A 115,343-nucleotide genomic window follows, 5' to 3' on the forward strand; every position below is an offset into this window, starting at 1 on the left:
GTGAAAGCTGCACGTAGCCCCGCCACTGGTATACAGGTTATTATCGTGCGTAACCACTGCTTCTTTACACAGGGTTACTTCCGGAAAAAATGTAGAAAATGCATCGGCATACATTACATGCGTGGTGGCCTTTTTGCCGTTGAGCAAACCGGTGGCCGCCAGCAGAAAAGCGCCGGAACAAAAACTGCCAATGGCAGCTCCGCGCTGGTACTGCTGCTGCAGCCAGGGGATAAAGCCTTTATTGGCATCCAGCGATTGGGCTATATGGTGCGAGGTAAACGCGGGTATCAAAATTAAATGAGGCCGGAGCTGTTGGCTGAGTTGTGATTCGTTTATCAGCTGAATATGAAACAGGGGCGGCTGGTTTCGCTGTTGTTGCAGCCAGTTAACCGATTCAAATACATCCAGTATGGCAGCGGTGCTTAAAGGTCTGTTTTCGTGTGTTTGTGCAATGATCAGTTCTATCATAACGTGTCCTCCGGTGGTCAGCAACTAATTTAAAGCTTTTTTGTCCGGAATGCCTTCTTTTCCGGCTTATTTACCCTGGAAAAGATATTTACAGGAAATTATATTCGTTGTTATGAAACAACTGTTTATCCTTATTTCCGCCGGCTGCCTGGTAGCAGCCTTTGCCTGCAACAACACCCAACAGCAGCCAGCACCTGCTACAGACAGTACCCACACCACAGCGGGCGAGCAGGTAGCGCGCCAGCTGTTTGATGCTTTTAACCGGCACGACTGGGCGCAGATGGCCGCCTGTTATGCCGACACTGCTTTATTTCTGGACCCCTCTTTTGGTAAGGAGTATGTAACCAAAACCCGGCAGCAGACCATTGCCAAATACACCGAAATGGCAGCGATGTTTCCGGATATAAAAGATGACGTGAAAGCGGTGTATGCAGCGGGCGATCATGTTACGGTAGAGTTTGTATCCAGCGGTTCTTCTGCACAAACCGGTGCATGGCAATTGCCTATATGTACCGTGTTTACCCTACAGCAGGGAAAGATTATAAAAGATGCTACTTACTATGATCAGGAATAGCTTAATGATTTCTTAATAGAAGATAGGGGAGGGTTGTGCGCTAAAAGAAATTCCTTCGCCAAAATTTCCCCTATATCTTATGTTCAAACCCACATGGCTGCTGTTAGGCAGTATTCTCGCGTTTTTGAGTGGTGTGCACGGGCAGCGTAAAGCCAGTGTGTTATCTAACCTGGTGCGTGGACCTTACTTACAGGTAGCTACAGACAGTACCATAGTAATACGCTGGCGCACCGATGTATCGTGCAGAAGCCGCGTACGTTATGGTGCCGAAGCAGGCAGGCTGGCACAGTTTACAGATGACAGTACCCTTACCACAGAACACCTGGTAAAGCTGCGCGGCTTACAGCCACATACCCGTTACTTTTACAGCATAGGCAGCTTCAACGATACCTTACAAACAGGCAACGATAACCATTTTTATACACTGCCGGAAAGTGGTAAGGAAAGCTTTTACCGCGTAGGGGTGTTTGGCGACTGTGGTAACAACTCGGTTAACCAGCGCAACGTTAAAAAAGCGTTTATTGATTACCTGGGTAATGATTATATGGATGCCTGGATACTGCTGGGTGATAATGCTTATCATAACGGTACGGATGCAGAGTACCAGGCCAAATTCTTTAATATTTATAAGGATGATCTGCTGAAGAAATATCCCATGTACCCTTCACCCGGTAACCATGATTATCATGATGTGGATTTTCCGGCAGCTACCGAAATGGCGCAGAAAACCCATGCCATTGATTATTACAAAAACTTTTCCATGCCGGTAAACGGCGAAGCAGGTGGTGTGCCTTCCGGTACCCAGGCTTTTTATGCTTTTGATATTGGTAATATTCACTTTTTATCGCTCGATAGCTACGGTAAAGAAGTGAATGAATACCGCCTGTACGATACCCTGGGGCCGCAGGTACAGTGGGTAAAGAAAGACCTGGAAGCCAATACCAACAAGGGCTGGGTTGTAGCCTACTGGCACCATCCGCCTTATACCATGGGCTCGCATAACTCGGATGACGAAACCGAACTGGTTAAAATAAGAGAGAACTTTATTGGTATACTGGAGCGTTATGGGGTGGATTTGATTTTATGTGGCCACAGCCATGTATACGAAAGATCGCGCCTGATGCAGGGCCATTTTGGAATGGAGCCTACGTTTGATTCAGCAAAGAACAACCTGAGCGGTTCCTCTGCTTTGTTTGATGGAACCACCAACAGCTGCCCGTATATTAAAGAAAACCTGACCGGACGCGGTACCGTGTATGTGGTAACCGGTTCCGCCGGTCAGCTCGGTGGTAAAGAAAAAGCCTGGCCACATAACGCCATGTATTATTCCAATGCGGATAATGGAGGCGCTTCTATACTGGAAGTGCAGGGTAACCGTTTAGACCTGAAATGGATTTGTGCAGATGGGGTACAGCGCGATCATTTTACCATGATGAAGCAGGTAAACCAGCACCGTACCTACAACATAAAGCGTGGTGAAAGCATTACCCTTACTGCTTCTTACGTAGGTAATTACCGCTGGAATAAAAGTGATGCAACGGAGAGAAGCATTACCGTAACCCCTAAAAAGGGAACTACGGTGTATACGGTGGCTGATACCAACGGTTGCCTGAAAGATACTTTTACTGTAACGGTTCGCTAATACCCTATGCGTATTGGCCTTACTATATTGGTGATAATAGGGTTGGCGCTGGCCCACCTGTCGTTAACGGCCCCTGATGCTACCACACCGGCAGCAGCAAGGGCCGTTACGTATTTTACCACCGTGGCAGACAGCTTTGTAACAGCTACCCGCCATTTGGAAAAATGCGTGCAACAGATAACAACTGACAGCAATTCTGTAGCGCAGGCCCGTAGCGCATTGATAACCTGCAGGCGTTATTATAAACGCATGGAGTTTTTTCTGGGATACTTTTATTTTAGTGAAAGCACCGTGTACAACGGGCCACCTAAATACGAGATAGAAGAGCCGTATATGGAATACCAGCACCCGGCCGGTATGCAGGTGATAGAAGTGCTGCTATATGAGGCGGAGGTGCCTGTCCATAAAAAAGAACTGGAGGAACAGGCAGAGCTGGTACGTTCTTCTGCCGAAGGGTTACGCGGCTTGTTATACGGTTTTACGGCTTCAGATGCGCAGGTGCTGGAAAGCATGCGGCTGGAACTGGTGCGTATTATTGCCCTGCATATATCCGGCTATGATGCGCCGCTGTTAAAGAGCGGTATTATGGAGGCGGAACAGGCCTTACTTTCTTTTCAGCATCAGCTACCTGCTTTTGTTGCTGCCCCTTATGCAGATAGTACTGCTTTTTATGTACAGCGTGCGTTGCATTACCTGCAAGGCAGACAGCAGGATTTTGATGGGTTTGACCGGCTTACTTTTCTTACACAATACATACTGCCCTTGCAAAGGGTGTTTGGTAAATATATTGCCGGCAGCGGCCAACTGTTACAAACAGCGCCGGTGCTGAATTACAATGCCAGCCACCTGTATAGCAGAGATGCTTTACTAATAACGGGATTTGGTGCGGCGGCAGACACAGCCAATGATAAGCTGGTTGCACTGGGTCAGCAACTGTTTCATGAAAAAGCGCTGTCTGGCAACAACAGCCGCAGTTGCGCCAGTTGCCATATCCCTGATCAGTACTTTGCAGATCAGCTTACCCGCAGTGCATCGTTTAACGGGCAAACCCTGCTAAAACGCAATACGCCTTCTTTGTTATATGCCGGTTTTCAGCACGCACAGTTTTGGGATGGACGTGCTGCCAGTCTGGAGCAGCAGGTGAAAATGGTAATGCAGAGTGTGGATGAAATGAATGCAGATACCACGCTGAGTATGCAGCAGCTACAGCAGCAACCCGTGTACCGGCAGCTGTACAGCAAGGCATTTACCGGAAGCAAAGCGCCGGTGAATATGGATAACACGGCCACAGCTATTGCAGCGTATGTACGCACCTTATGTGGCATGAATACGCCTTTTGACCGGTTTATAGCCGGTGATACCCATGCCATGACCAAAGAACAGCAAAACGGCTTTAACCTGTTTATGGGCAAGGCCCAATGCGCTACCTGCCATTTTGCACCGGTTTTTAACGGGCTTACTCCGCCGTTATATCAGCTAACTGAATTTGAAGTACTGGGTACCACTGCATCGGGCGTTGTTTTACCTGCACGTGCGGATGCCGATAATGGCCGGTACGATTTCTTTCCCATTTCCTTTTACCGTCAGGCATTTAAAACACCTACCGTACGCAATGCAGCAGTAACGGCGCCTTATATGCACAACGGCCGTTTTGCTACGCTGGAAGAGGTGGTGGAGTTTTATGATAAAGGTGGTGGCGCAGGGCTGGGGTTGCCCCTGGACAATCAAACGCTTTCCACCACACCTTTACAGTTGACTGCTGCGGAAAAGCAGGCGCTGGTGCGTTTTATGGAAGCGCTTACGGACGATAAAAATTCATTACGCCAATACCAGACTGCCCGATAGCAGCGTGACTATAAATGCGCGTGCAAGTGTAGGATGATCGCAAATGGTTTTATAGGCTTCGTGCATATGTTTTTCCACCGTACTTACACTTATTTCTAACAGGCTGGCTACTTCTTTATAACTCAGCCCTTCCAGCTTAACCAGCGTAAATACCTGCCGGCGGCGTTCCGGCAGCAGGTTCAGCAGTTGCTGCATCCTTTGTTTGTTTTCCTTTGCCGCTATATAGGTATCGGTACTGTCGTTTGCAGGCAGGCCTTCGGTATACTGCTGCAGATCTTCTGTGTACACCATGCGCGTATTCCGGCGCAGATGGTCTATTACCAGGTTGCGGGATATGGTGTATAAAAAGGGCAGTACTCCGGTAGTGGTATCCAGGGTATCCAGCTGTTCCCACAGCTTCATATAACTGGTTTGCATGTAATCGTGCACCTGGCTTTTATCATGCACCATGCCCCGGATAAAGGCATACACCTTATCCTTTGTATGGTAAAAAATCTCCTCAAACAGTGCTGTTTTATTCTGTGCCACCTGAAGCCGTAGTTGTAGTGCAAAGATATACGGGGGCGGGCAGGGGCTTTGCGGGGGGAGGTATTACCAAATTGTTATTTCAAAATGGGGACTAGAAGTTTTTTTTGCGCCGCCCGTGATTTATGTAACCGGCTATAAAAGGGCTATTGAAAATGAGCAGCGAATTATTTGACAGATATATAAACGGCAGATGCACACAGCAGGAAAAACAGCTGGTGGAAAACTGGCTGAAGCAGGAAGAACATGCGGAGGAGCTGGATGCACTGATGGCCGTTCGCTGGCAGAACAGCCACGATAAAATGCCGGAAGAAGATACGCGTTTACTGTGGCAGGCATTACAACGCAAAGCATTGGGCACGCGCAGGATAGTGAAGATGCATTGGTACCGTGCCATAGCAGCGGCGGCAGTAATAGTGGTAATGGTGAGTGCGGCCATACGCTGGCAGCAATACCACCGCCACAACCAGCGCCTGGCGCAGCATACAGATACGCTGCGTTTGCCGGGCCAGCAATGGTTGCGTGTAAGTAATGCGCATAATAACCCCAGGAAAATAACACTGGATGATGGCTCGGTGGTGGAGTTAGCCAGCCATTCTGCTATTGAGTATGCCAAAGGTTTTGAAACAGGCAGGCGTACCATTCTGTTAACAGGAACGGCCACATTTACCGTGGCAACGGATAAGCTGCGTCCTTTCTCTGTATACAGCGCAGACCTGGTAACTACCGCATTAGGCACCCGTTTTACAGTAGCGGACAACCAACAGGGTAGTGCGGTAAAATTGTATGAAGGTAAGGTAGCGGTACGGCTGAAAAAGCCGGCAGCAGGCCAGCCGCAGGTAATACTGGTTCCGGGGCAGGAATGCAGTACCGGCAACAGGCAGAATAAGTTATGGGTAACGGCTTTTGCAGTGGATACACCTGCAGGTGTTAAAGGTGCCGGAACAACCGTGGCAGCAGATGTACAGGATACCCTGGTGTTTAATAATACGCCGCTGGTGCAGGTTTTAAAACAACTGCAACAGTACTATCATACAACGGTACATTACCAGCCTCAGCAGCTGGTGGCAATTACTTTCAGCGGTACCATCAGCCGGGCTGATTCGCTGCCGATGGTATTGCAGGTGATAGCCAACATGAACGGGCTGCATGTAAGCAGTTTGGCAGGTGGCTATAACATAACAAAATAACAATCACATTTTTTATAAGCCTTTTGCAAAGGACATACGCCAGCCATCCGCGGTGCAGGCAGGCTATGCTTTTGCCCAAACAACAGCACATTCATCATGAAAAAGAAGTTTCAGAACATCCTTTCCTGCTTACTGCCGGTAATAGGATTACTTACAGCTACTGCCTCTTTTTCGCAGTCTGCCACAGCCGTAGTAACCGGTACTGTGGTAACCGAAAAAGGAGAAATGCTGGCCGGAGTACATATTAGTGCCAGCCGCCAGGGTAGCAACGACAATGTATCAGCCGTATCGGATGCAAAAGGGATATTTATTTTTAAGCAGCTTACTGCTACCGCTAAATATGATTTCACTTTTTCGTATGTAGGATATGCTAAGCAGGTAATGAACAATGTTACCGTAGAAGCAGGCAAAAACAATTCGCTGTTTGTAAAACTGAAAGAACAGGGTAACGATTTAAACCAGGTTACGGTAGTAACGGCCCTGGGCATTAAAAGAAAAGAACGCTCACTGGGCTACTCTGTGGGTAAGCTGGATGAGGATGATGTAAGCACCGTAAAGCAGGTGAACGTACTCAACTCCATATCCGGCAGAATTGCCGGTGTAAATGTAGTAAGCACCGGTACAGACCCGGGCTCTACCGTAAAGGTGGTGATAAGGGGCGAGTCTTCTTTAATGAAGAACAACCAGCCGCTGTATGTGGTGGATGGTGTGCCGGTGGCTAAATCGCCCGAAGGCGCCAGTGCGCCGGTAGGACGTACCGTAGTGGATTTTGGCAGCCCTATTGCCGATATTAACCCTTCGGATATAGAATCTATTACCGTATTAAAAGGAGCCAGTGCAGCAGCACTGTATGGTGGTAAAGCCGGTAATGGTGTAATACTTATAACCACCAAAGCAGGAAAAAAAGGGCAGAAAGGCCTGGGCGTAAGCGTAAACTCCGATATTGTATGGGACAAGGCCTGGCAGTTTCCGCATTTTCAGAATGAATATGGTTACGGCAGCTTTCCCGGTACTACAGATGTAGCGCTGGCCAGCGGATCAGCCTGGGGGCCAAAACTGAACACGGGCGAAAAGCGTATTCAATGGAACAGCCCGGTGGATGCCGGCGGCCAGAAGGTAGCTACAGATTGGGTGGCTTATCCTGACCGTGCCCGTGACTTTTTCAATACCGGTTTAACGGCTACCAACAACGTGGCTTTTGCCGGCAGCAGTGATAAAGGCACCTTCCGCCTTTCTTATACCAATATGTACAACAGAGGTATTGTACCCAACACCGGTTTAAAACGCAATACGGTAGTGGTGGCAGCAGGCTATCAGCTGGCCAAAGGGGTAACGGTGAATACCAATATCAGTTATGCCAATAACTATGCACCCAACCGCCCCGGCGCTTACCGCGAAAGTGTTACGGAAGTATTGTACAAAATGGCTCCCAATACCGGGCTGGCGCAGTTGAAAAACTACTGGAAACCAGGCAGAGTGGGTTTTGAGCAGTTTACACACGACCCCGGTAACCTGGATAACCCTTACTTTATTGCCTATGAGCAGATTAACGGGTACAACCGCGATCACCTGACCGGTAACATTCAAATGAATATTGCCATTACTGCCGATCTGAACCTGATGGTACGTACCGGTATAGACCTGTATAATCAGAAAGCAGAAGTAAAACGCCCTTTCAGTGCTAAAAGAACCGCTTTGGGTGCGTACAGCCTTTCAGGTGTGTTTTACAAACAGCAGAACTCCGACTTTCTCCTTTCTTATAAAAAGAAACTGCATAGCAACTGGGTAGTATCTGCATCAGCAGGAGGCAACCTTATGGATGAGCAAAGCAATTCCACTTCGCAGATTGCAGGTAGCCTTACTATTCCTAACATCTACAACATCGGTAATGCCCGTGCCGGTTCATTATCGGTAAGTCAGGGCTTTTCACAAAAACGCATTAACAGTTTGTACGGTACGGCGCAGATTGCTTACCACGACTATCTGTTTGTAGATGCGAGCGGCAGAAACGATTGGAGCAGTGCTTTGCCAGCAGGCAATAACAGTTATTTCTATCCTTCTGTATCGGTAAGTGGTATTGTTACAGATATGCTTAAGATGCCGGAAGATGTATTGTCTTACGCTAAAATACGCGCCAACTGGGCACGGGTAGGTAAAGATACTGACCCCTACAGCCTGTATAACACCATTGCTTTTAACAGCGACTGGGGTAGTGTAAAGCGTGCTACTATTGAAAGCGCGCTGAAGAACAACTTTTTAAAACCGGAAATTGCTACTTCTTACGAACTGGGTACTGAATTACGTTTTTTACATAACCGTATAGGTTTGGATGTAACCTGGTATAAAACCAACAACCGTAACCAGATTATCAATATTTCCACTACACGTGCTTCCGGCTTTTCCGGTCGCCTTATTAATGCCGGTAATATTCAGAACCAGGGCTGGGAACTGGGCCTGAGTGCTACCCCCGTAAAAGGAAAGTTGCAGTGGGATATACATGCCAACTTTACCCGCAACGTAAACAAAGTGGTGGAACTGGCACCGGGTGTACCTGAATTCAGCATGGGTAGCGCAGATGGTGAAAATATTTTATATACCGTTAAAGAAGGTACACAGATAGGAGATATGTATACACCTACCTGGGTAACCATTAAAGACGGGCCACTGGCCGGGCAGCCTTTGCTGGATAAGAATGGCCGTTACCAGCGTACTACTGATGTAGTAAAAGCCGGCAACTACAATCCCGATTTCAGAATGGGCTTTGAAAATACTTTCTCGTATAAAAACTTTACCCTGAATGCGCTGTTCGATTGGCGTAAGGGCGGCAGCTTTTACAGCTATGTAGTAAAAACATTGATCAATGAAGGTTTAACTACCAACACCCTGGAAGGGAGAGATGCAGCGCATGGCGGCCTGGCATGGGTAGACGGACAGGGCAACAAACGTAACGATGGTATGATTATACCCGGTTATATTGCCAACGCTGATGGTTCCTATGCAAAAAATACCAACGTACTGGCTGCATCCGATTTTTATACCACTACTTATAACAAGTACTATCAGCGCCTTACCTACAGCGCCTCTTTTCTGAAACTGCGTGAGGTATCGCTGGTATATGTGTTTCCCCGTAAGGTGTTAGGCAACCTGCCTGTAAACAACCTGTCGCTGGCAGTAATTGGCCGTAACCTGTATACATGGACTGCCAACAAACTGGGCTACGATCCGGAAACATCGCTGAGTGTGGATACCGATGGATTTAAGCAGGGCGTAGGGCATTGGACTTTACCAGGCACCCGCTCTTACGGTGTAAAGCTGAGCTGTAATTTTTAATACGATCCCCCCCTCATCAACTGAAGTTTAAAAAATTAGTATATGTTACGCAAGAAGAGGACATTGGTATATGCAGTTATGCTGCTGGCGCTGGGTTCCTGTACCAAAAATTTTGATAAGATTAATACCAACCCTAACAGCCCGGAAAACATTAACGCTGACTATCTGATGTCGGAAGTGGTATTGTCTTCCGCCTATGCTTACCAGACGGACGCTTTTAAAGAGCGTCCGGTGGCAGCAGGGCGTTATATAACGCTGGTACAAACCACCATTAACGATTTGTTTACCTGGGGCGCTGTAGGCTGGGATGATATTTACAGCCGTTTGAGTGTAAACCAGCAGATGTATAACCAGGCAGAAGCCAATGGCGAAAAGCAGTACCTGGCGATTGCCAAAATTATGAAGGCTTTTAACTTTGGTTACCTGACCGATCTGTATGGGGATGTGCCTTTTTCTCAGGCGCTGCAATCTAAAACCGGCAACGTTACACAGCCGGTATACGATCAGCAGGAGAAAATATACCCTGCCATACTGCAATTACTGGAAGATGCCAATGAGTTATTACGCAATAACCCCGGTACTATTAATGCCGACCAGGATGTGTTGTTTGCAGGTAAACCCCTGCAGTGGCGCAAGTTTGCCAATGCACTGCGTTTGCGGATGTTGTTGCGTGCTTCTAAAAAATACACCAATGCTTTTGCTGACATGCAAACCATGCTGAATGATGCAGACAGGTATCCTTTACCTGCTTCCAATGCAGATGATGCTTCGGTAAAATACATTGAGGGAACAGCCGCCAACAGCTGGCCGGGCAGCACGCTTACCATGATTGAGTTTGACTTTACCAAAACCAAAGCCAGTAAAGAACTGGTAGATAATCTGACGGCATTAAACGATCCCCGCCTGGCGGTATGGGTAGCGCCTGTAGCTTCGCAGGAGGGTTCTACCGTAAACAGGAACAAGTATGTGGGTGTACCTAATGCCATTGACGACCCGCGTTCTTACAACGGTGGCGAAACGCATCAGTCTACCCTGGGCAGCATGTTTCGTAAAGGTTCCGGCGATATGCTGAAGGCTTCTATGATTACCTACACCGAAGTTTGCTTTATTCTGGCAGAAGCCTTACAGGCGGGTAAAATAACCATTGCTGGTAAAACGGCTGCTGATTATTACAATGCAGGTGTACAGGCTTCTATGACCTTTTATGGTGTACAAAACACTGCGGTAAGCAATGGCTATTACGACCAGGCAGCTGTTAAATACAACGGCACGCTGGAGCAGCTGATTACGCAGAAATGGCTGGCTATGATATTTAAGGGCGCGGAAGGCTGGTTTGACCACCGCCGTACCGGCTACCCGCATTTTACCATAGGCCCATTGGCTGTGAAAAACATAGTGCCTCGCCGTTACCGTTACCCTACCACAGAACTGGCTAATAACAGAACCAATTACCAGAACGCGGTAAAAACGTTTGGAGAAGATGATGAGTATACGCTGATGTGGTACCTGAAATAACAGAATAGCATGAAGAAAATAAATGTATTACTGGGATGTATAACACTGGCGGCTACTGCAAAACTAGCCGCACAGGTTACGCCGGATAGAATTGTATTGAATGTAACTGCCAACCCTGCAACTTCGCTGGCCGTTACCTGGCGTACCGGCAATGAAGTAAAGGAAGCAGTAGGCGAAATAGTGGTGGCTGCGGACGGGCCAGACCTTGCAAAAGAGCTGCAACAGGTAAAAGCTGTTACCACGCCGTTTGGTGGTGATAGTTTACACGCCGCCTATCATTCCGTAGTGTTCCGTGGCCTGCAGCCTAAAACAAAATATATGTACCGCGTGGGCGGTAGTGGACAATGGAGTGAATGGTTTCAGGTGCAAACAGCGGGTGTTGTTGGTGATACCGTAAAACTGATTTACATGGGCGATGCGCAGAACAACATAAAATCGTTGTGGTCGCGCACCATTCGCCAGGCATTTATGCAAATGCCCGATGCCAACCTGATGATACATGCAGGCGACCTGGTAAACCGGGGCCAGCGGGATGAGGAGTGGGGCGAGTTTTTTTATGCAGGCAGCTTTATTCATAGCGTGATACCCGGCATGATGGTAGTGGGCAACCACGAGCATTCCAGAGACTCTGCAGGAGAATTTAGCTTGTTAACCCCACACTGGCAGGCGCAGTTTACCCTGCCGGAGAATGGCGCACCGGGCGTGGAAGAAACCTGCTATTTTACCGATATACAGGGCGTACGTTTTATTGCCCTGAATTCGCAGGCCATTAACTTAACCAAAGCAGGGGCCGACCGTCAGTATTACTGGCTGGATTCGCTGCTGAGCCATAACCCGAATAAATGGACCTGTATCTCATTCCATCACCCGGTGTTCAGCGCCAAAGCCTCCCGCGATAACGAAACCTTACGCAAGCGCTTTAAGCCCTTGTTTGACAAGCACCGCGTAGACCTGATATTGCAGGGGCACGACCATGCCTACGCGCGCGGTATACAGCCGGTAGAAGGCCTGGTAAAGGATACTACTTCCGGTACTATGTATGTAATATCTGTAAGTGGCCCTAAAATGTATGAGCTGAACAAGGAGCCGTGGATGAAGCGTACAGCGATGAATACCCAGTTGTTTCAGCTGGTACGCATAGCAGGGGATACGCTGTTGTTTGAAACATATACTACCACAGGAAAGCTGTTTGATGCCTTTAAGCTGGTAAAGCAAAAGGGCAAACTAAATAAGTGTATTGAAATGAAGTAATGGCCTGTTACTGTTTCAATGGCCGGCCTGTGTATGCAGTGCCGGCTTTTTAATATCAGGATGCCGTAACAGTGCCGGCTTCTGTGGCGGCCTGGTGATGCGCCATACCTTCTTTATACAGACTATCCAGGTGGGTAAGGTATTGCTGCAGTTCTATATGATCTGTTTTACGGAAGGCGTTACCGGTGTTGCGGAGCCGCAGTATGCGGGAAGCCCGGAAATCGCGGTATTCATTCCGCATCCAGCACCAGGCAATCACGTGCCAGTTAAGGGCATAGAATACCAGGCCTACTACTTCCAGTTCCCGCTTACTTACATCACCGGCAAAGTTCTGATATTCTATTTCCAGCACGGTTTTACCGGCAATGGCATTTTGTATTTCAGTAAGGTAGGCGAAGTCGTTCTCCTGACCGCAGGGGGAGTAGCTGGTGATGGTTTCACTCAGCTGTTCCACTGAATCTTTCTGGGTGCCTCTCAGCACCGCTTTAACCTTGTTAAGAGCAGTGGCATAGTGCTTCTGAACCGATTTATCGGCAAAGCGGTTGGTGATGGCTTCCATCAGCAGCAGGGCATTGGCTTCTTCATTGGTAAACGAAACCGGCGGCAGAAAATAACCCTGCACCAGAAAATAGCCCTTGCCCTGCTCAAAGCTGATGGGAATACCTGTTTCACCAAGCGCTTTAATATCCCGATACACTGTACGCACGCTCATACCGAATTTATCTGCAATAAAATCGGCGGTTACATACTTTTTCGATTGTATGGTGGTGAGTATGGCAAAAAGTCGGTCTATCCGGTTCATATTCCAAATGTACTGCATTGCCCTATAACGGCATAGCAAACGGGTGGAATGGTAACCGTATATAGAATGCAGAACCTACTCTTTCCTCGCTTTTAAACCAGATATCGCCCCGGTGCATTTTTACAATTTCCCGGGTAATATACATACCCAGGCCGGTAGAGCCTTCGCCTGCCGTGCCCCTGCGCTGTGCTTTGGAAAACTTATCAAACACGTGCGGCTGCAGGTTTTCCGGAATGCCCACCCCTTCATCGGTAATATGAATGGTAAAGTTGTCGCTGGCTGCAAAACAGGATAACCGGATGGTACTCTGGTAATTGCTGAACTTGATAGCATTGGAAAGCAGATTGTGCATTACCCGGTGCAGCTTTACCTTATCGCCCATAAAATAACAGGGTGCGGTGAGCATCTGCGTTTCCAGCGTAATCATTTTGCCAGACAGCAGCCCCTGTACAGGGGGAATGCAGGACCGGATAAATTCGTTCAGTTCCAGCCGGGTGAATATAATATCATCTGTTTCCAGCTTTTCACTGAGCAGCAGATCGTTGATGATTTCGCGGGCCAGATCAACCGACTGACTTACATAGTTCAGCAATTCCTGGTTTTCCGGGGTAGTGCCTTCCAGTTTCAGCATTTCGTTAATGCTACTGATATTGGCCAGCGGACTTTTAAGGTCGTGTGCCATGGTTTGTACTACGGCCTGTTGCTTTTCGTTCTGCTGGTACAGGTACTGCACAATGTCTTCAATGTAAATAGCGCCGGTAAGGTTGCCGTTTTCGTCCTGTACAGGCAGCACGGTAAAGCCGGATAGTTTCATAATCTGCATTACCTCGGCCACGGTATAACCGGCCTGTACAAAGGGCTTGGGTACCAGCGCATCGGCCAGTACGGGCTGATGGTTTTTTGCCAGGTCGGTAGTGGTAAGCAGGCCAATGGGTTTTTGTTGTGTTACTACCAGCAGCGCTTTGCTGTTGATAAGGTAGTCTTTAATGGTGTCAGTTTCAGTGTACGCGTCTATTAACGGAAGTTCTTTCCGGACGAGCTGGTGAATTGTAGTTTTCATAGTCTGCCTCCTGCGCTGCCATACAGCGCATTTAGTTAAATAATAGGTACGGATAAATAAGCGGCAGGGTGGTGGTGTGGGGGAAACTGAACGGATTAAACGCCTTGCCGTGGAGGCAGGAGGTGTTGTGGTAACATCATAGTCATACGGATACGGATTTTATTGGTGTAATATCAATACCCGCAAATTACCCAAAATAATGCCAGCTGTGTACAACTAACACTTGTTTTTGAAAGTGTTGTAAAAGAAAAACCAACGCTGCATTTTGTTCGTATATATCTGCTTGCCCTGTTTGCAGTACAGAACTATGCGCGGCAGACACTATTTTTGTTGTATGCAAAAGCCCGTATTGGTTATTAAGTTAGGTACAGCAGTTATTACCGGAGCCGATGGAACCATCAGCCGACCGGTGGTACAAAAGGTAGCTGCCGGTATTGCTGCGCTGAGTGAGCAGTATCGTGTGGTGCTGGTTTCGAGCGGCGCCGTAGGCAGCGGAAAAGCATACATTCAACATTACAAAGGCAGTATTACAGAACGTAAAGCAGCAGCCGCTGTAGGTAACCCGATACTGATTCTGTTATACCAGAAGTTTTTTGCCAGATATAATATTCCGGTGGCGCAGGCTCTGTGTGAGCGGCACCACTTCAGCAACCGCCAGCAGTTTTTGCAGTTAAAAGATACGTTTGCCGCTTTCTGGCAAAATGGTATTCTGCCTATTGTAAACGAAAACGACCTGGTAAGCACGGTGGAGCTGAAGTTTTCTGACAACGACGAACTGGCTACCCTGATAGCCATTGGCTTTGACGCGGAAACACTGGTGATTGGTACCTCTGCCGGTGGTTTTATGGATGGTGAAAAGAACATTCTTCCTTACGTAGAAAAAATAGACAATACCATACTGGGTTATGTAAGTACAGACAAAAGTAGTCTGGGGCTGGGAGGCATGACTTCCAAGCTTACGTTTACGCGCCTGGCCAGCTCGCTGGGTATAAAAGTGGTGATATGCGGTTTAACCGGTAAAGCGCCTTTACAGGCCGCGATGGAAGGTAGGGCAGGTACCACCTTCAAAGCGCAGTCTTCTAACCTGAAAGCCCGCCAGAAATGGCTGGCCAGTGGCTCTATTACCCTGGGCAGCATATTTGTAGACAAAGGGGCGGCTAAAGCCCTGCATCAGCGACGCAGCCTGCTTACTGTAGGCATTACCTCGTTACAGGGTAAGTTTGTAGCCGGAGAAGTGGTGCAGCTGATGGATGAAGAAAGCATTATTATAGGAGTGGCAAAGGTTAAGCTGGCTACCAGTGATATTACCGCCAACCTGGCAAAGAAGAATGTGGTGGCTGCACATGCAGATGACATTGTTATATTTTAACTCTTAAGCATGCCAATATGAAACAGGTAGAAACACAGATTATTAAAACATACAAGGCGGCTGTGCATTTGCGCAGGGCCACCGAACAACAGATAAAAGGGGCTTTACGCAGCCTGGCAGATGCGTTACAGCAAAACACAGCGGTGTTGATAAAAGCCAATGGTAAAGACCTGGCTTTGCAGGCACCCGATAACCCGCGTAACGACCGGCTGATGCTGAACGAACAGCGCATTAAAGCCATCGCCAATGCCGTGCGTAAAATAAGCCGCCTGCCAGACCCTTCCGGAAAAGTGCTGGAGAAAAAGGTGCTGCCCAACAAGTTGCTGCTGGAAAAAGTAGCGGTGCCCTTAGGCGTGGTGGGTGCTATTTACGAATCAAGGCCCAATGTAACGTTTGATATTGCAGCACTGTGCATACGCAGCCGCAATGGTTGCTTACTCAAAGGCAGCAGTGAGGCAGATAATACCAATAAAGCTGCGATTAAGCTGATTAAAAAAGCGCTGGAGGATAATGGTATCAACGCAGATTGCGTAACACTGCTGCCCTCTGAACGGGAAGTAGTACAGCATTTGTTTACCGCCACCCGTTATATTGATGTGCTGATACCGCGCGGTTCAGCCTCTTTAATTGAATATGTGCGCAAGAACAGTCAGGTACCTGTAATAGAAACCGGAGCCGGTGTATGCCATGTGTACATTGAACAGGAGGCTGACCTGAACAAAGCAGTAAACATTGCTGTGAATGCAAAAGTTTCCCGCCCATCCGTATGTAATGCAGCCGATACCTTACTGGTAGATGAAGCCGTTGCCCCGGCCTTTCTGGAAGCAGTGCAGCCGCAACTGGCTAAATATGGGGTTGAGGTATTTGCAGACAATACCGCCTTTAAACTGCTGAAAGGATACCCGCATTTACAAAAAGCAAAGCCCGAACATTTTGATACTGAGTTTCAGAGCCTGCGTTGTGCGGTAAAAGTGGTAAAGGGTATTGAAGAAGCGCTGGTGCATATACAGGAACACAGCACCCGCCATTCAGAAGCCATTGTATCGGAAAACAAAAAGCATTGCAAGCGATTTATGCAGGAAGTAGATGCAGCCGCGGTGTATGCCAATGCCAGTACCCGTTTTACAGATGGGGAGGAGTTTGGTTTAGGGGCGGAGATTGGTATCTCCACCCAAAAACTGCATGCCCGTGGGCCCTTTGCGCTGGAGAAACTGGTTACCGAAAAATGGATGGTAACCGGTAACGGCCAGGTACGCTAAGGGTGGGGGGATTTAAAAGCGCGGACATGCTATAGCATTCAGCGTACTGTTGTTTCTTTTGGTAAAACCGGTGTAGGTAAGTGATAGCTCAAACGCGTTGGGGCGGCCTGCACCGGAGTTCAGCGTAGAGGTATTGGCATCGTAGCTTACAGTGATGGAATAAGGTTTGTGATCCAGCTTTACCATCGGTATAATTGCATCTTTTAAACGCATCATAGCGCCAAACTGTACGGTATAATCCGGCTGTTCCACATCTTCTCCCAAACGAAAGCCATATAAAGCGCCCGCCAGGGTTTCGGTATAACTACCTTGTTTGCTGTAGTTACCATAAATGGTAAAGAACGATTTTTCATCCAGGCTAAACTTCACACCACTGGTAAATTCCCACCGGGCATTTAGTTCAATCAGCGGATTTTTATAGAAAGAGTTTTTAGGACGGTTAAAGTGCTGGTAAGCCAGGCCGATGTAATAGTTATCAGCCGGATTGCCATTGATGGAGGAATTGAAAGATACGCCCAGGCCACCATCCCAATGGTGATAGCTGTTGGCTGCCAGTGCTTCACCATCGGCAATAGCAGGGTTCCAGGCACCGCCATCGTACTGGTTGTTGGTGGTCATTTTACTGCGGTCAATGCTCTGTTGAATAAAGCCACCCATAACACCCAGCGACAGGTATTTGGTGTGATCATCACTCAGTGATTTGTGATAGTTAACAGCCGGCAACACATGCGTAGTGGTAAAATTCACTGTACCTGCTTTATCGTACAGTAGTTGCAGGCCCATGGTAATAAAGTCGTTGTTATTGCCAATGGGTTGCTTGTATTCAGCACTCAATGCGCCTGTTTTATAAGGCACGGTAATATTGCCCCATTGTGTTCTGTAAACGGCCTGTACACGTACATCACCATCAAACAAACCTGCCAGGGCGGGGTTACGTAAAATAGGGGCTTCAAAAAACTGGCTGAAATGCACATCCTGCGCACGAACTACAGCTAGGGAAAGGCTTAACAGCACTATAAGGGAAAACACATACTTCTTCATGATCTTACTCACGTTGTTTTATAGATATAGAAAGGTTTATCGCATCAGCATTACATTGCCTTTGTAGGTCATAACAGTGCCGTTGTTGCACTCTATTTCCATTACATACACATACACGCCGGACTGGCCTGGCTGACCGCCAAAGCTGCCATCCCAACCGTAGGATTCGTTGTTGGCCAGGAAGTTCACTTTTTCATATACGGCTTGTCCCCAGCGGTTAAAAATGCGCAGCGCGCGTATGTTATACAATCCCTTGCCACGTGGATAGAAGCGGTCGTTCATACCATCGTTGTTGGGGGAGAAGGTATTGGGCATAAATACGTTTACACCGTTACATAGCACATGCACCGTTACCTGATCCTGTGCCGTGCAGCCGCCTTCATTAAACACCTTAGCGGTATAGGTAATATCCTGCTTGCTCAGTATTACCGGGTTGGGGCAGGTGGCACAGCTGAGGCTGGTGGCCGGTGCCCAGCGCCAGGTAGTAATATCCGGCGAGCTGTAAGTGCGCAGCGTGTCCGGGTAGCCCACGTTTACATTTTTTACACTATCCAGAATGTCAAATACCGGTATAGGGTACACACGAACGGTTACGCGTTGTGTATCGGAGAAACAACCTTTTAAATCGCCACCTATTACGGTATAGGTAGTAGTGGCAGCAGGTGTGGCAACCGGATTGGCAATACGCGGATTGTCCAGGCCGGTGGCAGGTATCCATTCGTAACGTTCTGCGCCGGTGGCCTGTAGTTTGGCAGATTCACCGGTGCACAGTGTATCCGCTGACATACGGCTGATGCGTGTAGGTTGTTTAACATCTACAAACAAAGAGTCATGGGATACACAACCGAAATAGCTGCTGCCTTTCAGGTAATAACGTGTGCCGGTAGATGGGCTTACTTCTCCCATACCATAATCAGCATTGGAGCGATTCATGTTGCCTGACCAGTTGTAGATATCCGCACCGGTTGGCTGCATACGCAGGGTTTGTCCCAGGCAGATAGAAGTATCCGGACCCGCATCTAAAACAGGTAAAGACAACACCGTTACAGATCGGGTGGCATTACCTGTACAGCCGTGGCCATTTACGGCTGTCAGCTGTACCTGGTATTTGCCGGTATAGGGCCATGTATATTGTTGGTTTTGTCCGTTCGCTTGTTGGCCATTGCCATACTTCCATTGCCAGCTGGTGATAGCGGTATCAGAATGCTGATCGCTACCCTGCATGGATAAGCTGCTGTTGAAGCAGATGGAATCTTCAGCAATAATGCGGGGGCGAGGGCTTTGATACACCGGCACGTTCAGTACGCGGGTAACAGAGTCTTTACAGCCCATGGCAGAGGTAACTACCAGTTTGGTGGTATAGTTGCCGCTTTTATAGTAATAATGGGTGGGATTGGCCTGCGTAGAAGTGGTTTTATCACCGAATGACCACTGGTAGCTGGCAATTTTATCGTACCATACCTGTGTGGAATCGGTAAAAGCCATAAGAGCAGAATCGCAGCCGGTTTGCAGCGTGTTTTGCATATGCGGCTTAATATCCCGTACAAAAAGTGTATCCCTGTTGGCAATACCTACTTTACAGTTGAACGAATCAATCAGTACCAGTTTGGGTACATAAGCACCATGGTTGGTATAGGTATGAGAAATCACTTCATCGGCCCCAGCTACTACCGTACCATCTCCAAAATCCCATGCAAGGGTAACCGTATTTTTTACCTTGCCTTTAAAGGCAACAGGTGACGGTGCGCAGGCAACATTGGGAGTAAAAGTATAGGAGCCGCTGGGCCCTTTTACAGTAACCACATGCACCGCGGTATCATAACAGGCACCATGCCCCTTTGCTACCAGTGTAAGGCGATATACACCGCCCTGTACATAGGCATGCTCGGGTTTATCTAATCCGGAAACAATACCATCATCAAAATTCCAGCTATAAGCGGTGGTATTTTGTGAATAGTTTACCGGGCTGGCTATAAGCGGAGGACAGCTGGCGAAACTGTCAGTAAGGTTAAAGGAAGCTACCGGGTTGGCAATGGTTACCAGCTTCTCTTTATAAACACTGTCTTTACAACCATACTTATCCGTTACCGCCAGTGCAATATTATAAGAACCTTCTTTTGCAAAACTGTGAGCAGGAGCAGCCTGTGTAGAGGTTGTACCATCTCCGAAACTCCAGCGGTAACTAAGCGCGGTACCTTTAGAGGCGTTGGCAAAGTTTACGGGCAGCCCGGAACAGAATATACTGTCCTGTAAGTTGATGACCGCTTTAGGGTCAGCAATTACTACCGCATTGGTTTTGGTGATGGTATCGCGGCAACCGTAGCTGTCTTTAATAGTCAACTGCACAGAAAAGTTGCCTGCTTTGGTATAGGTATGTGTATAGCCAGCAGTAGTGGTAACAGCGGTATTGCCATCTCCAAAGCTCCATTTCCATTCTGTAACAGGGTGTTTGCCGTCGGTAACAGATTTATCGGTAAAAGATACCTTTCCATCTTCCAGGCAAATACCGGTTGTGTTATCGAACTGGGCTTTACTGCCAAATACGGCTATGTTGAGAATTGGTTTTTCTGCACTTACTGCGCAACCGTTGATATCAGTAATGGTGAGCTTAACTGCATAGCTGCCGGTATTGGCATATACATGTGATAAGGTAGCAGCCTTGCCTTTTTTCTCCGTCTGATCGCCAAAGTTCCAGGTAAAGTCTTTTACATATTGCGGAGCGTAGTTGGTGGCAGTAACAGTAATAGTTTCTTTCTTACAAATTTCCTCGCCGGGTGTGTAATCAAAAGAAGGATGTTCATCCACCACATAAATGGTTTTGCGCATCGTATCGGCGCACGCATCGTTACGGGTAATCAGCTGAACGATATAGGTGCCGGTATCTGCGTAGGTGTGGGCTGGGTGCCGGGTATTGGCTTTCTGGCCATCGCCAAAGTTCCATTCCCATGATTTAGCACCGATAGATATATCTGTGAATGTACGCTCGTAGGGCTTATTGCAGTTCATTTCAGCGTTAAAGCGTGCAATAGGCATGTCAATTCTTACATACCTGGTTTTTACCAGTGTATCAAAGCAGTTTTTATTACCTACCACTAATGTTATAGTGAAGTTACCAGTGTCTTGATAGGGGTGTTTAGGATTTTTGTTAGAGTCGTATTGACCATCACCAAAGTTCCACGACCAGAAATCTCTATCACCGGTAGATTCATCAGTAAAGGAAATTGGTTTGGAGCCACATACCTGCAACGGTGTAGCGCTAAAGGCTGCTTCGGGCGCCTGTGCCAGTACAACTGCATGTTGCAGGGTATAAGTATCTGTACAGCCGCTGCTGGTTCTGATGGTAACAGAAACAGTGTAATCACCCGCCTGCGTGTAGTTGTGAGAAGGAGTTGCTTCTTCAGAAGTGCTGCCATCACCAAAATTCCAGCGCCAGGAGGTTACTGTCTGGGCTTCATCCAGCAGGGCAGACATTTTTACAACGGAAGGCACACAACCGGTGTAAGGCAGATCTTTCAGCGCGGTAATACGTGGAGGACCTACATGTATCAGTTTTTGACGGGTTAATGTATCGCTGCATCCACCAGCGTTAAAGCTGATGAGTGTTATGGTGTAGTAACCACTCTGGCGGTAGGTATGAGAGGGATTGGTTTCCTGTGAAGTACTACCATCTCCGAATATCCATAAATAGCTTACGGCACCTTTGGTGGTATTGGTAAAAGTAACTGTTGCGGGCACTGCGCAGGCATCGGTTACACCCGGCGTGGTAAAAGAAGTAACGGGTTTGTCGCTTACAGTAACCAATTGCTTTACACTATCGGTACAGTTTCCAAAATTGGTATACAGGGTAACGTTATAGGTGCCTGATTTTGTATAGGTATGGGAGGTGTTGATGCCGGTGGCTGTTGCTTCATCTCCAAACGCCCAGGTACTGCTTACCGGTGCAGGGGTGGAGGTGTTGGTAAAGCTGAGTGCTGTTCCGGTACAGGCATTATTGGCCACGCTGAATGCTGCCTTTACAGCACCGATGGTGATTTGTTGAACCATGGTATCTGTACAACCGGCAGGGGAGATGGATATAAGCCGTGCACTATAGTTACCGGCTGCACTGTAAACATGCTCAGGGCTGGCTTCGGTACTGCTGTTGCCATCACCAAAACTCCACTGATATTGGAGTGGTTTATCGGATGCGGAGGTATTGTTAAACTGCACCCGTGTAGGAGGCTGGCAGGCGTTTACGTAAGAGTAGTTGTAAGCGCCTGTTACTTTGCCTGCTACCTGTACCGCTGCCTTTTTCTGAAGCGCCTGTTTACAGCCATAGCTGTTTTGTACCGTGAGGGAAACTTCGTAATTACCTGGTACGGTGTACGTATGAGCAGGATTGGCAAGAGCGGAAATCTGCCCATCACCAAAATCCCAGATATAAGAAGTGATTGTTCCGGAGCCTGCCTTGCTGCTGTCGCTGAACCGTGTGTTTAACGGCAAACATCCGGTTGCGGGGGTAGCTCCAAAAGCTACTTCGGGTTTACCATACACTTCTATATAGGCTGTTTTTACCATAGTATCGCTACCAGTGGCGTTGCCTGCAATAAAAGTAATGGTGTAAGTGCCTGGTTCTGTGTAAATAACACCGGGGTTTTGTTGGGAGGAACTGGCCCCGTTTCCAAACTCCCAACGCCACCAGGTAGCGGAACCGCCGGTTGAAATGTCTTTGAATTGTGCAATTAAGGGTGCACAACCGCTGTTGGTGTTATTGCTGCTGAAATCTGCTTTGGGTGTTTGCCCCAGGCCGGTATTCCACACAGTGATGCATAACATAGTTAATATGATTCCTCTTGCCCACATTTGCTGACTGCCTCCGGAATTTGATTGACTGATTGGTTGGTAACTATAACGGGGCAAAGGTACACCGGGGCTTTGCGGCAGGTATTTAATGCGCATTAAGATACAGGGGCGTTTGGTTAAAAACAGGATAAATGGATTATATACAGCTTAAACTACGATGCGGACACAATAAGGGTTCAGTGAGGCATTAAATTATAATTATCATTCGCCCATCCCTTATTCTGGTGGGCAGTAAATGGCTATTATTGCTGCCTCAACCAGGTTACAATATGTATGCACTAGAGAGCCGCAATGGCGTTACAGAAGCTTATATGGAGAAAAACAGAATTGTAGCGGCTGATTCGTTACAACTTATGGGGATTTTACTGGGAAACTGCGTTTTTGACTGTGCCGGTAAAATGGCTGGTAAATTCCTGGACAATACGTTTTATAACGTAAAAGGAGAAATAGTAGTAAAGGGAAAAGTAGTACCCCCGGTGCACGAGGTAGAAGAGTTATTAAACCAACACCAGCAGGAGGGAGCGGTTGTACTTACATCCATTACAAACCATACAGATATCTGGATAGAAATCAGTGGGTTATGGAGTAAGCATACTTTGGCAGATACGTTGAGGGTAATGTCGCTGGCGTAAACGCTGAACGATAGCTAGTAAAGAAAAAGGTCAAAAGTTGAACATTGTTCCGCTTTTGACCTTTTTTACTTATTTGGATATCGCCTGAAAGCTTTCTGTGATTTTTTCGCAAAGCTGCGTTTCAATCATTTTTTCTCCCAGATGAACCATGTTTTTGAATGCTTTGGCGGTGCTGATACCATGCCCGATAATTACCGGCTTGTTTACGCCCAATACAGGGGTTCCACCATAATTTTCGTAGTGAAGGCGGCTGAAGTATCCGTCATTTTCCAGTTTTCTGGAAACTGCGATGTCATAAACCGATTCCACCATTTTAAGCACAATATTGCCGGTAAAACCATCACAAACCACCACATCTGCCTTATCTGCAAATACATCGCGCCCTTCAATGTTTCCAATGAACTGAACGAAAGTATTTTCTTTCAGCAGCGGGTAGGTAGCCTGCGCCAGTAAATTACCCTTGCCTTCTTCTTCACCCACGTTCAGTAAACCTACGCGCGGCTGTTGAATGCCCAGAATGTTGTTGGCATATAAGCTACCCAACACGGCAAACTGGTTAAGATGCTCCGGCTTACAGTCGGCATTTAAACCTACGTCCAGTAACACACCGGTACTACCATCTGCTTTTGGCAGAAGTGTGGCAATGGTGGGTCTTTGAATACCCTCAATAGCTTTAATACTATACATTGCGCCTACCAGCATGGCACCCGTATTTCCGGCGCTCATAAATGCATCAATTTTTCCGGTTGCCAGCAGGTAAAACCCGATAGCAATGGAAGATTGCTGCTTTTCTTTCAGCGCCTTGGTGGGATGCTCATTGTACCCGATCACTTCAGGCGCAGGAATCACCTTGATATTGGGGTGATTGTGCAATTCATGCTCCTGTAAAAGGGGCACTACCTTGTCTTCCTGGCCTATACAAAATAAAGTGGCCGGGCCATTAACATTGGTATCGTCTAAATACAGGCGTAACCCTTTTACCGCCTCCAGCGGAGCAAAGTCGCCTCCCATCATGTCTATTCCAATATTCATGTCCGGCGCGAAAGATTAAATTAACTAAAAAGGTTACGCTTTCAGAGGAGCTTTCTCAGCAACCACTTTTCCTTTGTAGTATAATTTACCTTCACTTACGTGTGCACGGTGACGAACGTGGATTTCTCCTGTAGTACTATCCGTGCTTAACGTTACTTCCTCAGCTTTATAATGTGTCCTTCTCTTCGCACTGCGTTGCTGGGAATGTCTGCGCTTTGGGTTTGGCATAACTCAAATGTTTATTAATGCAAAAAAATTTATTCCAGGTTTCCTTTAAACTTATCTAATCCTTTCCAGACAGGGTTTTCTGCTTTTTTTACTTCTTCCTCCATTTTCCTGAGCTTTTCCAGCACTTCGGGGTTACATTGACTGTTTCCCTCTTCATCTTCACCGCACATTTTCTGTACAGGGATACTCAGGTTTACGAATTCGAATATCCAGTCCTCCAGATGCAGATGGCTTTCCCCTTTACTGATGTAATACACGTCAGGATCTTCTTCCTGTTCGTTCATCTGTTCAGGTTCATCCACCAGTTTCACAATAATCTTAAACTCATCCCACAATTGCAGGTGAAGTGGATTACCGCAGCGGTCGCAGTTTACATCTGCTGTACCACCTACGTCAAACTTCAGCATCATAAAACCATTGCTTTTGTCCAGCAATACTTTTACATCTGCATGGCAGTTGGTGAAATCCTGAGGCCCGTAATTAGCAAAGAACTTATCCTCAATCTGGTATTGGAAAGTATGCTCACCCGGTTTTAAACCTACAAATGCTATTTCATACTCTCTCCGGTAGTTCATACAGCCAGATTTTTAAGGTTGGCAAAGGTATCACTAAAAATGATAGCAACCAAAGAAAATTGGATTTATGCCGATTGTTGCCGTAATTGTGAACCATTTATGATGCGCCGTTCACTCTCTTTTTACGCTATCAGAACCGCCCTGGCCGTAGTTGCGGCAGGTATTATTACCCTGCTTTCGCACAGCGGTTATTTTGTAGAGCAAATTTACGTAAAAACGCTCTATCCCTACATTTCAGGGTTTTTACGCATGGTTACGGGGTGGACGAAATTTAGCCTGGGTGACTGTTTGTATGTAATTGTTTTTATATCGGTTCTGGTGACTTTAATACGAACTGTTATTTTTTTGGTAAAAGAAGGCATCACCTGGCAAAAATCAGCAGCAGGAGGATTGTATGTGGTGCGAAAGCTGGCAAACCTGTACATCGTTTTTATGGTGCTGTGGGGATTGAATTACAGCCGGGAAGGAATTGCCAGCGAAATGAAACTGGCGTCAAAAGAATACACTACCGATGAGTTGAAGGCATTGGTGAATGAATTGGTGGAAAGAGTGAATGCTACCCGCCGCGTGCTGGGTGATTCAGTACGTTACCCCTCATCTGACACGCTATATGCCCAGGCTGTACGTGCTTACGGGGCAGTAGCGTTACAATATTCGTTTCTGGATTACAGACATGCCAGCATTAAAACTTCTACTTTCAGTACGCCGTTGACCTACCTTGGATATACCGGCTATTATAACCCATTTTCGGGGGAGGCGCAGGTAAATACCACCGTACCTCCGTATTATATTCCTTTTATTGCTTGCCACGAAATGGCGCACCAGCTGGGGTATGGAGATGAAAGCGAAGCGAACTTTATTGGTTTTCTCAGTGCCCGTGCTTCTGATCAGCCGGTGTTTCACTACTCTGCTTACTACGATCTGTTCAATTATGCCAACGGAGAACTGTTTTCCCGCGATTCGGTGGCGGCGCGTAGCAACTACCGGTTATTAGATACACTGGTGAAAACAGACATACGTAATGCCCGTCGCTTTTTTAGCCGTTACAAAAGCCGTATGGAGCCTGTGGTGAAATTTTTGTATGGGGAATACCTGAAAGCCAATAACATGCCTCAGGGAATTGATACCTATGAGGCTGTAACTGCCTGGCTGATTGCCTATAGGAAAAAGTACGGGCCGCTTTAAAATTTGTTCTTCCACATCATACTTTCTACCGGCTTGTCGGGCTGGCCGCTGTATTTGGCATTCTGTTTCTGATTGTATTTTACTTCAATTTCGCCATCTACAGGAAAGTAAATCAGCTGGCCGATAGGCATGCCTGTGTATACACGCACCGGATGTTTTACAGATATTTCCAGCGTCCAGTTGCCGCAGAAGCCTACATCGCCCTTGCCGGCAGTGGCGTGAATATCAATGCCCAGGCGGCCGGTAGAGGACTTCCCTTCCAGAAAAGGTACATGGGCGTGGGTTTCGGTATATTCCTGTGTTACACCCAGATATAGCACAGTGGGAAGCAGCAGATACCCTTCTTCCGGTATTTCAAAATGACGGATCTGGTTATGTTTGCGGGCATCTAATTCTTCATCCACGTAGGTTGCGAGATGTTTGCCTAAATGCACATCGTAACTGTTACTGCCAAGGCATTCTCTGTTCCAGGGACTGATAATAATCGTTTTCTTCTCAATTTCCTCTAAAATGCGTGTATCAGATAGGATCATACCAGGTGTGATTTACAATAATTTGCAAATAAATCGTAATTCTGCAATCTAAAAAACCGGATTTATATATATGCCTTTGTTTTTTCAACAAAATATCAACGAAAACACCCGTTTGGGCATATGGCATATTACTGAGGAAGAGCACTTTTTTCTGGAGAAAGTGCCATTGCAGCAGGATATTACCCACCCGCACAAACGCCTTCAGCATCTGGCTGGCCGTTTTCTGCTGCAATACCTGTTTCCCGGTTTTCCTTACCATGAAATGCTGATTGCTGATAGCCGCAAACCTTATCTGCCTTACGATCGATACCATTTTTCCATATCGCACTGCGGCGATTATGCAGCTGCTATTGTTAGTGAAACACAACGTGTAGGTATTGATATTGAGGTGCCTACAGCCCGCGTACAGAAGATTGTACCCAAATTTTTGCATGAAGAGGAAAGGAGGCAGCTCCACAGGCAGGTAACGGAGGCCGGACTTGCCACTGATAACTATCAGCTCCCCACTCTGTTATGGAGCGCCAAGGAAGCAGCCTTTAAATGGTGGAGCTTCGGAAGCGTGGATTTTAGCGAGGATATTCGCTTACAGTATTTTCCTTTTCAGGAGAAAGGGAGTATATCGGGGTATTTCAACAGGGTAGAAGAGCGGTTTCCGCTGGTGTTTCACTACCAGCTTTTTCCTGGCCTGTGCCTGGTGTATACCTTATAACACCAATACAATTATTAGTGAACCAATTTAGGATTGGTAACAACCTCATTCGCTTTTTTATTCAGAATAGGCTAATCAGCAAACCTGCTTTTGGTTTTGGGGATGAGCAGCAGGCTTTTTCGTAAGGTTTGTTTCAGGTGGGTTTTTACCATCTGGCCCATGGTGTTGCACCGCATGTAGGCAGGCTGTTTAAAGTGGGCGGCTAGTTCCTCCCGAAGTTCATGGATTTTTGCAGGCTTGGAAATGGTATCATCGTGCATAATATCCAGCAATTCTTTTACGCGATAGCGGGCAGATACCAGGCGGAAAGCCATCATGGTGCGTTCTTCTGTCTGGTACTGGGCAATTGAGTTTTTATCCAGATATTGCTGAGCCAGTTGTACAAAGGAGTAGTTTTCTTTAAAGAATTGGGGCAGGTACAGGTTTTTCCGGCCTTCATAGCTTTGCTGGTCAAAATCAATAGCACGGATGCGATACTGGATATCTTCTATATCGGGCGTTACGTTTACAATGAAGTTGTAGGAGCGCATATCGCCCAGCAGACGTACAAAACTTCTCTCGTTAAATTTTACAAACTCCTTGGCCAGACGGATGGGGTTAAATTCCGGGTTTTGGAGGTGTTGCTGTAAAAAGATGTCGCCTGGTATACCGGCAATATGTTCTTCTACCAGTGTTTCGTGGTGAATGAGGTAGGTGATGCGGTCGGGAGAGAGCAGGTGTTCCAGTTCCAGACCGTATACGCGACTGGCATCGGCGGGTTTTATATAATAGTGGTCGTAGTTGTCGTTTAGCTTATTAACAATGCGTATGCGGAAGGGCTGGCTGTTGCCAAAGCTGCAAAAGTCTACCCGTGCCACATCCAGGTGATCTACAAAGCTAAGATCGCCTTCTGTTTTTAAGATGGCATATAGTTTCACCAGGCTTTCGCGCAGGTACTCCCATTCATGGCTATCGTAGCTAACCGTTTCCCACAGGGTGTCCCGCCCGTTTTTATCTTTCAGGGGCCTGGAGTATACAAAGCGAAGCAGGTCTTTATAACTGGCGGGCAACTTGCCTTCCCGGCCATGTTTTACCAGATATTCGTGCAAACGGTCGTTCAGCGGAAAGAAAGGCTTCTTGCGGCTGGGGCGGAGGTGCTGCAGATTATCACTGGTAATTTCAAACATATGGTTTGTATTTAATCGAGCAGGGCGGTGTCCGTTTCGTCCAGCAGGTTCAGATTCACGGCATCACTGCCAGCAATACCTTCAATAGAGCCGCGGATATGTGCTGCGTTCAGCATTACCTTTTCCAACTGCTTTTCACGTGCCTTCCACAGCTTTTCCATGGCATCGCGTTCGCGCTGAATGCTTAAACGCATGCTCATAAATCCTTCGCGTATGGCTTTCCACTGCTCGCTGAATTCGTTACCGGTGAGGTAATCGTACAGCAGCACCATTTTATCGCCTTTATTCTCCTGGCTTTTACGGGCATCTGCTATTTTGAGTATAGCGTTACGCAATACCAGTGCCATACTCTTTGCTTCGGCAAAGGTGCAGATGTATACACCGTCTTTCTCGCCAAACCGGTCCATATCCTTCGGTAGTGCCTGAGTTACAATTACGGCCACATCGGCACCAAGGCTGCGCATATCTGCTTTCAGCTTCTCAATCCAGTCTGCAGCAAAGTCTTTGGTGCGTTTGCTTTCATAAATAATTTTACCCGCTTCCATTCCAAACTGGTTACGTACAAGCTGAATACAGTCGGCACCGCGAACCCCTTTACCCACTTCTTTTACTTCGTCAAAAGGGAAGGTGTTGCGTAGTATTTCTTCCAGCATCAGCTCCTGTACCTCGCCCTGCAGCTGCATACTGCCTTGTTCTGCCTTGCGCTTCATTTCCTCGGCCAGTTTCTTCTGGTCTTCCAGTTGCTTTTCCAGTTCGCGCATGCGCAGCTGTGTTTCTGTTTCTTTGAGGGCGCTGCGTTCATTTTCCTCTTTACGTATCTGCTCAGTCAGCTGGCTGCGCTCTTCCAGCAGGCGCTTTTGCAGTTGTATTTCCAGTTCTGCCTCGCGGTTCTTCAACTCCTGTTCTTTTTGCAGGAAAGACAGTTCTTTATTACGGGCTTCTTTCAGTTTTTCTTCATTGTCCTGTACTGATTGCTGGAGCATTTTCAATTGGTTATCATAATCAGCGGCCATGCTGCGGCGGATGCTCTCCTGTAGTTCCTGCTGCAGACGTTGTTTTTCGGTTTGCAGTACTTTATCTGACTCCTGCTGTTGTTGTTGAAGGGCGCGCTGATACTCAGCCTCTTTTTTCCGGAACTCATCGTCTTTCTTCTTCTGCCAGTCTACCATCTGGTGGCGCAGATCCTTCTGAACCTGGTCGCGGATAGAATCACCCGGATCAAAACTATTGCCGCAGCTGGGGCAGGTTACCACGTATGCCATATCACTATTTTAAAAAAAGTCTGGTTATTGTTGAAGATACAAACATCGCGAATTAGTACCGCAACTGTTATATCCCTGTAAAAATCAGTAATATAGTGACGCAAAAGCGGACAAAAAATGTTCGTTTGCGAACAGTGTAACATTTTGGGCAGTGGTCCGTTTCATGAATGTCAATGACTTAACAGCACAGAATTTTATGGCATTGCTTTGGGCTGATAGGTATTGAAACAACAAGAAACAAAACCGACTATAAAAAAACAATTATGAAAAAGTTACTGATCGCCGCCGTATTAACCATTGTAGTTGCTGCTACAGCTTCTGCCGGTTCTTTTGTAGAAAATGCAAAACTGGAGGCCTTGTTTAAAGCGGCTTATCCCGGAGCAACGCATGTACATTACAAAACCGTGGGCGACCTGATAAGCGTAAGTTTTATGCTGGACCATCACGCTATGCAGGCTTTTTATGATATAGAAGGAGAGAAGGTGGCAGTTAGCAAGGCTATTTTATTCAGTACCCTGCCTATGCGCGGACAGGAGGCGATCAAGACCAGATACGCAGGATATACAGCTACAGAAGCCATTGAAATGGACAGCCAGATGGAAGGCGTATGCTATTATATTTCTTTAAAGAATGATACCCGGAAAATAGTGGTTCGCTTATCACCCAACGGTGATCTGGAGCTGTTCAAGCGCATTAAACCCTGATACTAACAACCAAATACACATAAAGCCGATACCGGCGTAATGCAAATGAGCTGGTCATTTTATATGACCGGCTCATTTTTTTTATGGCAGGGAAGAGCGGGGAATTAAAAAATAATTTTGATTGTGTCAAAATAACGCGAACTTTGTGTGGAAGATGAACAAATGACAAAGGATATATTATATATAAAGGGAGATGCTACGAAGCCGGAGGTGGCAGGAAACAAGATTCTCGTACATGTTTGTAACGACATTGGTGGCTGGGGAAAAGGTTTTGTTACCGCACTATCGCGCAGATGGAAGGCGCCTGAAAAAGCATACCGGCAATGGTATACGGTAAAGGAAGGTTTCAGGTTAGGAGCTATTCAACTGGTTCAGGTGGAGCCGGATATATGGGTGGCGAATCTTTTAGGGCAACGAAAAATAATTAAGGATGAAAACGGTAATCCGCCAGTAAGGTATGATGCTATAGCAGAAGGCTTACATAAGCTAGCCATTTTAGCAGAGGAAATACAGGCATCTGTGCACATGCCGCGTATAGGCTGTGGGTTGGCAGGAGGTACATGGGATAAAATAGAGCCACTGATAGATGCAGCCCTGTGCGTGAAAGGAATACAGGTGACTGTATATGATTATGGCAGTTAATTGAAATGTTATGAAACTGAAGACGGAGCTGTATCTGACAGCGGAAGAAAAGCTTCCTAAGAGTGGGAAGCAGATTATTGGACAGGTGAATGGAGATGAAATAGTAGTGTATCAGGCGTATAATCGCTGGATTGCAAAATATGCTGTAGAACATCAGGTGTTGGGTGGAAGCAACTTCAGCTACAGCCGCATGTCCTGGATTAAGCCTAACTTTTTATGGATGATGTTCCGGTGTGGCTGGGCTTCCAAAGAGAATCAGGAGCGGGTATTGGCTTTGTGGTTGCGAAAGGCTGATTTTGAGGTGATATTATCGCAGGCTGTACGCTCTTCTTTTAAGGCAGAAGATTATAGTGACCGGGACGCCTGGAAACTGGATATGGAGAGAAAAGAGGTTCGCTTACAGTGGGACCCTGACCACGACCCTTATGGCAATAAGATGGGCAGAAGAGCTATTCAACTTGGGCTAAAGGGGAACATGCTGGAAGCATTTGGCCGGGAAATGGTAACGGGCATTGAAGACATTACTGATTTTGTGAAGGAGCAAAAAGTATGGGTAGATGATAAACAGCTGGATAAGCTGGAGGTGCCTGCAGAGCAGGTATACGATGTACAGAATACTGTATTGGAAAGAATTGTTGGTATTGTAAAGCCATATTAAGAGTCATGAAAACGGTAACATTATATCGCCCGGTACGGGGTGCAGGAAGTAGGAGGTGATTTGCATCAGGAGTTATGGGTACCTGCTGAGGAACTGGAGGTATTCAATGATCATATACGCGGGGTGATAGAGATTGCGAAAGTGTTTAAAGGAGATAAGTTTAGAGAACCTGAAAGCAGGGTAGTTGCAGAAGCCCTGCAAAAACATCAATAGTTATGAAATACCATAATCAATGGCTGGTGGAGCGCTATGACGCCGGTAAATTATTAAAATATATTTTCTTCTGGGGACACCGGCCATCGATGGATGGTAGTGTTACCAAAACCTGTTTTAGTCAATGGTGGGTAGCGCCGTTTGAGGTAGAAGGGGTAGTGTATAAGACCGCGGAACATTGGATGATGGCGGAGAAAGCGCGGTTATTTAATGACGAAGCGGCGTGGGAAAAGGTTATTGCGGCTGCTACACCAGATGAGGCTAAGAAAGGAGGCCGGATGGTAAGGGGTTTTGATGCGGAGGTATGGGATAAACATAAGTTTGCCATTGTTACAGAAGGCAACAGGCATAAGTTTTCCCAACATCAGGCTCTACAACGATTTCTGGTAGATACAGGTGACAGGGTGCTGGTAGAAGCCAGTCCCGTTGACGCTATCTGGGGTATCGGCCTTGCAGCGGATAAGCCCGGAATTGAGAACCCACATACCTGGAAGGGAGAAAACCTGCTGGGGTATGCTCTTATGGAAGTAAGAGATTTATTAAAAGAAACATCATGAACGAACCCATAAAAGGTACCAGTAAATTTCTGAGTCTGGTACTGAGACATAAACCTGAAACCATTGGTCTGCAACTGGATGAAAATGGTTGGGCCAATGTGGATGAACTGATTACTAAATGTGCTGCTACTGGTCGTATTTATACACCGGAGGATCTGGATGAGATAGTGGCAACCAATGATAAAAAGCGCTTTGCCTATAGCGAAGATAAAAGGCGCATCCGTGCCAACCAGGGACATTCCATTATGGTGGAACTAAACCTGCCTGTGACGGAGCCACCGGAGTGGCTGTACCATGGTACGCCAGAGAAGTTTGTAGCTGCCATACGTGCAGAAGGGCTGCGTAAAATGGAACGGCAGCATGTACATCTGAGTGGTGACAGAGAAACGGCGCATAAAGTAGGCAGCAGACGTGGCAGGCCTGTGATACTGCCGGTACACAGTGGACAAATGCATCGCGATGGATATGTATTCTATCTGTCAGATAACGGTGTATGGCTTACAGACCATGTGCCCACAGATTATATTGATTAGCAACGGGTAACCGTGGGCGGGCGTAAGTTGATACGTGCGCCCCGTTACTTTTGAAAAGAGAACACTATGAAAGCAGGAAATACGGGACGGGATATTTTACTGGGAGTAGCTATAGGGGATGCGCTGGGAGTACCGGTGGAGTTTAAGGATAGGGGTGAGTTGCAGCAGAACCCGGTTACGGGTATGCGTGCTTATGGTAGCTGGCGGCAGCCTGCAGGCACCTGGTCTGATGACAGCTCTCTTACTTTTTGCCTGGCGGAAACGCTGTGTGCCGGATATGATTTGTCAGACCTGGCCAACCGGTTTATTAACTGGAAGCAGCATGCTTACTGGACGGCACATAACAACGTATTTGATATAGGTAATGCTACCAATGCCGCCATTAGTGCGCTGGAAAGGAAAACATCTCCGCTGCTGTCAGGTGGGGCGGATGAAGGAAGCAATGGCAATGGCTCACTGATGCGTATACTGCCTTTACTGCTATACATTAAAAACAAACCGGTAGCAGAGCGGTTTGCGATAGTGAAAGAAGTGTCTGCGGTTACGCACCGGCATATACGTTCGGTGCTGGCCTGTTTTATTTATCTGGAGTTTGCAAGGCATTTGTTATCAGGGCAAAAACGGGAAGAAGCATGGACAATGACGCAGCAGGAGGTAACAGGCTTTTGGGCAGATAACGGAATATGCCCTGAGGCGGAAAAAAGCTGGATTGCTGAAACATGGGGTTGTACGCTGTGGCCACGTGATCTGGTGGTATCTAACGGATATGTAATACGTACCTTACAAGCGGCCGTGTGGTGTTTATTTCATACGGAAAGCTATAGTGAGGCAGTGCTGGCAGCGGTAAACCTGGGAGCAGATACAGACACTACTGCAGCGGTAGCCGGGGGATTAGCCGGATTGTATTATGGCTGGCAAACCATTCCCGCAGACTGGCAGTATGTACTGGCCCGCAGAAATGATATTACCGCGCTTGCAGATAAGCTGTCTGGCATATCCTGATGACTTACTGCTAAATACTGTGCAGGTGCCAGTAAGGGAATTGCCTAAAGTTTCCGGTTATTATACAATAGCTTATCTGCTTACTGTAGCTGACTGGCCACGTATTATTATCCGCTGAGGGGCGTTGGGATCGGGCTTGCCGGTTTTGATATATAGAATACTGAGATTGGGAACCATGTTTTTGAGATTATCGATTTCTGTTGCCCTGATAACCCAGGCATGTTGAATGAATGAGGTATCTATTCTTATCCGTTCAGGTGATTTAATAGGGTCGTTATCAATAATATATAATATGGGCGTGCCTGGTTTCAGTTGTTTGGATGTGGCTATACTGTCTAAGGGAATGAAGTGAACCTTGCCCGGTTTTTTGAGAAAGAGCCGGATTTTGCCATCGAGTTTAGTGGTAGAATCGTATCCTCTTGTAACTGATATGCTATCAATGTCGTTAGGATGCATATAGTAAGCGTAAGCTACTTTTGCGGTGTCCAGATAAAAGAATGTGTTTTGAGGGTTGAGACCTATTTGCTGTGCCTGAGTGTTATAATAGAATATGCATAGCACGAAGAGATATATGGCTTGTTTCATAAGAAATTGGTTTGGTTGGCGAATGGTATTCAATATAGTTATTTTTATTGATATAATAAAAGTAAGGGGGCTGTATCAATAACGATACGCCCCCTTTGTTTATGAACGGATACTGACTGCTTACTCTTTTTTAGCGGCTTTAGCGTTTTTGCGTAGCTGGCCCCAATAGTACAAAGGTGGTACTATTACAGGGGTAAACAGCAGCGTAGAGGTTAAACCACCGATAATAACGGTGGCTAGCGGACGCTGTACATCTGAACCTATGCCAGAGCTGATAGCGGCGGGAACAAGGCCTATAATGGCTACTATCAGCATCATAAGGATGGCGCGGAACTGATCGGCTGCTACATGGTGTACGGCAGCGCGGGTATCGGCGGGTTTCTGGTAGAATTCCCGGTTGAGGCCGGAAACGAGCATTACGCCTGCCATTACCGAAATACCGAAGATGGATACGAAGCCCACACCGGCAGATACGTTGAAGTGGTAGCCACGGATGAACAGGGCTATGATGCCACCTGCCAGTGCAAACAGAATACAGCTCATGGTTACGAACGTGTGGTTCATGCTTTTGAACAGCATGAAGAGAAATACGAACACGATAACAATGGTGAGCGGTATAGTGAACAACAGTTGCTTACCGGCACGCTCCAGGTTTTCGTACTGGCCGCCGTAGATGATGGAATAGCCTTTGGGCACTTTTACGCGCTGGTCTATCTTCTGCATCAGTTCGGCAACGAAGGAGCCCTGGTCGCGGCCGCGCACGTTGGTGCGCACGGTTATCATACGCTTGCCATCGATGCGGTAAATATTCGTTTGTCCGTCTACGAACGATACATCAGCCAGTTGTTCCATGGGTATCATAGCGCCGGTGGCGGAGGGTACCTGCATGGCTTTGATGGCTTCTATAGTGCTGCGGTTTTCGGGCAGGTAGCGGACTACTATGTCGTAACGTTTGGTGCCATCGTACATTGTACCTACGGCTTTACCGCCGATGGCCGTTTCTATCATGGTTTGTATATCACTTACGTTGATGCCAAAGCGGGCTGCGTTTTCGCGGTTGATGTTAATGGCCAGCTGGGCCTGCCGGCCTTCCTGCTCAATGTTTACGGAGGAGGCGCCCTGTGTGGCTTTTACTATGGCGGCAATACTGTCTGCTTTAGTACGCATCATTTCCAGATCTTCCCCTACTACAGAGATGGCGAGGTCTGCGGCACTGCCGGTTACAATCTCCATTACCTGGTCAATGATAGGCTGACCGGAGTTAAAGGAAGCGCCGGGTATGTTACGTTCCAGATCGGCCTGTATGCGGCGTACCAGTTCTTTCTTGGTAATGGTATCGCTCCAGAGCTTGTATTCTTTCAGGCCTACCAGTATTTCTGTTCTGTTGGCAGGGAAGGGGTCGGTACCATCATCGTTACGGCCGCTCTGGGTAATTACGTAGCGGATAGGAGGATACCGGCTGATGATCTCGCGTATTTTGGGGGCAATCTTTGCGTTCTCCTGTATGGTTACACCAGAGGGCAGGAAGGCACGCATGAAGATAGAACCCTCATCCAGTTCGGGCAGGAATTCGGTGCCTAGTTTGCCGCCGAAGCCAATGAGTATAATTACAATGATGCCGCCTATAATAGCTGTTTGTTTATAGTATTTGAGGAAGAAATGCAAAGAGCGCTGATAAGGCTTCTCCATCCATTCCAGTACCTTGTTGCGCTGCTCCTTCATGGGCTTATCAGCTGATAAGGCTTTCTTATAGGCGAACGAAATGAGTACGGGTATGAGTGTAAGGGCGCAGATCATAGCACCTATTACGGCAAAGCCGAGGGTGAGGGCCATGGGCGAGAACAGTTTGCCTTCTACACGGGTCATCATTAATATGGGTGTGTAGGCCAGAATAATGATGGTTACGGAGAAGAAGATTTCGCGGCCTACTTCCTGTGCGGCGAGTAAAGTAATGCCGCCAATACCGCTTTTCTTTTCTTCGGGGGTGGCGTTGCGGTAGCGGCGTATGAGGTGTTCTGCCATAATACAGGCACCATCTACAATAATACCGAAGTCTATAGCGCCCAATGATAACAGATTGGCGGGTATGCCGGATAAGCGCATTAATATGAACGTGAACAACAGTGCGAAGGGGATGGTGGCGGTTACTACCAATGCAGAGCGGATGCTGCCAAGGAAGAATATCAATACAATTACCACGATGCTTACACCGGTGAAAAGCGTGTGGGCAACGGTTTCCAGTGAGTGATCTATCAGGAAGCTTCTGTCGTACAATACACGCAGCTTTACGCCTTCGGGTAGTTCTGTGGCGGAGAGGTCTGCTATTTTTGCTTTGAGTGCTTTAAGTGCATCGCTGGGGTTTTCGCCACGGCGCAGCAGAATGATGCCTTCCGGGGAGCCTACTTTGTCAATGCCTTCTGCGGGCACGGAGTAGCCCAATACACCGGATGGGGGCGGGGGCATAATTTCTACTGTGGCTACATCTTTTACGTATACGGGTACACCGTTAACGGCGGTGAGTACAATGTTCTGTATGTCTTTTTCTGATTTAACAGCGCCCAGGCCACGAACAGCAAAGCCTTGTCCTCCGCGTTCTATAACGTTACCCCCGGTGTTGAGGTTGTTCTTCTGAACAGCATCTACCACGTTCTGCAGGGTAAGGTTGTATTTGCGTAGTTTGGCGGGAGCAGTAAGGATATGGTACTGCTTCATGGGGCCGCCAAAGTTGGTAACGTCAGCAATGCCGGGTACCTGCAGTATAGCCGGGCGTATTACCCAGTCCTGCAGGTCCCTTAGTTGCATGGGGGTAAAGGTGGCAGGGGCTTCTACCACGTATCTGTATATTTCACCCACGGCAGTGGTTAAGGGAGCCAGTTCCGGTGTAACCCCATCGGGCAGTTGCAGAGAGGAAAGGCGTTCTATTACCTGTTGCCGTGCAAAGTAATCGTCGGTGCCATCTTTAAACGTAAGCTGTACCACGCTTAAGCCAAATATGGTGCGGCTGCGGCGATCCTGCACGCCGGGTACATTGTTAAGGGCGCGTTCAACAGGTATGGTAACCTGTTGTTCTACCTCTTCAGCGGCGCGGCCATCGTAGGGCGCTACTACTATAACGTTGGTATCTGCAATGTCGGGGTAGGCTTCTATTTTCAGCTGGGTAAAACACCAGTAGCCTATGACCGACAGCACCACTGCGGCGATGATAACCGCCCAGCGGTTGCGCAGGGAGAATATGAGTATGTTGCGGATCATGCTTAAAAGAGATCTACGGGATGAGTAATAATTAAACCACCGGTATATTCCTGACGCAGCAGGGTTAATACTGCTTTTACTTTGGCAGCTTCGTCTATAAACGTAATGAGCATAGGCGGCTCGTCGAATGAGAACAACTCATTAGGGCGTTTCATCTGCTGGTGTTTGCCAAAGCCCATTACACCGGTAAGGGCAGTAGCGCCGTTTACCTTATGTACCAGCAGAAACTGCATGATGAAGTCGTATACGGGACGTGCCTGGTGGAAGTCGCTTTTATCTATGAATATCTGTGCCTGTACCTGTTGCATAACGGATTGTATTAATAACCGAATGAAATACCTTTTAACTGCATAGTGCCCTGTGTTACCACAGCCTCGCCGGGTTGTACGCCGCTGTAGATAATAACACGGTCGTTGATTTGTGCACCTGCCAGTACCTCGCGGCGCTGGAAGGAGGTATCGGAATTTTTTACAAATACATAGTTTTTACCCTGTACGGTAATAAGTGCGTTTTTAGGAACGGACAGGTTATTGCCTTCGCTAACACCAAACTGTACGGCGGCAAACATACCGGCGCGCAACTGGTTATCGGTATTAGGCAGGCCTATGCGCAGCTTTACCATGCGGGTTATGTTATCTACCACTTCACCTACGCTTTCAATGCTGCCGGTAAAGGTTTTATCCGGGAAGGAGGTAAAGCGCAGGGTACAGTTGCTGTTGAGTTTAATGCTGTTTACCTGGCTTTCGGGTATATCGCAGATAACCCATACTTTATTGGCGTTGGCGTGTACCAGTGTTTCAGGATTAAAGCCGGCCAGCTTTAAATGCGCTTCGTGTTCAATAATGGCGGTTCTTTCGTTGGCCAGATCGTTCTGCGCAACAGCTATATCAGTTTGTGCGCTTATAAGATCTGTTTTGGCATCGGAAACATCTTTTCCGGTACCAGCACCGTGCGCAGCCAGATCGGAGAAGCGTTCTACTTCTATCTGCTTCTGGTTTACGATGCTTTTCTTCTGCTGAATAATACTGCCCTTTTCGCGGATGCTGATAATGTGTTGCAGCAGGGAAGTATAGTTGGCAGTAAGTTCCGGGTTATCGAATAGTACCAGATTTTGCGATGGGTTTTCGCCGGAGCGTACTACCGTGGCTGCTACGCGCGCAGGGGCGGTAAGGGTAGCACTCATATTACTGGTGCCAATGGTTTCAGTGCCAAAGAAGCCGAGGGTAACGGTATCGCGGCCAAACTGAATACCGCGGCCACTATCGGTTACCTGTGCTTTGTAGGCTGGTGGCGGGGTTTTAGCAGGTTCATGTGAGCCGCAGGAGAACAGTGGCAGGGCTGTACCGGCTATGAGTATATAGGTAATAGTTTTTTGCATGAGTATGTTATAGTTGAGTAATCAATCCGGTTACGTGTAACAGTTGCAGGTAGTTTTTACGGTATTCGTATACTGCATCGTAGTACATTTTCTGGGTATCGAACCAGGTGCGTTGCGCATCTAAAAAGTCGATGATAGTAGTGCCGCCGCGGGTGTACGCATATTTAACGGAATTCAGTACCTGTGTGGCTTTACCCAGAATGTTGGCGTAGTGTGTTACGTTTTCTTTGCTGAGCTGCCAGCTTTGATAAGTGGTTTGTACTTCGGTGCTTACCTGCTGCTGTAAGGCGGTGAGTTGCTGCTGCGATTGCTGTAGCGCTATCTGCGACTTTTTAATACCACCCTGGTTGCGGCTGTAGAAAGGCAGGTCTATAGTGCCGAAGAAGCCGAAGTATTTTACGGTGTTCTGCGGGTTATAGATAAGGCCCAGTTCCGGAACAGGTTTGGACAGTGCGTGCTGCAATCTGATATTGCTTTGTGCAGCTTCAATGCCAGCCTGTGCGCCCTGCATATCTGGACGTTGGTGAAAGGAGAGGCGTATAAGGCTATCTACCTGCTGGTTTACGGCAATGTATACTACGGGGTCGGTAGTGTCTATACTGCCGGTGACGGTGGTGCCGGTAACCAGTTGCAGGTTCTGTAATTCGTTACGGTAGTTTTGTTGTGAAGTTTTTAGTTGCAGCTGGTACTGCTCGCTCAGCAGTTGGGTACGTACCAGTTCGTTGCTGCTGATGACCTGGTTTTTCAGACGCAGTTCCTGCGTTTTAACCAGACTGTCTATATTGGCTTTCGCTTCTTGCAGCAGCGTCAGGTTCATACTGTGGTACCATACATCCAGCCATTTGTTTCCTGCATCCAGCAGTACATCCCGCTCGGCATCGGCATATTGCTTCTCTGCCACGGTAACGTTTTTAGTGGCTACTTCCTGACTGTATTTACGCTGGCCCGACACCTGAAAGGGTTTGGTTACCTGCCACCATACCTGCCTGTTTTGCGGCTCGTAATACTTAGTGTTGGGGGCAAAGTTTTTAGCGTTCATCAGCTGCAACGTCTGGTTGTTGAGGCTGGGGTTGGGGCGTAACCCGGCGGTGATAACATCGGATTGTGCCAGCGATACTTGCAGCGATGCAGGTTTAAGAAAGGGATTGTTGCTTCTGGCTGCCTGCACAGCCTGTTGCAGTGTTAGCCCCCTTTGTGCATGCAAGGCGGGGAGTATGCTTATACTGCATACAAGGGTTACCATTAGTTTTTTCTGCATACCTGTGTTTCAATTGAGGTCCGGATAGGAAAATGATTAACTGCAAAACCTGTAACCGGTTTGCTGTCAGGGTTTAAAATCACATTAAATCTACCCGGGGTATAATAGAACTATGAACGCGGCAAAACTAAGCGTGTGTTATGGCGCAGGCAGTTAGAGGACTTTTAGAATATTATTAGAAAACTATTAGAATGGGCGTTGGGCTATTGATGTGGCAGTTTTAACCGGAAAACAGTGCCGTTGGGCGGTGTGGATTGCACTTCAATATCCCCCTTATGCAGGGATATAATGCGTTGGGTAAGTGACAGGCCGATGCCGTTGCCATCTGCATACTTTTTATTAGCCCCGCGGAAGAAGGGGGTGAAGATATGCGGCAGGTCTTCCGCCGGAATACCTGCTCCTTTATCTGCTATCTGTACCTGACAGCTTTGCTGGTTAAGGAGGATGGTAACGGTGCAGTGATGATCGGCTGAGAACTTACAGCCGTTTTCCATCAGGTTGGCAAAGGCCACCTTCAACAGGTATTCATTCCCGTGCAGGGTAAGCAGGCGGTCGTCTTCAATCTCGCCTTCAAACACCATACTTACCTGATAGGCGGTGTTGGATTTGAGTACCTGGGTACGGGCATCCCAGAGCACTTCATCCAGGCGCAGGGGTTTAAAGCCTATCTCTGCTTCGTCGTAGGTGGCTTTGGCAAAATCCAGCAGGTCGTTGCTCAGGCGGGCCAGCTTGCGGGCATCGGACAACGCCAGGGCAATTACTTCGCGGTATTCTGCCTGGGTACGGGGGCGGTTGGCAGATAGCTCCAGCTCTGCAATAATGGTAGCCAGCGGGGTGCGCAGCTCGTGAGAGATGTTGGAAACAAACTGTTTCTGGGCCTCAAAGGAGCTTTCCAGCCGGTTTAGCATGCGGTTGAAGGTGATGGCCAGCTCGGCAATTTCATCCCTGCCATTGCCCTCCGGAACGCGCAGGTGCAGGTTGGTAGCGGTAATATCTTCTACTTTGTCTACTATGGCTGATACGGGACGCAGGGCTTTTTTACTGAAGAGGCTGCCGGCGGCCAGGGTAAGGATGATAGAGAGGAAGAAGCCGGCGATCAGGGTGGCTTGCAGGTTGTGCAGTTTGCGGATGCCCATTACATCTTCCGCAGCGGCGGTGATAACGTAGGTTCTGCCTTTGTGATGGTACAGGAAACCTACGGCCTGGTTGCCGTTGATATGAAAGCGGATTTCTTTCTTTTGCAGGATGCGTTGCATCATCTGCGGGGTTTCTTTAACCTTGTCTATATCCGGGCCATCGTGGTACAGGAGGTTGAAAGAAGTGTCGTAAATAGCTACTTCCTCTTCGTTTACGGCGTTGTGGTAAATGAGTTGTAATACATTGGCGGGTACACCTGCATCCAGCAACAGATTGGCTTGCGTAATAGCACCTTGTTGCAGACGTTTAAAGAATTTGTCTTCCCTGTTTTCGGAATAGGAAAAGTACACTACCAGCGCAAAGGCCAGCAGTATGGCTGCAAACAGCAGGGTAAACAACAGGGTAAGCTTCAGCCGTATCTTCATGGGTTACCCTTCTTTTAATATAAAACCAACGCCTGCTTTGGTATGTATAAGGCGGGTGTCGTAGTCTTTATCAATCTTTTTACGCAGGTAGTTGATGTATACATCAATAAAGTTGGTGCCGGTATCGAAAATGGTATCCCATACTTTTTCGGCTATCTCGGTACGGCTGAGTATGCGACCGCTGTTGCGCATCATGTAAGCCAGCAGTTTGAATTCCTTGGGTGTGAGGGTAATTTCATTTCCGGCGCGGTTGGCCGTCATGGTCTGGGTGTTGAGTACCAGATCGCCCACGGTGAGCAGGGTGGGTAGGGGCGTTACGGGTGTCTGGTGACGTTTGGTAACGGTTCTGATACGGGCCATGAGTTCGCGGAAGTCGAAGGGTTTAACCAGATAGTCATCGGCTCCTGCATCCAGTCCTTCTATTTTGTCATCCGTAGTGCCCAGGGCGGTAAGGAGTATAATAGGCAGGTGAGGTTTGATGGAGCGGACGGTTTTACAGAGGTCTATGCCGTTCATCTGCGGAAGTATCACATCCATGATAACGGCATCGTAATCGTATTGCAGGGCCATTTTACGACCCAGCACACCATCATATGCCAGTTCCACTTCAAACTGATGCTCTTCCAGTCCGCGTTTTATCAGTTCGGCAACGCGTTGTTCATCTTCCACTACCAGAATTTTCAATGCGGGGTGTATTTGAGTACAAAGTAAGGGAATACCGGCGGTGTTAGGTAGCGGATGCGGGATTATGTTGGTACGGGGTTGGGGAGTCTTTGGGTAGCGGGAAACTGGCAGGCGCCTATACGGATGGTATACGGAACGTAGAAAGAGAGATGGAGGTGGTATGCGGTTGATATGGGGTTGCCTTGGGGTTGACATGGGCTTTTCCACAGAGTATTCACATTCCGGCGGGGGCGGAGCGGTATTTCCTTTGAATGATGCTTTATAAATGATACATTTAGAGTGACCAGAAAAACAGCAATGGCAAAAGTTGAAAGCTTATTTAACCTGAACGGGAAACTGGGTAATCACATCTTTAGCACTGTTAAAGGAAAGAAGGTGGTGCGGAGTGTTTCTTCCCGCCCGCACGTACAGCCGGAAGCCAGCCGGAAAAGTGGTAAAGACTTTGGCGCCGCCAGCTCTGCCGCTGCCCTGATACGACAGGGGTTTAAACCACTTACGCAGGTGTATGCTGATAATGAATATGACGACCGGTTGAAGCGGCTGGCGAACCAGGTGGTGCTGTCCGGGCCTGAAAGGTTGAAAGGGGCAAGACAGTTTACAGATGGAAATATGGCTTTATTAAAAGGTTTGGAGCTGAATAAACACACTGCGGTAAGTAAACTGCTACCGGCAGCGCCTGTTGTTACAACAGTTGCCGGCAATAGCATTACTATTGCCTTACCAAAGCTGTATACAGAGAAAATGTTTTTTGGCCCTGAGAAAGCCGCCGCGGCTGTAATACAGTTCCGCTGCTGCCTGCTGTATTTTACTGAGAAACGGGGCTTATATGTAACTGCGGAAGATCTGATTATTTCGTTGGCAAAAGAAACTTTTCCCGGCGGCTCTTTTAGTCTGCCGCTGGAAGGTGCAGATAATTGCGTAATCCTGCTGGCGTGGGGCATTCATTTTACAGCAAAGAATGACCAGCGGATGATTAATAACCGGAAGTACTATGCTGCAAACCTTTTAGAGGTAGTGCATCTGGAAAATGGAGCTATTAAGGTATTTGAGCCGGAGGTGTCTGCTACAACGGCTGTAGCGGCCGTTAATACAGTGCCTCAGGTGCAGTGGACGCTGGATGAGGAGTAAGGATTGAATGCCTTTTTTCCGCTTTTAAAAGCTTATAGATGTTAAAGTTGAAGAAAGTTTCTGAACAGCGTGTTGCAACAGCGGATTGGTTGAAAGGCTGTTGGCGGAGCAATACAAAGAATGGTTATGTGTTTACCCATCATTAAATATAATATACGTATAGTGTTTTTGTTGTAATTATTGAAAAAAGGAATATGTATAGCATGTTCCTTCTTTGAATGTGTTGTTCATTTTCTGATCATTTTGTTCAGGGTGGTTTGAAAATTAATAATCTCTTTATATTGCCTTTGAAAAATGATTACCTTAATATGAAAACTGTACCATTAAAACACTGTACCCTGAGAAAACACCTGATTGTAAAAGAGAAAACCTGACCGCTTAATTTCCCCGATTATTCTATTGTGAAAATTTAATTGTATAAGCACGCGGCTTAATACCTGATGAACTATTGCGTTCATTAAGGACAGTCTATGGAAGAAATTGTATATGCTAACATATTTCAGGAAGAACAAAATAGCGAATACGCTGGCCGAGTTGGCCAGAGTGATTGATGTAAAAGTAACCCGAACATCGCTGGATGATACCTTGATTAAACATCCGGATTTTCCTTCGCTTTTAAGTGTGGGCGACACACTTAACCGCTTTGGTATAGCCAATATGGCTGCTCAAAGAAGGCGGTTTACACTTCAGGAAATGCCACTGCCTTTTATTACCCAATACAGGCATGAAGATCGTTTTATTCTTGTTACAGCAGTAACCCCGCAATGGGTAACGTTTTATAATGGAAACCGTTACCGGCGGGTTGCCACTGATGTTTTTCAGGATAAATGGACTTTTCTTGCTTTGCTGGTGGAGGCGGGAGAAGGTGCGGGGGAGAAAGAGTATCGTAAAAACCGGATAAGCGAATTGAGAAAAGATATTCAGCCGCTTACATTTGCTGCGTTGTTTATAGTTTTTGCCGTGTTGACCTGTATTATTGAGGCTGTAAAAAGTGGTGTATCTGCAGTGTGGTTTACGTTGGCCATATTCTTAAAAATTATGGGTATAGCCATTACTTCTGTTTTACTCTGGTATGATATTGACAAAAACAATACTGCTATTAAGAAGCTGTGTGGTGCCACCGGAGGTAATAAAAAGCAGACCAATTGCTCAGCCGTATTAGATTCCAGATATGCTTCGCTTATGGGCATCAGCTGGAGTGAAATAGGGTTTGGTTACTTTTCATTTGGGTTTCTTACCTTAATACTGTTTGCCCATCAAAGTGCGCAGTTGCTTTCATTGCTAACGGTGCTGAGTTTTATGGCACTGCCTTTTATCATGCTTTCCTTATGGTTTCAATGGAGGTACATAAAACAATGGTGTATGTTGTGTATTGCCGTACAGGCTACACTGCTGCTGGAGATTATCTTATATTTTGTTCGTTTGGATATAAAAACGTTTCAGCTGCCTGCCGCTGCTTCTTTACCGGGCATTTTACTGGCGGCCGCTTTGCCTTTTACAGGATGGAGACTGCTGAAAAAATCACTGAAGAAGGGGATGGCAAAACACGCAGAGAATAGAAAGCTGAAGAAGATTAAATTCAACATAGATACGTTTTTAGCTGTTCTGAAGCAACAGCGAAGGCAGACCTGTTGGCCCGCATCCCTTGGTGTTAACCTGGGCAACAGTGAAGCGCGTAATACGCTGGTAAAAGTATGTAATCCTTACTGCCAGCCCTGCTGCGATAGCCATGAAACCCTGGTGTATTTGCTGGGGGAGCATGCTAACCTGAATGTAAAAATTATGTATAACGTTGCCAGGTTTACCGCCGACCCCAGCACCAATCTGGTAAGGCATTTTCTGGCGATTAATAAGGAGAGTGACTCCCACGAAACTATCAGGGTGTTGAATCAGTGGTATTTGAGTAAGGATAAAGACTATGATAAGTTTAGATCACTTGCTCCTTCCGTAAATGATCAAACAGCGGAGTATGATACTAATATTAAAGAAATGACAGCCTGGTGTGAAGCTAATAGCATTACAGATACCCCCACTTTCTATTTTAACGGACACCGACTACCAGAGGAATATGATCTGAGAGATCTTTCTTATTTCCTCTATGAATAAACACATTTTCTAACCTGGGCTCCTGCTCCCGATAAATCTAAGCAGGCTATAAATCAAAAAATATGAAGAAAATCAACACAACATTCGCGAACTTTAGTAGGATGGCATTATCTCGTGGTGAAATGAAGCTTATTATGGGCGGTGTGGGTGAAGAGCCGGGAACGGAGTTTGGTTCCTGTACCGGTACCTGCTCTGTGAACAGCACTGTTTATAAATGTGTGTCAGTTAAACTGGGGACAAAAACAGGATGCACTTGCCAGAAACCTGGAGGAATCGGTTGTCAGTAAATTTAAGGTGCTATCTTTTTGATAGCACCTTGTTAAATATAAATTAGAAATATATTATGCGTGTCAGAGGTCTTAATACATTAATTGGCATATTTATTTTCCCATTTATAGGCAGTGCACAACAGAATTATGAAATTAAAATTGTTTTTCCGGAGTCTGTTGATTTAAAGAAGATGTCTGTGTCTGTTGATAATGGAATTGATAACAGCGATTTGTTTCCTATTTATAAGAATAACTCTGCAATATTGTCTGGTAGATATTATTCGCGATACCCTGTACTTCGTTTTATTTATCCATTGACTAAACATAAGCTGAGTATAAAAACGTTCTTTATAGACGGAGGCAAGGGAGAAGTTAAGTTTGTTGATTCACATTCACCTGACGTTTTGGAAAAGTTTACTTCTGTTAATGCTATTGAAGAATATAAGTATAGTGGAGCAAAGGAGTTAAAAGATTTTGTGCACCAGGAAGAAAAAGTGTCTGATGAGTTTGTAAACAAATATCGGGATGAGGTTTTTGACAATGATTCCCTTTTAGATATTCTAAACGAACTAGACAGGAAGGTGCTTGATAAGCAATTGGATTTTATTAAGAAGAATGGCGATTGGTATTATTCGTTCTGGTTTTTTAAAGATCGTTTGATTGGGAATCCCAACACATTCGATGCTGATACGTTACTGTCTGTGTTTAATAGTTCTTTCCCTAATGAACTCCAAAATAGCGTGGAAGGCCGGGAAGTAAGAAAGCTGCTGGAAGGCCGTACTATAAAAAGATATGCGCTTGCTCCTGATTTTACTTCAAAAACTTACGATGGGAAGCTGGTGAAGCTTTCTGATATGAAAGGCAGGTTTGTGATGCTGGATTTTTGGGCTTCGTGGTGTGGTCCCTGTATTGAATTGATGCCGGAGATAAGGAAGGTTCGTGAAAGGTTTCCGGCGGAACAGGTTGAAATTATATCTGTTTCAAGGGATAAAGACACCTCCGCTTTCCTGAAGAACATTGAAAAGCACGGAATGACCTGGCTAAATATTCTGACAGATCCGAATGTGTATAAGAGTTATGGAGGCAGGTTCTTGCCGGATGTATATATAATTGACCGTGAAGGTAAAATTATATACCGTGGGCAGACCGATGATCGTGTGGACTATGTTACTTTTCTGGAGGCTGAAATGAAGAAGCCGATTGGCTCTGCTAAATTATAATACGATTGCTTGAAGAAGTTTACGTTTTACCATCAGCATAACAAGATGGACTGCGGTCCCGCGTGTTTGCGGATGGTTGCAAAATTTTATGGGAAGGAGATTCCTGCTGAAGCCCTGAAGCAGATTACCAGCTATAGCAAAACCGGGGTTTCGCTTTTAGGCATGGCGGACGCGGCTGAATTTGTGGGCTTTAAGGCATTTGGTGTGAAGCTGACGGCAGGAGAACTTATGGGAAGCAACAATTTTCCCTGTATTCTGCATTGGCGACAGAATCATTTTGTAGTGCTTGTTGGATTTAAAAAACGTTTTTGGAGGGTGGGTTATAGCGTTGTGATAGCAGATCCTGCTCAGGGGATGGTTACACTTACTATGCACGAATTTGAGCAGTTATGGGGTATGCCAATGGGAATTGGTTTGTTCTTGCAGCCTGGTGCAACATTTCAGGAGAAGAAGGATGAATACCTATATGTGAATCGCGATAAAGTTGTAGGCTGGCGACATATACTCACTTATCTGTCACAGTATAGAAAACAGGTTGTTCAGGTAGTGGTTAGTCTGATGATAGGCAGCGTTTTTCCATTGTTTCTGCCATTTCTTACCCAGAGTATAGTTGATACAGGTATTAATACACATAACCTCAGTTATATTCAGGTTATTCTGGTTGCATATTTTGTGCTTTTGTTGTCCCGGAGAATCGTGGATTTTCTGCGGAGTAAAATACTGTTATATGTGAGCGCTCATATCAACCTTTCTCTGCTTTCTGATTTCTGGATGAAGCTGATGCGGTTGCCTTTGAGTTATTTTGAAACCAGGCATGTGGGAGATATTCTGCAGCGGCTGAACGATCAGAGAAGGATTGAAACTTTTGTAACAGGTACTGCATTACAGACCTTTTTCTCTTTTCTGAGTCTGTTATTCTTTTCTGTAGCGCTGATTATTTATTATCCTGCTATCTTTTTTCTGTTTGCTGTTAGTTCTGTATTGTATGTGCTCTGGATTATGGTAGTGTTGCGGTGGCGGAGAGCGCTTGATTACCGGCGTTTTTCAATAGCTGCCAAAGAAAACTCCATTACCATGCAGCTGATCAATGGCATGCAGGAGATAAAGCTGAACAATGCGGAGAAAAGCAAAAGATGGGAATGGGAGGGGGCGCAGGCGGAATTGTTCAGGTTACATTATAAAGACCTTTCTGTAAATCAGTATCAGCAACTGGGAGCTTTTCTTTTTACAGAAGGGAAAGATATTCTGATTACCTATCTGGTAGCCAGATCGGTAATGGAGGGATCGTTAACGCTGGGTGCAATGCTGGCGATACAGTATATAACAGGGCAGTTATCTGCTCCGGTGGAGGATTTGCTGGATTTTTCAAGGCAGTTACAGGAAGCAAAGATTAGTCTGGAAAGGTTAAATGATATTCATTCGATTAAGGAGGAACCGGGTGGGGACGTGTTGCGGACATTTGATCTTGCGGCTTCGGAGGTGCCGGCTATTACCTTCAATAACGTTTCTTTTACTTATCCGGGTGCAGGCAATGAGCCGGTGCTGAAGAATGTTCACCTCCGGTTTCCAGTGGGTAAGGTAACGGCGATAGTAGGAACAAGTGGCAGTGGTAAAACGACTGTGTTGAAGTTGCTGCAACAGTTTTATACGGATTTCAGTGGTGAGATTCTTATTGGTTCTTATAACCTGATGGATATACCGCCTGCGGCATGGCGGAGGAATGTGGGAAGTGTGATGCAGGAGGGATATATTTTCAGCGATACCATTGCCAGAAATATTGCCATCAGTGATGAGGTGATAGATGAACAGAAACTACATCACGCAGCTACTGTTGCCAATATCAGTGACTTTATTCAGGGATTGCCATTGCGTTATGAATCGAAAATAGGTGCAGAAGGAAGTGGTGTCAGTGCCGGGCAGCGCCAGCGCATTTTGATTGCGCGCGCAGTATATAAGAATCCGGGTATTATACTTTTTGATGAAGCAACCAACTCGTTGGATGCAAATAATGAAATGCAGATTATGGACAATCTGCACGCTGTATTCAGGGATAAAACCGTGATTATAGTTGCCCATCGCCTGAGTACGGTTAAGAATGCCGATCATATTATTGTGCTGGAAAATGGAAGGGTTATGGAGGAAGGTAACCATTATTCACTGCTCAGTTTACAGGGCAGGTATAGGGAGCTGGTTCATAATCAGTTACAAATGCAGGAAGAAAACACCCTTGTAAACTAATTAAATGCCGCAGGATATTGTATCTGATATGGACAGCATTATTTCGGCCCGCAGTGCAAATGAAATGGTTTCGTACCAGCCGGGGTTCTGGGTGAATGCAAGCTTGTATGTTTTTGGCGGGATGATTTTGCTGATGCTGGCGTCGGCCTTTCTGATTCCGGTTACGGATGCTATTGAGGTGGAGGTGAAGCTTACTTCTGTTAATGCTCCCAAACCTGTTGTTGCACAGGAAGGGCGCCGTTTGGTAAAGTTGTTATTGCATGAGGGAGACTTTGTGCAGGCGGGGAGTGTTATCGGGTTTCTGGAGACGACTGCAAATGCTGAAGTTGTGATACGGCTGGATTCGCAGATACGCCGGATGGCGGACCTGTTTTATCAGATGGATGGAGAGGGGAAGCTACCGGGCATTGCAGCACACGAAACAAATGGCCTGGGCGAGCTGCAGCATGCATACCAAACGCTTATAAACCAGTACCTGGTTTATAAAAGCTACTCCGGGGATGGTTTTTTTGTAAAAAAGCTTGCATTATTGCAAAAGGATATTGTTAACAGGGAGCTGCTACGCGAAAAGCTGAAAGAAAGGCAGCAGTTGATTAATGAAGATCTTGTGCTTGAAGAGAAAACGTTTGCGGCCAGTACGTGGTTAAAGAACGATAAAGTAGTTTCTGAAGCAGAGTACCGGGCTGAGCAAAGCAGGCTTATAGGAAAAAAGGTAGTGATTCCGGAATTAGAATCTTTACTGATTGCTAACAGCATGGAAGCGGATGAAAAAAGAAAGGAGATACTGGAACTGGCTTATACGATACAGAGCCAGAAAACTATTTTTTATGAAGCGTTAAACAGCTTTGTGAGTCAGCTGGGTGAATGGAAGAAGCTGCATCTGCTGATAGCACCCTCGGAAGGGGTACTGGCTTTTCCTGATTTTTTACAGGAGCATCAGATGCTTATGCCACAGCAGGTGGTATGCTTTGTTAAAACTGCCGGCAGTTCCTGTTTTGCAGAAGTGCTGATACCGCAAAAGAACTTTGGTAAAGTTGCGGTAGGGCAAAGTGTTCAGCTGTATTTTCAGGCTTATCCTTATCAGGACTATGGATTTATTAATACCCATATTGCCTTTATATCCGGTATTTCTTCTGACAGTGGTTTTATGGCAAAGCTGAAGTTTACGGATGGGTTAACTACTTCCTTACACAAAACCATTCCTTATATTGACGATTTAAAAGCATCCGGAAAGATTATTGTCCGTAGGACGAAACTGATACATAGGCTGTTACATCCGCTTCGTAATGCTATTGCGGCGTTATAAATAGTGGCTGGTTTTGTTAAGTGTGCTTTTCTGGATGTACGTTTTATTGACCGTGCTGTTTTCTGGTGCTAAGATGCGTGGCAATATAAAAATGCTTTTTTAAAGGGGATTCTTTATAAATTGAGAATCCAATAATCCTAAGCCGGATATGCAGAATGATCTGATAAAACGTATAGAAAATGATGTGCAGGACAGAACATCAGATGCCTGGATTGCTCTTTGTAATTATGTAGATGAGGTGGCGGTCAGTGGTTCTGAAATATTTTGCCCGGCTAAAGCCATCGGCAATGAATTATATGCTCAGATATATACGTTGCCGGAGTCAATCAGACAACTAAAACAGGTAAAGGAGGTGCAGTTATACGGTAGCAGGCTTAAACGTATTCCACCAGAAATAGGTGAAATGGAGTCTCTGGAAAACTTAGACCTCTATACTTCTTATAGTCTTCACTGGCTTCCTTATGAAATAATACACTGCAAAAATCTAAAGACAAGTAGAGTTAGTACCAGGGCGCTTTATGGTAATTATAAAACCAGAAAGGGATTTCCCTGTTTGCTAAAGAATCCAGTCCGATATATGGGGGATACGGTTAACTGTAGTGTATGCGGGAGGTGTATGTCTTATGCTGAAACCGATCAGCTCTGGATTTCTCTTGAGGTGGGTACGGATGTGCTGCCATTGTTAGCTAACTTGTGTTCTGCAGCCTGTGTAAGTAAGCTACGCCCACCAGTAGATGAATATGTGTTTTATCCCCATAAAGGAGGCCCCACATTGCTACAGCCGCCGGATGATTGGACGCGGTTTGTTAAAGAGATGGAGAAGGATGAGTGGGAGCAGAAAGAACGTGGTGAGCGGGTGGTATTGCCTAAGGAAGAATTGTCAGAAGCCAAGGGGCCTGAAATAGCGCCATCGTTAAATAAAGGGTGGTTTTACAAATGGCTGAAAAAGCTTTTCCATAGTTGAAGAGGTTTGTATTTTCTTTATGGAATCCTTTTATCTTTAGCATCCTACATTCAACCCAACTCTGAATATGAAACCATACATAGCCAATCCGTGTCACGAAGACTGGAATCAGATGCTGCCGGAAGAGCAGGGCCGTTTTTGCAGAATGTGTAGCAAGACGGTGGTTGATTTTATCGACTGGGAGCCGGAGGTCATCAGTGAATATCTGATACAGCATAAAGACGAGAAGATTTGCGGGCGTTTTAGTGTTCATCAACTGTATGCTCCTGCTCAGACTGAGGAACCGAACTGGCCAGCGTTGATTGGGGTGTCGGCATTATCTTATATCAGAAAGGTGGCTGCGGTGATTATTGTGGTGTTTGGCTTGGGGGCTTCTTCCTGTAATACAGATGTGCAGGGGAAGGCGGTAGCTTCTCCTGCGATAGAGGATACTTCTTTACTTGTACCATCAGATATTGTTGAGAGCGAGTCTGTTTCAATGGGAAGCGTTATAGTACCGGCACCGGCGGAATGTGATAAAGGGCTTCATGTAGCAAAGCCTTTGGTGAATAGCAGGGCAGAGGAAGTAGTGGGAGATACAGTGGGAATTATTATCGGTTCTTTGCCCGAAGAACAAGAGCGTTATCAAAAAGGCCGTATCGATAGCGACACGACCTCTCTGTAATTGGATGCATCTGACTTTGTATTTCAAAACCTGCTGCTGTATAAGGGGAAGCTTATTTTGTATATTTACTACGTAATATTGCTACTTCTTTCGGGCCTACACCCAGTTCTTTCTCCATAAAATTTTCTACAGTACCATATTGAGCGGCAAGGGCGCTGAAGAAGCTTTGCAGCAATTCGGGGCGCAATTCCATTTCTTTTTTAATCTGCTCTGGTTGCATACCGGTGGCTTTAGACATCATGGTGAACATTTGCGCGTGCATGGGGGCCAGGTATACATTGGAGGCCGTAAAGTCTGCCTCAATGGTTGTTTGGGGTACGCCCAGTGCATACAGGAACAGGGCGGTGGCCATGCCGGTTCTGTCGCGGCCACCGGTGCAATGGTACATGATAGCGGCGGTATCTGGCAGTGTTAATAGCTGCTGAAACAGCGGGCGGTAGCGCTCGCCATAGTATTTAACGCTGGGTGAACCGTACATGGTTTGCAGAAAGCCGGTTTGTTTTATCATGGCTGCCATTTGCTGCATGTTGGGCAGGCTGTCGCTACCGGCGGGGCTGAGCAGGTACTTTGTTCCTTCGGGTAAGCGGTCAGGGGCTGCGGCAGACTCTTTAGTGCCACGGAAATCAATTACTGATATGATGTGTCTGTTGCGGAAAGTTTGCAAGTCGGCATCGGTTAAGTGACTAACATCGGCGCTGCGGTATACTTTTCCCCAGGTTACTTGTTTGCCGTCTTTGGTGGCATAGCCACCGGCATCGCGGAAATTGATTGCGCCCTGCATGCGTACCAGCCGTTGTGTGCTGTCTGCCAGTTGTGCGGCGGCGAGTACAGGCATGGAAATAGCGCCCAAAAGGATATACTTTTTCATACTTATTGTTTAAAGCGGTGTTGTATTAATGAATGATGTCGAAACGGATACCGGCCTGTCCGCGTATGCCATACCATTCTGCCATGGTAAGCCTGCGCTGATCGCCCATATAGGTTTTCAGGGGCTGGTTGGTTAAGTTGTTGAGTTCTGCAAATACTTTCAGTTTTCTGCTTACGCTTACGGTGGCGGAAGCATCTACGGTAAAGTTTTTATCGGTCCAGGTGTAGAAGTCTGCACCCAGTGCCTGGTTAATGGTTTCTACTGACTTACCGCGGTAGTTACCGGCTAACCGCACCATTACGCCATTACGTTCGTAAAACAGGATGGTGTTGAAGAGCAGTTTAGACTGGTTGGGCAGGCTTGCTTTATCGGATATGTTACCAGCGGTTCTGGGAATGTTTACTTCTGAATGGATGAGGGTGAAGTTACATTCGATGCCAAAGCCGCTCCAGAAATCTTTCAGGAAGTCGAAGCGTTTGTTAATACCGGCTTCTACACCTGCCAGGCTGGCATTGTTGAAGTTGCGCGCCTGTGTTACGGTGTAGTTGTTACCGTTTTCGGTATAGTTGCTTCTGTTGGTGAAGATAACATCCTGTATATGCTTGTAGAAAACACCACCGGAAAGCAGGCCTATGTTGTTGAAATAATATTCGCCCATGAGGTCGAAGTTATTGGAGAAGGTAGGTTTGATGCCGGGGTTACCACGGGTAATGGTGATAGGGTTTTTGGTGTTGTCTACCGACTCTGCAGGCGTCATATCACTGAAGTTAGGACGGATGAAAGTGCGTGTAAATGCGGCGCGGATGCTGGCTTTGTCGTTAATGCTGTATTTCAGGTGCAGCATAGGTAGCAGTGCGTTGTAGTGGTTTGTAACCGTAGTGTCTTTTATTACGGTGCCTGTGCCGCTGATGGTTGATTTAGAGCCGTTGAGTTCCATATGGGTATACTCGTTACGCACGCCGCCTATAAATTTGAGTTTATCGGTAATGTCGTACTCGGCCATTACATAACCAGCGGTAACATCTTCAAAACCTTCGTACAGGTTGGTGTTGTTGGTGGCGCTGGTATAGTTGCCAAAGCCGTTTTTCTTCAGGGTATCGGCCTGATACAGATTGAACAGCTGGTTTTTGGTAAGCGGGTTCATGATGAACTGGTTGTAGTGGCCGCCCATGTTTTTGAAGAATTGCTGCCCTTTGGGAAAGCTTTCTGTTTGCAGTTGCGACAGGCTTAACAGAGCAGGGGAGCCGGGTATGCCCAATGCTGCGCCTGGCAGATATACAAAGTTAGAGCCATAGGTGCTGCTGCGTGTTTTATGGCGGTATTTGATACCGGCTTTCAGGCTCAGTTTGCTGCTAGCTGTTACTTTAATGTTTGCCTGTGCAGTACGATCGCGCTCTTTAGTATCTAACTGTGCAATTACCAATTGTTGCAGCGTGAGTCTGGTGGGGTCCATTACTTCTTTGGCATTGGTTATACCCGGCTGGAAATCCAGCGGATCGCCACCTACACCATTGGGAGAATCGAAGCCCCAGTATCTTTTACCATCAGCCGACAGGTTGCTGAAGCCACCGGTGATTTTTTGACGGAAAGTGGCAATGGGCAAGCCTTTGCCGCTACTGGTAGGAGGGGTTTCCAGAAAATACTTAGACAGGTAATCGCTTGCAGACCAGTCCAGCTTTACACGCGTTGCCAACTGGTGTTCACCCCCTACTTCTGCACCATTGATTTTGGTTTGGTAGTGGGAGTAGCGATAGTTGTACTGGTAGCGGCTGTTGGTATAGTCTACATACGACTCATATACGGGGCGGATGTCGTTGAATTTGGTCATCATGCCACGGAAAGTGATTTTATGGGCGGCGTTGAATTTATATTCCAGGCCCAGGTTGCCACCATAGGTTTGTCGCTTACCCATGTAGCGTTTCAGCATTACAGTGTTGATAGACTTTTGCTGGGCGGCATCGGCCAGGCCCGTGTTGTAAGACGTTTCGTAGCTGTCGGTACCCCATTGCCTGTCCCAGATGGCACCTGCCAGCATAATACCCAGACGGTTATTAAAGAAGCGGTCGCCATACACTGCCGAAGCGTTATAGGTACCGTTTTGAGAGAAAGTATTGTAACCACCTGCCAGACTTGCATTGAGTGTTCTTTTAGCGGGTGCAGTGCGGGTGATGAAGTTGATAGAGCCGCCGATAGCATCACCTTCCCAATCGGGCGTAAGTGCTTTGGCTACCTGCACATACTGAATCATTTCGGAAGGTACGGCATCCAATACTGAAGAACGGTTGCCCAATACGTTAGAACTGGGCAGTCTGCTACCGTTGAACATAGTGCTGGTCCAGGCGAACGGGGTACCACGCACGGTAGCCTGGTCGGCTTCGCCATGGTAGCGGGCTACGGCCACGCCCTGCATGCGCTGTACGGCTTCGGCTGCATTACGATCGGGCAGTTTACCAATGGCATCGGCTGCAATTACATCCATAATGGCTACGGAGTTCTTTTTAATAGCATACGCCTTTATCTGGGAGGGCGCCATGGTACCTCTTACCAATACTGAGCCCGGACCGTCTGTAGCAAGGCTCAGTAGCAGGTTGCCGGCATCGTTAACGCCTTCATGCACTACCAGTTCCAGTTGCTTTTTCTCATATCCTACGTAAGAAACGGTAAGGGTTTGTTTACCGGTAGCATTCAGAAGAATGGTGAATGCACCATTAAGATCGGTAGTGGCGGTTTTTTTATTTCCGGCTGCGCTGATAGTTGCGCCGGGTAACAGGCCATCTCTGCCCGCGATGGTACCTTTTACCACCTGTGCGCCAGACTGCAGCCAGCCCACAATACCCAGAAGTACAATGCCGTTTTTCCAACCCGGCATAGAGAGCGTTTTGGTACGCATGATTGTTAATTTTCGGCAAAGTTGCCAGGGTAGTTTCACAGCAGCGTCCGTAACGGCCGGGTGGTACGCCTTACCGGTTGTGTTGGTTTATTCGCACTTGCGTTTCTTGATTATCAGTGTGTTGCGTGTGTTACGAAAACATTACCAATCAAGGGACGGGAATTGTTTTCTGTAACAGGTTTCTGTTTTTTAATGTATCCGGACGGGGTGAAGCCTGTTGTTTTTTTGAAATACTGATTAAAGGTGGATTTGGAGTTGAAGCCTGCTTCAAATGCCAGGGAAAGAATGGCGGGCTGTACGTGCTTTTGCCGGCATTTATCCAGCAGGGCCAGTACGGCGTTAATGCGGTAATCGTTCAGAAACTGATAAAAGGTTTTGCCAAGGTGTTGGTTGAGAGCCTCGGAAATATGGTGGCGGGGCAGTTTACTGAGAACAGACAGCTTTTCGAGCGTAAGATCGGAATCGGCATAGGCTTTCTGTTTTTCCATTACCTCGGTAAGGCGGGTAATGATGGCCTGCTGCTGGTGCAGTGCCAGTGTAAAGCGTTTGGCGTGTGCCGGTGCGGCGAAAGTTACAGCAGAAGACGTGGCGGCATCGGCAGCTACCGGCACGGCTGGTGTGCTTTGAAGGTTGTTAGCAGTTTCAGCAACTATGGCTATAACTGTTGTGCTGCCGTTTGTAGCTGCGGCAATTGGGGCAGCGGCCTGGCTGGTTAGTAGCAGCCCTGTTTCTGCACAGCTTTGCAGTGCGGGTACATTTTGCTCTTCTGTTACATCTGCTGCTTCGGTTTCGGCCAGCGGTGTAAGGCGGTAGCGGATAACGGCCAGGCTTATAGCTGTGGTGATGCTGTAGGCCAGTATGCGTATGGCGATATTAAACGAGTGATAGTTTTTGATGAGGTGTAAAGGGTTTACGATGCATATGAGGGAAAATGTAAGCAGCCCCATGAACAGGTATAACAGGCTGATACGTTTAATAAGAATGGACTCAGCCTTCCAGAAAGCGGGCAGGTGTCTGGCTTTGTGCAAGGCCATGAGCGGAAATGCAATCATGGTAATCATGATTACGTACTGGGTACTCTGGTTGTAGAGATACAGCAACTGATTGTACTGGTTAGAGCCGGTTACTATATGCAGCACTATGGCAAAGAATACCACAGAAGCCAGAAAAGCGGGGAGGAGCAGGTACCAGTGTTTGAGCGGATTGTAGCGACGGTTGGCTACTTTATTGGTATAAATCCACAACAGCGGACCGTAAGCCACATCGGTAAAAGAGTTGAAGGCTACTTTAATACCATCTGTTTCTGATACCGCGTAAATAACGAATTTGATACACAGGTGTATGCAGATACATACGAGTAAGAGATTGAGTATAGCTTCAGCCGGGCGTTTGCGGCGGTGTGCCGCATACATGGTAAGTGCCACCAGTGACTGAAAGGCGCCGATGATGATTATGTAGTTCATGTACGGCAAAGCTAGCAGGCGAATGTTACCTTATAATTAACACGCGCCTGCCTGGCTGTGTACCGGGGTTATTGTTTGGTAACTACTACTTTTTCCGTACCGGAGGTCGCGGTTGTTACCCTGAAAGAACGTTCTATCTGCTGTTTTCCGGAGCGTACAATAAATACGGGGCTGATTTCTTCTTCCTCTTTTATCAGGTGTATTGCCTTTTCAAAATGTGTATCTGTATAAGAGCCATTGTAAAGTACATCGCCTGCATCGTTTTTAATTACCAGGCGAAACTGTATACCTGCCGGGTTATCTATATTTACGCGGAAGATAACGGTACTGTTGGCATAGCTGACATATTCTACCGATACCTGCTTATCAGCCAGGGTAGCGGTTTCTTTTTTGTCGTTATAGGTTGCCGCATGGGCAACAGAAGGGAGTGTTGCGGAAGGAACAGATAGGGTAAGGGCTGCACCAATAATAAATTTCATCATATATTTCAAGAGTTTGAGTGGGTGGTTCAGTACTGCAAAACTATATGACAGATAGGAAGTTATAAATTACGCTTGCGTTAACTTTATGTATGTTACTGTTCACATACGGGCAATAAAAAAGGCCCGGCGCAGATGCCAGACCTCTTTCATATTTTGATTTGTGTGTGTGCTTATTGCTTTACTACCACTACTTCTTCAGTAGAGCTGCTGGTAGAGTTTACTTTAAAAGTGCGCTCAATTCTCTGAGAACCTACGCGGATGATGAAAGTAGGGTTCATTTCGCTGTCTTCTTTCAGCAGGTGAACTGCTTTAGAAAAGCTGGTATCGGAATAAGAGCCCTGATATAATACATCACCTGCTTCGTTTTTGATAATCAGGCTGAATTTCTGAGCGGTTGGGTTTTCAAATGCTACGCGGAAAACAACGCTGTTGTCGTTATAGCCTGTATAGGTAACAGATACCTGCTTTTCAGCAATGGCTACTGTTTCTTTGTCTTTGTTGTTGTTTGCTTTGCTGGTGTTAACCGATACCAGAGATACTAAAACCGCGATGACTGCACAATAAACTGTTTTCATAATGTTTCTTTTAGGGAGAAGCTTTGGGCGTGTTGCGCTTTTCGCTTCTTTCATGATACAAAAGTATATTGGCAATACAGGTATTGCAAACCATGTTTTGTGTGTTTTTATTATAGTCAAACCAGGTTGGTGTGGGTGTAAGTGGCTGGTATTTAGTTTGTTGCGATTCGTTTGGATATGATGCCCAGCGCTAAAAAAAGGTTGAAAAAAACCAGAAAGCAGGCTGTTTTTTATAAAAAAACGCTGTTTTGTTGAAATAATGTATCACCCGGGGTGAATAGTGAGGCTAATCTGTACAATGTGGCGAAGTGTGCTTATAACGGTTATGTCTTTCTAATAATCGAATCTTGCCCAGCTGCCTGTCCACGGAAAAGCCTCAGGAGCAAATGCGCCTTTGTAGGCAGCACTGTCTGAGGTTGGCCTGGCGGCAGGTGAGCTGGATGCGGGGCGGAAATCGGCCCAGTCCCATGGAGATATGAGCTGAATGGAATCGTTGTTTTCTGTATAGTTATGCAACCGTGATGGTGCTGTGAAACTGATGTTTGCGCCTGCGGTGATGAATTGAGTATTATCCAGATAGCCGAGGAAAAGAGAGTGTGTTATTGTAACATGATCTTTGGTTGTTATGGTATTACTGTGCCACTTTGCCTGGTAAAATGGTGGTGGGGCAGAGGCGAGGCCTATTACGGTAAGATGATCGAACGCTACGCCTGTGTTGCTGCTGCTTTTACCGTAAGCAGTTTTGGGCGGGTGTACTGCTGTAAAAGCGCTGTCTGCTGCACGGGGATGGGTAAGCGACAGAGAATAAGATAGCCGCCCGCTATAGCCCATTTTAGTGGAAAAAGCTTCCTGTACAGGACACAGGGATATGAGATGGCTGGCAGGGGTGTTGCCGCCCCGGAATTCAAAAGCATGGCTGCGCGGCCAGGCTGCTTCTACATAATCTATGGTTGTGCCGCTGCCCGTTCCGCAGAGGGTGAGTGCGCTTAACTGGTGGGGAATGCCGGCATACTCAATACGCGTATAGGTAATGGAGCCGGAATTGTCTGACAAAGTATTACCATATCTCCAGGCAGAATCTGATTGCAGTATTAGGCTGTCGGCTTTGTGGTTAAACATGGCAAGTGTGCGCAGAAGGGAGCTGCCTGCGTATTGGCCTCCTGCCTGGCCCAGCAACAAAATACCACCCCAATCACCCGGCGCGGGTTTGGAAGCATGTGAGGTGAATACTACCGGTTCTGCGGCCGTTCCGTTACATTCTATACGGGCGGCAGGCAATATAATAAGTGCGGCTGGTAATTGTGTGTTGTTTTCCGGTTTTATACATTCAATACGTACACCGGGTGCTATGGTAAGGGTACTGCCGTTAGCCACCCATACAATGCCTTCCAGGCGATAAAGGGTGTCTTTATGCAATGTGCGTGAACTATTTAGTATGCCGGATAAAGTGGCGGTACCTGCAAACGGTCTTCCTGAGCTTTGCAGCTTGTCTGCTTCCACTTCCTTTTCGCAGGAAAGAAAGCCTGTGCAGAGTAACAGAAGGAATAAGCAGCAGGTATTGGTTTTCATAGTGGTATTTTTTAATCGGTCATGAGTTGAATGGCAAGTGGTATCTGGTAAATAAATAATACGGCAACTACATCCATATCTGCCAGGTTATTTTTCAGGTAGTTGATTGCTTCAGACAGGTGTTTGCGAACGGCACGTGGCGTAATATGTAACTGATCGGCAATTTCACTTACAGAAAGGCCTTCTTCCTTACGCATCAGGAAAATTTTTCTTCTGCGAACGGGCATCTGTACAATTACCTGGTTAATCTGTTCCAGGTGTTGTGCCGTAACAATAGAAGGTTCTGCATGAGAAACAGTTTCCTGTGTTTGTTTTAAATGGAGAAAGTGCTTTTTTTCTGTAGCGGTTTTTCTGATGTTGTCTATCATCAGGTTTTTGGCGTAGCTGAATAAAAGTGGCAGTACTTCTTCCTCCGTGTTAATGTGATCCAGGTTAATCCAGAGTTTGATATAGCATTGCTGCATAATATCTTTAATATTACTATCTTCTGGTATAAATTTCTTTACATATGCGAAAAGCCTGTCACGGGTGCCGGTGTAAATGAAGTCGAATAGTTTTTCCCCTGTTGCCATATGCAAGGTAGCTTGAGTGCTTAAAATTCCTAAACATCCCGTTAAAAATAGAGCGTGAATACAAACATAACAATTACTTCATAGTTATTAAGTTTAATATGAAGTTTTTAATAAAGAATTTTATTTACAAACCTGACTTATGCGCCATTGTTTTCGACTGCTTTTGGTAATTAATATTGTTGTAGTATTATTTTCAACCGGTTGTAAATCTAAAAATGATGTAGTAGCTCCTGTACGGGATTCGCTGGGTAAAATTAACCAATGGATTTACGACAGTATGGGTTATTACTATTACTGGAGTAGTACCATGCCTGCACAGCCTGATTACAGTCTTGCTCCTCAGTTGTTTTTTACTTCATTACAGCATAAAGATGATCGTTTTTCTTCTATTACTAACCGTGCAGATATTGGCGGAAAGAAGAGTACCTTTTCTTATTATGGTTTTCATTATTCTATAGTGCGCCATAGTGTATCAGGTGCTTATATAGGTGTAGTTACCTATGCTGCCGCAGAAACCCCGGCTTACCGCGCAGGGCTGAGAAGGGGAGTTTATTTTACAGCGGTGGACGACAGTACTTTATCGGCAGAAAGTATCACCTGGGCCAACGAGCGGTTGTCGTCGGGCAAAACCGTTGGTATTACCCCGGCTACCTGGCAGAACAACGCCTGGGTAAAAGAGGAACCTGTAAGTTTTGCCAGTTCTTATATTGATGAAAATCCGGTGGTATTAACCAAATACTTTTCACATAACGGGGTTAAAACGGGGTATTTGTTTTACAACCATTTTGTGGAAGGGTATGATGTATTGTTGCTGGATGCTTTTGCGAAGCTGAAGCAGGAAAATGTGCAGGAGTGTATTATAGATTTGCGTTATAACCCGGGTGGCAGTGTAGCCAGCTGCGCCAAAATGCTGGGTATGCTGACTACTGTTACGGAAAACAGCGTATTTGGAATATTTGTGGGTAATGCAGGCTGGGGCAGGCAGGTATATAATATGAGCCGTATATTAAAAACCTCTACTTCTGCATCCGGAGCTACTGTTCCGGAATTAGCAGCGCACCGTTTGAATCTGAAACGGGTATTTATTCTTACTTCACGGGCTACTGCTTCTGCGGCAGAGCTGCTGGTTAATAATCTGAAACCTTATTTGCCGGTGGTGCAGCTGGGGGATACTACTATGGGGAAAGATGAGGCGGGTTTTCAGGTAGCTGACCCCCGTAATCCGCGACAGGTGGAGTGGGTGCTGCAGGTGATTGTATATAAATTACTGAATTCGGCGGGTAATGGCAGTTACCATACGGGCATAGTTCCGGCCAGGCTGGTAAGCGAACTTTCTGCCTTTCCGCTGGCTGCTATTGGGGCAGCAGATGATCCGTTGATTGCAGAGGCGCTTATGCAGATTTATGGTTCGCATACTATTGAGGAAGGGCTTTTACGCAGGAAGAAAACGCCCGTTTACCCTGTGTATGTATCTTCTGGTGCAGATGCGGCAGGTGCGCCGGTGGTACAGATAGACAGGCCACATTAACTTAATGTTAAGCCGTGTTTCGCAGGTTCCGCTTTTTTCCCTCTTTACGTGATAGTATTGCAATGGATAAACAGCTTCTTCAAAAGTATTTTGCCGGCACCTGTAACCCGGAAGAGCAGATAAGGGTGATTGACTACCTGAGTGACAGGCAATCTGATATGTTGCTGCTGCGCGGGTTAATGGATGATGCGGAAAGGGATACAGAAGCGGAGATGATGCCCTTTGCTGTAGAGAATGAATTGAGCAAACAGTTACGCAGGTATGTGTTTTTAAACGGGGCTTTTGTACGTAGACTGTGGCAAACTACTGCCGCTGCCGCTGTTTTGCTACCATTGTTTTTTGCCTGGCAGTATTTTGCGCGCAGAACAGAATTTAAAAATGCAGCGGTGGCTAAAGCCCCTGCTGTGGTAGATAGTTCCTGGAAAGTAGTATTTAATAACGGCCGCTCCACACGCCGTGCCGTGTTGCCCGATGGTACACAGGTATGGTTAACGGCACATAGCCGTATACAGTATCAGCCGTTGCAATATGGCGTAAACAACCGCCGCCTGAAACTGGAAGGGGAAGCATTTTTTGATGTGGTTGAGGATGCGCAGAAGCCTTTTGTGGTATACCACGGAACTATTGCTACAGAGGTATTGGGCACTGCGTTTAATGTGGAAGCCTATACTGATGAAGCTGCAATAAGAGTATCGCTGGTAAGTGGTAAAGTACGTGTTGTACCCGTGCAAAACAAATACGGTACAGCGGCGCTGAAAGTGCTGAAGCCCGGACAGGTGCTGAGTTTTCATAAAAAAGATGGCAGTTTTAAAATAAAACAGCTGGTAGTAAAAGATGCAGCAATCTGGAAAAAAGGCATGCTGGTAATGAATGATGTGTCTTTAAAAGATGCGCTGCAAAGGGTTGAGCGCAAATACGGGCTTGTTGTAAAATATCCTGAAAAAATTGATATAGATAAAATGCGTGTAACGGCTGTGTTTAAAGCCGGAGATGCATCACAGATTATTCAGAATCTACTGTTCGTGCATAACCTTCATTTCACCATTCACAATGATGTGGTAACTGTTTATTAATTATTAAATAAAAGAAACTAAAGCTTTATGGCCGTTTTTGAAAAGGGTTTTCTCTCTGTGAAGGGGTGGAAAGGGCTACTTGTCTTGGTATGTATATGGGTATGTGGTAACAGCGCCTGGGCGCAAAGTGGATGGGCTTCCTTAAAAGAAAAGGTTTCGGGTAATTTTTATCATACAAATGTGGCCACTGTGCTGCAGTCGTTACAGGAACAGACTTCCTATACGTTTACGTTTGATAACGGCTTAATGCAGGGGGTGGTAGTGGATTCTCTGGTGGTTAAAAACGGTACGCTGGGTGGAATACTACAACAGCTACACGATAGATCGGGGTTGCTGTTTTCACTGATGCCGAATAAAAATATTGGTGTGCAGAAAGGAAAAGAAGCGATGAAACAAAAACATGTAACCGGTCAGGTACTGGATCAGAAATCGGGGTTGCCGGTAGGCGGAGCTACGGTATCGGCCGGTGAGGTAAAGCAGGCTACGGATCTGGAGGGAAAGTTTTCTTTGCCGCTGAAGCCTGGGAAGTATATTGTTGAGATTTCTTTTATAGGTTATCAAGGTAAAAGAATTACGGATGTGGTGGTTGAAGCCGATGATGCTATTATTAATCTGGATGTGCTGCTGACACCGCAGGCCGGTACTTTATCGGGTGTAATGGTGTCTGCCGGTATGCGTAAAGAGAGTGTTGCGGCTTTATATGTGAAGCAGAAGAATAATGTGGCTATCAGTGATGGCATCAGTGCCGAACAGATACGTGCTACGGCTGATAACAACGCAGCTCAGGTGCTGAAAAGAGTAAGTGGGGTGGTGGTACAGAACGATAAGTTTATTACTATCCGTGGCATGAGTGATCGTTATAACAACGTATTGATTAACGGTGCTATGCTACCCAGTACAGAACCTAACCGCCGCAACTTTAGTTTTGATATTGTGCCGAGTGCATCTATTGATAATATTGTGATTAACAAAACGGCTTCTCCGGATATGCCGAGTGAGTTTTCGGGTGGCTTTGTACAAATCAATACCCGGGATGTGCCTGTGCGTAACTTTCTGGATGTAACTATTGGTTCGGGATTTAACGCTGCTTCCAGCGGACAGATGATGATGGATCATAAGCGTTTGGGAAGTGATTATCTGGGTGCAAAAGGAAAAGATCGTACCTGGTATGGTACTATATTACAGGGGGCACCTTATATAAAAGCGCTTTATAGCGATGATCTGGATTATACCGCCAAAGTAGGCAGCCAGATTCCTAACCGGTGGAAGTATTACCAATATGGGTATGCGCCGGTTCAGAACTATCAGCTGGCAGGCGGAATGATATTCAGGTTAAAGCATAATTCCTCGCTGGGGTTTACGAGTGGCGCTACTTATCGTAACGAACAGTTTGTGGAAAAAGGGGAAAAACGTAATATCTCTAATGCAGATTATAGAACTGAACGCTACCGTTTTACAACTACTATTGGAGGTATTGCTAACCTTGCTTTTAAAACGGCTAATCACAAGCTGGCGTTTAAAAACCTGTATAACCGCAGATTCAGCAGCCAGTTTGATTATGATAATGGCAGAGATTTTAATACCAGTGACTTTGTAAGAAACACCACTTCTAATGTACTTGTAAACGAAATTATACTGAACAGACTGGAGGGGGAACATATAATTGGCAGAAATCTGTTTCGTGTAGACTGGTTTGCCGATGTAAACAGGCTTACCCGCGATCAGCCCGATACCAGATACATCAGAGGTGTTAACAGGGATGAGGAGGCTAACTATTCTTATAATTTTAAAGAGCGGCCCATTATATGGGGGGCCTTGTTTGCCTCTGCATTAAAAGAGACACGCAAAAATGCGGGGGTAAATGTAAGTGTGCCTTTTTCTATACTGAAGAATGCGCAGCAGATTAAAGCAGGTTATTCCTTTTCAGATAGAAAAGCAGATTATAATGGCACTGGTTTTCGTGTACTGGACGTGGCAACGGATGGTATATGGGCCACTAAACAGGTGGGATTGCCCTATGATGTTATTGTATCTCAACAGAATTTACTGGCAAAGCATCTTACTTATTATCCTACCTATAATACGAATGATAATTCAACAGGAGATGGATATAGTGGTGAACAGAAGCTGGATGGCGTTTATGTAATGGGCGACTTCAGGATAATGCAGCAACTGCGTATTACCGGCGGATTGCGTTATGAAAATAACCGGATAAAAATGAATACGGCCTATATGCTGAAGTCTGGTGCTGATTCTGTTACTACAGGAAACCTGCCGGCTGAGAAAAGCTGGTTGCCCTCTGTAAACCTGATTTATAATATAAGCCCAAAGATGAATTTCCGGGCTTCTTACGGAGAAACATTGGCCAGACCTGATTTTGTAGAGCGCTCTCCATTTATTTATTATGATTTTCCTGAGCAGTTGTTTGTATATGGCAACTACGGTATTAAAACTACCACCGTTAAAAATTATGATGCGCGGATTGAATACTATCCTTCGGGAAGTGAGGTTGCTTCTGTGTCGTTCTTTTACAAGGATTTTACTAATCCGGTAGAGCGGTTTTTTATACAAGGTAATCCTTCTAACAGTGTTGAGTATGCTAATCTGGATAAAGCGTATGTGAGGGGTGTAGAGGTGGATATCAGAAAATCGCTTTCTTTTATAGGGGAAGGCAGCTTTTTGCGGAACCTGTATGTGAGCGGTAATTTCAGCTATCTGAAAGGAAGAATTGAAACCTATGCTGAAAGATTGGATACTCCTACCAATCAGATGAAAAGAGTAAAGGTGGAAAGCGACAGGCCGGTGCAGGGTTTATCTCCTTATGTATTGAATCTGGGTTTGAATTATCAATCGAAGATTGCTGGTTTCAATATCGGATACAACAGATTTGGTCGTCGTATTATATATGGAGGAACTCAGGAAGGGCTGGTGCAATATGAAAATCCGAGAGATGTGCTGGATCTGCAGCTGAACTTCTGGTTGGTTAAACAGAAGATGGAACTGCGCCTGAATGCTGCTGATATTCTTAACCAGCCGTTTATTATTTACAGCAATGCAACCAATGATGCTAATGGTGGTTCCAGTGCACCTAATACAGACCCCCAGGGAATACAATTTAATCCGGATGTTGATTTTGTTAATTATAAAGTAAAAAGAGGGGCCAACTACAGTTTTGTGCTCACCTATAAGTTTTAAAAAGGATGATAGGGCATATATAAGTTTCAAAAATTAAAAACACACTTATGAACAAATTCACTATGGGCCTGGCAGCGATTGTTGCCTTAAGCTCCGTTGCCTGTAAGAAAAACATGGACCAGGCTGTTAATGATCGTTCTTTAACTGCTGAGCCAACCTACCTGGGCGTTGACACGCTGAGAGGTGTTATTGCCACTGACCGTACTTTATCTAAAGACACACTTTACCGTCTTGATGGTAAAGTGTTTGTGGCTAAAGGTAAAACCCTGACTATTCCTGCCGGTACCTGGATTAAGGGTATTAAAAAGACTACCGCGGTTGATGCTTCTGCCCTGATTGTATTAAGAGGTGCTAAAGTAAGAGCTAACGGTGCTGCTACTAACCCTGTTGTATTTACTTCTAACGAAGCAGTTCCTGCTCCTGGTGACTGGGGTGGTGTTGTACTGTTAGGCAGAGCACTGGTTAACAAAAGCAATCCTTTAATTGAAGGTATTGATGCTTCTCTGACACTGCCTGTAGGTAGCGGTCTTACGCTGGACTCTCTGCGTTATGGTGGTACTACTACTGCTGACAACTCTGGTGTTATTAACTACGCCAGAATTGAGTATGCAGGTGCTTCTATTTCTGCAAACAATGAACTGAATGGTCTTACCTGCGGTGGTGTAGGTAGCGCTACTGTTCTTACTAACATTCAGGTTTCTTATGGCAGAGATGATGCCTTCGAATTCTTTGGTGGTTCTGTAAATGGTTTCCACCTGGTTGCTCTGGGTGCTGATGACGATTCTTACGATACTGACTTTGGTTATAGCGGTACTATCTCTTATTCACTGTCAGTTCTGAATCCTAACAAGAGTGCTTATTCATCTGATCCTAACGGTATCGAAGCTGATAACGACGGTTCAGGTTCATTTGATACTCCACAGTCATTCCCTAAATTCAACCACGTAACTATTCTGGGTATCAGAGATACTGCTACTGCAACTGCTAAAGGCTTCCTGAACGGTGCCCGCTTCCGCAGAAGAACTAACCTGACCGTAACTAACTCTATTTTCCAGGGCTTCCCTAACGGTGCAAGATTCGAGAGCAACTTTACAAGAGATACTGCTTCTCTGAACTTTACTCACAACCTGGTTCAGGGTTACAGAACTTCTTTCCTGGACGTAACCTCACTGCCTGCTACCAATACCACTTTCCTGAATGGTGGCTATGATAGCGTTAAGCTGGTTAGCCCATGGGATTATACTGATTTCAGACCTGTTTCCGGTACTCCTGCTGCTACCAGCGGCAATGATGCTACTGGTTACCGTGGTGCGTTCCATCCTACTCAGGCTCAGTGGACTGCAAACTGGACAAGGTTTGATTACGTTGTTAACTTCTAGTTTTTTGATGTACTTATCATCCTTTGAAAAAGTAAAAGGCACACGAAAGTGTGCCTTTTATTAAAACTGTTGCCGGGGCGAGGTTTATGTATGTTTTCCATTTCAGTTTTTTGAGACAGAGGTTTATCGAAATTATAATTATATGTTGTTGAAATTAAGAAGTGCTTTTGTTTTAGCTTTTGTATTGTTTTTTTGTGCGGGATGCAGTAAAGGAATTGAGGTGGAAGAAACTGCACGCATTAATTTTCGCGTGGCTGCTGTTACGGCTGAGCCTATGAGTTTTCAGTTTAGTTTAAATGGCAACATCGATAGATTACTGACTCCTTCAATCAGTAATCTGATTGTGCCTGTTACGGTTCCCTATAGGGATAGTATAACCATTCCTGTGAAAATAGAACAGCTGCCTTTACAAAGAGCAGTGGCGAATATAAATTTTAAGCCTGAGGCTGGTAAAAAGGTTACACACCTACTTACTGTTTTTCAGGCAAAAGCCGGTAATGTACCTTTTCTTGTGTTACCTGATAGTGTATCCTTACCAGGTTTAGGATATACAAAGCTTCAGTTTACTTATAGCGACGAGGCCTGGCCGGAGCGTATAAAAGTAAGGCTCTATACTTCTGCTTCTTCTGCAGTTTCAGATAGCTGTATGATACATAAATACCAGTTTTCTAACTGGGCTACCGTTGTTTATAAAAGGTTAGTGGATGTGTATTATGATGTAACGGATGTGTCTACAGATGAAATACTTGTTTCGCGCCGCTTTGCTCCCTTAACATTTAATAGTATGTCTGAAGATTACAATATTTATCAGCTGGCTAAATCCGGAGAGACTGTTTCTTTTACTGCGTTGTATTGATTTTTGTATAAACCCGCTTTTACTTAATAAAATTACTGATGAAAAAGAGTTTTTTAACTGCCTTTTACCTGTTCCTGATAGTATGTTCAGGAAGCGTTGTTAACGGTCAGGTAACTACACATTTTACGGAAATACTTGTACCGAAGTACATGTATGGAAATGGATTTATCGGAGGGAGTGTAATACCCTATGTGTTCCGTGCAAAGCTGGGTGGGTTACAGGCTGGTGGTGCTTATTCTTATGATGTTTCGCTGATTCCCGATTATCAGGATGTGTCTGATCCAAACGCAGGGTCGGCTAATTATCTGATAAAAGAGAACGGGTTATATGTATTGCCATATGAAACGATGAAAGGAAAGTTTACGGCAGATGCAAACGGGGAATATACAGACTGGTTTGTTGTTATTTCCAGCTCATACATGTCTATGGAAGATACAGATATAAGATTGCAGATAAACGTGAGCGGCGCCGGAAATACGAATCTGGAAACGGTATTTTATAGCAGCAGTCTGGTAAGATGTAAAAATTTTGGTTCGGCCGATAATGGCGGTACAGCTATCAGAAGTACTGCTGCTGCCGGAGCAAAGGCTGGTAATTTTGTAATGCTGTATGATTCTGATGACGTAACAGCAAGACCCGTTTCAGGTGCTATTATAGAAAATGACGGATTTGATACGAGAAATCCTGAATATGAATCTTTTCTGCTTTTTGCTGGTTTTTATAAAGCCAGTGTAGAAGGAGTAGATAAGGCATGGGCAGCTCTTGTGCCTAACACAAACGCCAATGGTATCCGTAATATTGTTCAGTACAATGTGGATGGATCTGTTGCTGGTAACAGCAGTTCTGCTGACGGCAAATGGGCCGGACTGAACGGAACTGTAGTGAATACCGTAGACCCGAGAGGTGGTGAAGGCGATGAGCTTATTGTATTAGATGGATCTGTTGTTACTATTGCGCCTCCCCGGCAGCAGCCGGCGCTGGCTTTTGCCGCACCGGTGCCTGCTGAGGTATTTACGGGTGATAAAGATTTTTCTGTATCAGTAACCAGTAAGTCGGACGGTGCTATTACCTGGTTATCCGGCAATACAGCGGTGGTTACGGTGGATAATTCGGGTATGGTACATGTAGCCGGACCGGGAGTAGCTGAAATTTCAGCTATTCAGGCAGAGAATGCATTTTATTTTGCAGACACTGTTAAAGCAACTATTACAGTAAAGGTGCCCAGGTCTGAGCCTGTGCTGAGTTTTCCGGCTTCTTTTCCTACAACGGTAATTATAGGTTCGGCAGATTTTGATGCAGGTGTAACCAGTACCTCTTCTGCTGCTATTGAATACAGCAGTTCCAATGCGGCAGTAATAACTGTTGATGGTAATGGTGTTATACATATTGCAGGTGTGGGTTCAGCTGTTATTACAGCTTCGCAGCAAGAGAATGCTGATTTTAAAGCTGGTTCTGTTTCTAAAACGCTTACAGTAGTTGACAAGCAGGTGCCGGTAGTAAGCTTCCAGCCTTTTTCTGTTAAGATATATGGCGATGCTGACCTGGTACCACTAGCCAGCGCTACTTCGGCTGTAACTCCGATTTACTCTACCAGTAATCCTGCTGTTGCGCAGGTAGTGGATGGTAAGATTAAAATTACCGGCGCCGGTACTGCTGATATTAAAGCGTTGTTTACTGGAACCGCCAGCTATTCAGAAATTACTGCTACGCAAATGCTGACTGTACAGAAAAAAGCGTTAACCATTATTGCTGAAGATAAAACCAGAAAGCAGGAGGTTGCTAATCCTCAACTGACAGTAAAATATCAGGGGTTTGTAAACGGTGATACTAATACCAACGCCCTACAGGAGCAACCGGTAGTAACTACTACTGCCGTTACCGGTTCTGCACCGGGTGTTTACCCTATTAACGTAGCCGGAGCTGTTTCCGCTAACTACAGTATTTCCTATGTACCCGGCAATCTTACTGTTGAGTTGGTAATGAAGGACAATGTGATCTCTTTCCCCAATATCTCTGTTAAAGATTACGGACAGGCAGAATTTGAATCACTTGCTACTGCCACTTCCGGTTTACCTGTAACACTTGCCAGCAGTAATACGGATGTGGCTGTTATTGTGGGCTCTAAAATCAGAATTACGGGTGCAGGCACTGCTACTATAACAGCGATCCAGCCTGGTAATATCAGCTATGTAGCGGCAGAACCGGTTGTGCAAACGCTTACTGTAAGAAAGGCATTTCTGGTTATTGCGCCTGTAGATACTTTTAAAGTACAGGGTACAACTAACCCGGTGTTTCGTGCCAGGTATACCGGCTTTGTTAACGGAGATAATGCTTCTGTTCTTTCTACGCAACCAGCTATCAGTACTTCCGCTTTAACGGTATCACCTGCTGGTATTTATGAACTTGTTGCGGGTGGTGCTGCAGCTGCTAACTACGATATAGTTTATAACAAAGGAGTATTTACTATTAATTCTGCCAACGGTGGCGGGCAGGACGAGTTACTGTCTTATTGTGATGCACCTGGTCAGTTAAAAATAACTGTAAATGTACAGGCTGCTGCCAAAGTATCTATTCAGTTGTTTGATGCAGCAGGTAAAAAAGTGTTGGATATGCCGGTTAACCTGTCTAAGGGCTTTAATACTTATCACATCAACGTAAGCAGACTTATGCCAGGTGTGTATCCATTGCGTGTGGCAGGTGGCAGTCTTATCTTAAAATCCAAAGCGGTAGTACGTTAATACATCAAGTGATTAAATGAGAACGAATATGAAACAATTATATACAGGTGTTGCGGGATTGGTTTTATTGATGGCCGGGACAGCACAGGCACAGAATTCCACTTTAAGCATAACCAATGCAGCAGCACCTTCTTTACAAATTTCTCCGGATGCTAAAGCGGGAGGGATGGCCGATGTGGCTATTGCTACTGAAGCTGATGCAAGTGCTGTATATTATAACCTGGCAAAAACTGTTTTTGCCAGGAAAAAGTCAGGTGCGAGCGCTAATTATACTCCCTGGATGAAGGATGTAGCAGATGATATGTCGCTTGCTGCTTTATCGGGCTATCATCAGCTTTCTGATGAACAGGCTATAGGCGCTTCACTGCGTTATTTTGATATGGGTAATGTGGATGTGATTGATTACAACGGCAACAAGTTGCAGACGAGTCATCCCAATGAGTTTACTTTTGATCTGGGGTATGCACGTAAGCTGAATAGTATTTTAAGTGTTGGAGCAACGCTGCGTTACATCAGTTCCGGACTGGTATCTGGTCAGGTAAACGGTCAAAACTATAAAAGGGGGAATACAGTAGCTGCGGATTTGTCTTTCTATTACAATGGTATTAAAGAAAACAATAAAGGTTGGACAGCCGGTGTAACACTGGCTAATCTGGGCGGTAAAATCTCGTACAGCGATAATGCTGCTGCTAAAGGGTATTTACCTGCCAGCCTGAATCTGGGCTTTGCTTACCGGGAAGCATGGGATGATAGGAATCATTTTTTGATTGGTGGCGACGTGAACAAATTACTGGTGCCTGAGATGCCTGCTGACAGCAAGGATTTACCCGGGTATTATAATAAGGGGGTAGTTAACAGCTGGTTTGACGGTTTTGGTAATAAAGCCTGGCAGTTTGGTTTGGGTGCTGAATATAATTATCTGGAAAAGCTGTATCTGCGTTTAGGTTACCGCAGCCATTCGTTTACCGAAGGACACTGGCAGTATATTACTACGGGTGTGGGCTTACAGTTTGATATTGCTTCCATTAACCTGTCGTACGTAGTGCCTACGGGAGATAAGGCGAACAGGAATCCATATGTAAATACGGTGCGCCTGGGTGTGATTTTTGGCTGGGGTAATAGATGAGAAATAAAAAAGGAGGCCGTTGGAAAACGGCCTCCGTATATAAGTTTCAAAAATTAACAGGTTAAAGGTAATATGCAGGAGTTAATAAAAAAATAATACAACTGTAAAAAAAGCTTAAAATACTGCTAACCTTAACTGCTACTACACCTGCACTTAGCGTAAACCGCTGCATAACAAATCATTGTTCATAATTTGTTAACCTGCCTGGGTGTTACTACAAGCAGGTTTTTTATATCTATATAGTATAAAAACTGAGGTATAAAATAGGAAAGACCTATGACATCAATCAGCAGATCGGCTCATGAAAAAATGCAGGACCTTCTAAGGCGCCTGGACACTGAGGCCGCAGAGAAAATGAGACAAGACCTGGAGGCTTCGCATGACCGCTTTATGCATCAGCTGGCCGCAGCCAGGGAATCGGTAATGTTGTATGAAAAGCAGTACAAGGTAGCGCGTTTTATGCTGGCCAGAGCTGCCAAAGAACAAAAAAAGTCGGAAGCAGATGGAGTAGGGAAATAGTTTTACCTTGCAGGTAATGTCGTTATTTATTGCCTCATTGAACTCGGGAAGTAATGGAAACTGCTATTATATAGGCAGTGAACGGGAGGCTGTATTGATTGATGCGGGTATTTCGTGCCGGGAAACTGAGAAACGAATGAGCCGCCTGGGCCTGCGGCTGGAAAATGTCAAGGCTATCTTTATTTCTCACGAACACTCCGATCATATCAGGGGGCTTCCGGTACTTTCCAGAAAATATCGTTTGCCAGTATACATAACTGACGGAACATTGGTGCACGGCAGGTTATCTGACCAGCTACTTTCTGTACAATCTTTCCGTGCATTTGAAACGGTAACTATTGGTGAACTGGATGTGCTTGCTTTTCCTAAAGCGCATGATGCAGCTGACCCGCATAGCTTTATGATTACGCGTAACGGCATTCGTATTGGGGTGTTTACAGATATTGGTGTTACCTGCGATGAACTGGTAAACCATTTCAGGCAGTGTCATGCCGCTTTTCTGGAAGCTAATTATGACGAGGAGATGCTGGCAAATAGCCGGTATCCGTACTTTCTGAAAAGACGCATCAGCGGGGGCAAGGGGCACTTATCTAATAAACAGGCGCTGGAGCTGTTTACTACTCACCGTGCAGACTACATGAGTCATTTATTACTATCACATCTTTCGCAGGAAAACAATTGCCCACAGCTGGTACAGGACCTGTTTGCCGGGTGTGCAGGGCGCACTACTGTAACGGTTGCTTCCCGGTATCAGGAAAGCGCTGTTTACCATATCACTGGTTTATAAGGCCAATAAAAAAACGTTACAGGCGTTAACCTGTAACGTTTTTGTTTACTGTACATGTTATTTCACTACATCTTCCAGCTCTACATCAGAGTCGTCTGCTTCTTCTTCTGCCTGTAAAATAGCATCCTGCACTTTTATGGCGTCTGCCTGGCGGCTGTCGGTATGTTTATCTTTTGCTTTGTTCAGCTGCATTTTCAGCACATCTACACACTCACTCACGGCTGGTTCAAAGTAGGGACCGGTTTTCTTTACAAAATGGTCGTAGCCGGGAACTTCCAGTCTTATTTCGCAATAGTTGTTTTCCGGTTCTGATTCGGGGCCTTTGAACAGTGTTACATCAGCGCGGATAATACGATCACTTTTCAGTGCATTTAACTTTTCGCGGATAAATCCGTCGAGTGTTTCGCCTGTAGTAAAGCCTAACGATTGAATTATGATGTCCATAAGTAACTGTTTTTGTAGAAATGCACAGTAATTGTGCCAGGTGGATGCCTGTTAAGTTTGCCGGTATGCAGATGTTTACAGACGGATATTTGTGGCGCAACCACCCCGGTTGTACCTTACGTACCACAGGCAGGTGCTAACGATGCGGACCAGGTTATGGCGTAATCTTTGAGCGCAACCTGCTGTAAACCAGCGGGTGGCCGCCCTGCTGCACAAAACAAAAGCCTTACCAGATTATGCGCATATTATGGATGTATCTGAAGCCTCACCGATGGCTGGTGCTATTATCGTTATTGCTGGCAGGAGCCAGCCAGGTGTTTACCATGATTGACCCTATGATTTTTGGGAAGATTATTGACGATTATGCACATAATACCACCCATAAAACGCAGGAGCAACTGGTTAACGGTGTACTGAAGTGGATGGGGCTGGCTGTTGGAGTGGCTTTACTGGCCAGGGTGGCAAAGTCGTTTCAGGAGTATACGATGCGGCTGGTGGTGCAGAAGTTTGGGCTACAGGTTTTTAATGACGGCCTGAAGCAAACGCTGCGCCTGTCGTTTCAGGAGTATGAAGACCAGCGGAGTGGTGAAACCCTGGCTGTGTTACAGAAAGTGCGAACCGATACCGAGCGGTTTATTAACGCACTCATCAACATTCTGTTTACCTCTATAGTAGGCATGGCTTTTTTGATCTGGTATGCAATAACAAAACACTGGGCATTGATTCCGGTATTTTTTATAGGTATTGTGGTGCTGGGTGGCCTTACAGGATTACTGAGCAAGCGTATGAAAACAGTACAACGCAATATTAACCGGGAAACACTGCAATTGTCGGGCGCTATTACCGAATCGCTCCGGAATATAGAGCTGGTGAAGAGCCTGGGGCTTACTTATCCGGAAATTAAACGACTGCGTTTGTTTACACAGAAGATATTTAACCTGGAAATGCAGAAGACGCGGCAGGTACGTACCTTATCCTTTTTGCAGGGTACTACGCTGAATGTGCTGCGCCAGTCTATATTATTTACCTTGTTGTGGCTGATTTTTCGCAATGTACTTTCTACGGGTGAGCTGATTGCTATGCAGTTTATTTCCACCTCTATTTTTGTGCCTTTGCAGGATCTTGGCAATATTATTCTGCAGTATCGTGAAGCGGAGGCTTCTATACAGTTGTTTGATAAACTGATGCACCAGCCGGTAGAGCAGAAGCCGGAGGAGCCTGTGGAGATTGGGCCGCTGGAAGAGCTGCGTTTTGATGCTGTGGTGTTCCGGCATAAAACAGCCACACAAAATTCTATTGATGAAATTTCGTTTACTGTTAAAACGGGTGAAACTATTGCTTTTGTAGGGCCTTCGGGCTCGGGCAAATCTACCATGGTAAAGCTGCTGGTAGGCCTTTATAAGCCGGTGGAGGGCCATATTTATTTTAACGGAGTATCGTCTGCAGATATCCGTTTTAACCCCCTGCGCAGGCAGATTGGCTTTGTAACGCAGGATACACAGCTGTTTGCTGGTACTATAAAGGAAAATTTGCTGTTTGTAAAGCCAGATGCTACTGATGAAGAGGTACTGGAGGCATTGCATAAAGCCTCCTGCGATGCTTTGCTGGCGCGTTCTGCCCAGGGCATTTATACACGGTTGGGAGAGGGAGGGTTAAAGCTGTCTGGCGGAGAGCGGCAGCGGATATCCATTGCCCGTGCTTTAATCAGGCATCCGCGGTTGCTGATATTTGATGAAGCTACTTCGGCACTGGACTCTCTTACAGAAGAAGTGATTTCTGATACTATCCGCACTATATCTGCCATGCGCGAACAGATTACCATATTGATAGCACACCGCCTTTCTACCATTATGCATGCAGACCGGATTATAGTACTGGAGAAGGGGCATATTGCAGAAACAGGCACCCATGCTGAGCTGGTGGAGAAGAAAGGATTGTATTATGCTATGTGGCGGCAACAAATAGGGGAGCGGAGAACCGTTATTGCAGAGTAGCAAGCAGGCTTCTGGCTATATCTATCAGTTGCAATGTTTTACAAAATTGTTGCAGGTTGTAACGGAGGTATTTACGTTTTGGGGGAATAAGTAGCTACGATTACGCCGTTGGGTAAGGGCGTACAGTTTTGTAACTGTAGCAGGTATGCTGTTTCTTTTTGCTTAAACAGGGCAATACCATTGCTTAATATTACCGGATGAATAAAAAGGCAGAATTCATCTATCAGTTGCAGGCGCGTAAGATGGCGCACAATGCTGCCACTGCCCAGTATCATCATGTCTTTACCGGGCTGCTGTTTAAGGCTTGTAAGCGTTTGAAATATGTTTTTCTGTATTAATGTGCTGTTGTACCAGTTTAACCGAGACAAAGTGCGGGAGAACACCAGTTTCTGATAAGTATTCATTCTGTCTGCAAATACAATATCTGCTTCAGAGGGAGATGACCGGTTAACAGCCTGCGGCCAATAGCCTGCCAGGGACTGATAGGTGTGGCGCCCCAGCAGCAGGGTATCTACATTATCCATTTGCCGGTAGCTATAACCCGTCATGGTTTCATCCCAGAATGGAAAGTGCCAGTCCAGGCTGCCATCGGTACCAGACATATAGCCGTTAAGGGTAAGATTTACGGAGGCAATAATTCTACGCATAGCAATTGTAAAACTAAAGCGGGAAAAGCTGCGGTTTGGGGGCAGAACCAGACCTGTGCCGGGGGCGGATGCGACTTTTTTGTTATTTTACAGCCAGTAAAGTACGGAGCCCTATAATGAAACATGTATCTATTCTGGTGCCCGAAGAGGCCGTGCTGGTGTCGATTGCTGATCCCCGCTATCTTTTTGCCACGGTAAATGATTTTCTGGAGGCGGCAGGTAAGCCTGCGCTGTTTCAGGTACAGCTGATAGGGCTGCGCAAGGATGTGCCTTTGAATAACGGATTATTTTCGGTACATGCGGATGCCACCATTTACGATCTGAAGAAAACAGATCTTATTATTATTCCTGCGTTGGGCAGTGTTGATTTAAAGCGGAGTCTGGAACTGAACAGCGCCTATATTCCGTGGCTGGTGCAACAGCACCGCAATGGAGCAGAAGTGGCTAGTTTATGTGTGGGGGCTTTTTTGCTGGCTTCTACGGGGTTGCTGAATGGAAAGGAATGTTCCAGCCACTGGAAAACGGCACCTGAGTTCAGGGAAATGTTTCCGGAGGTAACACTGGTAGACGGCCGTATTATTACCGAAGAAAAGGGTCTGTATTCCAGCGGGGGCGCTACTTCGTACTGGAATTTGTTGTTGTATCTGGTAGAAAAGTATACCAGCCGCGAAATTGCCATTCTTACCGCCAAGCTGTTTGCATTGGAAATAGATAGGAAAAGCCAGTCGCCTTTTATCATGTTCAACGGACAAAAAAAGCATGAAGATGAACCTATAAGACTGGCGCAGGAGTTTATTGAGGATAATTTATCGGAAAAAATATCTGTAGATGAGCTGGCTGTGAAGTTTGCCATAGGAAGACGGCATTTCGACCGCCGGTTTAAAAAGGCTACCAATAATACACCGGCAGAGTATATACAACGTGTGAAGGTGGAAGCTGCCAAAAAGTTGCTGGAGATAGGAAAAAAGAATGTGAATGAAGTGATGTATGAAGTAGGTTATAGTGATACCAAATCGTTCAGAATGGTATTCAGAAAAATTACCGGCCTGTCTCCGCAGGATTACCGTAACAAATACAATAACGAGGTGCTGGAGGCCTGATGGATAATAAACGATATATTTAGATAAAAAGCTGATATATGGATAAAGGATTGCATGCCAGAGAACAGTTTAGAAAGATAGCTACCAACCGGTTTCAGTTTTCTTTGTTTCTGCTGCGTTATCTGCCGGCGGCTTTCTTTTCAGGTGTGCGGGTAAAAGCATTGAATGGAGAAGCCTGCACGGTAACAGTTCCTTATAAATGGTTTACACGTAATCCTTTTCAAAGCACTTATTTTGCCTGCCTGGCTATGGCGGCAGAGTTAAGTACGGGGGCGCTGGCCATGTTACACGTACGTGGTGCCGGTGCAAAAGTTGCTATGCTGGTGCTGGATATGAGGGCCGATTTTCGTAAAAAGGCTACCGGGCATACAATGTTTACCTGTACGGAAGGGTTGTTGCTGGAAGCTGCTGTAACCGCAGCTGTAGCACAGCAGGAGCCGCAAACTTATACGGTTACCAGTACCGGTGTAAACGATAAAGGAGAAGTGGTAGCGGAATTCCGGATTACCTGGACTTTTAAGGCTAGATAATACCACGCAAAGGCGCAAAGTGTTATAAAAAAAATTGCCAGATGTTGTTGAATAACATCAATTTCCCCCTACTTTTGTCCCCCTGTAATAACAGAACTGCGGCGATGGCGAAATTGGTAGACGCACTACTTTGAGGTGGTAGCGCCTTTTACCGGGCGTGTCAGTTCGAATCTGATTCGCCGCACAACAAAAACCCACGTATTACGTGGGTTTTTTCGTTTCTGCTATTGCCGGATTGTCCAGTATAATACGAAAAGTAGTGCCTTTACCGGGTTCACTCCATTTCACAAACACCAACCCTTTATGGTATTGCTCAATAATGCGTCGGGTAAGGGTAAGGCCCAGGCCCCAGCCTCTTTTGCGGGTGGTAAAGCCGGGCTGGAATATCTTATTCAGGTTTTGCTGGGGTATGCCTTTGCCGGTATCCGTTACATCAATCCATATTTTTTGCCCCTGTTCCTGAAGCTTTAGTTCTATAAAACCTTTGCCTTCCATGGCGTCCAGCGCGTTCTTTAACAGGTTTTCTATTACCCAGTCAAACAGTGGAGCAGATACGGTAGCAAACACCGGATGGGAGGGGTGGCTGTAAGAAAATACCACATGGTTGCCCGCCCGTTTTTTCATGTAATCCAGCATGTTGCCAATCTGCTCTGTAATATCTTTCTGTTCCAGCTGCGGGGTGCTGCCTATTTTACCAAACCGATCGGTAACCAGTTGCAGGCGATTTACATCTTTTTCTATTTCCAGCGCAAAGGGCAAACTGTTTTCATCTTCTTTTAGAACTGCTACCCAGCCTTGCAGGCTGCTAACAGGGGTGCCCAACTGATGGGCTGTTTCTTTGGCCATGCCTGCCCAAAGCTGGTTTTGTGTGCTTTGGTAACTGGTTTTCATAAACAGAAAGGCCAGCGTGGTAAACAGCGCAATGATTAATAAAAAAACAATGGGGTAGTAGCGCAGTTGTTGTTGCAGAAAGCTGCGGCCATAGTAATATTTATTGGCTTGAAGGGGCTGTTCTTTCAATACAACTACAATAGGCGGGTGCAGTTTCCGGAACCGTGCAACCATGTTGGGAAGGTAATTTGCAGATTGGGCTGCCCGTGTACTATCCAGATTAAGATAATTACCGGTAATGCTATCTCTTTCGTTGGTTTCAATAATGGGTATATCTGTGTTTTCCAGCGATATTTTAGCAGCCAGCGCCAGCGTGGTACCGTCGTTACTGGTAAGGATGGCTTTCTGCGCTTCTACCCATGCATCTACTTTTTTTCTTTCGTCTGCTTCCAGCTTATGAGAGAGGTATTGCGAATAGAAGATTACTGCAATTACTATTGCGGTAGCCATTATTACCAGTCCGTTGCGCCAGTTCAACCATGCCTGAATCATGCTTCTAATATAAAAAAGAAATCCCGCAACAGTGTGCGGGATTTCCTGTGGTTATATATCGAAAAAGGGGAATACTGATTAACTGAATAAACCACCTTTCTTCAGGGTTTTTACGCCCTCACCAATTTTGTAACCGTTCTGATAAATTTCAATTTTGTAGTTGCCGGTTTCGTACTTGCCATCCTGCTTCCAGTCGAAGCTTACAGGAGTACGTTTGCCTTGCTGATACTGTACGTTTACTTTGTTGGTGTATACTCTGTCGCCATCTTCGCGGGTAGTAAATGTACCGCTGCCATAAGCTGGAATAGATACTGGTTTACCTTCGGGAGACGTCATACAAACATACAGTTCTTTGCTGCCGCTGGTAGCTATTCTGTTCTCGTCCAGATCGAAAGAGATACGTAACAGATCGGCTCTTTTTGCAGTAGTGGTGGCTTTTTCCTTACCGCTTCCTTTAACATCAATAGCAGTGATGTTGATATTGGAAGCATGCAGGGTAGAACCCACATCTGCCAGATGGTCTTTTTCTGATTGGGTAGTGGTCAGAGATTGCTGAATCTGCTGCTTTTGAGAATTTAACGTGTCTCTTTCAGTAGTTAACTGCTGGTTAGAAGCAGTTAAAACTTCGTTTTCACCTCTCAGTCTTTCCACTTCTGTCATCAGATCGTTGATTTTGCCATTCAACTCAGCAATTTTACTTTTTGCCTTTGACAGATCGCCGTTTTTGTCTTTCAGAATGCTCCTGATTTCACCTTTCAGTTTGTCAATCTCTGTTTTACGTTCAGCCAGAGAGCCTTGTAACTGAGCATTGTCACCAGTAAGCGAGTCCATACGTGCCAGGGCATCATTATACTCCAGTTGAATGGAGTTACGTGCCGAGTCTACTGTAGTAAACTGCGTTTGTAACTGGTTTAAGTCGTTTTGAGATTTGCTTTTGTCATAAATAATGTATCCCCATGTGCCTAATAACAACACAACCAGTGCGCCATAGATCAGTTTCCTGTTATCGTTTTTAGAATCAGGACGCTTTCCTGGTGTTGGGGTAGGTTCGTTTGCGTAACTCATATACGATGCAATTTTGGGTCAATAATAAATTAATTTAAGTAAGTTCTGAGCCCAAAAATTCCAAAACCATGCCAAAAAGGGGAAGGGTAAAGCGGGCATACTTTATCTTTGTTTTCTATGTCTGCAGAAAAGATTATTTCGGAGTGGAAAAAAGGACAGTTTAAACCCGTTTACTGGCTGGAAGGCGATGAGCCTTATTTTATTGATCAGGTGGTGAATTACGCAGAGCACCACATTATGAGCGAAAGCGAAAAGGGGTTCAATTTAACTATATTTTACGGAAGGGATGCGGACTGGACGGCAATTGTAAATGCCTGCCGCCGTTACCCCATGTTTGCCGAGCGGCAGGTGGTATTGCTGAAAGAAGCACAGCAGATGCGCGATGTGGAGAAGCTGGAGGCGTATATTGATAATCCGCAGCAGTCAACCATATTTGTAGTAAGCTATAAAGAAAAGAAGGTAGATGCACGCACCAAATTTGCCAAACTGCTGAAGCAAAAAGGCGAGACGCTGACTACCAAAAAAATGTATGATAACCAGTTACCAGACTGGGTGGGGCAGATGGTGCAGAAGCATCAGCTGGCTATTACCCAAAGGGCGTTACTGCTGCTGGTAGATCATATAGGAAACGACTTAAGCCGTTTGCAGAATGAGGTGGAGAAGATTGCAGTTAACCTGAACGGCCGTAAGGAGATTACAGAAGAGGATATTGAAACCTTTGTAGGCATTAGCAAAGAGTTTAACGTATTTGAGTTACAGGATGCGGTGGTGAAAAAGGATTTGCCTAAAGCCATACGGATTGTGAAGTATTTTGAGGCCAACCCCAAGGCGGCGCCTATTCAAATGATATTACCGGCTTTATATAATTTCTTCAGTAAGGTGTTTATGGTGTTTGCGCTGCCTTCTAAAGATGAGCGTAGTATAGCCTCGGCATTGGGTATTAACCCTTTCTTTGCCAAAGACTATGCCCTGGCAGCCCGTAATTACGATTTCAGAAGCACTGAGCGGGTATTGCTGCTATTGCATAAATACAACCTGCGCAGTATTGGTATTGACGATGCAGGTACGGAAGATGCGGACCTGTTAAAGGAGTTACTGGTAAAAATGATGCTGAACAACTAAAGCGGCTGCAGCAGTTCTATTGCCTGGCTACGGTCGTGGGCCAGCTGCTCTTTCAGGGCATCCAGGCCATTAAACTTCTGCTCGCCACGGAGGTAGTGGTGTACGTTTATGCGTAGTACCTGGCCGTAAATATCCTTATCAAAATCAAAGATGTTTACTTCTATAGTACGGTTAACGCCGTTTACGGTAGGGCGCACACCAATGTTCATCATACCCTTCAATATTTCTCCTGCTATATTTATGGTAACAGCATATACGCCATTGCCCGGCACCAGTTTTTCTTCCTGTTGAATACGCAGGTTGGCAGTAGGGTAGCCAATGGTGCGGCCCAGGCGGTTGCCTTCTACCACCAGCCCTTCAAAAAAATAGGGGTATCCCAGGCAGTAATTGGCGGTAATAACATCATTGTGTGCAATGGCTTCTCTTATGCGGGTAGAACTTATGGCCACTTCGTTTAATACCTGTTCGGGTATTTCTTTTACTACAAAGCCTAGTTCCACACCTTTTTGTTCCATCAGGTGATAATCGCCCTGGCGGTTTTTGCCAAAACGGTGGTCATAACCAATAATAACTGTATGGGGGCGGAAGCGGGTATATAAAAAATCGTGAATATAATCGTGTGCGGAAAGATTGGAAAAAGCTTCGTTAAAAGGAACCACTACCAGGTGATCGATGCCTTTCTGGCGCAGGAGCCAGATTTTTTCGTCCAGCGTATTGAGTAAATGTACTGCTGAAGGGTTGTGTTTTACAACGGTACGGGGGTGGGGGTGGAAGGTAATAATAACAGTTTCGCCGTTTACACGGTCTGCTTCCGCCTTTAGCTGCGCAATAATCTGCTGGTGTCCTGTATGTACGCCGTCGAATGTGCCTGTCGTAACTACCGCATTTTTAAAAGCCGGTAATTGAGTAATGTCCTTATGTACCTGCATATAATATCTACAAAACTAAATGATTCGTTTGAAACCGGGCTTCGCAGATTCTGAGTTTCTGACTACCTTTGCGGCAATTTCAAGATTTTAACCAGCTACAAAGTAATGTCATTATACGCGCAACGTGGAGTTTCCGCCCAGAAAGAAGAGGTACATGCAGCTATTCAGAAACTGGATAAGGGGCTATATGCCAATGCCTTTTGCAAAATATATCCTGATTACCTGTGCGGCGATAACAGTTGGGTAAACGTAATGCATGCAGATGGGGCGGGTACCAAGAGCATTCTGGCCTATCTGTACTGGAAAGAAACCGGTGATGCCTCTGTTTGGAAAGGGATTGCACAGGATGCAGTGGCGATGAATCTGGACGACCTGCTGTGCGTGGGTATTGCCGATAATCTCCTGTTTTCCTCCACCATCGACCGTAATAAAACCCTGATACCGGGTGAAGTGCTGGAGGGGGTTATTAACGGTACTCAGGAGTTTTTTGACGAACTGAAGAAATACGGCGTAAACATCCATTACCTGGGTGGGGAAACTGCTGATGTGGGCGATGTGGTGCGTACGATTGCAGTAAACGGCACCATGACTTCCCGCTGGCCTGCCAACCGTTTAATTACAAATGATAAGATTAAACCCGGTAACGTAATTGTAGGTTTTGCCAGCTACGGCAAGGCTGCCTACGAACAGGAATACAACAGCGGCCTGGGCAGTAACGGGCTTACCAGCGCCCGGCATGATGTGCTGAACAAGGTATACGCGCAGCAATATCCCGAAACGTTTGAACCTGCTTTGAAAGATGAGGTGGTATATATAGGTAAAAGTCGCATGACAGATACCCTGGAAATAAATGGGGAGCAGTTATCGGTGGGTAAACTGCTGCTGAGTCCTACGCGTACCTATGCGCCTTTAATGAAGGTACTGCTGGATCAGTATTTTGATGCTATTGATGGCGCTATTCACTGTAGTGGAGGTGGCCAGACCAAGTGTATGAAATACCTGCCTCAGCCATTAAAAATTATTAAAGACAATCTGTTCACGCCTCCTCCTATATTTCAGCTGATACAGGAAAATTCCGGCGCTGATGACCGTGAAATGTATCAGGTATTTAACATGGGCCATCGCCTGGAGATATTTACCGATGCGGCTTCTGCGGAGAAAATGATTGCCGAAGGCAACAAGCTGGGTATTGAAGGAAAGATAATTGGCAGAGTAGAAGCTGCTGAAAAGAAATCATTAGAACTGTTTGTAAACGGCCAGTGGATCAGTTATTAATAACTGATCCACCTGCTTTTCGAACGCGTATTTTACAGAATTCTGCTACTTTTTGGTGTAGATCAGAATTACGCCATTCGCAGCCGCTGCTCCGTAACGCGAGGTGGCTTCTGAATCTTTCAGTACGTTAATGGATTCGATGCTGTTGGGGGTTAAAGCTTCCATATCAGCTTTTGTAACCAATACATCATCAATGTAATACAGCGGTTCAGGTCCTGTTTTTGCTTTTTTGGCAGAAGTGCCTGTTGCTTTTACCATTACCACTTCTCCGGTTAAAACTACTTTGTTTTGTGCGGCTGACTCAATGGTTACAGTATCGGCATTGAGAATAGTGGTTGCCTCTTTCTCTCCTGCAGAGCGTACTTTTATTGTTACGGACTTGCGTTGCTGAGGTTCAGCTGTAAAAGTGGCTTTGCCGGCTTTTGAGGTACCCGCTTTCTTTGTGGTATCCTGCTGTTCGGCATGCGTGCTCGTTTGAGCAGCTTTATTCAGCTGTTGCAAATGCTCTGCTTTTACCCTAACGGCAAACAGTAACACAATAATGCCGGTTACAGGCAATGCCATCATGCGTCTTGCATAGCTGTAGCGGGGTTGCTTTGAAGTTGTAAACATGGTTAATCTTCGTTTTATAGGTGAGTAAAAAAATGGCTGAGCAATAGGGTAGGGAAATTTACCCAGGCTGGAGTTCAGCAGCATGGCTGCAAAGGCCCCGGCGTCTTTATTGGCAATGGCCCTGTTATCTGCAATAAACTCATGTACCATATACAGCTCACGCTGCAGCAGCCAGAAAAAAGGGTTCATCCAGTAAAAGCACAGGGTTATGCGCATAAACAGTTTATCCCAGGTGTGTTTTTGCTGAATATGGGTGATTTCGTGCAGCAGTATCTGTTTCCCGGTTTCAGTACCGGTATCCAGGTCGTTGCGCCAGAACAGCCAGTCGAAGAAGGTAAAGGGCGCCTGCGGCAGATCGGTTTCTATAAACAAAAACTCCTGACTGTATCTGTTGTGAGGATAGCGTTGTTTCAGCCGTTTTAATTTCAGCATACCCACCGTTTGTTTCAGCAGCATCAGCAAACTAACTGTTGTAATGGCTATTACCAGCATATACCACCAGTTTACTGCAACGGGCATGTAGGTGTGCGTGCCGGTTGTGTATATTACCTGCATCAGTTTTACAGCGGTTGCGTTGTGGCTTTGCACAAACCATTCTATTTGTATCAGTGGCAATAGCATGCTGCCGGCAGCGGCAAATAGCAGATAAAATCGATTGTACTGATGAAACTGCTTATCCCGCAGGGCAAACCAGTAATACGCCATTAAAACGCCGGAGCAGGCAATTACTTTTATCAGGTATAGAACTATGGCTGGCATAGGAATGTTTTAAGTGCGATTATGGTTTGTTTTTTAACTGAGCCAGCAGCAGCTCCAGATCTTCTACCGTAAGCTTGTTGTCTTCTACCAGGGCAGATACTGCCTGGCGGTAACTGCCGCCAAAGTACCCTTTTACCAGGCCGGTGAGGCTGGTTTGTGAATAGGCTTCTCTGGTTACTGCCGGCGTATACAGGTGCATACGTCCTACGGTTTCTGTGTTTACAAATTGTTTCTCCACCAATATCTTTAACAGGGTAGCTACAGTGTTGGGGTGAGGTTTGGGTTCCGGCATGGCCTCTACTATGTCTTTCAGAAATCCTTTTTCCTGCTTCCACAGCACCTGCATTACCTGCTCTTCTGCTTTTGTAAGCGTTTTCATTGTATAACTAAATGTTTAGTCGAAGATATGACTATGTTTTTAGTTGAACAACTATTTTTTTAGTTATAAAGAACAGGCAACGTTTTTGATGACAGATTATGTATGTGAAATGGGCCGGAGCCGTTAACTTTGAAGCCTGTTTACTATACCCATTAATTCTGATACCAATATTTTATGGCCGAAACTGTCGTATCTGTACGCGATGTAAATATTTACCAGGGCAGTAACCTGGTATTGCAGGATGTGAATTTTAACATTGCAAGGGGAGAGTTTGTGTACCTGGTAGGAAAAACCGGTACCGGAAAAAGCAGCTTACTGAAAACACTGTATGGCGAATTGCCTTTAAAAGAAGGCGTGGCTAATGTGGCCGGGTTTGATTTAAAGGGAATGGACTGGAAAAAAGTGCCTTTTCTACGCCGTAACCTGGGCGTGGTGTTTCAGGATTTTCAGTTGCTGACCGATCGTAATGTACACCAGAACCTGCGTTTTGTGCTGAAGGCCACCGGCTGGACAGACGAGAAGCTGATTGAAGAGAAGATTAATGATGTGCTGGATAAGGTTGGTTTAAAAAGCAAAGGCTTTAAAATGCCTTTTGAAATGAGTGGTGGAGAGCAGCAGCGTGTAGATATAGCACGCGCATTGTTAAACTCTCCCAAACTGATACTGGCCGATGAACCTACGGGCAACCTGGACCCTGAAACCAGTGATGAAATTATGCAGCTGCTGTTTCAGATTTGTAAAGATTATGGTACCGCTATTGTAATGGCCACCCACGATTTTATTGTAATTAACCGTTATCCATCCCGTATGCTGAAAACAGAAAGGAGCCGGGTATTAGACAGTGCGGTGCCTGTATAAATAATGTATTTTTATAATCCGGATGGATGCTTTCCTATCCGGATTTTTTATATTATATTTTGCCGTTGCATTTTTTTTCCTACCTTCGCGTTCCAAATAGAAGAAGTCAACTTGGATGTTTTTTAAAAAAAAGTGAGATGCCTTATTTAACTAAAGAAAAGAAAGCGACAATTTTTGCAACTTACGGTGGTAAAGCTGAAAACACTGGTTCTATCGAAGGCCAGGTAGCTCTTTTAACCGAGCGTATTTCCAGCATTTCCAAACACTTACAGGCAAATAAAAAAGACCATTCCACTCAACGCGGTTTAATGAAAATGGTAGGTCAGCGTAAAAGACTGCTGGCTTACATGCAGAAGCACAACCTGCAAGGTTACCGCGCTCTGATTGAGAAACTGGGTCTCAGAAAATAAACTATTACAGCTATGTAAAAAGCAATTCCCAACTGACAATTACGACGGTTGGGAATAGTTTTTTGTATAGCTATCCTGTTTGTTGTAAATAAGATTGCAAAACAGGGTGTGGGCGCCTTTTGTTGTACTTACTGCTACACCGTACACACGCTACACATCCCCAATTACCTGATTATGTTATCACAACCATTTAGTGTGTCTTTTGACCTGGGTGGTGGTCGCGAAGTGACCATCGGCACGGGTAAGCTTGCCCGTCAGGCTGATGGCGCCGTTACCGTTCAACAGGGTAACAATATTCTTTTAGCTACGGTTGTTGCTAATAAAGAGCCGAGAGAGGGACAGGATTTCTTTCCCCTTTCAGTAGATTACCAGGAGAAGTTTGCGTCAGCAGGCCGTATCCCTGGTTCATTTTTCAAAAGAGAAGGCCGTTTAAGCGATTCTGAGATACTGGTAAGCCGTCTGGTTGACCGTGCACTTCGTCCGCTGTTTCCGGAAGATTATTTCTGTGATGTACAGGTGTTAATCACCCTTATTTCCAGCGATAGTGAGATATTACCCGACGCTTTAGCTTGTCTGGCTGCTTCTGCGGCACTGGCTGTATCGGATGTGCCTATTAAAGAAATCATTTCTGAAGTACGTATCGGACGCATTGACGGTCAGTTTGTGGTAAACCCAACACGTGCCGAATTAGCGAAAGCTGATATGGACTTTATAATCGCGGCTACCGAGAAGAACCTGATGATGGTGGAAGGCGAAAGCCAGGAGTGCAGCGAGGAAGATCTGGTGAAAGCTTTACAGGTAGCGCACGATGCTATCCGTATTCAGATTCAGGCGCAACAGGAGTTACGTAATAAAGTAGGTATTTCTACTAAACGTGATTATCCAAAGCCCGAACAAAACGAAGCGTTGAAAGCGGTAGTAGCTGCATTCACGGCTGAAAAAATAAAAACTATTGCGCGTGGTGGTACTGCCAAGCACGACCGCAGTGCTGCTTTTAAAACCCTGAAAGATGAGCTGGTTGCCAGCCTGGGCGAAGAAGCAGATGACAAAACAAAGAAGCAGGCTAAAAAATATTACGAAGATCTGCAGTGGGAACTGGTTCGTGATATGATTATTGACGACCGCACACGTTTGGATGGCCGTAAATTAGACCAGGTTCGTCCTTTGACTATGGAGGTTGATCCGCTGCCTACGCCGCACGGTTCTGCTTTATTTACCAGGGGGGAAACCCAGTCGTTAACTACTGTAACCTTAGGTACGCCTCTGGACGAATTACTGGTAGAAAGCGCTGCCAAATCAGATTATACCAAATTTATCCTGCATTATAACTTCCCTCCGTTTTCTACAGGCGAAGTGAAGCCTATGCGTGGCCCCGGCCGTCGCGAGGTTGGTCACGGTAACCTGGCTATGCGTAGTCTGAAGCAGATGATGCCAGGTAACGAGTATGCGTACACGGTACGTGTAGTGAGTGATGTACTGGAATCGAATGGTTCTTCTTCTATGGCTACCGTTTGTGCCGGTTCACTGGCGCTGATGGATGCGGGTGTACCTATTCCCAAGCACGTGAGTGGTGTGGCAATGGGCTTAATTACCCGTGGCGATGGAAAATATGCCATCTTAACCGACATTCTGGGCGATGAAGATCACCTGGGTGATATGGACTTTAAAGTAACCGGTACCCGCGATGGTATCTGCGGTGTACAAATGGATATTAAAGTAGATGGTTTAAGCATGGAAGTAATGCGTGAAGCATTAAGCCAGGCTTTGAACGGCCGTTTACACATTCTGGATGCTTTGTATGAGTGTATTCCTGCAGCCCGCGCTGAAGTGAAGCCGCATGCACCACGCATGGAAAAACTGATTATCGATAAAGAATTTATTGGTGCGGTAATCGGACCCGGTGGTAAAGTAATTCAGGAAATTCAGAAAGAAACCGGAACCACTATTAATATTGAAGAGGTGGGTAACTTTGGTGAAGTAAGCATTTTCTCCAACAACAAAGAAGGCGTGGTTAAAGCGCTTAACTGGGTTAAAGGCATTGTTGCCGTACCACAGGTAGGAGAGGTGTACGAAGCTAAAGTGAAAACCATTCAGCCTTATGGCGCGTTTGTTGAATTCTTACCTAAGAAAGAAGGTTTACTGCACATCAGCGAAATATCCTGGAAGCGCTTAGACAGCCTGGAAGGGGTGCTGAAAGAAGGTGATGTGGTTAAAGTGAAGCTGATTGGTCTGGATCAGAAGACGGGTAAGTTTAAATTAAGCCGCAAAGTGCTTATGCCAAAGCCTGAGCAAAGCCCGAGGCCGCAGCAAGCCAATGGCCAGTCTGAAGAGGCTGCCGACTAAGGAAAAATTAGTGGTAAATACCTATTTTTAGCAGAAAAAGCTGTCTGAAACGTTTTGTCAGACAGCTTTTTTTTATTATTACATTGTTATATTATACATGTGGTAATTGAAATGTCATTTAATCTGCGTGAAAAGCACAATTAAGGTAAAATCTTAATCTGTGTTTTTAATCAGATGCCAAACTATCTGCTATGATTCATAAGTTGAATGATTCCGTGCTGCTTGATCGCCTCGCTGCTGGTGATGAATATGCGTTAAATGAGATTTACATGCTGTACTGGCAGGACTTGTTTATGTGCGCCTTCAATGTGCTGAAGGACAAAGGTGCCTGCGAGGATATTATTCAGGATTTGTTTCTGCAGTTATGGCAAAAAAGAACCACTATTCAAATTACTACTTCACTCCGCGCTTATTTATATACTGCTGTACGTTATAATGTATTCAGGCAGATACGTACCGGTAAGGTAAGAACTGCTTTGTTTGATGAAGCGGCCGACAGAATGGCTGCGAATACTACCGAATTTATCATGGCTGAAAAAGATGTAAGCAAACAGGTGGCCCGTGCAGTTGCTGGTTTGCCCGATAAATGTCGTGAGGTATACAAACTGAGCAGGGAAGAACAGCTAACCCATAAAGAAATCGCCTCCCGCCTGAACATCTCCACTAAAACGGTAGAAAACCAATTAACCATTGCTTTAAAGCGTGTACGCGCCTCATTGAACACTGTGGCGGTAATAATTGTTACGCTAATGGCCTGTTAATCAGGCTACCTTACTGTAAAATTTGTATATTTTTTTTGTTAATTTTTAGGGGATTGCGTTTTTAAAATACACTTACCATAAAACAGGTAAGTGGATAAACAAATATTCATATCTCTAATAGATAAGTTTCTTTCAGGCAAAGCCCGCCCGGAAGAAATGGATGCGCTTGCCAATTATTATCACAGTTTTCAGCAGTCCGGCTCCTCCTGGGATGAAGCGGTTTTGGGTGATGCGGAGGAAATGGAAAGCCGTTTACTGAACCGGTTGAACATTGCCATTGCCAGAGATAAAGCGGTAACAGAAGCAGAAGGGAATGAGGAAATACCGGTGGCTGAACTGCCGGAAACAACTACCCGGAAATCCTGGAAAAAGATAGCTATAGCAGCAAGTGTTGCAGGGATTCTGATTGTGAGTGGATATGCGCTGAAGGATTTTATAAAAGGACAGGTTACACCCGTAAAAACAATAGTGGTAGCTACTGAAAAAGGTATGCGCAGGCACCTGGTGTTACCAGACAGCACACAGGTTTGGCTGGAAGGTGGAAGCAGCTTCAGTTATCCGGATGCTTTCAGGGAAGAGGAAAGAACTGTAAACCTGCAGGGAGAAGCTTTTTTTGAAGTGGCGCAGGATGCAGGCCACCCTTTTGTAATACAAACCCCCTTATTAAGCACCCGCGTACTGAGTACATCGTTTAACGTAAAAGCCTACGATCTTAAAAAAGCGGAGGTGGTGGTGGTTACCGGTAAAGTGATGGTAAAGGAAGGCAGTGCAGCCATTCAGAACGATAACGCCCAGCAGTTAGTGGTGCGTAGTAACCATAAAGTAAGCTATGATAGCATACAGCGGGTATTAGAAATGAAAGACGCACCGGATGCAGCAGATTTTGCACAGCGGAGAAACGGCAAGTTTATTTACCGCGGTGTAAAAGTAGCAGATATGATTAAAGATCTGCAGCAGGCTTATAATACGCCTATTGCTATTAAAAAGGAACTGCTGAATTGTACGTTTTACGGTGATTTTAACGCGAAGGATGATGTGCAGAAAGTGCTGCACCTGATAGCGCTAAGCCTGAATGGCCGTGTAGAGAATATGGGAGAGAGAGGGTATTTTATAACAGGAGAAGGATGTCTTTAACTATCACTAAATAGAACCTAAACAAAACTAATGAGATCGTTGAAACCATACCCCCAGTAAAAGAGAAAATAAGTAAAAGTGTCCTCCGCATTCAGAGGACACATTGTTAGATAAGTTTTTTCAACAAGGCAGACTGCCCCTGAGGCCTGGAAAACCGTAGCAGTTTACCTATCCACTCAACCAACAACCTTATAAAGGTATGCAAAAAAAGGTACCACTATTTTTCAATGGCGCAATTGTAAGGGTCATGAAACTATCTGCAATTATTTTTTCAATTATCTGTAGCACAGTAGCTACGCTGCATGCATCTTATTCCAATGCACAGGCAGCACTAGACAAAAAGATCAGCATTCAGCTAAAGAATACCTCTTTACAGGATGCATTAGATCAGATAGGAAACGCGGCAAACGTATCGTTTTCCTATGCTGGTAACCGCACATTAGCCACCAATAAGGTGAATGTAAGTGCCAGAAACCAGAAAGTAGGTGAGTTACTTACCACTTTACTGGAACCGTTTCCATTGTCTTATGTAGTAGTAGACGAACGCATTGTGGTAAGGTATGATGCGAATAAAAAAGTAAAAAAAGAAGAGCCGGCTGAAACTGCTTCCCGCGAAGTATATCAGGCAGCTGTTCCTCCTTTTGTAATTAAAGGTGTGGTGCTGAATGAAAAAAAGCAACCACTGGATGGCGCAAGCGTAACTATTAAAGGCAAGGGAAAAACTGTAGTTACCAATGCGAAGGGTGAGTTTGAAATTAAAGATGCCGAAGCGGGTGATATATTAGAGGTAACTATGACCGGCCATAAAGCTTACAGCGTAAAGCTGACTGCCGCCAAAACACATCTTACCATTGAAATGGAAGAAGATGCGGCTGACCTGAAAGATGTGGTGGTAACAGGTTTCAACACCGTATCTAAAAAGAAGTTTACCGGTTCTACCGTTAAACTGAAAGTGGATGATGTGAAAATGGATGGTGTAATTGATGTAAGCCGTATGCTGGAAGGTAGAGCTGCCGGTGTATCGGTACAGAACGTATCCGGTACTTTTGGTAGTGCACCTAAACTGCGTATCCGTGGTGTTACTTCTATCAATGGTGAAAACAAGCCGCTGTGGGTGGTGGATGGTGTGGTGCTGGAAGATCTGGTAAACATTTCTAACGACCAGCTTTCCAGCGGTGACCCTACTACCTTGTTAGGTTCTTCCGTTGCAGGTGTTAACGTAAACGATATTGAAACTTTCGATATTTTGAAAGATGCCGCTGCTACTGCGTTATATGGTGCAAGAGCCATGAATGGTGTGGTGGTAATTACTACTAAAAAAGGTAAAGCGGGCAGAACCAATGTTAACTATACCGGAAACTTTACTACGCAGTTCAAGCCTAATTATAATGAGTACAACATTATGAACTCTGCCCAGCAGATGAGTGTATGGGGCGAGCTGGAGCGTAAAGGTTCATTAAGTCCAAGTCTGCTCAGCGCCTCTAACTATGGTGTGTACGGTAAAATGTACGATCTGGTAAATGGTGATGAGAATGGTAATTTTGGATTAAAGAATACGCCGGAAGCCAGAAAGAATTTCTTACTGCGTTATGCCAATGCCAATACTGATTGGTATGATATCCTGTTCCGTCAGTCTTTCTTACAGGAACATTCTATCAGCATTTCTACCGGTACTGAAAAGTCACAGTCATTCTTCTCTACCAGCTTTTATAATGATAACGGCTGGACGGTTGCTGACAAGGTGAAGCGGTATACGTTGAACTTTAAGAACAACTATACTATTTCTGATAAGCTGACTGCCGGTTTTCAAACGGTAGGTTCTTACAGACAGCAGACCGCTCCTGGTACTTTAAGCAGACAGAGCAACCCTGTAACCGGTTCTTTTGACCGCGACTTTGACATTAACCCTTTCAGCTATGCGCTGAATACAGCACGTGCGTTAACTGCATTTGATTCTGCAGGTGGCCGTGAATATTTCAGAAGAAACTTTGCACCTTTCAACATTCTTACAGAACTGGAAAATAACAGACTGAAGATTAATCTGATTGATCTGAAACTGCAGGGCGAACTGGGTTATAAATTTACCCGCTCGCTAAAATGGGATTTCATTGGTTCTATGCGTTATGTAAGATCTACCCGCGAGCATGAGATTACCGAAAATGCAAACATGGCCAATGCTTACCGCGCAAACGGTAGCTCTACCATTGCAGATGCCAACAAGTTTCTGTACCGCGATCCGGATAATCCGGAATCTTTACCACAGGTGGTACTGCCTTACGGTGGTTTTTACAACCGTACCGAAAACCAGCTGTTGAGCTTTGATATCAGAAACACTATTTCTTTTAATAAAACCTTTGCCAACAAACACTCTGTAACAGCCCTGGCTGGTCAGCAGGTTCGTTTGGCAGACAGACAGAACTACTCTAACACGGGTTACGGTTACCAGTACGACAATGGTGGTATTGCCTTTACCGATCCGTACATTCTGAAGCAGACTATTGAGAGCAACTTTCCTTATTACGAAATGGCCAAAACTTACGACCGCTTTGTAGGTTTTTATGGTAACGTAGATTATATGTACGACAGACGTTACAGCATTTCAGTAGTAGGCCGTTACGATGGTTCTAACCAGTTAGGTTCTTCTAATACGGCCCGTTGGTTGCCAACCGGTACGGTGAGTGCTGCCTGGAACGTGGACGAAGAGAAGTTTATGGACAATGTTCCGTTTGTTGATTACCTGAAAGTAAGAGCGAGCTATGGTTTAACAGCTTCTTTAGGTCCTGCAACCAACTCAAACGTAGTATTGAAAAATGCTACTTCTAACAGACCTTATACTACTGAGCGCGAATCTGTTATTCAGTTAAGATACCTGGAGAACTCCGATCTTACCTGGGAAAAGAACCATCAGTTAAACTTTGGTGTAGATGTTAGCTTATTCAAAGGCCGTTTAACAGCTACTGTTGAGCCTTGGTTTAGAAAGAGCTTTGACCTGATTGGCAACTTTAAAACATCCGGTATTGGTGGTGAGGCTATAAAGCTGGCTAACTATGCGGATATGAAGTCGAACGGTGTGGATGTAGTAGTAGGTGGCCAGATTGTAAAAACTAAAGACTGGGGTTGGAAATCAAGCGTAACTATTGGTTACAACACTACCAAAATTACCAACATCAAAAACGATCCTTTAATATTTGATCTGGTAAAAGCGGAAGGTGGTAACATTGAAGGCTATCCTGTAAACGGATTGTTTTCTATTGATTATGTAAGAATGCTCCGTACCAACGGTACACCGGTTTTTAAAGATGAGAACAATAAAGAAAACCAGGCTGTATACCTGCAGTCAGTAGGTGCTGATTCTTTCCTGGTGTATAACGGTCAGGTTGATCCTAAGTTTACCGGTGGTTTCAACAATACCTTTAACTACAAGCAGTTTACGCTGAACGTATTCTTTACGTACCAGTGGGGTAACAAAATCAGACTGTATCCATCTTTCAAAAATGGTTACTCTGATTACGATGCGTTACCTAAAGAGTTTTACGACCGTTATGTAGTTATTGGTGACGAACTGGTGCCGGGTACTGTTCCTGCTATTGTAGACCGCCTTACTGCAGCACAATTAGCCGGTACTTATGCTTATAATAACTATAACTATTCCAATGCAAGAATTGCTAAAGGAGACTTTATTCGTCTGAAAAGTGTACAGCTTTCATACAACCTGACTCCTAAGACACTGGAAAAATCACCATTCAAAATGTTGTCTTTTTCAGTAGCTACCATGAACCCATGGTTAATATATGCTGATAAGAAGCTGGAAGGTCAGGACCCCGAGTTTTTTAACTCAGGTGGTGTTGCCCAGCCTATTCAAAAGCAGGTTACCCTTAGTGTGAAAGCAGGATTTTAATTGATTATTGAAGAGCATACATTTTATTGATATGAAAAAAGTTTGTTTATATATAACGCTGGGTCTGGCCATGGGATCGGCCGGATGTAATAAATTCCTGGATAAAGACCCCGATGTACGTGCGCAACTGAATTCACCTGAAAAAGTAGCGCAGCTGATTGCAACGGCCTATCCTAATATGAACCACTGGACGTTTACCGAAGCTGCTTCTGACAATGCTTCAGACAGAACGGCTGGTTCTACAGAATTTGAGTCGCAGGATGCTTATATGTTCCGTGATGTAATCCGTGCCAACCAGCAAGATTCTCCGGAAGGCTACTGGGGCGCTTGTTACCAGGCTGTTGCAGCTGCTAACGAGGCTTTAAGTGCTATAGCCAAAGCACCAAACCAGGCAGCTTACAGTGCACAAAAAGGAGAGGCGCTGGTAGCCAGAGCTTATTCGCACTTTATGCTGGTAAACCTGTTTTCTAAGTTTTATAATGCTACTACTGCCAAAAACGATCCCGGTATTCCTTATGTAACAGAGCCTGAGAATGTGGTAGTAAAGCAATACGAACGGAAAACGGTACAGTATGTATATGATATGATTAAGAAAGACCTTACAGAGGGCTTACCGCTGATTAAGGATGAAAAGTACTCTGTACCTTCTTACCATTTTACCAGAGCAGCAGCGCATGCCTTTGCAGCCCGGTATTACCTGTATATTAAACAATACGATTCTGTATTAACACATACCGCACAGGTATTTTCGGACGCTGATGTAGCTACCCGCCTGCGTAAGTGGAATACAAGCTATCAGAACATGACGCGTCTGGAGCTGATGTCTACTTATCAGAAAGCTACTGAACCAGCCAATCTGCTGCTGGCAGAAACTGTGTCGCTCTACGCCCGTTACGTTGGTAGCAGCCGCTACGCCTTCAGCCCTGCAAACCGTCCTTTAATAGTAAGGGTTCCGGCCATTTACTCCGATACCTCTAAAGCTGAATATGCATTTAACTTTCAGGTATACGGCAGTGAATATGTAAATGTTATACCTAAGGTAAACGAGTATTTTGTTCGCGCGTCTGTAAACGCGGAAATTGGCTGGCCTTACGTTATGACGCCGCTGTTTACTATGGAAGAGGCGTTGTTTAACCGTGTAGAAGCAATGATTGCGAAGGGGAATTCTAACGGTGCGGTAGGTTTGCTGAATGCCTGGTTAAGTACACGTATCAGCGGTTATAATCCGGTAAAATATACGCTTACTGCCCAAAAGGCTACCGATTATTACGGCAAGGACGTGGCAAGCTCTCTGAAAGACCTTACGCTGGCTTACAAAAGAGCAGAGTTTTTACACGAGGGAATGCGTTGGTTTGATATTATCAGAAACGATCTGGCTGTAACACATACCACTAATAACGGGCAAACTTACAGACTGGATGCAAACCACAGATATTTTCAGATACCACAGTCTGCTGTGTTGTCAGGAGTTGAGCTAAACCCACGTTAATAACCCCCATTTATTAAGTATTACAAGTTTTCTTATGAAAATAGTTAAAATATCACTGCTTATACTTTCTCTGGGAGTAATGGCTTCCTGCAAAAAAGAAAAGCTGGACCCGGTAGGGGATATTCCAGGGCTGGGTGGCGATACCTGGGAGCCTACCGTTGTTGACAAATGGCTGCTTGACAGTCTTACCAATCCTTTCAATATTTCTGTGAAATATAAGTGGGACCCGCATGAAGTATCGGACCAGTATATTCTGAGAGATTTTGTGCCGCCCAGAGAAGAGGTGGTAATTTCTCTGATGAGTTCTGTAAAAAAGGTTTGGGCTGATAACTATATTGCTGAAAGAGATACCGTGTTTTTTAATCGTTATTCTCCCAAGTTTTTTGCATTGTTTGGCAGTGCTATTTATAACCCTGCTAACGGCACCAAGGTGCTGGGTATAGCAGAAGGGGGTAAAAAAATTAACCTGCTGGAAATAAATACCTTTAAAACCAGTAAGGATGCAGGTTACAAGCCTTCTGATTCTACACAGGCAAAAATGGCTTTTCATACTGTACACCACGAGGCTGCACACATTCTGCACCAGACTGTACTTTATACGCCGGAGTATAAGCGTATAAACGTTGGTATGTATACTACTAACTGGGTTAACTATACCGATGCTGAAGCTAACAGAGATGGTTTTGCTACAGCTTACTCTATGCAGGATCCCAACGAAGATTTTGTGGAAATGATTTCTATAATGCTTACCGAGGGTAAAGAAGGTTTTGACAGACTGGTAGATAATATTAAGGATACCAGCACACGCGGTACTATTCCTGCGCTGGCAAAATCAAGATTAAGGCAGAAAGAGGCTATTGTGGTAAGCTATTTTAAAACTGTTTGGAACATAGACTTTTACAGACTGCAGGAAAGGGTGAGAAAATCGGTTGAGTACTATATTTATTAACGAGCAACCTTGTAAAAAGTATTTGATTATGAAAATGAAATTTGCATATATATGCTTACTGGCTTTGGTTGTGGCCAGCTGTAGCAAAAAAAACGACCGTGCATTTGATACAACTCCGGAAGAGCGTATTAATGAACTGATTGACAAATATCAGACGCAACTGGCAGGTGGAACTAATGGTTGGAAAGCCTTACTTACCAGCCCGGATGGAACTGTATACAGCTTCTTTTTTAAGTTCAACGATAAAAACAGGGTGGTATCTTACTCTGATTTTAAAGGTGAGTTTGGTGTAGCCAAAGAAAGCAGCTACCGCTTGAAAGCTTTACAGCAGATCAGCTTATTATTCGATACCTATACCTATCTGCACGTATTGGCTGATCCTGATCCGAATGTAGCAGGTGGTGGACTGGGTACCGGATATAATGTAGATTTTGAGTTTTATTTTGATAATGCTACTGCAGATACCATTAACCTGGTTGGCAGAAAGCATGCTTCTAAAATGCGTTTAGTACGCGCCAGCCAGGCAGAAGCTACCAGTTATTCAAGCGGCGGCCTGCAGAAGGCGATGGCGCTGAGTGATAATTATGGTAAGATATTACAGTACTGGAAAGTATTTACCGCGGGAAGTACTCCTTTTCAGATGTCACTGGATACTGCGCAACGTTTTGTAACCTTGTTTTTTACAAACGGAGGTAATACTTACAGAGATAGCTCACGGTATTATTTCAATGGTACTGGTATGGTATTGCTGAAGCCTATTCCAACCCCACTCGGCAGAATTACCGGGTTTACTGATATTACCTGGGATGCCGCTAACAAATCATTCAGCATGAAGCTGGGTAACGTTACCGTAACAATGGCTGGTGCAAATCTTCCTGTTGCTATTGAAAGAAACTCAGCTTTTAACTTCCGTGTTACCGCCGGAGAGGCAGGTACTTACTGGTATAATACCGGCGGTATCAGAATAAACGGCGTTAATAATGCTTACAGAACAGATACGCTTACTTTTAACGATAGTACAGGCACCTATAGAAACTATTATCTGTTTTATCAGCCAGGTACATTAAGTGGTACTGTTGATGGTTTCGCCCCTATATTTTTGAATCAGGCGCAAACAGCAGTTAGCCTGATGTATGGTTCTAATTGCATTGTAGATCATAGTTCTCCTGACGGCCGTATGATATTGACTGAGCATGCCACCCCACTGGGAGATTTTCCATTTCCTGCAACGGGCGGGGCTGATTTATGGCGGAAGTGGATGTACAATTCCGCCGGTGTATTTCTGGTGAGGATTGACGACGAAACTTACGACATGGTAAGCGCTTCCGATGCTACTTCCTGGATGAGATGGTATTTATGGTAATAAACAGGCAAGTAATCTTTTAATCATAACTATAAAAAACAGAAATCATGAAAAGAATTTTATTAGGCGCTTTAAGCCTGGTGCTGGTTGCAGGGTTAATGACTACCACTTCCTGTAAAAAAGGCGATCAGGGTCCTCAAGGTGACTCTGCTATGGCAAACGTTATTTATTCAGATTGGCTTAGTGCTGATATCAGCCAATGGGGTACCCCAAGTGCAACTGATACACTGCGTTGGTTGACCGTTTTTGAATCTAAACAAATCACTGCTGACATTATCAACAAGGGTGAAGTTCATGTGTATTTCAACTTAGGTACTGCAGCTGAGCCGTATGTGTTCCCATTGCCGTACGCTACGGGTGCTACTTATATCCGCCCTGCTCTGTTTGTTGGCGGTATTGAGGTATGGGCTAATACTTTATCTGCTATTACTGGTCAGAATGGTGCTGGCATAGGTACCTATCGCTATGTTATCATCCCTGGTGGTGTAAAAGCAAGTGCACGTACTGAAGGTGGCTCTTCTCCTGTAGACTTTAACGACTACAATGCCGTTAAAGCATACTATAACATCAAAGACTAAGCAATCGCTGTTTTCTTGTACATAGGTGTTGGGCTGGTAAAACGTAAGTTTTCACCAGCCCTTTTTTTATAATATGGCGGATATGAGTCTGCAAAACGATTCGCCCATTTTCTTCATACGGCTTCTTTCCTCCCATTCCGGCAGAGTAATCTCCACACTATCTGCAATATCCCTTTCAAATGCCTCTCTTAATTGCTGGTGTACTTTTTCATCATACACAGTGGCATTCAATTCAAAGTTCAGATCAAAGCTGCGGATGTCCATATTGGCCGATCCTACTATAGACAGGCAATGGTCTGCTACCATGGTTTTGGCGTGTACAAAGCCTTTCTGGTACAGGTAAATTTTTACGCCAGCTTCCAGCAACTCGCTATAATAGCTTTGCGAGGCGGCATTTACCAGTCTGGAATCTGATTGGTCAGGTACCAGCAGGCGAACATCTACTTTGCCCAGGGCGGCTGTTTTAAGCGCTGTAAGCAGACTTTCGTTGGGTATAAAGTAGGGGGTGGTAATATACACATAGTCTCGCGCCAGCGTTATAGCCGCAAAATAACTCATCATAATACTGGCCCTGTCGCTATCCGGGCCGCTGTGAATTAATTGTACCAACTGGTTATTATGTACATGTGGTACATCCGGAAAGTAATCTTGTGTAACAGGTAGTTCCGCATCTGCGCAAAAATTCCAGTTAATAAAAAACAGATACTGCAACTGTTTAACGGCTTCGCCGGAAATTTTCAAATGCGTATCGCGCCAATATAATTTGTTGGTTTTTATGCTATTGTCATATCTGTCTGAGATATTGATTCCCCCTGTAAAAGCTACTTTGCCGTCTACAATTATAATTTTACGATGGTCGCGATAGTTGTGCCTGTTAGATACAATAGGGAACCAGATGCGATAAAACGGAAGAATTTCAATACCACTTTTCCGTAATTCGCGTAAAGTGCTGAATCCCAGATCAGTGCCAAAGTCATCGTAAATTATTCTGATGCTGACTCCTTCTTTCGATTTTTTGAGCAAAATATCCTTCAGTCTTTTGGCTATCAATCCTTTATCAAAAATATAGTACTCCATGTGGATATGGTGCCTGGCCTGCTCAATGGCTTCAAACATGGCAGTAAATTTTTCCTCCCCATTCAGCAGCAGATCTACTTCGTTATTAATAGAAAGCGGAAGGCCGGTATCTTTTAATACCAGGCGTATCAACTGTTCACTGCCCTGGAGCTGCTCTGCATGGTTTCTTATCAGGTGTTCGGATAGTTTAGCCAGATAATTGGTATACCGTTCAAAAGAGGCCTGGTCGCGGGTAAATTTTCGCTTGTACAGCTTTTTCTTGCGGTAGTTTTCGCCAAAAACATAGTAGATGAGGATGCCCACAATGGGAAGCGCAAAGAACAAAAGCAAGTAAGCCAGTGTTTTAGAGGGCGATCTGTTCTGAAAAATGATCATGAGGGCAAAGGGAATACTAACCACGTACGCAACTTCTAATCCTATGCTAACTATCTCGTTTATACCTAGTAACATGTGGCCGTTTTTATTGTATTTAACTTAAAAATAGGGGAAAGGTTGCCAGGGCATGATTTTTTACGGCGTAATTTGTATTCTAATGAATAATTAAGCCTGCCGGTATACCAAACAGGAGTATCTGGTAGTTTATATTGCGGGCTAAATACAACAAATGGCTGAGTATATTGAGATTGCCCTGAAGGGAATGGATGAGGTAATTAAGAAGGAAACGATGATAGCACTATTATCGGAAATGGGCAGCAATGGCTTTGAAGAAGAGGGCGATGAACTGAAAGCATACGTAGAGAAGGATACATTTGATGCAGCATGGTTTAAAACGGTTGCAGAAGAAAATGGTGTTAGTTATTCATTATCAGAGATTCAGGACCAAAACTGGAACAGTATATGGGAATCGCAGTTTGAGCCTGTAGTAGTGGATGAATTTGCAGCCATCAGGGCTTCCTTTCATGCGCCTATTACTTCGGTAAAGTATGAAATAGTAATTACACCTAAAATGAGTTTTGGTACCGGCCACCATGCTACTACCTATATGATGATGCAGGAGATGGCTAAACTGGACTTTACCAACAAAGAAGTTTTTGATTTTGGCACTGGTACAGGCATATTAGCAGTGCTTGCAGAGAAGATGGGAGCCAGGGAATTATTAGGGATAGACAACGACGACTGGAGCATTGAAAATGCGAAAGAAAATCTGGCCGCGAATGGATGTACAAAAATTGAAATTGAAAAAAAGGATCATCCGGCAACCGAAAAATTATTTGATATAATATTAGCTAACATCAACAAACACATATTGTTAGCGTATATGAAGGATTTAGCGGTTCAGTTAAAAAAGGGTGGAATTATTCTATTGAGTGGCTTGCTGGAAGAGGACGAAACAGACATAAAAGAGGCGATTGTTAAAGCAGGTATAACCCATATGGAAACAGTAAAAAGGGAGAAGTGGATTTGCATGCGTGCAGGTAGTAACTAGTTTCCCCTATATTTGTCGTCCGACCCTGGGTATTTTTTCATACAACCGTAAAAAACCAATGAAAGAATTGTTATTAATAGCTATTGCCTATCTCATTGGCTCTATACCTACCTCTGTTTGGGTAAGTAAGCGCTTTTTTGGGATAGACATCAGAGAGTATGGCAGCGGTAATGCCGGGGCAACAAACACTTATCGTGTGCTCGGTTCTAAATGGGGCACCTTTGTAATGATTGTTGACATGCTGAAAGGGGTAGCTGCTACTTCATTATATATCTTACTTCCTAAATACGCAGGGGTAGATCACGAACTGGCCCGTACCAATTTTATGCTGGGGCTGGGGTTGGCTTCTGTTCTGGGCCATATATTTCCAATATGGGCAAATTTTAAAGGTGGTAAAGGGGTAGCAACGCTGTTTGGTATGGCTGTGGCTATACAACCAGTAGTGGCCCTTTGCTGTACCGGCGTTTTTCTGCTGGTTTTGTTTCTTACGCGTTTTGTTTCGTTAAGTTCTATTCTGGCAAGTGTATCATTTGCTGTTTTTATACTCTTTATCTTCAATGAAAAAGAAACCTGGTACCGAGTTTTTGCGGTAGCCGTGGCTTTGATGGTTATTTTAACCCATCAGAAGAATATTAACCGCATATTGAAGGGAACGGAGAGTAAGGTGCCCATTCTTAAACACAGAGACAGGCGTAAGCAGCGAAAAAAACAATTTGAAGATTTTGAATAAAAGAAAGGAGGCAAGTTTTGCTTCCTTTCTTTTTTAAGCAGTTAACTTCTGGAATGGTCTATCTATATGGAAACTCCTTGTAAATTAACTCGTAACCAGGGACTGTATATATCTGGAAAAAATTGATAAAGGTTGTGCCTAATCCCAAACGGGTACTGTATTTAAACGCAACATTAGTTACATATTTAAAGAACTTTTCCCGGTCAAACATAAGTACATAGTCATCAGGGTGATTCATCATATAATTTAATACAGCATTAACTTTATCTCGTGCAGAAAATAATACCAGGCTTTGTTGGCTGTGTAATGCATCTGCAATTGCTGAATTAAAATTATTTAACTCTCTCCTTCTAACATTATAGATCATTGTTTGTGATCCGTCCAATAGCAAGGGATAAGGCATATTGAAAAACTCACATATTTCCCGTTCACCAGATAAATCTGCCTCCGACTCATTGCTAATAAAATAAGGATCAATCTGGCCTGTTGGAAAAGGCGGGGCAGGTGGATACAGCTTTCTTCCGCCTCCACCTCCCAAATTAATAAAAGAGTTAGCACATTCTGTAAATGCGTTCTCTGCATCTCCCGGAGTATAGCCAGCTGGAGGATTTTTTAATGTGTTTGTGAACTTTGTGTAACAATCAGCAATACTGGAAGGATCATCTGGTCCACTCATCTGAGTGTTGTTTAAGGTTAGATTTTCAGGTTTGCTGTCTCTCTTTGTACAGGCCACAATGGCGCCAAAGGCAACTGCTACTGCAATTGCATAGGTTAAGAGTTGTCTCTTCATGGTTTTTAGGTTATTATAATGAGTAATTCAATTAGTCAGCACCGGTGCTTTGCTGTACAAATATAAACGGTTGAACAATGAAAAGGAGGCGAATGTGATGATTGTAGGTAAATATGGCCTGACGTACAGTCATTTTTCACCGCCCAACTATTTGGTATAGATATTGAACCAGCTACTTTTGCATAAATACATCTATCTATGACCCGCGTTTTATTAGTCGCTTCTGCCATAGTTGTTGCCACAGTTTCCTGTAGCCGCAATACTATTACCGGCAGAAACCAGTTGTCTCTTGTATCCGAATCTGATCTGCAGGCAACTGCACTTACTGAATACAAGCAGTTTTTATCGGAAAATAAAGTGGTAAGCACCGGCAACAGCAAAGATGCTGAAATGGTAAAAAGGGTAGGTAACCGTATTGCCGCCGCTATTACCCGCTATTATACAGAAAAAGGGATGGCCAGCGCGTTAAGCAGCTATCAGTGGGAATTTAACCTGGTGGATGCCAAAGATGTAAACGCATGGTGTATGCCTGGCGGTAAGGTGGTAGTTTATACAGGTTTATTGCCGGTTACCCGCGATGAGGCTTCACTGGCAATTGTAATGGGCCACGAAATTACCCATGCCGTTGCGGGCCACAGCCGCGAGAGAATGAGCCAGCAGATGGTAGCACAGGGGCTGCAGGGTGTTGGCGGGGTAGCATTGGGCGGCAACCAGAAGGCGCTCAGCATTTTTAATGCGGTGTATGCACCTACTGCGCAGGTGGGGGTATTGTTGCCCAATTCGCGCAAGCAGGAGTCTGAAGCTGACCACTACGGGTTAATTTTTGCAGCTATGGCAGGATATAACCCTGAAGTTGCGGTGGGCTTCTGGCAAAGAATGGCTGCCCAGGGCGGACAGAAAACCTCTGTTCTGCTGAGCACGCACCCCAGTGATGAGCAGCGGATTGCCGACATTAAAAGGCTGCTGCCAGAGGCTATGAAATACTACACGCCTGTTAAAAACTAACAAACATTTTATAAAAGTGACAGAAACCTGCATTTATGCGGGTTTTTTTTGTACTTTTGCATCCTCTTTTTGTTTACCTTTAAAACTTTTTTGAGGATGTCACAGCAAAGTTTGTTTGAAAAGTTACAATTAAAAGACGAAAAAAACCTGTTGATACAGGGATTACCTTCCGCCATCGAAAAACAATTCAGCAAGCTCTCCTTCTCTAAAAATGTTACTCCATTACTCAAAGCGAAAAAGATAGATTTTGCACTTCTGTTTGTGATTAATCAGAATCAGATGTGTTCAATTTTGAAAGACGTATTTCCCGCAATGCAGGAAGAAGGTAAATTATGGATAGCATATCCCAAAACCGCCAGTAAAATTGCAAGCGATCTTAACAGAGATTGTAGCTGGCAGTTTCTTGCAGAGAATGATTATGAGTCGGTGAGACAAGTTGCAATTGACCATGTATGGACTGCATCCCGTTTTAAGAAACTGGAAACCATCCCCAACCGTACACGTGCTTTTTCAGAAATCAGAAACCCGGATATTGACGGAATTGATTTTGACAAAAGGTTAGTGGTACCTCCGGTGGAACTGGATACCCTTTTTATGAAACACAGTCAGGCGAAGGAGTTTTTTACTTCTTTATCATTTACCAACCAGAAAGAGTATGTAAGCTGGATTACCGGCGCCAAACGTGCAGATACAAAAGCGCGCAGGGTAGAGGCTACACTGGAGAAGTTACTGGCGGGTAAAAAGAATCCTTCAGATAAGTAATATCTGACGAGATTATAACCAAAGCCCTTAAGATAGTAGTGATAGATTGTAATACTTACAGGCTGTTGAAGCAATTTCAACAGCCTGTTTTTATTTGAAGATAACCGTACCTGGCTTTTTAGACAGTTCTTTTTCCAGCTCTTTCAGGTGCAGGTGTATTTTAATCAGGCGTATATATTCGTCCGATTGTGAACTGTGATTCACGCGTTCCATATCTCTCTGGTTCTGCTCAAACATTTTTTTAATCTTACGTACTTTAAAAAAATGCAGACTGGTGTTAACATCAGCTTCCGAATTGTCCTGATTCACCACCGATTTTACCTGTACCAGTTTTTCATCCCAGCGCTGGCTTATTTCAAAAGCAAAGAAAGTGATGTTGATTACCGTATTGCGTATCTCTTCGTCTTCGTGATAAAGCAGGGTTTTAGTAGTAGGTTCCAGCCCTTGTGTATATTGGTTATAATATTCTGTGAATACCTTTTCCAGCCTCGGGGTTTCAAAGTGAAACTCTTCCAGTTCTTCAAAAATATGCTGCGCAATGGTTTTAGTCCCTTCCTCACCCCAGGGGCGAAGTCCAAACTCCAGCAATACTTTAATAATGTTCTTTTCATGTGCCTCATCCTGGTTTACCAGCAGGTGGGTATCCATATCTTCACCACCGCTTACACCTGCACCGCCACCCATACCGCTTCCACCACCACCAAAGTCATCCGGTGGAAAGCCGTTATCAAAGTCCATCGGCGGCATCATATGGTCGTCAAACCCACCATCATCCCACTGAGGGGGATGGTTATCAAAAGCCGGGGGAGGGCCGGAATGTCCACCACCAAAATCAGATGGAGGGGCGTTAAAACCGGAAGATTGCCCGCCAAAACCGGAATTGCGCCCGCCAGACGATTTGCCGCTAAAGCCGGATTGATTGCCTGAGCCGGAGTTGTTGCCCTGCTTTTTCTCCTCTTTAGCAAGGCGGTCGCGCTTGTATTTGTTTACCAGGGTGGTAAAGCCGGTTTCATCTACCCGCAGTATACCGCTGCACTGGCGTATGTATTCCTGCTGTTTGGTAAAGTCTTCCGCTTTGTTAATCTTACTCAGCGTTTCGGCCACATGGTTAACCACCGCACTGCGTTTGCTAACATCATTGCCGGCATCTTTCAGCATTACCTCCAGCTGAAAAAGAATAAAGTCTTTTTTATATGCTTTTACAAACTCTCTAAACTCAGCAGCGCCTACTTTTCTTACATAACTATCAGGGTCTTCCTTGTCTGGAATCAGTACCAGCTTTACATCCAGCCCTTCTTCCAGCGCCATATCCAGGCCACGTAAAGCGGCTTTAATACCGGCTGCATCCCCATCATATATAATAGTAAGGTTGTTGGTGTACTTCTTAATCAACCGCAGCTGATCTATAGTTAGGGAAGTACCGCCACTGGCTACTACGTTTTCAATGCCTGCCTGGTGCAGACTAATTACATCGGTATAACCTTCAACCAGTAAACATTCATCGTTTTTGTCTATCGACTGCCGGGCAAAGTAAGAGCCGTATAGTATTTTACTTTTTACATACAGTTCGTTTTCCGGGGTGTTAATGTACTTGGGGGCTTTTTCGGCCTTACCAATTACACGGGCACCAAAACCTATAATCTTACCGGTGTTGTTGTGAATGGGGAAGATGATACGGCCACGGTAATTATCCAGCAGCTCATCGTTCCGGTTTACTACCAGTCCGGTTTTCAGCAGCAGCTCCGGAGTAAACTGCTGGGTTCTGGCCTGTGTTATAAAAGCGGTGCGCGATTGCGGGCTATACCCCAGCTGAAACTTCTCCATCACCTCTTTTGCAAAGCCACGTTCTTCCAGGTAACTCAGGGCAATATTCTGTCCCTCTTCGCTATTCCACAACTGGTCTGTAAAATAGTTGCGCGCAAAATTATTGATAACAAAAAGGCTGTCTGCCACCAGCTGCGCCTGTTTTACCTGCGGGCTAACGGCCGTTTCCTCTATCTCTATATTATAACGGGCGGCCAGCCAGCGCATGGCCTCTATGTAGCTGTACTTTTCATGCTCCATCAAAAACGTGATGGAGTTACCGCTTTTGCCACAGCCGAAACACTTGTATATTTCTTTGGCGGGCGAAACGGTAAAAGACGGCGATTTTTCGCCATGGAAAGGACAGAGACCCAGGTAGCTGGTTCCGCGCTTTTTCAGCTTCACAAATTCACCCACCACATCCAGAATGTCAATGCGGCTGGTAATCTGTTGTATTGTTTGCGGAGTAATCATTGCAGCTGCAAATATACTAAACGTTGCTGCAGCGCTTCCCGGAAGTGGATAAAATAAGCGGCAGATTGCAGCAGGCGGCTGCCGTACCAGCTGAACATTTCGCCATCTGTAAGGCATACCAGTTTGCCCGGTAATTGCTGTTGTAATTCAGCCACATGTTTTTCGCGGAAGGGAAAGGGTTCTGAGGATAGCAACACCACTTTGCAGGGGCTTGCCGCCAGCTGGTCTAAGGTAATGGCAGGGTAGCGTTGGGTGCTGCCAAACACATTTTCCAGCCCGCAGTGCTGCATCATATTGTGTATAAAAGTATCGCCACCCACAGTCATATACGGCTGCTGCCATATAAGGTAGGCGGTGGGTATGGAAGGGAAGTGCGTAGCAGCAAGTTGTCCAAAGCCCTGGGTTACATCAGCCACCAGTTGCCGGGCAATTTTTTCGCGGTGGCACATTACTCCCAGTTGTTCTATGGATTCCAGCGCCTGTTGCAGATTGCCAATATCGCTTACCCATACCGGCGCAAAACTGGCAATGGCTTCTACCTGTTCCTGTATATTTTCTTCTTTGGAAGCAATTACCAGATCAGGCTGCAGTGCCTGCAACTTTTCTACGTGTACCTGTTTCGTGCCGCCGATAATAGCTTTTTGCTGTTTCCACTCCTCAGGATGCGCACAAAAACGTGTAATGCCTTTCACTTCTTCCTGTAGTTGAAGGTGGAACAATAATTCTGTAAGAGAAGGTACCAGCGATACAATCCGTTGAGGAGCATGAAGCTGCATGACAGTTCGCCCAATGTGATCGGTATATTGCGCCATAGTTATTCAATAAAGGTAGTATTTGTCATGTGTGTATCGTACACTAAGCCCAGATTGCATACATTCCGCTGCTACATTTGTGCACATTAATTGCTTACACAGTCAAAACCTCTTTATAAAAGCTGTACCATATGGTTATTAACAGGAACGTACAAACACTTGATGAATTCACCATTCAGGAACTCAGAAATTTTCCCCGGGCTACCGGTGAGCTCAGTACCCTGCTAAGGGATATTGGCCTTGCCGCAAAACGCGTAAACGTGGAAGTAAACAAAGCAGGCCTGGTAGATATACTGGGCGATGCAGGTGCTACCAACGTACAGGGCGAAGATGTAAAAAAGCTGGACGTATATGCCAACGATCAGTTTATGGGCGTATTACGTCACGGCATCAGCTGCGCAGGTATTGCCAGCGAAGAGCAGGACGATTTTGTTATTTTCAACGATGAAAAAAGCAACAACAGCAAGTATGTGGTAATGTTTGATCCGCTGGATGGTAGCAGCAACATTGATATCAATGTAAGTATTGGCACCATCTTCAGCGTATACCGCCGCATCAGCGAAGTAGGAAAACCTTGTGAAGAGAAAGACTTTTTACAGGCTGGTAACCGCCAGGTAGCTGCCGGTTATATCATTTACGGTTCCAGCACCATGCTGGTGTATGCCACCCGCAGGGGGGTAAACGGTTTTACGCTGGACCCTTCTATTGGCGAATTCTGTTTAAGTCACCCCATGATTAAATGCCCACCCGATGGCAAAATCTATTCTGTAAACCACGGTAATTTTTACGGGTACAGTAATGGCGTGCAGCAATACATTATCAACTGCCAGAAAAAGACCAAAGAAAACGGTGGCCCTTATACTGAAAGATATATTGGCAGCATGGTGGCCGATTTGCACAGAAGCCTTATTAAAGGGGGGATTTTTATGTACCCTGCCACTACCAGCAGCCCTGGCGGCAAACTGCGCCTGCTGTATGAGTGTAACCCTTTTGCATTTATTGTAGAAGTAGCGGGCGGCAAAGCTACCACCGGCGACAGGCGGATAATGGAAGTGGTGCCAACCAAATTGCATGAGCGTGTACCATTTTTTGCCGGTAGCAAAAACATGATGGAAGAGCTGGAATCGTACCTGAATTTGTAGTTAAAATGCTCTTAACGCCTCTTATTCAGGGCGTTCGGGCAACATCTGGTACAAAACTTGACTCTAACAGGGCAGAGAACCCCATAATATGAAAAGATATCTTTGCTTTTTCAAACTGCTGTTGCCGGCACTGGCAATAGCCACGGTAGGTGCCTGTCAAAAGCGCACGGTTACCACCACATCTGTAACCCGTAACTACAACAAAGCCGGCGATGGAGTTTCGCTGAACGGAATGGAAAACAGCATTCTGTTTTATGTAAACAAGCACCGGAAAAAAATTGGTAAATCAGAACTGCGGATGCTGGATGCTGCCAGTACACAGGCAACTGTTCACAGCCGTAACATGGCGCAGAAGAAAACACCTTTTAGTCATGATGGTTTTGAAACCCGTGTAGCCACTATTACCAAACAAACCGCCAGTGCGTATAACGGCGCTGCGGAAAATGTGGCGTATGGTGAAATGACGGCGGAAGAAGTGGTAGACGGCTGGTTGCATAGCCCCGGCCATAAAAAGAACATTGAAGGAAACTACAACCTTACTGGTATTGGCGTAGCCAAAGCCAAAGATGGTACGGTGTATTATACCCAGATATTCCTTCGCAAATAATTACCGATACAGTAACTTGCTGCTGTTATGCAGCAAGTTATTATTTCGGTAAAGGAACTTACAAAACAGTATGGCAGTTTTGAGGCGGTAAAGGGAATTAGTTTTGACGTGTACGAAGGCGAAATTTTCGGGCTGCTCGGCCCCAATGGCGCCGGAAAATCCACTACCCTGGAAATTATTGAAACGCTGCGTACCAAAACCAGCGGTACCGTTACGGTAAATGGTTTTAATCTGGACCATGCTCCCAACGACATCAAAAAAATTATAGGCGTTCAGCTACAAACCTCCGGTTATTACCCCGGTTTAAACCTGGTAGAATTGATTCAGCTTTTTGCCGGTTTATACAACCGCAATATTGACCCTATGGAGTTGCTGGGCCGTGTAAACCTGCGGGATAAGGCCAAAAACAAGTTTAAAGAGTTGAGTGGCGGGCAAAAACAACGCTTTTCTATCGCCACCACACTTATTAACGAGCCTAAGATTATTTTTCTGGACGAGCCTACCACAGGGTTAGACCCACAGGCGAGAAGAAATTTGTGGGATCTGATACGCGAAATACGTGATAAGGGCACTACCATTATTATTACCACGCATTATATGGATGAGGCTGAAAAACTGTGCGATAGGGTGGCTATTGTAGACAGTGGCAGAATCATTGCATTGAATACTCCGGATCAGCTGATTGACGATCTGGTAGCAACGGGTTTTGAACGGCCGAAAGAGGTAAAAATGGCCAACCTGGAAGATGTGTTTATTCACATGACCGGGAAGGAGTTGCGTGGGGAATAGCTAAACAACACAAACCCATTGAATATGGATGATCTGCGTTATCCCATTGGCTTGTACGAGCCACAACCTTTTTCGCAACGGCAGAAAGAAAAATGGCTGCTGGACCTCCGGTATATGCCGGACGAGCTGGAGACCGCTATTCTGAACCTGAACGAGGAGCAGTTTAATACGCCCTACCGCGAAGGTGGGTGGACGGTTACGCAGGTGGTGCATCATGTGGCAGACAGTCATATGAACGCCTACATCCGTTTTAAGCTGGGGCTTACGGAACATAACCCGGTTATTAAGCCGTATGAAGAAGGGGAGTGGGCTATGCTGAACGATGTACAAACCGTACCGGTAAACCTTTCATTAACGTTGTTACATGCACTGCATCAACGTTGGGTGGCCACTGTAAAGGATTTGAGCGATGCGCAATGGCAGCGTACCGTATATCACCCGGGGCAGCAGGCACAGCTGAGCTTATGGCATTTACTGGGTAGTTATGCCTGGCATGGCAAACACCATGTAGCACATATTACTTCGCTGCGGGAGAGAAGGAGATGGTAAACGATTTTAAAGAAGAGAAAAAGAAAGAAACTATATGAGCGACACTTCAATGAACTGGAAAACGCTTTCGTCTGACTATCTGTTTAAAGATAACTGGCTTACAGCACGCAGAGACAAATGTGAAACCCCTTCGGGTAAAATTATTGAGCCTTATTATGTACTGGAGTATACCGACTGGGCTACCGCTTTACCTATTACCGAAGATGGAAAGGTGATTATGGTAAAACAATTTCGCCAGGCACTGGGCGAAACCGGTATTGAAATACCCGGCGGCTGTATTGATGATACGGATGCTTCTATTGAAGATGCTATCCGCCGCGAGTTGCTGGAAGAAACCGGTTATGCTTTTGAAACCGTACATTATCTGGGCCGCACTTCTGCCAACCCATCCACTAATTCCAACCTCATGCATATGTTTGTAGCCTTAGGCGGCAAAAAGGTGCAGGAGCAGCATTTAGATGAAAACGAAGAAATTGAAATTCTGGAATATACCTGGGAAGAGTTTCTGCAACTGGTAGAGGAGAAGCGTATTGTACAGTCTATGCACATGACCACTATTTTCTATGCCATGCGCTATCTGGATAAGATTAAATATGTGTAAGCTATAAAAAATCATGCAGCAAAGAAAAGGGGCCGCAACAGCGGCCTTTTTTTATGCTTGTTCAGTGTTTAACCACAGTGCTTTGCCTCTGACCAAAATGAACGGAATTCTATTGGCATTCAGCATCAAAATTGAGCGTGTTTGCTTCTATAATCCGTACAGTATGAAAATTTACACGCCTGTTTGTTGCGTGTTGCTGGCAAGCCTGTGCTTTTCGGTAACCGCCCGTTCTTCTGTGCCCCGGCAGCAGATTATTGAACGCCTAAAAACCCTGCGCAATATTGTTTGCAATTCTTCCTTCTCCGGTCATTATCGAAGTTACCAGGATAGCTGCCATAGTATTATTAATGAGGCTATTGCGCGCATAGATAGTGATGAGGCTGATTATACCTCTTCTAACCTGCAATCTGTAGAAACGCTTATTGAACTTGCCGGGCAAATGCGGTTTTATCGTAGAATAGGCAAGGTTAATATCCTGTGTAATGTTTATAAGCAGCTGGTGTTTACGTTTAAAAATGGACAGGAACAAAGCTGTCTGGCCTGCAACCCAAAAATGTAACAGTTGGGGAAGGTGATAGTATAGAAAAAGGCGTCCCATTATGAGACGCCTTTTCCAATATTGGTAGCTTATTATTTAAAGCTAATCAGCTCCACATCAAAAATCAGGGTGCTGTTGGCACCAATTACCGCGCTTACCTGCCTGTCACCATAAGCCAGGTGTGGCGGAATAAAAAAGCGAAATTTGCTGCCGGTAGGCATTAACTGCAGGCCTTCTGTCCAGCCTTTAATTACCTGGTTTAAACCAAAGCTGATGCTCTGACCTCTCTGTACCGAGCTGTCGAACACCGTACCGTCAATCATAGTACCATGATAATGACAATGTACATTGCTGGTGGCAGATGGTTTAGGACCAGTGCCTTCTGTAAGAATTTCATATTGTAAGCCGCTGGGCAGTGCTACCACACCGGGCCTTTGTTTGTTTTGTTCCAGGAAATCCTGACCTGCTTTCAGGTTTTCTGCTGCTTTTTCTGCTTTCATTTGTGCTAGTTTATCTGCAATACCCATAAAATATAAAAGCGTAAAGTTACATGAAATTTGTAGATTGCCGGTGGTATGTATGCAATTGTGGATATAGAAACGACCGGCAGTCATGCGCAGGATAATGGTATTACCGAAATAGCCATAGTACTGCACGATGGGGAGAAAGTGGAGGGCCGGTTCAGCACCCTGGTAAATCCCCTGGTTCCCATTCCCCCTTATGTGGTAAGCCTTACCGGTATTACCAATGCCATGGTGGCAACAGCTCCGCTGTTTAAAGATGTGGCTGCTAATATTCACCGTTTGCTGGAGGGGCGCATATTTGTAGCCCACAACGTTAATTTCGATTACTCTTTTATACGCTATCATTTACAGGCAGCAGGCCTGTACTGGCAGGCACGTAAGCTGTGTACGCTGCGTTTAAGCCGCGCTGCTTTTCCGGGCATACCCAAATACGGGCTGGGGCATATATGCCGTACGCTGGATATACCGGTTAACGGCCGCCACCGCGCCACCGGCGATGCGGATGCCACTACCATTTTACTGGAAAAAATTATTGAAAAAGGCGGGGAGAAACTGATACGCGATTTTCTGAAAAAAGAAGCCCGCGAGCAGATTCTGCCACCCAACCTGCCGCAGGAGCATGTGAAAAACCTGCCGCAGACCCCAGGCGTTTATTATTTTCACGATAGTAAGGGCAGTGTTATTTATGTAGGTAAAGCCAGGTGCCTGCGCAAGCGGGTAATCAGCCATTTTACAGGGCTGGATACCGGTAAAAAACGCCAGGGCTTTTTACGCGAAATACACAGCATCAGCTTTAAAGAATGCCCTACGGAGTTAACAGCGTCTATACTGGAAAGTGTGGAAATTAAAAGGCTGTGGCCGGTGTACAACGTAAGCCAGAAACATGCGGAAAAGTTGTATGGTATTTATCTGTTTGAAGATGGCAGGGGCTATCTGCGCCTGGCCATTGATAAAAAGCGCAAACTGCTGGAACCCTTAGTGGCGTTTAGTGTGCTGAGCGATGCCAACCGCTACCTGTGGAAGCTGGTGAAGGATTTTGAACTGGATGCAGTGTATTGTTTTCTGGATCGTTCTGTAAAAGAAAGCGCACTTACCGATACGCCGGATGTATACA

Annotated in this window: 100 protein-coding genes and 1 tRNA gene (2 of these 101 only partly in view); 63 read left to right on the plus strand and 38 right to left on the minus strand. The window is 45.5% G+C overall.

Annotated elements, in window-relative coordinates; translation table 11 throughout:
- Positions 1-468, minus strand: partial view of a GlxA family transcriptional regulator gene (locus IEY13_RS05960; RefSeq protein WP_188951016.1) — the start only. 486 nt of this gene lie to the left of the window's left edge; only the first 468 of its 954 coding nucleotides appear in the window; its start codon is at positions 466-468; its stop codon lies beyond the left edge, outside the window.
- Positions 469-580: 112 nt separating this feature from the next.
- Between IEY13_RS05960 and IEY13_RS05965 the strand changes: the two genes are divergently transcribed.
- The 3 genes from IEY13_RS05965 to IEY13_RS05975 all read left to right on the plus strand — a co-directional run bounded on the left by IEY13_RS05965 (position 581) and on the right by IEY13_RS05975 (position 4,529).
- Positions 581-1,042, plus strand: coding sequence for a nuclear transport factor 2 family protein (locus IEY13_RS05965; RefSeq protein WP_188951017.1), 462 nt, complete (start codon positions 581-583; stop codon positions 1,040-1,042).
- A gap of 79 nt (positions 1,043-1,121) precedes the next feature.
- The gene (locus tag IEY13_RS05970) at positions 1,122-2,684 is read left to right on the plus strand and encodes a purple acid phosphatase family protein (protein ID WP_188951018.1); all 1,563 of its coding nucleotides are present in this window, start codon (positions 1,122-1,124) and stop codon (positions 2,682-2,684) included.
- A 6-nt stretch (positions 2,685-2,690) separates the two neighbouring features.
- On the plus strand, positions 2,691-4,529 hold the full coding sequence (locus IEY13_RS05975; RefSeq protein WP_229687754.1) for a cytochrome-c peroxidase: 1,839 nt from the start codon (positions 2,691-2,693) through the stop codon (positions 4,527-4,529).
- Here IEY13_RS05975 and IEY13_RS05980 read toward each other — a convergent pair.
- On the minus strand, positions 4,503-5,057 hold the full coding sequence (locus IEY13_RS05980) for an RNA polymerase sigma factor (RefSeq protein ID WP_188951019.1): 555 nt from the start codon (positions 5,055-5,057) through the stop codon (positions 4,503-4,505). The genes IEY13_RS05975 and IEY13_RS05980 overlap by 27 nt on opposite strands.
- A 152-nt stretch (positions 5,058-5,209) precedes the next feature.
- Here IEY13_RS05980 and IEY13_RS05985 point away from each other — a divergent pair, with 152 nt between their 5' ends.
- The 4 genes from IEY13_RS05985 (at position 5,210) to IEY13_RS06000 (ending at position 12,340) form a co-directional block, all read left to right on the plus strand.
- A complete protein-coding gene (locus tag IEY13_RS05985; RefSeq protein ID WP_188951020.1) occupies positions 5,210-6,244 on the plus strand; it encodes a FecR family protein in 1,035 nt (344 codons plus the stop codon).
- Positions 6,245-6,340: 96 nt separating this feature from the next.
- Positions 6,341-9,574 (plus strand): SusC/RagA family TonB-linked outer membrane protein, encoded by a 3,234-nt coding sequence (locus tag IEY13_RS05990; protein ID WP_188951021.1) that lies wholly within the window; start codon positions 6,341-6,343, stop codon positions 9,572-9,574.
- A 42-nt stretch (positions 9,575-9,616) separates the two neighbouring features.
- Positions 9,617-11,089 carry a SusD/RagB family nutrient-binding outer membrane lipoprotein gene (locus IEY13_RS05995; RefSeq protein WP_188951022.1) on the plus strand — a complete coding sequence of 491 codons (1,473 nt, stop codon included), beginning with the start codon at positions 9,617-9,619 and terminating at the stop codon, positions 11,087-11,089.
- Between the two features lie 9 nt (positions 11,090-11,098).
- A complete protein-coding gene (locus IEY13_RS06000; RefSeq protein ID WP_188951023.1) occupies positions 11,099-12,340 on the plus strand; it encodes a purple acid phosphatase family protein in 1,242 nt (413 codons plus the stop codon).
- A 55-nt stretch (positions 12,341-12,395) separates the two neighbouring features.
- Here the strand turns inward: IEY13_RS06000 and IEY13_RS06005 are convergent, their stop codons facing one another.
- Positions 12,396-13,142 (minus strand): helix-turn-helix transcriptional regulator, encoded by a 747-nt coding sequence (locus IEY13_RS06005; protein WP_188951024.1) that lies wholly within the window; start codon positions 13,140-13,142, stop codon positions 12,396-12,398.
- A 22-nt stretch (positions 13,143-13,164) separates the two neighbouring features.
- Positions 13,165-14,202 carry an ATP-binding protein gene (locus IEY13_RS06010; RefSeq protein ID WP_188951025.1) on the minus strand — a complete coding sequence of 346 codons (1,038 nt, stop codon included), beginning with the start codon at positions 14,200-14,202 and terminating at the stop codon, positions 13,165-13,167.
- A gap of 334 nt (positions 14,203-14,536) precedes the next feature.
- On the opposite strand from IEY13_RS06010, the gene proB reads away from it, so the two are divergent.
- Positions 14,537-15,571: a glutamate 5-kinase gene (gene proB, locus IEY13_RS06015; protein ID WP_188951026.1), complete on the plus strand. Its 1,035-nt coding sequence runs from the start codon at positions 14,537-14,539 to the stop codon at positions 15,569-15,571.
- 17 nt (positions 15,572-15,588) lie between these two features.
- Positions 15,589-16,830: a glutamate-5-semialdehyde dehydrogenase gene (locus IEY13_RS06020; protein WP_188951027.1), complete on the plus strand. Its 1,242-nt coding sequence runs from the start codon at positions 15,589-15,591 to the stop codon at positions 16,828-16,830.
- Between the two features lie 12 nt (positions 16,831-16,842).
- On the opposite strand, the gene IEY13_RS06025 is transcribed toward IEY13_RS06020, so the two are convergent.
- Both IEY13_RS06025 and IEY13_RS06030 read right to left on the minus strand, forming a co-directional pair.
- A complete protein-coding gene (locus IEY13_RS06025) occupies positions 16,843-17,871 on the minus strand; it encodes a PorP/SprF family type IX secretion system membrane protein (protein ID WP_188951028.1) in 1,029 nt (342 codons plus the stop codon).
- A gap of 36 nt (positions 17,872-17,907) precedes the next feature.
- Positions 17,908-22,686 carry a PKD domain-containing protein gene (locus tag IEY13_RS06030; RefSeq protein WP_188951029.1) on the minus strand — a complete coding sequence of 1,593 codons (4,779 nt, stop codon included), beginning with the start codon at positions 22,684-22,686 and terminating at the stop codon, positions 17,908-17,910.
- Positions 22,687-22,982: 296 nt separating this feature from the next.
- Between IEY13_RS06030 and IEY13_RS06035 the strand changes: the two genes are divergently transcribed.
- A complete protein-coding gene (locus IEY13_RS06035) occupies positions 22,983-23,345 on the plus strand; it encodes a hypothetical protein (RefSeq protein WP_188951030.1) in 363 nt (120 codons plus the stop codon).
- A gap of 69 nt (positions 23,346-23,414) precedes the next feature.
- Here the strand turns inward: IEY13_RS06035 and plsX are convergent, their stop codons facing one another.
- The 3 genes from plsX to IEY13_RS06050 are packed head-to-tail and all read right to left on the minus strand — an operon-like array spanning position 23,415 to position 25,180.
- Positions 23,415-24,377: a phosphate acyltransferase PlsX gene (gene plsX, locus IEY13_RS06040; RefSeq protein WP_188951031.1), complete on the minus strand. Its 963-nt coding sequence runs from the start codon at positions 24,375-24,377 to the stop codon at positions 23,415-23,417.
- A gap of 33 nt (positions 24,378-24,410) precedes the next feature.
- Positions 24,411-24,605 (minus strand): 50S ribosomal protein L32, encoded by a 195-nt coding sequence (gene rpmF, locus IEY13_RS06045; protein ID WP_188951032.1) that lies wholly within the window; start codon positions 24,603-24,605, stop codon positions 24,411-24,413.
- Between the two features lie 29 nt (positions 24,606-24,634).
- The gene (locus tag IEY13_RS06050; protein WP_188951033.1) at positions 24,635-25,180 is read right to left on the minus strand and encodes a YceD family protein; all 546 of its coding nucleotides are present in this window, start codon (positions 25,178-25,180) and stop codon (positions 24,635-24,637) included.
- Positions 25,181-25,279: 99 nt separating this feature from the next.
- Here IEY13_RS06050 and IEY13_RS06055 point away from each other — a divergent pair, with 99 nt between their 5' ends.
- Positions 25,280-26,365 carry a DUF3810 domain-containing protein gene (locus tag IEY13_RS06055; protein ID WP_188951034.1) on the plus strand — a complete coding sequence of 362 codons (1,086 nt, stop codon included), beginning with the start codon at positions 25,280-25,282 and terminating at the stop codon, positions 26,363-26,365.
- Here the strand turns inward: IEY13_RS06055 and dcd are convergent.
- A complete protein-coding gene (dcd, locus tag IEY13_RS06060) occupies positions 26,362-26,898 on the minus strand; it encodes a dCTP deaminase (RefSeq protein ID WP_188951035.1) in 537 nt (178 codons plus the stop codon). The genes IEY13_RS06055 and dcd overlap by 4 nt on opposite strands.
- A 70-nt stretch (positions 26,899-26,968) precedes the next feature.
- Here dcd and IEY13_RS06065 point away from each other — a divergent pair, with 70 nt between their 5' ends.
- The gene (locus tag IEY13_RS06065) at positions 26,969-27,607 is read left to right on the plus strand and encodes a 4'-phosphopantetheinyl transferase family protein (RefSeq protein WP_188951036.1); all 639 of its coding nucleotides are present in this window, start codon (positions 26,969-26,971) and stop codon (positions 27,605-27,607) included.
- 71 nt (positions 27,608-27,678) lie between these two features.
- On the opposite strand, the gene IEY13_RS06070 is transcribed toward IEY13_RS06065, so the two are convergent.
- Both IEY13_RS06070 and IEY13_RS06075 read right to left on the minus strand, forming a co-directional pair.
- On the minus strand, positions 27,679-28,773 hold the full coding sequence (locus tag IEY13_RS06070) for a hypothetical protein (RefSeq protein ID WP_188951037.1): 1,095 nt from the start codon (positions 28,771-28,773) through the stop codon (positions 27,679-27,681).
- Positions 28,774-28,784: 11 nt separating this feature from the next.
- The gene (locus tag IEY13_RS06075; protein WP_188951038.1) at positions 28,785-30,035 is read right to left on the minus strand and encodes a DUF2130 domain-containing protein; all 1,251 of its coding nucleotides are present in this window, start codon (positions 30,033-30,035) and stop codon (positions 28,785-28,787) included.
- Positions 30,036-30,298: 263 nt separating this feature from the next.
- Here IEY13_RS06075 and IEY13_RS06080 point away from each other — a divergent pair, with 263 nt between their 5' ends.
- The 7 genes from IEY13_RS06080 (at position 30,299) to IEY13_RS06110 (ending at position 34,344) form a co-directional block, all read left to right on the plus strand.
- Positions 30,299-30,739, plus strand: coding sequence for a hypothetical protein (locus IEY13_RS06080; protein ID WP_188951039.1), 441 nt, complete (start codon positions 30,299-30,301; stop codon positions 30,737-30,739).
- Positions 30,740-30,886: 147 nt separating this feature from the next.
- Positions 30,887-31,381, plus strand: coding sequence for a macro domain-containing protein (locus tag IEY13_RS06085; RefSeq protein WP_229687755.1), 495 nt, complete (start codon positions 30,887-30,889; stop codon positions 31,379-31,381).
- 10 nt (positions 31,382-31,391) lie between these two features.
- Entirely contained in the window at positions 31,392-32,039 is a 648-nt protein-coding gene (locus IEY13_RS06090; protein ID WP_188951040.1) for a DUF4291 domain-containing protein, read from the plus strand.
- Positions 32,040-32,078: 39 nt separating this feature from the next.
- Positions 32,079-32,252: a hypothetical protein gene (locus tag IEY13_RS06095; protein WP_188951041.1), complete on the plus strand. Its 174-nt coding sequence runs from the start codon at positions 32,079-32,081 to the stop codon at positions 32,250-32,252.
- Positions 32,253-32,254: 2 nt separating this feature from the next.
- Positions 32,255-32,809, plus strand: coding sequence for a riboflavin biosynthesis intermediates N-glycosidase (gene ybiA / locus IEY13_RS06100; RefSeq protein ID WP_188951042.1), 555 nt, complete (start codon positions 32,255-32,257; stop codon positions 32,807-32,809).
- Positions 32,806-33,342: an RNA 2'-phosphotransferase gene (locus IEY13_RS06105; RefSeq protein ID WP_188951043.1), complete on the plus strand. Its 537-nt coding sequence runs from the start codon at positions 32,806-32,808 to the stop codon at positions 33,340-33,342. The genes ybiA and IEY13_RS06105 overlap by 4 nt, the downstream gene beginning before the upstream one ends.
- A gap of 66 nt (positions 33,343-33,408) precedes the next feature.
- Complete coding sequence (locus tag IEY13_RS06110) at positions 33,409-34,344, plus strand: ADP-ribosylglycohydrolase family protein (RefSeq protein WP_188951044.1); 936 nt, start codon at positions 33,409-33,411, stop codon at positions 34,342-34,344.
- A 72-nt stretch (positions 34,345-34,416) separates the two neighbouring features.
- On the opposite strand, the gene IEY13_RS06115 is transcribed toward IEY13_RS06110, so the two are convergent.
- The 7 genes from IEY13_RS06115 to IEY13_RS06145 all read right to left on the minus strand — a co-directional run bounded on the left by IEY13_RS06115 (position 34,417) and on the right by IEY13_RS06145 (position 43,063).
- Entirely contained in the window at positions 34,417-34,929 is a 513-nt protein-coding gene (locus tag IEY13_RS06115; protein WP_188951045.1) for a hypothetical protein, read from the minus strand.
- Between the two features lie 120 nt (positions 34,930-35,049).
- Positions 35,050-38,181, minus strand: a complete 3,132-nt coding sequence (locus IEY13_RS06120) for an efflux RND transporter permease subunit (RefSeq protein ID WP_188951046.1) — start codon at positions 38,179-38,181, stop codon at positions 35,050-35,052.
- A gap of 2 nt (positions 38,182-38,183) precedes the next feature.
- Complete coding sequence (locus IEY13_RS06125; protein ID WP_188951047.1) at positions 38,184-38,489, minus strand: DUF190 domain-containing protein; 306 nt, start codon at positions 38,487-38,489, stop codon at positions 38,184-38,186.
- A gap of 11 nt (positions 38,490-38,500) precedes the next feature.
- Positions 38,501-39,559 carry an efflux RND transporter periplasmic adaptor subunit gene (locus IEY13_RS06130; protein ID WP_188951048.1) on the minus strand — a complete coding sequence of 353 codons (1,059 nt, stop codon included), beginning with the start codon at positions 39,557-39,559 and terminating at the stop codon, positions 38,501-38,503.
- A gap of 7 nt (positions 39,560-39,566) precedes the next feature.
- On the minus strand, positions 39,567-40,817 hold the full coding sequence (locus IEY13_RS06135; RefSeq protein ID WP_188951049.1) for a TolC family protein: 1,251 nt from the start codon (positions 40,815-40,817) through the stop codon (positions 39,567-39,569).
- Positions 40,818-41,020: 203 nt separating this feature from the next.
- Positions 41,021-42,379 (minus strand): HAMP domain-containing sensor histidine kinase, encoded by a 1,359-nt coding sequence (locus IEY13_RS06140; protein WP_188951050.1) that lies wholly within the window; start codon positions 42,377-42,379, stop codon positions 41,021-41,023.
- Between the two features lie 3 nt (positions 42,380-42,382).
- Positions 42,383-43,063 carry a response regulator transcription factor gene (locus IEY13_RS06145; protein WP_188951051.1) on the minus strand — a complete coding sequence of 227 codons (681 nt, stop codon included), beginning with the start codon at positions 43,061-43,063 and terminating at the stop codon, positions 42,383-42,385.
- Positions 43,064-43,360: 297 nt separating this feature from the next.
- Here IEY13_RS06145 and IEY13_RS06150 point away from each other — a divergent pair, with 297 nt between their 5' ends.
- From IEY13_RS06150 to IEY13_RS06185, 8 genes are all read left to right on the plus strand, one after another.
- Positions 43,361-44,191 (plus strand): hypothetical protein, encoded by an 831-nt coding sequence (locus IEY13_RS06150; RefSeq protein ID WP_188951052.1) that lies wholly within the window; start codon positions 43,361-43,363, stop codon positions 44,189-44,191.
- Positions 44,192-44,677: 486 nt separating this feature from the next.
- Positions 44,678-46,297 carry a vitamin K epoxide reductase family protein gene (locus tag IEY13_RS06155; protein ID WP_188951053.1) on the plus strand — a complete coding sequence of 540 codons (1,620 nt, stop codon included), beginning with the start codon at positions 44,678-44,680 and terminating at the stop codon, positions 46,295-46,297.
- A 62-nt stretch (positions 46,298-46,359) separates the two neighbouring features.
- Positions 46,360-46,584, plus strand: coding sequence for a hypothetical protein (locus IEY13_RS06160; RefSeq protein ID WP_188951054.1), 225 nt, complete (start codon positions 46,360-46,362; stop codon positions 46,582-46,584).
- 56 nt (positions 46,585-46,640) lie between these two features.
- A complete protein-coding gene (locus tag IEY13_RS06165; protein ID WP_188951055.1) occupies positions 46,641-47,786 on the plus strand; it encodes a peroxiredoxin family protein in 1,146 nt (381 codons plus the stop codon).
- Between the two features lie 9 nt (positions 47,787-47,795).
- Positions 47,796-50,024 (plus strand): peptidase domain-containing ABC transporter, encoded by a 2,229-nt coding sequence (locus IEY13_RS06170; protein WP_188951056.1) that lies wholly within the window; start codon positions 47,796-47,798, stop codon positions 50,022-50,024.
- Between the two features lie 4 nt (positions 50,025-50,028).
- Positions 50,029-51,330, plus strand: coding sequence for an HlyD family secretion protein (locus IEY13_RS06175; RefSeq protein ID WP_188951057.1), 1,302 nt, complete (start codon positions 50,029-50,031; stop codon positions 51,328-51,330).
- A 148-nt stretch (positions 51,331-51,478) separates the two neighbouring features.
- A complete protein-coding gene (locus tag IEY13_RS06180) occupies positions 51,479-52,294 on the plus strand; it encodes a leucine-rich repeat domain-containing protein (protein ID WP_188951058.1) in 816 nt (271 codons plus the stop codon).
- A gap of 67 nt (positions 52,295-52,361) precedes the next feature.
- Complete coding sequence (locus IEY13_RS06185; RefSeq protein WP_188951059.1) at positions 52,362-52,958, plus strand: hypothetical protein; 597 nt, start codon at positions 52,362-52,364, stop codon at positions 52,956-52,958.
- Between the two features lie 52 nt (positions 52,959-53,010).
- Here the strand turns inward: IEY13_RS06185 and IEY13_RS06190 are convergent, their stop codons facing one another.
- The 7 genes from IEY13_RS06190 to IEY13_RS06220 all read right to left on the minus strand — a co-directional run bounded on the left by IEY13_RS06190 (position 53,011) and on the right by IEY13_RS06220 (position 61,377).
- Positions 53,011-53,826, minus strand: a complete 816-nt coding sequence (locus IEY13_RS06190) for a tyrosine-protein phosphatase (protein ID WP_188951060.1) — start codon at positions 53,824-53,826, stop codon at positions 53,011-53,013.
- Between the two features lie 25 nt (positions 53,827-53,851).
- Positions 53,852-56,716, minus strand: coding sequence for a TonB-dependent receptor (locus IEY13_RS06195; RefSeq protein ID WP_188951061.1), 2,865 nt, complete (start codon positions 56,714-56,716; stop codon positions 53,852-53,854).
- Between the two features lie 113 nt (positions 56,717-56,829).
- Entirely contained in the window at positions 56,830-58,179 is a 1,350-nt protein-coding gene (locus IEY13_RS06200) for a helix-turn-helix domain-containing protein (RefSeq protein WP_188951062.1), read from the minus strand.
- 68 nt (positions 58,180-58,247) lie between these two features.
- On the minus strand, positions 58,248-58,661 hold the full coding sequence (locus IEY13_RS06205; RefSeq protein WP_188951063.1) for a hypothetical protein: 414 nt from the start codon (positions 58,659-58,661) through the stop codon (positions 58,248-58,250).
- A gap of 170 nt (positions 58,662-58,831) precedes the next feature.
- Complete coding sequence (locus tag IEY13_RS06210) at positions 58,832-59,236, minus strand: hypothetical protein (RefSeq protein WP_188951064.1); 405 nt, start codon at positions 59,234-59,236, stop codon at positions 58,832-58,834.
- A gap of 333 nt (positions 59,237-59,569) precedes the next feature.
- Positions 59,570-60,805 (minus strand): beta-helix domain-containing protein, encoded by a 1,236-nt coding sequence (locus tag IEY13_RS06215; RefSeq protein ID WP_188951065.1) that lies wholly within the window; start codon positions 60,803-60,805, stop codon positions 59,570-59,572.
- A gap of 11 nt (positions 60,806-60,816) precedes the next feature.
- Positions 60,817-61,377 carry an RNA polymerase sigma factor gene (locus tag IEY13_RS06220; RefSeq protein WP_188951066.1) on the minus strand — a complete coding sequence of 187 codons (561 nt, stop codon included), beginning with the start codon at positions 61,375-61,377 and terminating at the stop codon, positions 60,817-60,819.
- 139 nt (positions 61,378-61,516) lie between these two features.
- On the opposite strand from IEY13_RS06220, the gene IEY13_RS06225 reads away from it, so the two are divergent.
- The 9 genes from IEY13_RS06225 to IEY13_RS06265 all read left to right on the plus strand — a co-directional run bounded on the left by IEY13_RS06225 (position 61,517) and on the right by IEY13_RS06265 (position 74,578).
- Positions 61,517-62,905, plus strand: coding sequence for a S41 family peptidase (locus IEY13_RS06225; protein ID WP_188951067.1), 1,389 nt, complete (start codon positions 61,517-61,519; stop codon positions 62,903-62,905).
- Positions 62,906-62,967: 62 nt separating this feature from the next.
- Complete coding sequence (locus IEY13_RS06230) at positions 62,968-63,978, plus strand: FecR family protein (RefSeq protein WP_188951068.1); 1,011 nt, start codon at positions 62,968-62,970, stop codon at positions 63,976-63,978.
- 27 nt (positions 63,979-64,005) lie between these two features.
- On the plus strand, positions 64,006-67,173 hold the full coding sequence (locus IEY13_RS06235; RefSeq protein WP_188951069.1) for a TonB-dependent receptor domain-containing protein: 3,168 nt from the start codon (positions 64,006-64,008) through the stop codon (positions 67,171-67,173).
- 47 nt (positions 67,174-67,220) lie between these two features.
- Positions 67,221-68,552 carry a beta-helix domain-containing protein gene (locus tag IEY13_RS06240; RefSeq protein ID WP_188951070.1) on the plus strand — a complete coding sequence of 444 codons (1,332 nt, stop codon included), beginning with the start codon at positions 67,221-67,223 and terminating at the stop codon, positions 68,550-68,552.
- 142 nt (positions 68,553-68,694) lie between these two features.
- Complete coding sequence (locus IEY13_RS06245) at positions 68,695-69,408, plus strand: hypothetical protein (RefSeq protein WP_188951071.1); 714 nt, start codon at positions 68,695-68,697, stop codon at positions 69,406-69,408.
- Between the two features lie 38 nt (positions 69,409-69,446).
- Positions 69,447-72,146, plus strand: coding sequence for an MBG domain-containing protein (locus IEY13_RS06250; RefSeq protein WP_188951072.1), 2,700 nt, complete (start codon positions 69,447-69,449; stop codon positions 72,144-72,146).
- A 28-nt stretch (positions 72,147-72,174) separates the two neighbouring features.
- A complete protein-coding gene (porV, locus tag IEY13_RS06255) occupies positions 72,175-73,272 on the plus strand; it encodes a type IX secretion system outer membrane channel protein PorV (RefSeq protein WP_188951073.1) in 1,098 nt (365 codons plus the stop codon).
- Between the two features lie 276 nt (positions 73,273-73,548).
- A complete protein-coding gene (locus IEY13_RS06260; protein ID WP_188951074.1) occupies positions 73,549-73,791 on the plus strand; it encodes a Clp protease/crotonase-like domain-containing protein in 243 nt (80 codons plus the stop codon).
- A gap of 16 nt (positions 73,792-73,807) precedes the next feature.
- On the plus strand, positions 73,808-74,578 hold the full coding sequence (locus IEY13_RS06265) for an MBL fold metallo-hydrolase (protein WP_188951075.1): 771 nt from the start codon (positions 73,808-73,810) through the stop codon (positions 74,576-74,578).
- Positions 74,579-74,635: 57 nt separating this feature from the next.
- Here IEY13_RS06265 and IEY13_RS06270 read toward each other — a convergent pair whose 3' ends face one another.
- A complete protein-coding gene (locus IEY13_RS06270) occupies positions 74,636-75,022 on the minus strand; it encodes an HPF/RaiA family ribosome-associated protein (RefSeq protein ID WP_188951076.1) in 387 nt (128 codons plus the stop codon).
- 236 nt (positions 75,023-75,258) lie between these two features.
- Between IEY13_RS06270 and IEY13_RS06275 the strand changes: the two genes are divergently transcribed.
- Positions 75,259-77,016, plus strand: a complete 1,758-nt coding sequence (locus tag IEY13_RS06275; protein WP_188951077.1) for an ABC transporter ATP-binding protein — start codon at positions 75,259-75,261, stop codon at positions 77,014-77,016.
- Positions 77,017-77,087: 71 nt separating this feature from the next.
- Here IEY13_RS06275 and IEY13_RS06280 read toward each other — a convergent pair whose 3' ends face one another.
- A complete protein-coding gene (locus IEY13_RS06280) occupies positions 77,088-77,663 on the minus strand; it encodes a dihydrofolate reductase family protein (protein ID WP_188951078.1) in 576 nt (191 codons plus the stop codon).
- A gap of 116 nt (positions 77,664-77,779) precedes the next feature.
- Here IEY13_RS06280 and IEY13_RS06285 point away from each other — a divergent pair, with 116 nt between their 5' ends.
- From IEY13_RS06285 to IEY13_RS06295, 3 genes are all read left to right on the plus strand, one after another.
- A complete protein-coding gene (locus IEY13_RS06285; protein WP_188951079.1) occupies positions 77,780-78,763 on the plus strand; it encodes a GlxA family transcriptional regulator in 984 nt (327 codons plus the stop codon).
- 38 nt (positions 78,764-78,801) lie between these two features.
- Positions 78,802-79,293: a DUF4442 domain-containing protein gene (locus IEY13_RS06290; RefSeq protein ID WP_188951080.1), complete on the plus strand. Its 492-nt coding sequence runs from the start codon at positions 78,802-78,804 to the stop codon at positions 79,291-79,293.
- A 98-nt stretch (positions 79,294-79,391) separates the two neighbouring features.
- Positions 79,392-79,477 (plus strand) — tRNA-Leu (locus IEY13_RS06295).
- 17 nt (positions 79,478-79,494) lie between these two features.
- Here IEY13_RS06295 and IEY13_RS06300 read toward each other — a convergent pair.
- Positions 79,495-80,676, minus strand: coding sequence for a sensor histidine kinase (locus IEY13_RS06300; protein ID WP_188951081.1), 1,182 nt, complete (start codon positions 80,674-80,676; stop codon positions 79,495-79,497).
- Between the two features lie 78 nt (positions 80,677-80,754).
- On the minus strand, positions 80,755-81,741 hold the full coding sequence (locus IEY13_RS06305) for a DUF8428 domain-containing protein (RefSeq protein WP_188951082.1): 987 nt from the start codon (positions 81,739-81,741) through the stop codon (positions 80,755-80,757).
- Between the two features lie 117 nt (positions 81,742-81,858).
- On the opposite strand from IEY13_RS06305, the gene holA reads away from it, so the two are divergent.
- Positions 81,859-82,863, plus strand: coding sequence for a DNA polymerase III subunit delta (gene holA / locus IEY13_RS06310; RefSeq protein ID WP_188951083.1), 1,005 nt, complete (start codon positions 81,859-81,861; stop codon positions 82,861-82,863).
- On the opposite strand, the gene IEY13_RS06315 is transcribed toward holA, so the two are convergent.
- Positions 82,860-83,792, minus strand: a complete 933-nt coding sequence (locus tag IEY13_RS06315; RefSeq protein WP_188951084.1) for a bifunctional riboflavin kinase/FAD synthetase — start codon at positions 83,790-83,792, stop codon at positions 82,860-82,862. The genes holA and IEY13_RS06315 overlap by 4 nt on opposite strands.
- A gap of 105 nt (positions 83,793-83,897) precedes the next feature.
- On the opposite strand from IEY13_RS06315, the gene IEY13_RS06320 reads away from it, so the two are divergent.
- Complete coding sequence (locus IEY13_RS06320) at positions 83,898-85,067, plus strand: AIR synthase related protein (protein ID WP_188951085.1); 1,170 nt, start codon at positions 83,898-83,900, stop codon at positions 85,065-85,067.
- A gap of 45 nt (positions 85,068-85,112) precedes the next feature.
- Here the strand turns inward: IEY13_RS06320 and IEY13_RS06325 are convergent, their stop codons facing one another.
- Positions 85,113-86,438 carry a M56 family metallopeptidase gene (locus IEY13_RS06325; protein WP_188951086.1) on the minus strand — a complete coding sequence of 442 codons (1,326 nt, stop codon included), beginning with the start codon at positions 86,436-86,438 and terminating at the stop codon, positions 85,113-85,115.
- A gap of 19 nt (positions 86,439-86,457) precedes the next feature.
- Positions 86,458-86,817: a BlaI/MecI/CopY family transcriptional regulator gene (locus IEY13_RS06330; RefSeq protein ID WP_188951087.1), complete on the minus strand. Its 360-nt coding sequence runs from the start codon at positions 86,815-86,817 to the stop codon at positions 86,458-86,460.
- Between the two features lie 174 nt (positions 86,818-86,991).
- Between IEY13_RS06330 and IEY13_RS06335 the strand changes: the two genes are divergently transcribed.
- From IEY13_RS06335 to IEY13_RS06380, 10 genes are all read left to right on the plus strand, one after another.
- Entirely contained in the window at positions 86,992-87,675 is a 684-nt protein-coding gene (locus IEY13_RS06335; protein WP_188951088.1) for a cell division ATP-binding protein FtsE, read from the plus strand.
- 137 nt (positions 87,676-87,812) lie between these two features.
- Entirely contained in the window at positions 87,813-88,085 is a 273-nt protein-coding gene (rpsO, locus tag IEY13_RS06340; protein ID WP_146837519.1) for a 30S ribosomal protein S15, read from the plus strand.
- Between the two features lie 174 nt (positions 88,086-88,259).
- On the plus strand, positions 88,260-90,428 hold the full coding sequence (pnp, locus tag IEY13_RS06345; protein WP_188951089.1) for a polyribonucleotide nucleotidyltransferase: 2,169 nt from the start codon (positions 88,260-88,262) through the stop codon (positions 90,426-90,428).
- 191 nt (positions 90,429-90,619) lie between these two features.
- Positions 90,620-91,189 carry an RNA polymerase sigma-70 factor gene (locus IEY13_RS06350; RefSeq protein WP_188951090.1) on the plus strand — a complete coding sequence of 190 codons (570 nt, stop codon included), beginning with the start codon at positions 90,620-90,622 and terminating at the stop codon, positions 91,187-91,189.
- A 90-nt stretch (positions 91,190-91,279) separates the two neighbouring features.
- The gene (locus IEY13_RS06355) at positions 91,280-92,323 is read left to right on the plus strand and encodes a FecR family protein (RefSeq protein WP_188951091.1); all 1,044 of its coding nucleotides are present in this window, start codon (positions 91,280-91,282) and stop codon (positions 92,321-92,323) included.
- A gap of 247 nt (positions 92,324-92,570) precedes the next feature.
- On the plus strand, positions 92,571-96,221 hold the full coding sequence (locus IEY13_RS06360) for a SusC/RagA family TonB-linked outer membrane protein (protein WP_188951092.1): 3,651 nt from the start codon (positions 92,571-92,573) through the stop codon (positions 96,219-96,221).
- A gap of 31 nt (positions 96,222-96,252) precedes the next feature.
- A complete protein-coding gene (locus IEY13_RS06365; protein ID WP_188951093.1) occupies positions 96,253-97,710 on the plus strand; it encodes a RagB/SusD family nutrient uptake outer membrane protein in 1,458 nt (485 codons plus the stop codon).
- A 34-nt stretch (positions 97,711-97,744) separates the two neighbouring features.
- On the plus strand, positions 97,745-98,659 hold the full coding sequence (locus IEY13_RS06370; protein ID WP_188951094.1) for a substrate import-associated zinc metallohydrolase lipoprotein: 915 nt from the start codon (positions 97,745-97,747) through the stop codon (positions 98,657-98,659).
- Positions 98,660-98,687: 28 nt separating this feature from the next.
- Complete coding sequence (locus IEY13_RS06375; protein ID WP_188951095.1) at positions 98,688-100,022, plus strand: DUF4302 domain-containing protein; 1,335 nt, start codon at positions 98,688-98,690, stop codon at positions 100,020-100,022.
- Between the two features lie 47 nt (positions 100,023-100,069).
- A complete protein-coding gene (locus IEY13_RS06380; RefSeq protein ID WP_188951096.1) occupies positions 100,070-100,600 on the plus strand; it encodes a hypothetical protein in 531 nt (176 codons plus the stop codon).
- Positions 100,601-100,666: 66 nt separating this feature from the next.
- On the opposite strand, the gene cls is transcribed toward IEY13_RS06380, so the two are convergent.
- The gene (gene cls / locus IEY13_RS06385) at positions 100,667-102,127 is read right to left on the minus strand and encodes a cardiolipin synthase (protein ID WP_188951097.1); all 1,461 of its coding nucleotides are present in this window, start codon (positions 102,125-102,127) and stop codon (positions 100,667-100,669) included.
- A 154-nt stretch (positions 102,128-102,281) separates the two neighbouring features.
- Here cls and prmA point away from each other — a divergent pair, with 154 nt between their 5' ends.
- Both prmA and plsY read left to right on the plus strand, forming a co-directional pair.
- Positions 102,282-103,103: a 50S ribosomal protein L11 methyltransferase gene (gene prmA, locus IEY13_RS06390; protein WP_188951098.1), complete on the plus strand. Its 822-nt coding sequence runs from the start codon at positions 102,282-102,284 to the stop codon at positions 103,101-103,103.
- Between the two features lie 58 nt (positions 103,104-103,161).
- Complete coding sequence (plsY, locus tag IEY13_RS06395; RefSeq protein WP_188951099.1) at positions 103,162-103,833, plus strand: glycerol-3-phosphate 1-O-acyltransferase PlsY; 672 nt, start codon at positions 103,162-103,164, stop codon at positions 103,831-103,833.
- Positions 103,834-103,891: 58 nt separating this feature from the next.
- Here plsY and IEY13_RS06400 read toward each other — a convergent pair whose 3' ends face one another.
- Entirely contained in the window at positions 103,892-104,623 is a 732-nt protein-coding gene (locus IEY13_RS06400) for a hypothetical protein (protein ID WP_188951100.1), read from the minus strand.
- 198 nt (positions 104,624-104,821) lie between these two features.
- Between IEY13_RS06400 and IEY13_RS06405 the strand changes: the two genes are divergently transcribed.
- Both IEY13_RS06405 and IEY13_RS06410 read left to right on the plus strand, forming a co-directional pair.
- Positions 104,822-105,628 (plus strand): M48 family metallopeptidase, encoded by an 807-nt coding sequence (locus IEY13_RS06405; RefSeq protein ID WP_188951101.1) that lies wholly within the window; start codon positions 104,822-104,824, stop codon positions 105,626-105,628.
- 96 nt (positions 105,629-105,724) lie between these two features.
- Positions 105,725-106,390 carry a YdeI/OmpD-associated family protein gene (locus IEY13_RS06410; RefSeq protein ID WP_188951102.1) on the plus strand — a complete coding sequence of 222 codons (666 nt, stop codon included), beginning with the start codon at positions 105,725-105,727 and terminating at the stop codon, positions 106,388-106,390.
- A 90-nt stretch (positions 106,391-106,480) separates the two neighbouring features.
- Here IEY13_RS06410 and dnaG read toward each other — a convergent pair whose 3' ends face one another.
- On the minus strand, positions 106,481-108,667 hold the full coding sequence (gene dnaG, locus IEY13_RS06415; RefSeq protein ID WP_188951103.1) for a DNA primase: 2,187 nt from the start codon (positions 108,665-108,667) through the stop codon (positions 106,481-106,483).
- Entirely contained in the window at positions 108,664-109,443 is a 780-nt protein-coding gene (locus tag IEY13_RS06420; RefSeq protein WP_229687756.1) for an ABC transporter substrate-binding protein, read from the minus strand. Before IEY13_RS06420 ends, dnaG begins: the two co-directional genes overlap by 4 nt.
- A 167-nt stretch (positions 109,444-109,610) precedes the next feature.
- Between IEY13_RS06420 and fbp the strand changes: the two genes are divergently transcribed.
- From fbp to IEY13_RS06450, 6 genes are all read left to right on the plus strand, one after another.
- The gene (fbp, locus tag IEY13_RS06425) at positions 109,611-110,621 is read left to right on the plus strand and encodes a class 1 fructose-bisphosphatase (protein ID WP_188951105.1); all 1,011 of its coding nucleotides are present in this window, start codon (positions 109,611-109,613) and stop codon (positions 110,619-110,621) included.
- A gap of 88 nt (positions 110,622-110,709) precedes the next feature.
- A complete protein-coding gene (locus tag IEY13_RS06430; RefSeq protein WP_188951106.1) occupies positions 110,710-111,228 on the plus strand; it encodes a CAP domain-containing protein in 519 nt (172 codons plus the stop codon).
- A gap of 27 nt (positions 111,229-111,255) precedes the next feature.
- The gene (locus tag IEY13_RS06435) at positions 111,256-112,017 is read left to right on the plus strand and encodes an ABC transporter ATP-binding protein (protein ID WP_188951107.1); all 762 of its coding nucleotides are present in this window, start codon (positions 111,256-111,258) and stop codon (positions 112,015-112,017) included.
- 24 nt (positions 112,018-112,041) lie between these two features.
- Positions 112,042-112,566, plus strand: a complete 525-nt coding sequence (locus IEY13_RS06440) for a YfiT family bacillithiol transferase (RefSeq protein ID WP_188951108.1) — start codon at positions 112,042-112,044, stop codon at positions 112,564-112,566.
- A 34-nt stretch (positions 112,567-112,600) separates the two neighbouring features.
- The gene (locus IEY13_RS06445) at positions 112,601-113,167 is read left to right on the plus strand and encodes an NUDIX hydrolase (protein ID WP_188951109.1); all 567 of its coding nucleotides are present in this window, start codon (positions 112,601-112,603) and stop codon (positions 113,165-113,167) included.
- Between the two features lie 163 nt (positions 113,168-113,330).
- Entirely contained in the window at positions 113,331-113,726 is a 396-nt protein-coding gene (locus IEY13_RS06450; RefSeq protein WP_188951110.1) for a hypothetical protein, read from the plus strand.
- 71 nt (positions 113,727-113,797) lie between these two features.
- On the opposite strand, the gene IEY13_RS06455 is transcribed toward IEY13_RS06450, so the two are convergent.
- Complete coding sequence (locus IEY13_RS06455) at positions 113,798-114,232, minus strand: FKBP-type peptidyl-prolyl cis-trans isomerase (RefSeq protein WP_116738716.1); 435 nt, start codon at positions 114,230-114,232, stop codon at positions 113,798-113,800.
- A gap of 48 nt (positions 114,233-114,280) precedes the next feature.
- Here IEY13_RS06455 and IEY13_RS06460 point away from each other — a divergent pair, with 48 nt between their 5' ends.
- Positions 114,281-115,343 carry the 5' portion of an exonuclease domain-containing protein gene (locus IEY13_RS06460; protein WP_188951111.1) on the plus strand. The gene runs 275 nt beyond the window's last position, so the window shows 1,063 of its 1,338 coding nt (coding positions 1-1,063); it begins with the start codon at positions 114,281-114,283; the stop codon falls past the right edge of the window.

This window comes from Filimonas zeae (genome assembly GCF_014641615.1).
In the GTDB taxonomy this organism is placed as follows: Bacteria; Bacteroidota; Bacteroidia; order Chitinophagales; family Chitinophagaceae; genus Filimonas; species Filimonas zeae.

Bases quoted from the DNA above. Each gene is read 5' to 3' on its own strand.
- IEY13_RS05965 (WP_188951017.1), top strand. From the start codon at position 581: ATGAAACAACTGTTTATCCTTATTTCCGCCGGCTGCCTGGTAGCAGCC.
- IEY13_RS05970 (WP_188951018.1), top strand. From the start codon at position 1,122: ATGTTCAAACCCACATGGCTGCTGTTAGGCAGTATTCTCGCGTTTTTG.
- IEY13_RS05975 (WP_229687754.1), top strand. From the start codon at position 2,691: ATGCGTATTGGCCTTACTATATTGGTGATAATAGGGTTGGCGCTGGCC.
- IEY13_RS05985 (WP_188951020.1), top strand. From the start codon at position 5,210: ATGAGCAGCGAATTATTTGACAGATATATAAACGGCAGATGCACACAG.
- IEY13_RS05990 (WP_188951021.1), top strand. From the start codon at position 6,341: ATGAAAAAGAAGTTTCAGAACATCCTTTCCTGCTTACTGCCGGTAATA.
- IEY13_RS05995 (WP_188951022.1), top strand. From the start codon at position 9,617: ATGTTACGCAAGAAGAGGACATTGGTATATGCAGTTATGCTGCTGGCG.
- IEY13_RS06000 (WP_188951023.1), top strand. From the start codon at position 11,099: ATGAAGAAAATAAATGTATTACTGGGATGTATAACACTGGCGGCTACT.
- IEY13_RS06005 (WP_188951024.1), bottom strand. From the start codon at position 13,142: ATGAACCGGATAGACCGACTTTTTGCCATACTCACCACCATACAATCG.
- IEY13_RS06010 (WP_188951025.1), bottom strand. From the start codon at position 14,202: ATGAAAACTACAATTCACCAGCTCGTCCGGAAAGAACTTCCGTTAATA.
- proB (WP_188951026.1), top strand. From the start codon at position 14,537: ATGCAAAAGCCCGTATTGGTTATTAAGTTAGGTACAGCAGTTATTACC.
- IEY13_RS06020 (WP_188951027.1), top strand. From the start codon at position 15,589: ATGAAACAGGTAGAAACACAGATTATTAAAACATACAAGGCGGCTGTG.
- IEY13_RS06025 (WP_188951028.1), bottom strand. From the start codon at position 17,871: ATGAAGAAGTATGTGTTTTCCCTTATAGTGCTGTTAAGCCTTTCCCTA.
- IEY13_RS06030 (WP_188951029.1), bottom strand. From the start codon at position 22,686: ATGTTATGCATCACTGTGTGGAATACCGGCCTGGGGCAAACACCCAAA.
- IEY13_RS06035 (WP_188951030.1), top strand. From the start codon at position 22,983: ATGTATGCACTAGAGAGCCGCAATGGCGTTACAGAAGCTTATATGGAG.
- plsX (WP_188951031.1), bottom strand. From the start codon at position 24,377: ATGAATATTGGAATAGACATGATGGGAGGCGACTTTGCTCCGCTGGAG.
- rpmF (WP_188951032.1), bottom strand. From the start codon at position 24,605: ATGCCAAACCCAAAGCGCAGACATTCCCAGCAACGCAGTGCGAAGAGA.
- IEY13_RS06050 (WP_188951033.1), bottom strand. From the start codon at position 25,180: ATGAACTACCGGAGAGAGTATGAAATAGCATTTGTAGGTTTAAAACCG.
- IEY13_RS06055 (WP_188951034.1), top strand. From the start codon at position 25,280: ATGATGCGCCGTTCACTCTCTTTTTACGCTATCAGAACCGCCCTGGCC.
- dcd (WP_188951035.1), bottom strand. From the start codon at position 26,898: ATGATCCTATCTGATACACGCATTTTAGAGGAAATTGAGAAGAAAACG.
- IEY13_RS06065 (WP_188951036.1), top strand. From the start codon at position 26,969: ATGCCTTTGTTTTTTCAACAAAATATCAACGAAAACACCCGTTTGGGC.
- IEY13_RS06070 (WP_188951037.1), bottom strand. From the start codon at position 28,773: ATGTTTGAAATTACCAGTGATAATCTGCAGCACCTCCGCCCCAGCCGC.
- IEY13_RS06075 (WP_188951038.1), bottom strand. From the start codon at position 30,035: ATGGCATACGTGGTAACCTGCCCCAGCTGCGGCAATAGTTTTGATCCG.
- IEY13_RS06080 (WP_188951039.1), top strand. From the start codon at position 30,299: ATGAAAAAGTTACTGATCGCCGCCGTATTAACCATTGTAGTTGCTGCT.
- IEY13_RS06090 (WP_188951040.1), top strand. From the start codon at position 31,392: ATGAAACTGAAGACGGAGCTGTATCTGACAGCGGAAGAAAAGCTTCCT.
- ybiA (WP_188951042.1), top strand. From the start codon at position 32,255: ATGAAATACCATAATCAATGGCTGGTGGAGCGCTATGACGCCGGTAAA.
- IEY13_RS06105 (WP_188951043.1), top strand. From the start codon at position 32,806: ATGAACGAACCCATAAAAGGTACCAGTAAATTTCTGAGTCTGGTACTG.
- IEY13_RS06110 (WP_188951044.1), top strand. From the start codon at position 33,409: ATGAAAGCAGGAAATACGGGACGGGATATTTTACTGGGAGTAGCTATA.
- IEY13_RS06115 (WP_188951045.1), bottom strand. From the start codon at position 34,929: ATGAAACAAGCCATATATCTCTTCGTGCTATGCATATTCTATTATAAC.
- IEY13_RS06120 (WP_188951046.1), bottom strand. From the start codon at position 38,181: ATGATCCGCAACATACTCATATTCTCCCTGCGCAACCGCTGGGCGGTT.
- IEY13_RS06125 (WP_188951047.1), bottom strand. From the start codon at position 38,489: ATGCAACAGGTACAGGCACAGATATTCATAGATAAAAGCGACTTCCAC.
- IEY13_RS06130 (WP_188951048.1), bottom strand. From the start codon at position 39,559: ATGCAAAAAACTATTACCTATATACTCATAGCCGGTACAGCCCTGCCA.
- IEY13_RS06135 (WP_188951049.1), bottom strand. From the start codon at position 40,817: ATGCAGAAAAAACTAATGGTAACCCTTGTATGCAGTATAAGCATACTC.
- IEY13_RS06140 (WP_188951050.1), bottom strand. From the start codon at position 42,379: ATGAAGATACGGCTGAAGCTTACCCTGTTGTTTACCCTGCTGTTTGCA.
- IEY13_RS06150 (WP_188951052.1), top strand. From the start codon at position 43,361: ATGGCAAAAGTTGAAAGCTTATTTAACCTGAACGGGAAACTGGGTAAT.
- IEY13_RS06155 (WP_188951053.1), top strand. From the start codon at position 44,678: ATGCTAACATATTTCAGGAAGAACAAAATAGCGAATACGCTGGCCGAG.
- IEY13_RS06160 (WP_188951054.1), top strand. From the start codon at position 46,360: ATGAAGAAAATCAACACAACATTCGCGAACTTTAGTAGGATGGCATTA.
- IEY13_RS06165 (WP_188951055.1), top strand. From the start codon at position 46,641: ATGCGTGTCAGAGGTCTTAATACATTAATTGGCATATTTATTTTCCCA.
- IEY13_RS06175 (WP_188951057.1), top strand. From the start codon at position 50,029: ATGCCGCAGGATATTGTATCTGATATGGACAGCATTATTTCGGCCCGC.
- IEY13_RS06180 (WP_188951058.1), top strand. From the start codon at position 51,479: ATGCAGAATGATCTGATAAAACGTATAGAAAATGATGTGCAGGACAGA.
- IEY13_RS06185 (WP_188951059.1), top strand. From the start codon at position 52,362: ATGAAACCATACATAGCCAATCCGTGTCACGAAGACTGGAATCAGATG.
- IEY13_RS06190 (WP_188951060.1), bottom strand. From the start codon at position 53,826: ATGAAAAAGTATATCCTTTTGGGCGCTATTTCCATGCCTGTACTCGCC.
- IEY13_RS06195 (WP_188951061.1), bottom strand. From the start codon at position 56,716: ATGCGTACCAAAACGCTCTCTATGCCGGGTTGGAAAAACGGCATTGTA.
- IEY13_RS06200 (WP_188951062.1), bottom strand. From the start codon at position 58,179: ATGAACTACATAATCATCATCGGCGCCTTTCAGTCACTGGTGGCACTT.
- IEY13_RS06205 (WP_188951063.1), bottom strand. From the start codon at position 58,661: ATGATGAAATTTATTATTGGTGCAGCCCTTACCCTATCTGTTCCTTCC.
- IEY13_RS06210 (WP_188951064.1), bottom strand. From the start codon at position 59,236: ATGAAAACAGTTTATTGTGCAGTCATCGCGGTTTTAGTATCTCTGGTA.
- IEY13_RS06215 (WP_188951065.1), bottom strand. From the start codon at position 60,805: ATGAAAACCAATACCTGCTGCTTATTCCTTCTGTTACTCTGCACAGGC.
- IEY13_RS06220 (WP_188951066.1), bottom strand. From the start codon at position 61,377: ATGGCAACAGGGGAAAAACTATTCGACTTCATTTACACCGGCACCCGT.
- IEY13_RS06225 (WP_188951067.1), top strand. From the start codon at position 61,517: ATGCGCCATTGTTTTCGACTGCTTTTGGTAATTAATATTGTTGTAGTA.
- IEY13_RS06230 (WP_188951068.1), top strand. From the start codon at position 62,968: ATGGATAAACAGCTTCTTCAAAAGTATTTTGCCGGCACCTGTAACCCG.
- IEY13_RS06235 (WP_188951069.1), top strand. From the start codon at position 64,006: ATGGCCGTTTTTGAAAAGGGTTTTCTCTCTGTGAAGGGGTGGAAAGGG.
- IEY13_RS06240 (WP_188951070.1), top strand. From the start codon at position 67,221: ATGAACAAATTCACTATGGGCCTGGCAGCGATTGTTGCCTTAAGCTCC.
- IEY13_RS06245 (WP_188951071.1), top strand. From the start codon at position 68,695: ATGTTGTTGAAATTAAGAAGTGCTTTTGTTTTAGCTTTTGTATTGTTT.
- IEY13_RS06250 (WP_188951072.1), top strand. From the start codon at position 69,447: ATGAAAAAGAGTTTTTTAACTGCCTTTTACCTGTTCCTGATAGTATGT.
- porV (WP_188951073.1), top strand. From the start codon at position 72,175: ATGAAACAATTATATACAGGTGTTGCGGGATTGGTTTTATTGATGGCC.
- IEY13_RS06260 (WP_188951074.1), top strand. From the start codon at position 73,549: ATGACATCAATCAGCAGATCGGCTCATGAAAAAATGCAGGACCTTCTA.
- IEY13_RS06265 (WP_188951075.1), top strand. From the start codon at position 73,808: ATGTCGTTATTTATTGCCTCATTGAACTCGGGAAGTAATGGAAACTGC.
- IEY13_RS06270 (WP_188951076.1), bottom strand. From the start codon at position 75,022: ATGGACATCATAATTCAATCGTTAGGCTTTACTACAGGCGAAACACTC.
- IEY13_RS06275 (WP_188951077.1), top strand. From the start codon at position 75,259: ATGCGCATATTATGGATGTATCTGAAGCCTCACCGATGGCTGGTGCTA.
- IEY13_RS06280 (WP_188951078.1), bottom strand. From the start codon at position 77,663: ATGCGTAGAATTATTGCCTCCGTAAATCTTACCCTTAACGGCTATATG.
- IEY13_RS06285 (WP_188951079.1), top strand. From the start codon at position 77,780: ATGAAACATGTATCTATTCTGGTGCCCGAAGAGGCCGTGCTGGTGTCG.
- IEY13_RS06290 (WP_188951080.1), top strand. From the start codon at position 78,802: ATGGATAAAGGATTGCATGCCAGAGAACAGTTTAGAAAGATAGCTACC.
- IEY13_RS06300 (WP_188951081.1), bottom strand. From the start codon at position 80,676: ATGATTCAGGCATGGTTGAACTGGCGCAACGGACTGGTAATAATGGCT.
- IEY13_RS06305 (WP_188951082.1), bottom strand. From the start codon at position 81,741: ATGAGTTACGCAAACGAACCTACCCCAACACCAGGAAAGCGTCCTGAT.
- holA (WP_188951083.1), top strand. From the start codon at position 81,859: ATGTCTGCAGAAAAGATTATTTCGGAGTGGAAAAAAGGACAGTTTAAA.
- IEY13_RS06315 (WP_188951084.1), bottom strand. From the start codon at position 83,792: ATGCAGGTACATAAGGACATTACTCAATTACCGGCTTTTAAAAATGCG.
- IEY13_RS06320 (WP_188951085.1), top strand. From the start codon at position 83,898: ATGTCATTATACGCGCAACGTGGAGTTTCCGCCCAGAAAGAAGAGGTA.
- IEY13_RS06325 (WP_188951086.1), bottom strand. From the start codon at position 86,438: ATGCCAGCCATAGTTCTATACCTGATAAAAGTAATTGCCTGCTCCGGC.
- IEY13_RS06330 (WP_188951087.1), bottom strand. From the start codon at position 86,817: ATGAAAACGCTTACAAAAGCAGAAGAGCAGGTAATGCAGGTGCTGTGG.
- IEY13_RS06335 (WP_188951088.1), top strand. From the start codon at position 86,992: ATGGCCGAAACTGTCGTATCTGTACGCGATGTAAATATTTACCAGGGC.
- rpsO (WP_146837519.1), top strand. From the start codon at position 87,813: ATGCCTTATTTAACTAAAGAAAAGAAAGCGACAATTTTTGCAACTTAC.
- pnp (WP_188951089.1), top strand. From the start codon at position 88,260: ATGTTATCACAACCATTTAGTGTGTCTTTTGACCTGGGTGGTGGTCGC.
- IEY13_RS06350 (WP_188951090.1), top strand. From the start codon at position 90,620: ATGATTCATAAGTTGAATGATTCCGTGCTGCTTGATCGCCTCGCTGCT.
- IEY13_RS06360 (WP_188951092.1), top strand. From the start codon at position 92,571: ATGAAACTATCTGCAATTATTTTTTCAATTATCTGTAGCACAGTAGCT.
- IEY13_RS06365 (WP_188951093.1), top strand. From the start codon at position 96,253: ATGAAAAAAGTTTGTTTATATATAACGCTGGGTCTGGCCATGGGATCG.
- IEY13_RS06370 (WP_188951094.1), top strand. From the start codon at position 97,745: ATGAAAATAGTTAAAATATCACTGCTTATACTTTCTCTGGGAGTAATG.
- IEY13_RS06375 (WP_188951095.1), top strand. From the start codon at position 98,688: ATGAAAATGAAATTTGCATATATATGCTTACTGGCTTTGGTTGTGGCC.
- IEY13_RS06380 (WP_188951096.1), top strand. From the start codon at position 100,070: ATGAAAAGAATTTTATTAGGCGCTTTAAGCCTGGTGCTGGTTGCAGGG.
- cls (WP_188951097.1), bottom strand. From the start codon at position 102,127: ATGTTACTAGGTATAAACGAGATAGTTAGCATAGGATTAGAAGTTGCG.
- prmA (WP_188951098.1), top strand. From the start codon at position 102,282: ATGGCTGAGTATATTGAGATTGCCCTGAAGGGAATGGATGAGGTAATT.
- plsY (WP_188951099.1), top strand. From the start codon at position 103,162: ATGAAAGAATTGTTATTAATAGCTATTGCCTATCTCATTGGCTCTATA.
- IEY13_RS06400 (WP_188951100.1), bottom strand. From the start codon at position 104,623: ATGAAGAGACAACTCTTAACCTATGCAATTGCAGTAGCAGTTGCCTTT.
- IEY13_RS06405 (WP_188951101.1), top strand. From the start codon at position 104,822: ATGACCCGCGTTTTATTAGTCGCTTCTGCCATAGTTGTTGCCACAGTT.
- IEY13_RS06410 (WP_188951102.1), top strand. From the start codon at position 105,725: ATGTCACAGCAAAGTTTGTTTGAAAAGTTACAATTAAAAGACGAAAAA.
- dnaG (WP_188951103.1), bottom strand. From the start codon at position 108,667: ATGATTACTCCGCAAACAATACAACAGATTACCAGCCGCATTGACATT.
- IEY13_RS06420 (WP_229687756.1), bottom strand. From the start codon at position 109,443: ATGCAGCTTCATGCTCCTCAACGGATTGTATCGCTGGTACCTTCTCTT.
- fbp (WP_188951105.1), top strand. From the start codon at position 109,611: ATGGTTATTAACAGGAACGTACAAACACTTGATGAATTCACCATTCAG.
- IEY13_RS06430 (WP_188951106.1), top strand. From the start codon at position 110,710: ATGAAAAGATATCTTTGCTTTTTCAAACTGCTGTTGCCGGCACTGGCA.
- IEY13_RS06435 (WP_188951107.1), top strand. From the start codon at position 111,256: ATGCAGCAAGTTATTATTTCGGTAAAGGAACTTACAAAACAGTATGGC.
- IEY13_RS06440 (WP_188951108.1), top strand. From the start codon at position 112,042: ATGGATGATCTGCGTTATCCCATTGGCTTGTACGAGCCACAACCTTTT.
- IEY13_RS06445 (WP_188951109.1), top strand. From the start codon at position 112,601: ATGAGCGACACTTCAATGAACTGGAAAACGCTTTCGTCTGACTATCTG.
- IEY13_RS06450 (WP_188951110.1), top strand. From the start codon at position 113,331: ATGAAAATTTACACGCCTGTTTGTTGCGTGTTGCTGGCAAGCCTGTGC.
- IEY13_RS06455 (WP_116738716.1), bottom strand. From the start codon at position 114,232: ATGGGTATTGCAGATAAACTAGCACAAATGAAAGCAGAAAAAGCAGCA.